At 66.5% G+C, this 112,215-nt stretch carries 108 protein-coding genes (2 of these 108 running past the window's edge); 49 read left to right on the top strand and 59 right to left on the bottom strand.

The genetic code is table 11. The features are described from left to right. The 12 genes from RBB46_RS13915 to phnG all read right to left on the bottom strand — a co-directional run. Window positions 1-249, bottom strand: partial view of a DUF1045 domain-containing protein gene (locus tag RBB46_RS13915; protein ID WP_306029615.1) — the start only. The gene continues 492 nt to the left of window position 1, outside the view; the window shows 249 of its 741 coding nt (coding positions 1-249); its start codon is at window positions 247-249; the stop codon falls past the left edge of the window. A gap of 140 nt (window positions 250-389) precedes the next feature. Next, window positions 390-2,033 (bottom strand): phosphonate ABC transporter, permease protein PhnE, encoded by a 1,644-nt coding sequence (phnE, locus tag RBB46_RS13910; protein WP_306029596.1) that lies wholly within the window; start codon window positions 2,031-2,033, stop codon window positions 390-392. A 13-nt stretch (window positions 2,034-2,046) separates the two neighbouring features. After that, window positions 2,047-3,033: a phosphonate ABC transporter, permease protein PhnE gene (phnE, locus tag RBB46_RS13905; RefSeq protein WP_306029595.1), complete on the bottom strand. Its 987-nt coding sequence runs from the start codon at window positions 3,031-3,033 to the stop codon at window positions 2,047-2,049. 118 nt (window positions 3,034-3,151) lie between these two features. After that, window positions 3,152-4,075, bottom strand: coding sequence for a phosphonate ABC transporter substrate-binding protein (phnD, locus tag RBB46_RS13900; protein WP_306029594.1), 924 nt, complete (start codon window positions 4,073-4,075; stop codon window positions 3,152-3,154). Window positions 4,076-4,153: 78 nt separating this feature from the next. After that, window positions 4,154-4,987 (bottom strand): phosphonate ABC transporter ATP-binding protein, encoded by an 834-nt coding sequence (gene phnC, locus RBB46_RS13895; protein WP_306029593.1) that lies wholly within the window; start codon window positions 4,985-4,987, stop codon window positions 4,154-4,156. Window positions 4,988-5,109: 122 nt separating this feature from the next. Then, entirely contained in the window at window positions 5,110-5,730 is a 621-nt protein-coding gene (locus RBB46_RS13890) for a DapH/DapD/GlmU-related protein (RefSeq protein WP_306029614.1), read from the bottom strand. Window positions 5,731-5,745: 15 nt separating this feature from the next. Next, window positions 5,746-6,441, bottom strand: coding sequence for a phosphonate C-P lyase system protein PhnL (gene phnL / locus RBB46_RS13885; protein ID WP_336623165.1), 696 nt, complete (start codon window positions 6,439-6,441; stop codon window positions 5,746-5,748). A gap of 35 nt (window positions 6,442-6,476) precedes the next feature. Continuing rightward, entirely contained in the window at window positions 6,477-7,253 is a 777-nt protein-coding gene (gene phnK, locus RBB46_RS13880; RefSeq protein WP_306029613.1) for a phosphonate C-P lyase system protein PhnK, read from the bottom strand. Window positions 7,254-7,261: 8 nt separating this feature from the next. Continuing rightward, window positions 7,262-8,191, bottom strand: coding sequence for an alpha-D-ribose 1-methylphosphonate 5-phosphate C-P-lyase PhnJ (locus RBB46_RS13875; protein WP_306029591.1), 930 nt, complete (start codon window positions 8,189-8,191; stop codon window positions 7,262-7,264). Then, on the bottom strand, window positions 8,188-9,312 hold the full coding sequence (locus RBB46_RS13870) for a carbon-phosphorus lyase complex subunit PhnI (RefSeq protein ID WP_306029590.1): 1,125 nt from the start codon (window positions 9,310-9,312) through the stop codon (window positions 8,188-8,190). The genes RBB46_RS13875 and RBB46_RS13870 overlap by 4 nt, the downstream gene beginning before the upstream one ends. Beyond that, window positions 9,312-9,938: a phosphonate C-P lyase system protein PhnH gene (gene phnH / locus RBB46_RS13865; protein ID WP_306029589.1), complete on the bottom strand. Its 627-nt coding sequence runs from the start codon at window positions 9,936-9,938 to the stop codon at window positions 9,312-9,314. The genes RBB46_RS13870 and phnH overlap by 1 nt, the downstream gene beginning before the upstream one ends. After that, a complete protein-coding gene (gene phnG / locus RBB46_RS13860; RefSeq protein ID WP_306029612.1) occupies window positions 9,938-10,354 on the bottom strand; it encodes a phosphonate C-P lyase system protein PhnG in 417 nt (138 codons plus the stop codon). The genes phnH and phnG overlap by 1 nt, the downstream gene beginning before the upstream one ends. Before the next feature lie 400 nt (window positions 10,355-10,754). Here phnG and phnF point away from each other — a divergent pair, with 400 nt between their 5' ends. Further along, window positions 10,755-11,504: a phosphonate metabolism transcriptional regulator PhnF gene (gene phnF / locus RBB46_RS13855; protein WP_306029588.1), complete on the top strand. Its 750-nt coding sequence runs from the start codon at window positions 10,755-10,757 to the stop codon at window positions 11,502-11,504. Window positions 11,505-11,528: 24 nt separating this feature from the next. On the opposite strand, the gene RBB46_RS13850 is transcribed toward phnF, so the two are convergent. The 4 genes from RBB46_RS13850 to RBB46_RS13835 all read right to left on the bottom strand — a co-directional run bounded on the left by RBB46_RS13850 (window position 11,529) and on the right by RBB46_RS13835 (window position 15,840). Continuing rightward, window positions 11,529-12,770, bottom strand: a complete 1,242-nt coding sequence (locus RBB46_RS13850; protein WP_306029587.1) for an HlyD family secretion protein — start codon at window positions 12,768-12,770, stop codon at window positions 11,529-11,531. A gap of 3 nt (window positions 12,771-12,773) precedes the next feature. Beyond that, window positions 12,774-13,328 (bottom strand): hypothetical protein, encoded by a 555-nt coding sequence (locus tag RBB46_RS13845; protein WP_306029586.1) that lies wholly within the window; start codon window positions 13,326-13,328, stop codon window positions 12,774-12,776. A 129-nt stretch (window positions 13,329-13,457) separates the two neighbouring features. Beyond that, window positions 13,458-14,621 carry an acetylornithine deacetylase gene (argE, locus tag RBB46_RS13840; RefSeq protein ID WP_306029585.1) on the bottom strand — a complete coding sequence of 388 codons (1,164 nt, stop codon included), beginning with the start codon at window positions 14,619-14,621 and terminating at the stop codon, window positions 13,458-13,460. Window positions 14,622-14,658: 37 nt separating this feature from the next. Further along, window positions 14,659-15,840: a M24 family metallopeptidase gene (locus RBB46_RS13835; protein WP_306029584.1), complete on the bottom strand. Its 1,182-nt coding sequence runs from the start codon at window positions 15,838-15,840 to the stop codon at window positions 14,659-14,661. Between the two features lie 160 nt (window positions 15,841-16,000). Here RBB46_RS13835 and RBB46_RS13830 point away from each other — a divergent pair, with 160 nt between their 5' ends. The 3 genes from RBB46_RS13830 (at window position 16,001) to RBB46_RS13820 (ending at window position 19,555) form a co-directional block, all read left to right on the top strand. After that, the gene (locus tag RBB46_RS13830) at window positions 16,001-16,486 is read left to right on the top strand and encodes an Lrp/AsnC family transcriptional regulator (RefSeq protein WP_306029583.1); all 486 of its coding nucleotides are present in this window, start codon (window positions 16,001-16,003) and stop codon (window positions 16,484-16,486) included. A gap of 150 nt (window positions 16,487-16,636) precedes the next feature. After that, window positions 16,637-18,121 (top strand): NAD-dependent succinate-semialdehyde dehydrogenase, encoded by a 1,485-nt coding sequence (locus tag RBB46_RS13825; protein ID WP_306029611.1) that lies wholly within the window; start codon window positions 16,637-16,639, stop codon window positions 18,119-18,121. 63 nt (window positions 18,122-18,184) lie between these two features. Further along, complete coding sequence (locus RBB46_RS13820; protein ID WP_306029582.1) at window positions 18,185-19,555, top strand: aspartate aminotransferase family protein; 1,371 nt, start codon at window positions 18,185-18,187, stop codon at window positions 19,553-19,555. A 90-nt stretch (window positions 19,556-19,645) separates the two neighbouring features. On the opposite strand, the gene RBB46_RS13815 is transcribed toward RBB46_RS13820, so the two are convergent. Further along, entirely contained in the window at window positions 19,646-20,146 is a 501-nt protein-coding gene (locus RBB46_RS13815) for a MarR family winged helix-turn-helix transcriptional regulator (protein ID WP_306029581.1), read from the bottom strand. A gap of 166 nt (window positions 20,147-20,312) precedes the next feature. Between RBB46_RS13815 and RBB46_RS13810 the strand changes: the two genes are divergently transcribed. The 3 genes from RBB46_RS13810 (at window position 20,313) to RBB46_RS13800 (ending at window position 25,121) form a co-directional block, all read left to right on the top strand. Continuing rightward, window positions 20,313-22,088: an N-acetylglutaminylglutamine amidotransferase gene (locus RBB46_RS13810; RefSeq protein WP_306029580.1), complete on the top strand. Its 1,776-nt coding sequence runs from the start codon at window positions 20,313-20,315 to the stop codon at window positions 22,086-22,088. Between the two features lie 118 nt (window positions 22,089-22,206). Next, on the top strand, window positions 22,207-23,958 hold the full coding sequence (ngg, locus tag RBB46_RS13805; RefSeq protein WP_306029610.1) for an N-acetylglutaminylglutamine synthetase: 1,752 nt from the start codon (window positions 22,207-22,209) through the stop codon (window positions 23,956-23,958). Then, window positions 23,955-25,121, top strand: a complete 1,167-nt coding sequence (locus RBB46_RS13800; protein WP_306029579.1) for an osmoprotectant NAGGN system M42 family peptidase — start codon at window positions 23,955-23,957, stop codon at window positions 25,119-25,121. The genes ngg and RBB46_RS13800 overlap by 4 nt, the downstream gene beginning before the upstream one ends. Window positions 25,122-25,183: 62 nt before the next feature. Here RBB46_RS13800 and RBB46_RS13795 read toward each other — a convergent pair whose 3' ends face one another. Both RBB46_RS13795 and RBB46_RS13790 read right to left on the bottom strand, forming a co-directional pair. Continuing rightward, window positions 25,184-26,137 carry a dihydrodipicolinate synthase family protein gene (locus RBB46_RS13795; protein ID WP_306029578.1) on the bottom strand — a complete coding sequence of 318 codons (954 nt, stop codon included), beginning with the start codon at window positions 26,135-26,137 and terminating at the stop codon, window positions 25,184-25,186. A gap of 4 nt (window positions 26,138-26,141) precedes the next feature. Beyond that, the gene (locus RBB46_RS13790) at window positions 26,142-28,325 is read right to left on the bottom strand and encodes a xanthine dehydrogenase family protein molybdopterin-binding subunit (protein WP_306029577.1); all 2,184 of its coding nucleotides are present in this window, start codon (window positions 28,323-28,325) and stop codon (window positions 26,142-26,144) included. 185 nt (window positions 28,326-28,510) lie between these two features. Here RBB46_RS13790 and RBB46_RS13785 point away from each other — a divergent pair, with 185 nt between their 5' ends. Further along, window positions 28,511-29,311 (top strand): aspartate dehydrogenase, encoded by an 801-nt coding sequence (locus RBB46_RS13785; protein WP_306029576.1) that lies wholly within the window; start codon window positions 28,511-28,513, stop codon window positions 29,309-29,311. Window positions 29,312-29,385: 74 nt separating this feature from the next. Then, window positions 29,386-30,339 carry a LysR substrate-binding domain-containing protein gene (locus RBB46_RS13780; RefSeq protein WP_306029575.1) on the top strand — a complete coding sequence of 318 codons (954 nt, stop codon included), beginning with the start codon at window positions 29,386-29,388 and terminating at the stop codon, window positions 30,337-30,339. A 17-nt stretch (window positions 30,340-30,356) separates the two neighbouring features. On the opposite strand, the gene RBB46_RS13775 is transcribed toward RBB46_RS13780, so the two are convergent. From RBB46_RS13775 to RBB46_RS13705, 15 genes are all read right to left on the bottom strand, one after another. Beyond that, window positions 30,357-31,619, bottom strand: coding sequence for a TRAP transporter large permease (locus RBB46_RS13775; protein ID WP_306029574.1), 1,263 nt, complete (start codon window positions 31,617-31,619; stop codon window positions 30,357-30,359). After that, window positions 31,616-32,179, bottom strand: a complete 564-nt coding sequence (locus RBB46_RS13770) for a TRAP transporter small permease (RefSeq protein WP_306029573.1) — start codon at window positions 32,177-32,179, stop codon at window positions 31,616-31,618. Before RBB46_RS13770 ends, RBB46_RS13775 begins: the two co-directional genes overlap by 4 nt. A gap of 87 nt (window positions 32,180-32,266) precedes the next feature. Beyond that, window positions 32,267-33,253, bottom strand: coding sequence for a TRAP transporter substrate-binding protein (locus RBB46_RS13765; protein ID WP_306029572.1), 987 nt, complete (start codon window positions 33,251-33,253; stop codon window positions 32,267-32,269). A gap of 96 nt (window positions 33,254-33,349) precedes the next feature. After that, window positions 33,350-33,892 carry a 3-hydroxyanthranilate 3,4-dioxygenase gene (locus RBB46_RS13760; RefSeq protein ID WP_306029571.1) on the bottom strand — a complete coding sequence of 181 codons (543 nt, stop codon included), beginning with the start codon at window positions 33,890-33,892 and terminating at the stop codon, window positions 33,350-33,352. Between the two features lie 144 nt (window positions 33,893-34,036). Further along, window positions 34,037-35,176 (bottom strand): siroheme synthase, encoded by a 1,140-nt coding sequence (locus tag RBB46_RS13755; RefSeq protein ID WP_306029570.1) that lies wholly within the window; start codon window positions 35,174-35,176, stop codon window positions 34,037-34,039. Next, complete coding sequence (locus RBB46_RS13750; protein ID WP_306029569.1) at window positions 35,151-37,874, bottom strand: nitrate reductase; 2,724 nt, start codon at window positions 37,872-37,874, stop codon at window positions 35,151-35,153. Before RBB46_RS13750 ends, RBB46_RS13755 begins: the two co-directional genes overlap by 26 nt. Window positions 37,875-37,880: 6 nt before the next feature. Beyond that, window positions 37,881-38,213 (bottom strand): nitrite reductase small subunit NirD, encoded by a 333-nt coding sequence (gene nirD, locus RBB46_RS13745; RefSeq protein WP_306029609.1) that lies wholly within the window; start codon window positions 38,211-38,213, stop codon window positions 37,881-37,883. Window positions 38,214-38,218: 5 nt separating this feature from the next. Beyond that, on the bottom strand, window positions 38,219-40,669 hold the full coding sequence (gene nirB / locus RBB46_RS13740; protein ID WP_306029568.1) for a nitrite reductase large subunit NirB: 2,451 nt from the start codon (window positions 40,667-40,669) through the stop codon (window positions 38,219-38,221). Window positions 40,670-40,680: 11 nt separating this feature from the next. After that, on the bottom strand, window positions 40,681-42,471 hold the full coding sequence (locus RBB46_RS13735) for an ABC transporter ATP-binding protein (RefSeq protein ID WP_306029567.1): 1,791 nt from the start codon (window positions 42,469-42,471) through the stop codon (window positions 40,681-40,683). Window positions 42,472-42,479: 8 nt separating this feature from the next. Continuing rightward, complete coding sequence (locus RBB46_RS13730; RefSeq protein WP_306029566.1) at window positions 42,480-43,562, bottom strand: ABC transporter permease; 1,083 nt, start codon at window positions 43,560-43,562, stop codon at window positions 42,480-42,482. 82 nt (window positions 43,563-43,644) lie between these two features. Beyond that, window positions 43,645-44,985, bottom strand: a complete 1,341-nt coding sequence (locus RBB46_RS13725) for a CmpA/NrtA family ABC transporter substrate-binding protein (RefSeq protein WP_306029608.1) — start codon at window positions 44,983-44,985, stop codon at window positions 43,645-43,647. A gap of 417 nt (window positions 44,986-45,402) precedes the next feature. Next, the gene (locus tag RBB46_RS13720) at window positions 45,403-46,584 is read right to left on the bottom strand and encodes a CmpA/NrtA family ABC transporter substrate-binding protein (protein WP_306029565.1); all 1,182 of its coding nucleotides are present in this window, start codon (window positions 46,582-46,584) and stop codon (window positions 45,403-45,405) included. Window positions 46,585-46,592: 8 nt separating this feature from the next. Next, on the bottom strand, window positions 46,593-47,180 hold the full coding sequence (locus RBB46_RS13715; RefSeq protein WP_306029564.1) for an ANTAR domain-containing response regulator: 588 nt from the start codon (window positions 47,178-47,180) through the stop codon (window positions 46,593-46,595). Between the two features lie 80 nt (window positions 47,181-47,260). After that, entirely contained in the window at window positions 47,261-48,217 is a 957-nt protein-coding gene (locus RBB46_RS13710; RefSeq protein ID WP_306029563.1) for a MurR/RpiR family transcriptional regulator, read from the bottom strand. Next, the gene (locus tag RBB46_RS13705) at window positions 48,192-48,581 is read right to left on the bottom strand and encodes a RidA family protein (protein WP_306029562.1); all 390 of its coding nucleotides are present in this window, start codon (window positions 48,579-48,581) and stop codon (window positions 48,192-48,194) included. The genes RBB46_RS13710 and RBB46_RS13705 overlap by 26 nt, the downstream gene beginning before the upstream one ends. Before the next feature lie 236 nt (window positions 48,582-48,817). Here RBB46_RS13705 and RBB46_RS13700 point away from each other — a divergent pair, with 236 nt between their 5' ends. The 7 genes from RBB46_RS13700 (at window position 48,818) to RBB46_RS13670 (ending at window position 56,906) form a co-directional block, all read left to right on the top strand. After that, complete coding sequence (locus RBB46_RS13700) at window positions 48,818-50,359, top strand: ABC transporter substrate-binding protein (protein WP_306029561.1); 1,542 nt, start codon at window positions 48,818-48,820, stop codon at window positions 50,357-50,359. A 117-nt stretch (window positions 50,360-50,476) separates the two neighbouring features. Next, window positions 50,477-51,424 (top strand): ABC transporter permease, encoded by a 948-nt coding sequence (locus RBB46_RS13695; RefSeq protein ID WP_306029560.1) that lies wholly within the window; start codon window positions 50,477-50,479, stop codon window positions 51,422-51,424. Between the two features lie 58 nt (window positions 51,425-51,482). Next, on the top strand, window positions 51,483-52,334 hold the full coding sequence (locus RBB46_RS13690) for an ABC transporter permease (RefSeq protein ID WP_306029559.1): 852 nt from the start codon (window positions 51,483-51,485) through the stop codon (window positions 52,332-52,334). A gap of 4 nt (window positions 52,335-52,338) precedes the next feature. Beyond that, complete coding sequence (locus RBB46_RS13685) at window positions 52,339-53,328, top strand: ABC transporter ATP-binding protein (RefSeq protein ID WP_306029558.1); 990 nt, start codon at window positions 52,339-52,341, stop codon at window positions 53,326-53,328. Then, window positions 53,325-54,323 (top strand): ABC transporter ATP-binding protein, encoded by a 999-nt coding sequence (locus RBB46_RS13680; protein ID WP_306029557.1) that lies wholly within the window; start codon window positions 53,325-53,327, stop codon window positions 54,321-54,323. Before RBB46_RS13685 ends, RBB46_RS13680 begins: the two co-directional genes overlap by 4 nt. Further along, window positions 54,323-55,834, top strand: coding sequence for a M81 family metallopeptidase (locus tag RBB46_RS13675; RefSeq protein ID WP_306029556.1), 1,512 nt, complete (start codon window positions 54,323-54,325; stop codon window positions 55,832-55,834). The genes RBB46_RS13680 and RBB46_RS13675 overlap by 1 nt, the downstream gene beginning before the upstream one ends. Next, entirely contained in the window at window positions 55,824-56,906 is a 1,083-nt protein-coding gene (locus tag RBB46_RS13670; RefSeq protein WP_306029555.1) for a D-TA family PLP-dependent enzyme, read from the top strand. The genes RBB46_RS13675 and RBB46_RS13670 overlap by 11 nt, the downstream gene beginning before the upstream one ends. 33 nt (window positions 56,907-56,939) lie before the next feature. Here the strand turns inward: RBB46_RS13670 and RBB46_RS13665 are convergent, their stop codons facing one another. Together RBB46_RS13665 and RBB46_RS13660 are read right to left on the bottom strand one after the other, a co-directional pair. Next, on the bottom strand, window positions 56,940-58,262 hold the full coding sequence (locus tag RBB46_RS13665) for an HlyD family type I secretion periplasmic adaptor subunit (protein WP_306029554.1): 1,323 nt from the start codon (window positions 58,260-58,262) through the stop codon (window positions 56,940-56,942). 1 nt (window position 58,263) lies between these two features. Next, entirely contained in the window at window positions 58,264-59,979 is a 1,716-nt protein-coding gene (locus tag RBB46_RS13660; protein WP_306029553.1) for a type I secretion system permease/ATPase, read from the bottom strand. A gap of 230 nt (window positions 59,980-60,209) precedes the next feature. Between RBB46_RS13660 and RBB46_RS13655 the strand changes: the two genes are divergently transcribed. Beyond that, on the top strand, window positions 60,210-61,118 hold the full coding sequence (locus RBB46_RS13655; protein WP_306029552.1) for an AraC family transcriptional regulator: 909 nt from the start codon (window positions 60,210-60,212) through the stop codon (window positions 61,116-61,118). A 59-nt stretch (window positions 61,119-61,177) separates the two neighbouring features. After that, window positions 61,178-61,528, top strand: a complete 351-nt coding sequence (locus tag RBB46_RS13650) for a putative quinol monooxygenase (protein WP_306029551.1) — start codon at window positions 61,178-61,180, stop codon at window positions 61,526-61,528. A 57-nt stretch (window positions 61,529-61,585) separates the two neighbouring features. Here RBB46_RS13650 and RBB46_RS13645 read toward each other — a convergent pair whose 3' ends face one another. Beyond that, window positions 61,586-62,287, bottom strand: coding sequence for a GntR family transcriptional regulator (locus RBB46_RS13645; protein ID WP_306029550.1), 702 nt, complete (start codon window positions 62,285-62,287; stop codon window positions 61,586-61,588). A gap of 276 nt (window positions 62,288-62,563) precedes the next feature. Here RBB46_RS13645 and uxaC point away from each other — a divergent pair, with 276 nt between their 5' ends. The 9 genes from uxaC (at window position 62,564) to uxuA (ending at window position 71,464) form a co-directional block, all read left to right on the top strand. Further along, window positions 62,564-63,970, top strand: coding sequence for a glucuronate isomerase (uxaC, locus tag RBB46_RS13640; RefSeq protein ID WP_306029549.1), 1,407 nt, complete (start codon window positions 62,564-62,566; stop codon window positions 63,968-63,970). A gap of 32 nt (window positions 63,971-64,002) precedes the next feature. Further along, a complete protein-coding gene (locus RBB46_RS13635) occupies window positions 64,003-64,983 on the top strand; it encodes a TRAP transporter substrate-binding protein (protein WP_306029548.1) in 981 nt (326 codons plus the stop codon). Between the two features lie 111 nt (window positions 64,984-65,094). Then, entirely contained in the window at window positions 65,095-65,574 is a 480-nt protein-coding gene (locus RBB46_RS13630; RefSeq protein ID WP_306029607.1) for a TRAP transporter small permease, read from the top strand. 5 nt (window positions 65,575-65,579) lie between these two features. After that, the gene (locus RBB46_RS13625) at window positions 65,580-66,860 is read left to right on the top strand and encodes a TRAP transporter large permease (RefSeq protein WP_306029547.1); all 1,281 of its coding nucleotides are present in this window, start codon (window positions 65,580-65,582) and stop codon (window positions 66,858-66,860) included. Between the two features lie 16 nt (window positions 66,861-66,876). Continuing rightward, the gene (locus tag RBB46_RS13620) at window positions 66,877-67,194 is read left to right on the top strand and encodes a cupin domain-containing protein (protein WP_306029546.1); all 318 of its coding nucleotides are present in this window, start codon (window positions 66,877-66,879) and stop codon (window positions 67,192-67,194) included. 69 nt (window positions 67,195-67,263) lie between these two features. Then, entirely contained in the window at window positions 67,264-68,088 is an 825-nt protein-coding gene (gene kduI / locus RBB46_RS13615; protein WP_306029545.1) for a 5-dehydro-4-deoxy-D-glucuronate isomerase, read from the top strand. After that, window positions 68,085-68,843, top strand: coding sequence for a 2-dehydro-3-deoxy-D-gluconate 5-dehydrogenase KduD (gene kduD / locus RBB46_RS13610; RefSeq protein WP_306029544.1), 759 nt, complete (start codon window positions 68,085-68,087; stop codon window positions 68,841-68,843). Before kduI ends, kduD begins: the two co-directional genes overlap by 4 nt. Beyond that, window positions 68,833-70,278, top strand: coding sequence for a mannitol dehydrogenase family protein (locus RBB46_RS13605; RefSeq protein WP_306029543.1), 1,446 nt, complete (start codon window positions 68,833-68,835; stop codon window positions 70,276-70,278). The genes kduD and RBB46_RS13605 overlap by 11 nt, the downstream gene beginning before the upstream one ends. Beyond that, a complete protein-coding gene (uxuA, locus tag RBB46_RS13600; RefSeq protein ID WP_306029542.1) occupies window positions 70,271-71,464 on the top strand; it encodes a mannonate dehydratase in 1,194 nt (397 codons plus the stop codon). The genes RBB46_RS13605 and uxuA overlap by 8 nt, the downstream gene beginning before the upstream one ends. Window positions 71,465-71,613: 149 nt before the next feature. Here the strand turns inward: uxuA and RBB46_RS13595 are convergent, their stop codons facing one another. The 11 genes from RBB46_RS13595 to RBB46_RS13545 form a co-directional block, all read right to left on the bottom strand. Then, the gene (locus RBB46_RS13595) at window positions 71,614-71,823 is read right to left on the bottom strand and encodes a cold-shock protein (RefSeq protein ID WP_306029541.1); all 210 of its coding nucleotides are present in this window, start codon (window positions 71,821-71,823) and stop codon (window positions 71,614-71,616) included. A gap of 258 nt (window positions 71,824-72,081) precedes the next feature. Then, on the bottom strand, window positions 72,082-72,570 hold the full coding sequence (locus tag RBB46_RS13590) for a VOC family protein (RefSeq protein ID WP_306029539.1): 489 nt from the start codon (window positions 72,568-72,570) through the stop codon (window positions 72,082-72,084). 55 nt (window positions 72,571-72,625) lie between these two features. Continuing rightward, complete coding sequence (locus RBB46_RS13585; protein WP_306029538.1) at window positions 72,626-73,087, bottom strand: SgcJ/EcaC family oxidoreductase; 462 nt, start codon at window positions 73,085-73,087, stop codon at window positions 72,626-72,628. A 155-nt stretch (window positions 73,088-73,242) separates the two neighbouring features. Further along, the gene (locus RBB46_RS13580) at window positions 73,243-73,905 is read right to left on the bottom strand and encodes a dihydrofolate reductase family protein (protein WP_306029537.1); all 663 of its coding nucleotides are present in this window, start codon (window positions 73,903-73,905) and stop codon (window positions 73,243-73,245) included. 2 nt (window positions 73,906-73,907) lie between these two features. Then, window positions 73,908-74,486, bottom strand: coding sequence for a TetR/AcrR family transcriptional regulator (locus RBB46_RS13575; protein ID WP_306029606.1), 579 nt, complete (start codon window positions 74,484-74,486; stop codon window positions 73,908-73,910). A 550-nt stretch (window positions 74,487-75,036) separates the two neighbouring features. Then, window positions 75,037-75,924, bottom strand: a complete 888-nt coding sequence (locus RBB46_RS13570) for a LysR family transcriptional regulator (RefSeq protein WP_306029536.1) — start codon at window positions 75,922-75,924, stop codon at window positions 75,037-75,039. A 146-nt stretch (window positions 75,925-76,070) separates the two neighbouring features. Further along, complete coding sequence (arsH, locus tag RBB46_RS13565) at window positions 76,071-76,802, bottom strand: arsenical resistance protein ArsH (protein WP_306029535.1); 732 nt, start codon at window positions 76,800-76,802, stop codon at window positions 76,071-76,073. Next, complete coding sequence (arsC, locus tag RBB46_RS13560) at window positions 76,799-77,215, bottom strand: arsenate reductase (glutaredoxin) (protein WP_306029534.1); 417 nt, start codon at window positions 77,213-77,215, stop codon at window positions 76,799-76,801. Before arsC ends, arsH begins: the two co-directional genes overlap by 4 nt. Continuing rightward, window positions 77,215-77,721 carry an arsenate reductase ArsC gene (locus RBB46_RS13555; protein WP_306029533.1) on the bottom strand — a complete coding sequence of 169 codons (507 nt, stop codon included), beginning with the start codon at window positions 77,719-77,721 and terminating at the stop codon, window positions 77,215-77,217. Before RBB46_RS13555 ends, arsC begins: the two co-directional genes overlap by 1 nt. Before the next feature lie 11 nt (window positions 77,722-77,732). Then, window positions 77,733-78,065: a helix-turn-helix transcriptional regulator gene (locus RBB46_RS13550; RefSeq protein WP_306029532.1), complete on the bottom strand. Its 333-nt coding sequence runs from the start codon at window positions 78,063-78,065 to the stop codon at window positions 77,733-77,735. A gap of 190 nt (window positions 78,066-78,255) precedes the next feature. After that, the gene (locus tag RBB46_RS13545) at window positions 78,256-79,971 is read right to left on the bottom strand and encodes a Na/Pi cotransporter family protein (RefSeq protein WP_306029531.1); all 1,716 of its coding nucleotides are present in this window, start codon (window positions 79,969-79,971) and stop codon (window positions 78,256-78,258) included. A gap of 310 nt (window positions 79,972-80,281) precedes the next feature. On the opposite strand from RBB46_RS13545, the gene RBB46_RS13540 reads away from it, so the two are divergent. The 4 genes from RBB46_RS13540 (at window position 80,282) to RBB46_RS13525 (ending at window position 85,536) form a co-directional block, all read left to right on the top strand. Next, window positions 80,282-81,097 carry an inositol monophosphatase family protein gene (locus RBB46_RS13540; RefSeq protein ID WP_306029530.1) on the top strand — a complete coding sequence of 272 codons (816 nt, stop codon included), beginning with the start codon at window positions 80,282-80,284 and terminating at the stop codon, window positions 81,095-81,097. Window positions 81,098-81,174: 77 nt separating this feature from the next. Next, a complete protein-coding gene (locus tag RBB46_RS13535) occupies window positions 81,175-82,218 on the top strand; it encodes an ABC transporter substrate-binding protein (protein WP_306029529.1) in 1,044 nt (347 codons plus the stop codon). A 136-nt stretch (window positions 82,219-82,354) separates the two neighbouring features. Further along, the gene (locus tag RBB46_RS13530; protein ID WP_306029528.1) at window positions 82,355-84,475 is read left to right on the top strand and encodes an iron ABC transporter permease; all 2,121 of its coding nucleotides are present in this window, start codon (window positions 82,355-82,357) and stop codon (window positions 84,473-84,475) included. Continuing rightward, window positions 84,475-85,536, top strand: coding sequence for an ABC transporter ATP-binding protein (locus RBB46_RS13525; protein WP_306029527.1), 1,062 nt, complete (start codon window positions 84,475-84,477; stop codon window positions 85,534-85,536). Before RBB46_RS13530 ends, RBB46_RS13525 begins: the two co-directional genes overlap by 1 nt. A 33-nt stretch (window positions 85,537-85,569) precedes the next feature. Here RBB46_RS13525 and RBB46_RS13520 read toward each other — a convergent pair whose 3' ends face one another. Both RBB46_RS13520 and RBB46_RS13515 read right to left on the bottom strand, forming a co-directional pair. Next, entirely contained in the window at window positions 85,570-86,757 is a 1,188-nt protein-coding gene (locus RBB46_RS13520) for a cytochrome P450 (RefSeq protein ID WP_306029526.1), read from the bottom strand. A gap of 87 nt (window positions 86,758-86,844) precedes the next feature. Next, entirely contained in the window at window positions 86,845-87,168 is a 324-nt protein-coding gene (locus tag RBB46_RS13515) for a 2Fe-2S iron-sulfur cluster-binding protein (RefSeq protein ID WP_306029525.1), read from the bottom strand. A 237-nt stretch (window positions 87,169-87,405) separates the two neighbouring features. Here RBB46_RS13515 and RBB46_RS13510 point away from each other — a divergent pair, with 237 nt between their 5' ends. The 3 genes from RBB46_RS13510 to RBB46_RS13500 are packed head-to-tail and all read left to right on the top strand — an operon-like array spanning window position 87,406 to window position 90,726. Then, entirely contained in the window at window positions 87,406-88,587 is a 1,182-nt protein-coding gene (locus RBB46_RS13510) for an acyl-CoA dehydrogenase family protein (RefSeq protein WP_306029524.1), read from the top strand. Continuing rightward, window positions 88,584-89,900, top strand: coding sequence for an MmgE/PrpD family protein (locus RBB46_RS13505; protein WP_306029523.1), 1,317 nt, complete (start codon window positions 88,584-88,586; stop codon window positions 89,898-89,900). Before RBB46_RS13510 ends, RBB46_RS13505 begins: the two co-directional genes overlap by 4 nt. 1 nt (window position 89,901) lies before the next feature. Next, on the top strand, window positions 89,902-90,726 hold the full coding sequence (locus RBB46_RS13500) for a MaoC family dehydratase N-terminal domain-containing protein (RefSeq protein WP_306029522.1): 825 nt from the start codon (window positions 89,902-89,904) through the stop codon (window positions 90,724-90,726). 60 nt (window positions 90,727-90,786) lie between these two features. On the opposite strand, the gene RBB46_RS13495 is transcribed toward RBB46_RS13500, so the two are convergent. Continuing rightward, the gene (locus RBB46_RS13495) at window positions 90,787-91,725 is read right to left on the bottom strand and encodes a LysR family transcriptional regulator (protein ID WP_306029521.1); all 939 of its coding nucleotides are present in this window, start codon (window positions 91,723-91,725) and stop codon (window positions 90,787-90,789) included. 108 nt (window positions 91,726-91,833) lie between these two features. Then, window positions 91,834-92,958, bottom strand: a complete 1,125-nt coding sequence (locus RBB46_RS13490; protein ID WP_306029520.1) for a zinc-binding dehydrogenase — start codon at window positions 92,956-92,958, stop codon at window positions 91,834-91,836. 230 nt (window positions 92,959-93,188) lie between these two features. On the opposite strand from RBB46_RS13490, the gene RBB46_RS13485 reads away from it, so the two are divergent. The 8 genes from RBB46_RS13485 (at window position 93,189) to RBB46_RS13450 (ending at window position 101,145) form a co-directional block, all read left to right on the top strand. Next, window positions 93,189-94,133 carry a cyclase family protein gene (locus tag RBB46_RS13485; RefSeq protein WP_306029519.1) on the top strand — a complete coding sequence of 315 codons (945 nt, stop codon included), beginning with the start codon at window positions 93,189-93,191 and terminating at the stop codon, window positions 94,131-94,133. Window positions 94,134-94,192: 59 nt separating this feature from the next. Then, on the top strand, window positions 94,193-95,482 hold the full coding sequence (locus RBB46_RS13480) for an ABC transporter substrate-binding protein (protein ID WP_306029518.1): 1,290 nt from the start codon (window positions 94,193-94,195) through the stop codon (window positions 95,480-95,482). A gap of 142 nt (window positions 95,483-95,624) precedes the next feature. Continuing rightward, entirely contained in the window at window positions 95,625-96,530 is a 906-nt protein-coding gene (locus RBB46_RS13475) for a branched-chain amino acid ABC transporter permease (protein WP_306029517.1), read from the top strand. 10 nt (window positions 96,531-96,540) lie between these two features. Next, window positions 96,541-97,509 (top strand): branched-chain amino acid ABC transporter permease, encoded by a 969-nt coding sequence (locus tag RBB46_RS13470; RefSeq protein WP_306029516.1) that lies wholly within the window; start codon window positions 96,541-96,543, stop codon window positions 97,507-97,509. Then, window positions 97,506-98,255, top strand: a complete 750-nt coding sequence (locus RBB46_RS13465) for an ABC transporter ATP-binding protein (protein ID WP_306029515.1) — start codon at window positions 97,506-97,508, stop codon at window positions 98,253-98,255. The genes RBB46_RS13470 and RBB46_RS13465 overlap by 4 nt, the downstream gene beginning before the upstream one ends. After that, window positions 98,255-98,932 (top strand): ABC transporter ATP-binding protein, encoded by a 678-nt coding sequence (locus RBB46_RS13460; RefSeq protein ID WP_306029514.1) that lies wholly within the window; start codon window positions 98,255-98,257, stop codon window positions 98,930-98,932. Before RBB46_RS13465 ends, RBB46_RS13460 begins: the two co-directional genes overlap by 1 nt. After that, entirely contained in the window at window positions 98,932-100,386 is a 1,455-nt protein-coding gene (locus RBB46_RS13455) for an aldehyde dehydrogenase family protein (protein WP_306029513.1), read from the top strand. Before RBB46_RS13460 ends, RBB46_RS13455 begins: the two co-directional genes overlap by 1 nt. 9 nt (window positions 100,387-100,395) lie before the next feature. Next, window positions 100,396-101,145 (top strand): SDR family oxidoreductase, encoded by a 750-nt coding sequence (locus tag RBB46_RS13450; protein ID WP_306029512.1) that lies wholly within the window; start codon window positions 100,396-100,398, stop codon window positions 101,143-101,145. A gap of 76 nt (window positions 101,146-101,221) precedes the next feature. Here the strand turns inward: RBB46_RS13450 and RBB46_RS13445 are convergent, their stop codons facing one another. Next, complete coding sequence (locus RBB46_RS13445; protein ID WP_306029511.1) at window positions 101,222-102,061, bottom strand: CoA ester lyase; 840 nt, start codon at window positions 102,059-102,061, stop codon at window positions 101,222-101,224. A gap of 245 nt (window positions 102,062-102,306) precedes the next feature. Between RBB46_RS13445 and RBB46_RS13440 the strand changes: the two genes are divergently transcribed. Next, complete coding sequence (locus RBB46_RS13440) at window positions 102,307-103,440, top strand: CaiB/BaiF CoA-transferase family protein (RefSeq protein ID WP_306029510.1); 1,134 nt, start codon at window positions 102,307-102,309, stop codon at window positions 103,438-103,440. Then, window positions 103,433-104,119 (top strand): class I SAM-dependent methyltransferase, encoded by a 687-nt coding sequence (locus tag RBB46_RS13435; RefSeq protein WP_306029509.1) that lies wholly within the window; start codon window positions 103,433-103,435, stop codon window positions 104,117-104,119. The genes RBB46_RS13440 and RBB46_RS13435 overlap by 8 nt, the downstream gene beginning before the upstream one ends. 22 nt (window positions 104,120-104,141) lie before the next feature. Here the strand turns inward: RBB46_RS13435 and RBB46_RS13430 are convergent, their stop codons facing one another. The 3 genes from RBB46_RS13430 to RBB46_RS13420 form a co-directional block, all read right to left on the bottom strand. Continuing rightward, entirely contained in the window at window positions 104,142-104,996 is an 855-nt protein-coding gene (locus tag RBB46_RS13430; protein ID WP_306029508.1) for a shikimate dehydrogenase, read from the bottom strand. Between the two features lie 121 nt (window positions 104,997-105,117). Then, window positions 105,118-105,804 (bottom strand): GntR family transcriptional regulator, encoded by a 687-nt coding sequence (locus RBB46_RS13425; protein ID WP_306029507.1) that lies wholly within the window; start codon window positions 105,802-105,804, stop codon window positions 105,118-105,120. Window positions 105,805-105,841: 37 nt separating this feature from the next. Further along, a complete protein-coding gene (locus RBB46_RS13420) occupies window positions 105,842-106,528 on the bottom strand; it encodes a GntR family transcriptional regulator (RefSeq protein ID WP_306029506.1) in 687 nt (228 codons plus the stop codon). Between the two features lie 194 nt (window positions 106,529-106,722). Here RBB46_RS13420 and dctP point away from each other — a divergent pair, with 194 nt between their 5' ends. The 4 genes from dctP to RBB46_RS13400 all read left to right on the top strand — a co-directional run bounded on the left by dctP (window position 106,723) and on the right by RBB46_RS13400 (window position 110,068). Continuing rightward, window positions 106,723-107,709, top strand: coding sequence for a TRAP transporter substrate-binding protein DctP (dctP, locus tag RBB46_RS13415; RefSeq protein ID WP_306029505.1), 987 nt, complete (start codon window positions 106,723-106,725; stop codon window positions 107,707-107,709). 97 nt (window positions 107,710-107,806) lie between these two features. After that, on the top strand, window positions 107,807-108,316 hold the full coding sequence (locus RBB46_RS13410) for a TRAP transporter small permease (RefSeq protein ID WP_306029504.1): 510 nt from the start codon (window positions 107,807-107,809) through the stop codon (window positions 108,314-108,316). Next, window positions 108,313-109,608 carry a TRAP transporter large permease gene (locus RBB46_RS13405; RefSeq protein ID WP_306029503.1) on the top strand — a complete coding sequence of 432 codons (1,296 nt, stop codon included), beginning with the start codon at window positions 108,313-108,315 and terminating at the stop codon, window positions 109,606-109,608. Before RBB46_RS13410 ends, RBB46_RS13405 begins: the two co-directional genes overlap by 4 nt. 4 nt (window positions 109,609-109,612) lie before the next feature. Continuing rightward, window positions 109,613-110,068: a type II 3-dehydroquinate dehydratase gene (locus RBB46_RS13400; protein ID WP_306029502.1), complete on the top strand. Its 456-nt coding sequence runs from the start codon at window positions 109,613-109,615 to the stop codon at window positions 110,066-110,068. A gap of 10 nt (window positions 110,069-110,078) precedes the next feature. Here RBB46_RS13400 and RBB46_RS13395 read toward each other — a convergent pair whose 3' ends face one another. Both RBB46_RS13395 and RBB46_RS13390 read right to left on the bottom strand, forming a co-directional pair. Further along, window positions 110,079-110,699: a hypothetical protein gene (locus RBB46_RS13395; RefSeq protein WP_306029501.1), complete on the bottom strand. Its 621-nt coding sequence runs from the start codon at window positions 110,697-110,699 to the stop codon at window positions 110,079-110,081. Window positions 110,700-110,706: 7 nt separating this feature from the next. Further along, window positions 110,707-110,910 (bottom strand): hypothetical protein, encoded by a 204-nt coding sequence (locus RBB46_RS13390; protein ID WP_306029500.1) that lies wholly within the window; start codon window positions 110,908-110,910, stop codon window positions 110,707-110,709. Between the two features lie 55 nt (window positions 110,911-110,965). On the opposite strand from RBB46_RS13390, the gene RBB46_RS13385 reads away from it, so the two are divergent. Next, the gene (locus RBB46_RS13385) at window positions 110,966-111,316 is read left to right on the top strand and encodes a hypothetical protein (protein WP_306029499.1); all 351 of its coding nucleotides are present in this window, start codon (window positions 110,966-110,968) and stop codon (window positions 111,314-111,316) included. Between the two features lie 137 nt (window positions 111,317-111,453). Here RBB46_RS13385 and RBB46_RS13380 read toward each other — a convergent pair whose 3' ends face one another. After that, window positions 111,454-112,215: the 3' portion of a carbohydrate kinase family protein gene (locus RBB46_RS13380; RefSeq protein ID WP_306029498.1), read on the bottom strand. 186 nt of this gene lie beyond the right edge of the window; the window shows 762 of its 948 coding nt (coding positions 187-948); its start codon lies beyond the right edge, outside the window — the gene reads right to left on this strand; its stop codon occupies window positions 111,454-111,456.

Genomic DNA, 112,215 nt, shown 5'->3' with positions numbered 1-112,215 from the left:
ATAGGCATCGAGCGCGGCGACGAGAGAGGCCTCGTCCTCCCCCTCGCGCAGCCGGAACGGCGCCTTCAGCGTGCCGTGAAAGCCGTAGCGCGCCGGCGAGGCGACCAGCGGCGCGCGCTCCTCCGCCTTGACGCCGCCGACCGTGACCGGCGCCACGTCGCGGCCGAACACGCTGCGGCCGAGCCAGGCCTCGGCGGCGGCGACCAGCGGGTCGTCGGCGGGCGGGGTAAAGTAGATGGCGTAGCGCATGGTCATGCTTTCGCGGACTGTCCGTCTCCGGGGACGAAGGGACGCCACCGCCCCCGGAACACCGGCGCGGAAGCTGCACTCTTCGGGTCGGTGCCGGCATTGACTTTGCCGGCTCAGGTCGTTGGGCGCGACTCTCCGGCTCAGGGGCGGCTTGCCCCCATAAGGCGGGAGCGAAGCGCGTTGGAGATATTATCGAAGATGAAGACAACCGCCAGTATCAACAGCACCATATAGGCGACGTTTTCCCAGTCCTGGTTGGTCCGCATCGCTTCCCAGAGCTTCAGGCCGATGCCGCCAGCGCCGACCGCACCGATGATCGTCGCCGAGCGGGTGTTCGATTCCCAGAAATAGAGCGCCTGGCTGGCGAAGACCGGAAGCACCTGCGGCAACACCCCGTAGCGTTGCACGGCAACAGGCTGCGCCCCGACGGACCGCACGCCCTCGCGCTGCTTGTCGTCGATGTTCTCCAGCGCCTCGGCATACAGCTTTCCCAACGTGCCGGTGTCGGTGAAGAAGATCGCCGAGATGCCGGCAAGCGGCCCGGGGCCGAAGGCGCGGGTGAAGAACAGCGCCCAGATCAGCATGTCGACCGAGCGCAGGAAATCGAAGAAGCGCTTGTTGAGCTGGTTCAGCACCCGGTTGCGGGTGATGTTGCGGGCCGCCAGGAACGCGAGCGGAAAGGCAAGCACGCTGGCAAACAGCGTCCCCACGAAGGCCATGACGATGGTCTGCAACAGCTTCGTCCAGACGTCGAGATGCTGCCAGTCGGCATTGTAGAGGATGTTGTTCCAGGCAAGCGCAAGGTTCGAGCGCGAGGGATCGAGCCGCTCCCCGGACATGACCAGCGAGATGACCTCGGCAGCACTCCTTCCCCAGAAGGGGGAGCGGGCATCGAACACGAAGTTCTCCCAGCCGAGGAAGCGGTGGCGCACCTTGACCCCGTCATAATCCACCTCGACGCGCCCGGTGAACCCGAAGAAGGCGACCACCTTGCGGCCCGCATAGCGCTGCTGCGCCCAGTCCGGCAACACGCCCTCAGGGGTTACTACCTCGCCCGGCCCGAGCCGCACGGCAAGGCTCTCGGCGCCGCGCGTCAGGGTCACCAGCGTCGGCGTGATCGTCACCGTGTTGTCTGCGCCAAGCCGTACCACCGCCCTGGTGATGACCTCTTCGGCGATGCTTTGCGGCGCGGTCTCGCGGACAGCGCCGGCGGCCGGATTGCTTGCGGTCGGGGCTCCCGGCGCCATGAATGAAAAACCGCTCTCCTGGTCGGCTGCATCCCGGGCGCCGGCCGTTTGCGCGCCGGCTGCCTCGGAGACGGTCTCCTGCGCACCCGTCCCGGGTTGACCCGGCATCATGAAGCTGTTCGCCGCCTTCTCCGCCACGGAGGCGGAGGAAGTGGCGGCATCGCTACCGCTCGAACGCTCCATTGTGCCATGGGTCAGGTCGATCCAGTCCGGATCGGGGGCCGCACCCAGCGGCGAGAAGCGCGACCACTCGATGAACATCGCGCCGTCCGGCTCGATCTCGAAATCGGGGCGGATCTCGTACGATACCCAGTCCGCCAGATAGTTGCCGGCAATGTCCCAGTTGGCCTCGTTCAGGACCTTGCCGATGCCGAAGAAGAACCAGCAATAGACGCTGTAAAGGGCAATCGCGGCGATGACCGCCGGCCCGTGAAGCCGCCGCCAGGGACGGTTCGCGAAGACATCCGGATGGCGCGCGGCAATCGCGGAAATGTCTTCATCGCCAAGGGTCACTGCGGGAATGTTGGAGCGGATCATGATGCGCGACCTTTCAGCGACCGAACTCGAAGGCCTGTTCGCCGACAAGGCGCTTTCGCAGCCAGGCGGAGAACTGGTCGACAGCGACGATGGTCAGGAACAGGAGCAGGATGATCGCCAGCGTCTTGGCCTCGTGACCCCGGCTGATCGACAGGCGCAGTACCTCGCCGATGCCGCCGCCGCCGACCGCGCCGATGATCGTCGAGGCGCGCACGTTGATCTCCAGACGCAACAGCGCATAGCTGGTGAAATTCGGCAGGACCTGGGGAACCATGCCGAACCAGACCCGTTCGATCCAGCTGGCGCCGACCGCGCGCAGGCCTTCGTCCGGTCGCATGTCGGCATTTTCCACCACCTCGAAGAACATCTTGCCGAGCGAGCCGACCGTATGGATCGACACGGCGATGATCGCCGGGATAGGCCCGATCGTCAGGATGGCGACGAAGAAGCCGGCGATGACGATCTCGGGGAAGGCGCGCAGGAACTCCATCAGCCGGCGCACGGAACCGCGGATCCAGCGGTTGGTGACAAGGTTCCTGGCCGCCACGAAACAGAGCAGGAAGCCGAAGGTGAAGCCGATCAGCGTCGACAGGATCGCGATGTTCAGCGTTTCCAGCATCTTGTAGAAATATTCCGGGACATAGAACGTCTCGGTGAGATAGACGCGGCCGGCCGGATAGTCGTACTGGAAGCTGCCGTCATAGTAGGGAGAGGGCAGGTCGAACAGCGCCCGCCATATCTCCATCGGTTCGCGCGGCGCCAGGTCGATGAAGAAGTCGAAGAAATAGGGCAGCCGGTCGAAGAATTTGCCGGCGTTGCTCTCGTTGGCAAACCAGAGCGAGGCCGACAGGACGACAAGCAGGGCGACGATGCCTCCGACGGTGTAGATCCGGCGACGCAGTGTCAGTTCCTGCCAGTGACGCTCGACAAGCGCCCCCTCCGGCGAAAGACGGGGACCGCCTCCGGACTGGGCTGCGGAATTCACGCTCGCAAGCGACATGGTTTCACTCACACGCAATCGCACCGCCCGGCCTGATGGGGCCAAGGCGGACGGTTGGCCATCTGGAACGGCAAGGGCGCCGGCCACACGCCGGCGCCCGCCAGTGTCGGGATTTGTGTTACGAGCCGATCTTCGCGGCGCGGGCCGCGATGATCGCCTTGTAGAAATCGGCGTTCACTTCGGTGAAGCCCTTGAAGTCGCCGCCCTGGATCGCCGAGAAGCAGTCCTTGTCGGTCTCCGGCAGGGCCATCATGAAGTCCTTGAACTTGGTCTTCATGTCATCGTTCATGGAAGAGCGGACCACCACCGGGCCATTCGGGATCAACGGCGACTTCCAAAGTTCGACCAGGTCGTCCATGTCGAGGATGCCCTTGTCGACCATCTTGCGCAGGTTGCCCGAAGTGTAGCCGTCCTTGAAGTCGCCAACACCCGAACCCCAGGTGGTGCCGGCATCGAACGTGCCCTTCACGACCTCGAGGACGAGGTTCTCGTGACCGCCGCCAAAACCGGTCTCGCCGAAATAGTCCTCGATCTTGGCACCGGTCGCATCCGGCAGGGTCACCGACGGGACAAGAAAGCCGGAGGTGCTGTCGGGGTCGGCGAAGCCGAGCTTCCTGCCCTTCATGTCGGCAAGCGTCTTGATGCCGCTGTCGGCACGGGCGACCATCACCGAATAGTAGCCGGTGGAGCCGTCGGTCTGAACCGTCGTCAGGATCGGCTCGACCGCATCCTTGTTCGCAAGATAAACCTTGGCATAGCCCGACGCGCCGAGCTCGGCATAGTCGAGCGTGCCGCCCAGCAGGCCCTGGATGACGCCGTCATAGTCGGCGGCCGGGAACAGCGAGACCTTCTCCACGCCGAGAACGGCCGGCAGCTTGTCGGTCATGCACTGGAAGTTGCGCAGGCGGTCGGCTTCGTTCTCGCCACCGAGAATGCCGATCCGGAACTCCTTCAGTTCCTCGGCCTGGACCGGAGCGATAGCCGCGCCGGCAACGAGCAGGGTCGCGGCGGCGACCGCGCCAAGAAGGGTGTTCTTGAGCATTGACGTCTCCATCTGGGCCGGAATCTTCCGGCCGTTCGAGTGCGGTGGATCCCTCTTTCGGGGATGCCGATCCGGGAGCTAGCCGGCGACGGCCGGGCGAAGCGCTCCCACGGATACCGGGGCCGGACGAGGCACGGCCGTGATGCTTGTCGAGGTAATCGCTTCGGACAGTTCCTGGCTGTCGGCGCCATAGATGCGCCGCGCCGCGTCGGTCGTCAGCATGTCCGGCGTTCCGTCGAAGACGACGGCTCCCTGGGACATTCCGATGATGCGCTGGCAGTAGTTGCGCGCCGTATCAAGCGTATGCAGGTTGGTGATCACCGTGATCCCTTCCCGCTCGTTGATGTCCTTAAGCGCATCCATCACCTTCTGCGCGTTGAGCGGATCGAGCGAGGCGATCGGCTCGTCGGCAAGCACCATGCGCGGCTGCTGCATCAACGCCCGCGCGATGGCGACGCGCTGCTGCTGTCCGCCCGAAAGCGTTCCGGCCGCCTGCAGCGCCGTCTGGGCGATGCCCAGGCGCTCCAGGGCCGCGATCGCCATGGCACGCTCGGTGCGCGAGAACATGCCGAGAATGTTCTTCACCGAGGAGCGGTGATTGAGCCGCCCGAGCAGCACATTGGTCAGCACGTCGAGACGCGGCACCAGGTTGAACTGCTGAAAGATCATGGCGCAGTCGCGCTGCCAGTTTCGCAGCGCCTGCCCCTTCAGAGCCGAAACCTCGACACCGTCGAAGATGATCCGCCCGCCATTGGGATCGATCAGCCGGTTGATCATCCGCAGAAGCGTCGATTTGCCCGCCCCCGAACGACCGATGATGCCGACCATCTGTCCGTCCGGAATATCCAGGGAGACCGCCTTCACGGCCGTGTTGGTTCCGAACTTCCGCGTCACGCCTTCGAGCTTGAACATCCGCGCCTCAATGCTTGTGATTGAAGCTTGCGTACCTGTTATTGATGACAGTGGATTTTCGGTTTCATGACAATTTGCTGACAGGGCCAAGCAAAGCGCACCTTATTGCCTGGCTAATATATTCAATTGCCAGGTTCGTGACGCTCCAGAAAGGCCTCGGCATCGAGATTTCGAAAGTCGTCAAGCGCCGACCGCAGCCGTTCGTGGCTCCAGTCCCACCAGGCGAGTGCCTGCATCCGCTCCGCGATTTCCTTCGGAAAACGCTCGCGAATGGGCTTTGCCGGCACCCCGCCGACAATCGTGTAGGGCTGGACGTCGCGCGACACCACGGCGCCGGACCCGATCACCGCCCCGTCGCCGACGGTGACGCCCGGCAGGATCGTCGCCCCGTGCCCGATCCACACGTCGTGACCGATCGTCACCTTGCCCTCGCGCCGCCAGTCGAAGAAAGCGGCTTCCCGCTCGGCGTCGTCCCAGTAGTCATTGGCCCTGTAGGTGAAATGATGCAGCGTCGCGCGCCAGGTCGGGTGATTGGTGGCGTTGATGCGCACAGAGGCCGCGATATTGGCGAACTTGCCGATTTCCGCGCACCAGATCATGCCGTCGCGCATGATGTAGGAATAGTCGCCGAAGCGGGTTTCGCTCATGGAGACCCGCTCGTCCACCTCCGTGTAGCGGCCGAGCTCGCAGTCGTGGATCTCGGCGCTCGGGTGGATCAGCGGCGTCGATGAAAGCCTTGTCATTGTCATCTGCGTTCCTCAGGCGGCCCGGGCCGGCGAAAACGCCCGCACGTCGATGATCCGGTCGGCCACCGCCTCGCGCACTTCTTCATCGTGGAAGATGCCGATCTGGGCAACGCCCGCCGCCTTCTTCGCGGCGATCATGCCGATGACGATGCGCCGGTTGGCGGCGTCGAGCGAGGCCGTCGGCTCGTCGAGCAGCAGCACCGGATGGTCGGTGATGAAGCCGCGGGCGATGTTGACGCGCTGCTGCTCGCCGCCGGAGAAGGTCGCCGGCGGCAGCACCCAGAGCCGCTCGGGGACGTTGAGCCGGGCAAGCATTTCACCGGCCTTCTCCCGCGCCGCACCGACATCCGTTCCGCGCGCCACCAGCGGCTCGGCCACCACGTCGAGCGCGCCGACGCGCGGCACCGTGCGCAGGAACTGGCTGACATAGCCGATCGTGTCGCGGCGCAGCGCGATCACCTGGCGCGCATCGGCGGTGGCGAGGTCGATCTCGCCCTCGCCGTGGCGTACGACGATGTGGCCACCGCTGACGGCGTAGTTGCCGTAGAGCATCTTCATGATCGAGCTCTTGCCGGCACCCGACGGGCCGCCGAGCACGACGCATTCGCCCGCTTTCACCTCGAAGGCGGCGTTCTCGACGACGGCAAGCTCGATGCCGCCCTGGAGATGCATGCGGAAGGATTTCGACAGGCCGCCGGCCCGGATCATGACGCGCCCGGCGTCCTCATTGCGGTCGGTCATGGTCACACCTGCAGGATCGAGGAAACGAGAAGCTGGGTGTAGGGCGCCTGCGGATCGTCGAGAACCCGGTCGGTGAGGCCCGCCTCGACCACCTGCCCGTCCTTCATCACCAGCATGCGGTGCGACAGGAGCCGCGCCACGGCAAGATCGTGGGTGACGACGATGGCCGCCAGCCCGAGATCGGAGACGAGCCCGCGCAGCAGGTCGAGCAACCGCGCCTGAACGGAGACGTCGAGGCCACCGGTCGGCTCATCCATGAAGACGAGGCGCGGGCCGGTGACAAGATTGCGGGCGATCTGCAACCGCTGGCGCATGCCGCCGGAAAAGGCGCGCGGCTGGTCGTCGATGCGGTCCTCGGCGATCTCCACCCGCGACAGCCAACCGGTCGCCGTCTCGCGGATGCGGCCGTAATGGCGCTCGCCGACCGCCATCAGCCGCTCGCCGACATTGGCGCCGGCGGAGACCGTCATGCGCAGCCCGTCGGCCGGGTTCTGATGCACAAAGCCCCAGTCCGTGCGCATCAGGAGGCGGCGTTCCGCCTCGCCGAGCGCGTAGAGGTCGCGCGTCTCGCCGTCGCGCATGCGGTAGCACACGGAGCCGGAGGTCGGCGCCAGCCGTGTCGAAATGCAGTTGAGCAGCGTGGTCTTGCCCGAACCGCTCTCGCCGACAATGGCAAGCACCTCGCCTGGCCACACGTCGAAGGAGACGTCGCGGCAGCCGATCCGCGTTCCGTAAGCCTTGGTCAGGCCGGCGACCGACAGCAGCGGCCGCTCGTCCAGGTTCATGGTCATCGTGCCGTCTCCCGGATTGCATCCTCGCGGCCCGTATAGGCCTCTTCCGCCGACAGGCGGCCGCGATGGCCGGCAGCGCGCCGCTCCTCGCAATGATCGGTATCGGAGCATACGAACATCCGCCCGCCCCGGTCGTCGAGGATCACCTCGTCAAGATAGACGCCCTCCGCCGCGCACAGCGCGCAGGGCTCGTCGAAATGCTGGATCTCGAAGGGATGGTCCTCGAAATCGAGGCTGACCACCTTCGTATGCGGCGGGATCGCGTAGATGCGCTTCTCGCGACCGGCACCGAACAGCTGCAGCGCCTCGCTCATGTCCATCTTCGGATTGTCGAATTTCGGCGTCGGCGAAGGATCCATCACGTAGCGGCCGGCGACCAGGACCGGATAGGCATAAGTGGTGGCGATATGACCGTGCCGGGCGATGTCCTCGTAGAGCTTCACATGCATCAGGCCGTATTCCTCGAGCGCGTGCATCTTGCGCGTCTCGGTCTCGCGCGGCTCCAGGAAGCGCAGCGGCTCGGGGATCGGCACCTGATAGACCAGCACCTGGCCCTCGGTCAGCTTCTCCTCAGGTATGCGGTGGCGGGTCTGGATGATCGAGGCATCGCGCGTCCTCGTCGTCACCGCGACATTGGCGACCTTCTGGAAGAAGGCGCGGATCGACACGGCGTTGGTGGTGTCGTCGGCACCCTGGTCGATCACCTTCAGCGTGTCGTCGGGGCCGATGATCGAGGCCGTCACCTGCACGCCGCCGGTGCCCCAGCCGTAGGGCATCGGCATCTCGCGGCTGGCGAAGGGCACCTGGTAGCCGGGGATGGCGATCGCCTTGAGGATCGCCCGGCGGATCATCCGCTTCGTCTGTTCGTCCAGATAGGCGAAATTGTAGCTGGCCAGATCCTGGCTCATTCCGGTGCTCGCGCTCATTCGGCAGCCTCCCGTGCGGTCGCGTCGTCCTTGCCCGCGCGCGCCGCCTCGAACTCGGCGCGCAGCCGCCGGACGAGGTCGAGTTCCGCCTGGAAGTCGACATAGTGGGGCAGTTTCAGGTGCTCGACGAAGCCCGTCGCCTGCACGTTGTCGGCATGGGAGATGACGAATTCCTCGTCCTGGGCCGGCGCAACCCGGTCCTCGCCGAGCTCGCCGGCGCGCAGCGAACGGTCGACCAGCGCCATCGCCATCGCCTTGCGCTCCGACTGCCCGAAGACGAGGCCGTAGCCGCGGGTGAATTGCGGCGCGAGCTTGGCCGAGCCGGCGAACTGGTTGACCATCTGGCACTCGGTGACGCGGATACGCCCGAGCGCCACGGCGAAGCCGAGCTCCGGCACGTCCATTTCCACCTCCACCTCGCCGATGCGGATCTCGCCGGCGAAGGGATGGGTGCGGCCGTAGCCGCGCTGGGTGGAGTAGCCAAGCGCCAGGAGGAAGCCCTCGTCGCCGCGCGCCAGCGCCTGCAGGCGCAGGTCGCGGGGCATGGGGAACTCCATCGGCTCGCGCGTCAGGTCGCCCGACGGCTCCTCCGGCATCTGGTCCGGATCGCCGGTGAAGGCGCGCTCGATCAGGTCCTCATGAGCGAGAATGTCGCTGACCCTGGTCAGCGGCTCGCCCTCGTGCTCGCGCGCAGGCGCCGGATCGACCGGCGCATCGGCGGCAAGTTCGGGATCGAGCAGCCGGTGGGTGTAGTCGAAGGTCGGACCGAGAACCTGACCGCCGGGCAGGTCCTTGTAGGTTGCCGACACCCGCCGTTCGGCGACCATCTCGCCGGTCTCCAGCGGCCGCGACGCGCCGAAGCGCGGCAGCGTCGTGCGATAGGCCCGCAGCAGGAAGATCGCCTCGATCATGTCGCCGCGCGCCTGCTTGACGGCGAGAGCTGCGAGCGCCGGCGCATAGAGCGAGGCCTCCGCCATCACCCGGTCGACGGCAAGGCCCAGCTGCTCGACAAGCTGTTCTACCGTGATCGCCGGCAGCGAGCGGTCGCCGCGACGTCGGTCGGCCAGCATCTTGTGGGCATTGGCGATCGCCGCCTCGCCGCCCTTTACCGCGACATACATCAGTTCGCCTCCTGCTCGGACTTGCGCGAAAGAACGGTGCTGCGCGGCAGCGCCATGACGCGCGAACCGCAGACCAGCACCACATCGACGCCGCGCGGGAAGAGCGCGCGGTTCCCGGCACGCTCGTTCAGGAAAGAATGAGGCAGGCCCATCGGCGCGATCCGCGACCGGCCGAGGATGCCCGGCCCCTCGATCATGATCTCCTCGCCGCCTTCAAACGCCTCGACCTCGACGACCAGCGTCGTCGCCCGGTCGGGATATTCCTGCGTTCCGGCACTGAGAGCGGAGAGCGCCGGCATGTCGTTCGCGGCAGCGAAGGCGAAGGCCGCACTTGCGCCATCGCCGACAATCGGCGCGCCGCACTGGAAGGCAATCCAGGCAGAGACGGCCTCGCCGCGCAGAGCCTCGGCAAGCCAGACCGGCGTGTCGGGATCGCACAGCGCCAGCATCACGGCGCCGGAACCCGCGCCGAGCGGCGCCGGCGGTGCCAAACCGGCCGGCAGGTCATGGATCGTGCCGGGCCGCGCGCTTGCATCCATCAACGCGCGAAACGCCGCCTGCGCCTCGAAGACCGGATCGGTGAAGCCGCCGGAAACGGCCTGCGTGTCGAACTGTGCCATCGTCATCAGTCGTCTCCCCGGACCATGGTGAAGAAGTCGACGCGGGTCGCGGCGGCCTCGCGGCGGGTACGGGAGGTCTCCGCAGCACGCGCCTCGGCCAGCGGCTCGAGCACATCGCGCAGGATCGCCTCGCGCCGGGTCCCTTCGCTCCACAGCGCCGCAAGCACGGCCGACAGCCGCGCCTTCTCACGGTCCTGACCGAGCGCATAGGCGTGGCCGACCGCACCGCCGGCAAGTCGCACCGTCGCCCGCGTCACCGCCGCTTCTCCAAGATTGAAGGGCGCGCCGTCGCCGCCGATGCGGCCGCGCAGCATGACAAGGCCCGTTTCCGGCCCGCGCACGGGTGCGGCCTCCGGCAGCTCGCCAAGCGCATCCGCCGCAGCTGCGATTTCCGCCCCGGGCGAAGCCGCGAGGATATCCATCAGCGCCTTCAGTCCGCGCCCGGGGTCATCCTCACTGCCTGCCGCCGTGGCGTGCTCCCTCTGCGATGCCGTCATGTCCTGCTCCATGCCTTCGAAGTTCAAAGCCGTCGCCGCCGCCCCGCCCGCCACGCCACCGGAAGGGCGTGATCCGGCGGGCAACCCGCTGCGCAGTGCAGCCGTGATATACCGGTGACCATTATTTGTCTAGTATTATAGACAACCGACACACTGGAACGATACAGGCCTCTCATGACGCCACGATGAAACCCCGGCGAAGAACCGAGGCTTCCGTTTCCCGCGGACACCACGATCCGTGCCTGGCGCTTGCCCTGTGCGCCGGGGGCTGCGTAGAAGGGAGCAGATCCGTCGAAGGGGTTCGCGGGCACCGAAAGGAAACGGGATGAGCGGCATCGAACGGCGGACAGGCGTCGCGCTCTGGCGCCAGATCGCCGACGACATTCGCGCGGCCATCGGCAATGGCGACCACGACGACGGGCGTCTGCCGACCGAGGCGGCGCTGGCGGCGCGCTTCGACGTCAACCGCCACACCGTCCGCCAGGCGATCGCGGCCCTCGCGCGCGAAGGCGTCGTCGAGACCGTCCAGGGTCGCGGCACCGCAGTTGTTCCGCGCCGGCGCGTCACCTATCCGATCGGCGCACGCACCCGCTTTTCCGCCGGCCTCGGCGGTCAGGTCGCAACCGCGGTCACCCGGCTGATCGGCTCATTGAGGGAAACGGCGAACGAGGAACTTGCAGCGACGCTCCGTTTGTCCCCGAACGCACCGCTGCTGCGGCTCGAGACATTGGGCGAGGCGGATGGCGTGCCGCTGTCGCGCGCCGTCCACTGGTTCGATGCCGAACGCTTTTCGGGGTTGGTCGAGGCCTATGGCCGCGAAGGCTCGATCACCCGCGCACTCGCCGCTTGCGGGGTTTCCGACTATGTCCGTGTCTCGACGGAAATCTCGGCCGCGCCCGCGACCGGTGCGGACCGCGAGGACCTCGCCCTGCAGCCCGGCGCCGTGGTTCTGCTGACCCGCTCGGTCAACGCCGACCCGCAAGGTCGTCCGATCCAGGCAAGCCGCAGCCGCTTCGCCGCCGACCGGGTGACACTCTCCGTCGCCCCGGACGAGCCGGCAACCGACCTGCCCTGACGCTGCCGGGCTGGCGGCCGTCGCTCAGTGGCCGGACAACACCAGTGTGCGGATCGGGAACAGCAGGACCTGCAGACGCAGGATCGCCGCATGAACGACACCGACCGTGTCGACCACATGCAGGAACACGTACTGCCCGGTTGAAAGCGAGGGGTCCGTGGCCAGCCGCTCGTGGTTGCTCGTATAGGCATTGGCGATGCACTGGCTGCCCGGCGGCACCTCGTCGAGCCCGCCCGGATAAAGCGGCTCCAGCAGCGCGGTGATCGAAGCCGGCCGTGCCAGTTGCGACACGTCCTGGACCCGGTCGCTCGCGGACACCTGCCCGGCTCCGATGCTCGCCTGCACCTCGGTGACCACCATTGGAATGACCGTGAAGGGCACGGCGGCACAGGCGATTTCCGCCACCATGCCGACCTTGATCACCTTCGCCTCGATCTGGCCAAAGCCCGCGGCGATGCGGGCATGCGCCGTGTCGGCCGGAATCAGGAGGCCGGCGGGACGCAGCACCGGGTTGACGATATCCCCAACCCGCAGGTTGAACTGGGTGATGGTCCCGTCCACCCCGGCATGCACGGTGGTCTTGGTGAGTGCGACTTCCGCTTCCTTCAGCCGGGCCGTTGCGCTTTCAAGCCGCGCCGGCAAGGCGACCGAGATCTTCGTCTCCACCATCTCGCGATTGGCGATCGCCGCCGCCAGACCGCCCTGGCGGCTGCTGACGGTGTTTTCAAGCCGCTCGATGTCACGCTGCGAGACGACATTGGCGTTGCGCGCCATCAGTTCCTGACGAGTGGCGAGTTCTTCGCTGGCCTGCGTCAAGGCGGCGGTGGCCTGGTCGACCTGCCCCTGCGCGACCCGCAACTCCGCCTGGGCGAGGGCCAGGTCGGCCTCGATCTCGCCGACCTGTTTCGAGGCGATCTCGACTTCGGCCTGCTGCTGGGAACTGTCGAGCCGGAAGATCGGCTCGCCGGCCTTGACCTGCGACTCCAGTCCCAGGTCGATATAGATCTCGGCGACCCGGCCGGGCCTGTCGGGCAGGATCGGCACGGTGCGGTAGACCGAAACGGCGCCGGTCGCCGTCGGATGGTAGTAGAAGACCATCGTGATGACCGAAACCGTCAGCATGGCGCAGGTGACGATGCCGTAGCGCAGCTCGAACCAGACCGAATAGAGGGTGATCTCCCGGCCGATCCGTTTTCCCTGGACATAGCGGCGGTAGAGATAGTCGGGCAGGATCGTCACGAGCGAGCAGAAGATGAGTTCGAACATCGCTCAGCTCCTCCCGTCGGTCTGTGCGTCCGGCCCGGCCGGCTTTGCGACATCCGAGTCCGCACCACCCGGCTCCCCGCCGGCAACGGTCTTTGCCTGGAGCGCTGTGGCTCGTGGCAAATCCGATGCGGGCGCATCCGGCGGTGGGACATCTGGCGGCGGGGCATCCGGCGGGTCGTCGGGCAGCGCCCCCGAAACGGTCCGCGCCGCCGGCTCCCGGCGCGCCAGCGTCCTCAGCGATTCAGAGATTGAACCCAGCGGCGTGACGAAATCCGGCAGCCGGACGAAGGCGAGCAGCAGCGCCGCCACCCAGAACAGGTTGTTGTGCGTGAACAGCGCCAGCAGAGCCAGGATCGCGACGATCTCGAACTGCATGCGGTCGTTGCCATGGGCGATCCGCTCGGGCAGCGAGTGCAGGCGCATGTAGAGCGAGCCCAGCACGACAATCGCGACCACCAGCCCGACGAGCATCGTGGTCATCAACTGGTCGCCGCCGTCGGCATCCGGGAGAAAGAACGGGATGGAATGAGGAGCCAAGGGATGCAGGGATTCCGCCATCAATGTCTCCGAAGCAGGCCTGTGTCGAAATCTTCAAACGCACAGTAGGCCTTATCCTACTACGCCGCCCGTCGCAGGCAATCGGGAAGTGGTATCCGGCGAGAGTTGTCCGGCCTGCCCCCACAGAACTCAGGCGGCGGCGAGTTTGCCGGCGAGCCCCGTCAGCATGGCAATGCAGGCCTGGAGCTGGCTGATCTCGACGAACTCGTCCGGCTTGTGCGCCTGGGCAATCGAACCCGGCCCGCAGACCACCGCAGACATGCCGAACTGCTGGAAGAGCCCCGCTTCGGTTCCGAAGGAGACGACGTCGGCGCCATTCGCCCCGGTCAGGGCCGCGACGATCCGCCGGGCCTCGTTGTCGTCGACGGGCTCAAGCCCCGCGACCTCGCCGATGACATGCCGCACCACCTCCGCCGATCCGTGCACCGCGCGCATCGCCGGCAGCAACTCGCCGGCCACATAGGCATCGACCTGCTCGCAGATGAAGTGCCGGTCGGCCTCGCTCACCGGTCGCAGCTCCCAGTCGACGCTGGCAAGGCCGGGAATGACGTTATGCGCGACGCCGCCGGCAAGCCGCCCCACCTGCAGCGTCGTCCAGGGAGGCTCGAACCGGCTGCCGTCGGGCGTGCGCGCCTTCAGCACCTCACGCAACTCCATCAGGCGGGTGACATAACGCACCGCGTATTCGACCGCGTTGACGCCGGCATCGGGCACAGAGCCGTGTCCCTCCAGCCCGCGAAAGACGGTCGTGTATTCGCAGCATCCCTTGTGCCCCTCGATGATGCGCATTTCCGTCGGCTCGCCGATAATCGCGAGCGAGGGTCGGATGTCCATGGCGGCAAGGTCGCCGACAAGCTTGCGCGCGCCAAGGCAGCCGACCTCCTCGTCATAGGTCAGGCACACATGCAGCGGCCGCGACAGCTGTCGGGACGCGAAAAGCGGCACCACCGCCAGGACGGCGGCGATGAAGCCCTTCATGTCGCACGCGCCGCGCCCATACAGACGGCCGTCCGCCTCGCGCATGGCGAAGGGATCGGCCGACCAGTCCTGGTCGGCCACCGGCACCACATCGCTATGGCCCGACAGCACGATGCCGCCGTCGCGCTCCGGCCCGATCGTGGCGAAGAGATTGGCCTTGGAGCCCGTCTCGTCGACCAGCACCCGGGTCTCCGCACCGAGCGCGCCCAGCCGGTCGGCGGCATGGGCGATCAGTTCCAGATTGCTGTCGCTGGAGACCGTGGGAAAGGCGATCAGCTCGCCCAGGATCTCCTTGGTGTCGTCGATGAGTGCCATCGTGCCGCTCCCTGCCGTCCCGTCGCCGCGAGATACTCTATTTGACGAAAAGCGCGCGCGGCCGATTGCACAGGCATTCCGCCGGCCCCTCGGGCATGATCACGATGCTCTCGGTGATCTCCAGCCCCCAGCTGTCCATCCACAGGCCAGGCATGAAATGAAAGGTCATGCCGGCTTCCAGGACCGTGTCGTCCTCGACCCTGAGCGAGACCGTCCGCTCGCCCCAGTCCGGCGGATAGGAAACCCCGATCGGGTAGCCGCACCGCGCCGAACGGTCGATGCCGGCCCGCTCCAGCGGCGCGCCCAACGCCCTGGCAATGTCCGAGGCCGTGTTGCCGGCGCGCGCCGCCTCGAGCCCGGCTTCCAGTCCCTCGACCAGGGCCGTCTCCGCATCGCGCAGGTATTTCGGCGGCGTGCCGAGATAAACCGTCCGGCAGAACGGCGCGTGGTAGCGGCGATAGCACCCGGCGATCTCGAAGAAGGTCGCCGTCTCGGGCTCGATATGGCGTCCGTCCCAGGTGAGATGGGGCGCGGCCGCGTCCGATCCGCTCGGCAGCAGCGGCACGATCGAGGGATAATCGCCCCAGGCATCTTCCGTGCCTCGGATCGCATCGGCATAGATGTCGGCGACGAGATCGGTCTTGCGCATCCCCGGCCGGATCCGGTCGAAGACGCCGTCGATGATCTTTTCCGAAATGCGCGCCGCCCGGCGCATGAAGACGAGTTCCTCCTCCGACTTCACCGCCCGCTGCCAGTTGACCAGCGCCGTCGCGTCGACGAAGGACGCCTCGGGCAGTTCCTCCTGCATCGTCAGGAAAGCCTTGGCCGAGAAATAGTAGTTCTCGAGCTCGACACCGACGCGCGAGCGCCCGTGGCCATGTTCGCGGATCAGGGCCGCGAGCGTCTGCATCGGGTGGCGCACGGTCGACTGGACATAATGGTCGGGATAGGCGGCAACCCGGTCGTCATCCATCCACACGGTGCGCACGGCGCCGTTGGCATCCTGGCGCCGTCCCCACCAGATCGGATGGGCATCGTGAAAGACGAGCACCCCCTGGTGAACGTAGAAGGACCAGCCATCATAGCCCGTCAGCCAGGCCATGTTGGCGGGATCCTCGACGAAAAGGATGTCGATGTCCTTCTCGCGCATCGCAGCGCGCACCTTTTCAAGGCGTCTGGAGAATTCCGCATCGGTAAACGGTAGCTCGGTCGCCGGCATTCCTTCTCCTCCATGCGTCGCATTGCGGCCTCCGGCGATCTTTACACAGCCGACTCGGCGCTTGGACAGCATGATTTTTCAAGCGGCTCGCGGCGAGCGCCGCGCTTGCCGACGCCACAGTAGATGGACTCTCCTGCCCCTTGCCCGCTATGACGCTACCATGATCCGCCTCGATGACCGCGACATTGCCATCCTGAAGGTGCTTTCCCGCGAGGGCCGCCTGTCCAAGGCGGACCTGGCGCGGCGCATCAATCTCAGTCCGACGCCCTGCTGGGAACGCCTCAAGCGGCTGGAAAAGGCCGGCGTGATCGAAGGCTACAGGGCCGAGATCGCGCTGCGCAAGACCGCCACCCATGTCACTGTTTTCGTGACGCTGGAGCTGGAAAACCACAGCGCTGCGGCCTTTCAGGCCTTCGAACGGGCCGTCGAGACCCATCCGGAAATCGTTCAGTGCTGGGCCCTTGGCGGGGGTTTCGACTACCTCCTGCAAGTGGTCACGCGCGACGTCGACAGCTATCAGCGGCTGATCGACCGGCTGCTCGACCAGGGCCTGGGGCTCGCCCGCTACTACACCTACATCGTCACCAAGCCGGTCAAGACCGGCCATGCCCCTCCCCTCGACATGCTGCTGGGCGGAGCAGGCTGAACGGTCGCCGGAGAGCGGCAAAAAAAGACGAATCGTCTGGCGCCCCCGTCCGTTAAAGACGCTTGTTCGCCCTGTTTCGACGCATCCTGTCCTTGCAGGCGGGTCATGAACCCGCCCCTGGACGTGACGCGACGAGGAGGACGGATAATGATGACGACCGCGGCCGGCACCGGCGAACGCACGCAACCCGTTCTTGGCGACGCACGCCTGTTCAGGCAGTTCTCCTATATCGACGGGCGCTGGTGCGCCGCGGGCGACGGGCGGAGCTTCACCGTCCGCGATCCCGCCAACGGCAACCGGCTCGGCGACGTGGCCAGCCTGTCGGCGAGCGAGGCCCGGGCCGCCGTCGATCCGGCCGACCGGGCCTTTGCCGGCTGGTCGGCGCTGCTGCCGCAGGAGCGCGCGAAAGTATTGCGCCGCTGGTACGACCTCGTCCTGGAACACCGCGAGGATCTCGCCCGCCTGATGACGCGGGAGCAGGGCAAGCCCCTTTCCGAGGCGCGCGGCGAGATCGACTATGCCGCCGCCTTCATAGAGTTTTACGCCGAGGAGGCGCGCCGGCCGAATGTCGAGGGCGTCACCTCGCATCTCGCCGATGCCGAGGTCGAGACCTGGCTGGAGCCGGTCGGCGTCGCCGCCCTCGTGACGCCGTGGAACTTCCCCTGCGCCATGATCACCCGCAAGGCGGCCGCGGCCCTTGCCGCCGGCTGCACGGTCCTTGTCCACCCCTCGCACGAGACGCCGTACTCGGCACTGGCGCTGGCCGAACTTGCCGAACGCGCCGGCTTTCCCGCCGGTGTCTTCAATGTGGTGACCGGCGATGCCGCGACCATCGTCGGCGCCTGGATGGAAGATCCGCGCGTGCGTGCCGTCTCCTTCACCGGCTCGACCGAGATCGGCCGGCTGATCTATCGGCAAGCCTCGGCCACGGTGAAACGCCTGGTGCTGGAACTGGGCGGTCACGCCCCCTTCATCGTCTTCGCCGACGCGGATCTCGACCGTGCCGTTGCCGAGGCCGTCAAGGCCAAGTTCGCCACCTCCGGCCAGGACTGCCTCGGCGCCAACCGCTTCCTTGTCGCCCGCCCGCTCTACAAGGCATTCTGCAAGCGCTTCGCGGAAGCCACCGCCGCGCTCACCGTCGCGCCCGGAATGGACGATGCCGACATCGGCCCCTTGATGAACGAGAAGGCGGTCGCCAAGCAGGAGGAACACGTCGCCGATGCGCTCCAGCGCGGTGCCAGGCTCATGACCGGCGGGGAACGCCATCCGGCCGGGTCCCTGTTCTATCGCCCGACCGTCCTTGCCGATGTCCCCGCCGATGCGTTGATCATGCGCGAGGAGACCTTCGGGCCGGTCGCCGCGATCCGTCCCTTCGACAGCGAGGAGGAGGCGGTGACACTGGCAAATGACAGCGAGTACGGGCTCGTCGCCTACCTGCACAGCGAAGACCCTCGCCGGATCTACCGTCTGTCGCGGGCGCTGCGCTATGGCATGATCGCCGTCAACCGCACCAAGGTCACCGGCGCCCCGATCCCCTTCGGTGGCATGAAGCAGTCCGGCATCGGCCGCGAGGGCGCCGCCGACGGCATGCGCGCCTTCATGGACCTCAAATATGTCTGCCGCGACTGGGGCTGACCGCCCCTCTTGCACAAGAACGACACTGGCGAACCGCCCGAAACAACCACAAGGAGACCGTCAATGCTGACCAATGACCAGCTCGGACAATGGGACCGGGAAAGCTTCTTCCATCCCTCCACCCACCTTGCCCAGCATGCGCGCGGCGAAAGCCCGACCCGCATCGTCACCGGCGGCGACGGCGTCTTCATCCAGGACCGCGACGGCAACCGCCTGCTCGACGCCTTCGCCGGGCTCTACTGCGTCAATGTCGGCTACGGCCGCAAGGAGATCGCCGAGGCGATCGCCGCCCAAGCGCACGAACTGGCCTATTATCACGCCTATGTCGGCCACGGCACGGAGGCCTCCATCACGCTCGCCCACATGATCCTGGAGCGCGCGCCTTCCAACATGTCGAAGGTCTATTTCGGCCTTGGCGGGTCGGACGCCAACGAGACCAACGTCAAGCTCGTCTGGTACTACAACAACATTCTCGGCCGGCCGCAAAAGAAGAAGATCATCTCGCGCTGGCGCGGCTATCACGGCTCAGGGCTGGTGACCGGCTCTCTGACCGGGCTGGAACTGTTCCACAAGAAGTTCGACCTGCCGCTCTCCCAGGTGCTGCACACCGAGGCGCCCTGCTATTTCCGCCGCTCCGATCTCGACATGAGCGAGGCTGACTTCGTCGAGCATTGCGTGACGGAACTCGAGGCGCTGATCGCCCGCGAGGGCGCCGACACCATCGCCGCCTTCATCGGCGAGCCGATCCTGGGCACCGGCGGCATCGTGCCCCCGCCTGCCGGCTATTGGGAGCGGATCCAGAAGGTTCTGAAGCGCCACGACATCCTGCTGATCGCCGACGAGGTGGTCACCGGTTTCGGGCGCCTCGGCACCATGTTCGGCTCCGACCACTACGGCATGGAAGCCGACATCATCACCATCGCCAAGGGCCTCACCTCGGCCTATGCACCGCTGTCGGGTTCGATCATCTCGAAGAAGGTGTGGGAGGTGCTGGAGCGCGGCACCGACGAGAACGGCGCCATCGGCCACGGCTGGACCTATTCCGCCCATCCGATCGGAGCCGCCGCCGGCGTTGCCAACCTCAAGCTGATCGACGATCTCGGCCTCGTCGCCAATGCCCGCGAGACCGGCGCCAACCTGAATGCGGCGATGCACACCGCCCTTGCGGACCACCCGAAGGTCGGCGAGATCCGCGGTGAAGGCATGCTCTGCGCCATCGAGTTCGTCGACGACAAGGCGAGCCGCACCTATTTCGACCCCTCCGCCAAGGTCGGTCCGGCGCTGGCCAGCGCCCTGCTCAAGCGCGGGGTTATCGGTCGCGCCATGCCGCAGGGCGACATTCTCGGCTTCGCCCCGCCGCTCTGCCTGACCCCGGCCGAAGCAGACCGGATCGTCGCCGAGACCCGCGCCGCAGTCGACGACGTCTTCGGCTGAACGGGCCGCCCGACAGGGCCGCTGCAATCAGGAAAAGGGGTCGGCGCGCGGTGCGCCGGCCCCTTTTTCGTTTCACGGGTATCGCGGGCTTCAGGCGGGCAAACCTGCCTCGCTTCCGTCCATCAGATCGCGCGGCTGCGGATCATCCGGCTCCAGCAGGTCCGCTACCGTCTGGAACGCGCGAATGATCGTCTGCTGCTCGCCTTCGCTGAGCCCGGCCATGCCGGAGAAGAAGCGCCGGTGAATGAGAGGCGGCGCCGATGCGAGCATCGCCCGCCCTTCCTGCGTCAACTCGTTGTGCACGATCCGCCGGTCGACGGTGCTGCGCCGGCGGTTGACGATGCCGCGCGCCTCCAGCTTTTCCAGGATCGTCACCGTGGTCGCCGCACTGATGTTGGCAACCCGCGAGATTTCGGCGGTGGTCGCCGTCTCGAAATCGCGGACGGCGTTGAGCACCACGATCTGCGGGATCGTCATTCCGGTTTCCCGTGCCACCCGCTTCGAGCGCACGTCCATGGCCTGCACAATCCTGCGGATCGAGCGGATGACGTCGGCCGCATCCTGCGGAGCGTAATCGCGATCTTCCTGCAAGCGCTTCTCCTTCCAGATCTTCACAGGAATCATTACAGCACAAAACATTTGATTTCAAATCATTTGTATCCTAACTATCTCGTGAACCAACCGGGATATCCCGGCACGGCAGGCCGGATCGTGGCCCGCAAGACACGGAAGAACAGACAGGAAAGGGCAGTCGCTCATGTGCGGAATTGCCGGAGAGATGCGTTTCGATGGACAGTTTGCGGACGCGGAGGCGGTCGCCCGGATGACGGAACGCCTCGCGCCACGCGGTCCCGACGGATCCGGCGTGATGGCACAGGGCCCGGTGGCGCTCGGTCATCGCCGGCTGAAGATCATCGACCTTACCGAAAAGGCCGCCCAGCCGATGGCCGATCCCGCGCTGGAACTTGCCATCGTCTTCAACGGCTGCATCTACAACTATCCCGAGCTGCGCGAGGAACTGCAGGCGAAGGGCTATTCCTTCTTCTCGCACGGCGACACCGAGGTCATCCTAAAGGCCTTCCACGCCTGGGGGCCCGACTGCGTCAAGCGCTTCCACGGCATGTTCGCCTTCGCCATCCACGACCGCCGGGACGGCTCGCTGACGCTGGCCCGCGACCGTTTCGGCATCAAGCCGCTCTACCTTGCGGAGAAGGGCAAGCGCCTGCGCTTCGCCTCGACGCTTCAGGCACTGCTGGCTGGCGGCGACGTCGACACCGGCATCGATAGGGCGGCCCTGGCCTGCTACATGAGTTTCCACGCGGTCGTGCCTGCCCCGCGGACCGTCCTCAATGGCGTGCGCAAGCTGCCGCCGGCGACTGTCCGCCGCATCGAGGCCGACGGCACCACCCGCGAGCATCGCTACTGGAACGCCTCCTACACCCGCCGCGAGGAAGACCGGAACCTGTCCGCCGACGACTGGCGCGACAGGGTGCTGGAGGCATTGCGCGTCGCCGTGCGCCGCCGCATGGTCGCCGACGTGCCGGTCGGCGTGCTGCTGTCCGGCGGCGTCGACAGCTCGATGATCGTCGGCCTGCTCGCGGAGGAGGGGCAGAAGGATCTGATGACCTTCTCCATCGGCTTCGAGGAGGCGAACGGCGAGAAAGGCGACGAATTCGTCTATTCCGATCTCATCGCCAGCCATTTCGGCACCGATCACCACAAGATCTTCGTGCCCTCCGCCGACCTGATGTCGTCGCTGCCTGACACGATCGCGGCACAATCGGAGCCCATGGTTTCCTATGACAATATCGGCTTCTTCCTGCTCAGCCGGGAGGTGTCGAAACACATCAAGGTGGTGCAGTCGGGCCAGGGGGCGGACGAGGTGTTCGGCGGTTATCACTGGTATCCCCCGCTTGCCGGCTCCAATGACGTGGTCGCCGACTATGCCCGCGTCTTCTTCGACCGCTCGCGCGAGACGATGGCACGGCATCTTTCCCCCGACTGGATGGCATCCCGCGACGAGGCGCACGATTTCGTCGCCGCCCACCTGATGCAGGGCGCGGCGGAGACCCCGGTCGACCGGGCGCTACGCCTCGATGCGGAGATCATGCTGGTCGACGATCCGGTCAAGCGGGTCGACAACATGACGATGGCCTGGGGACTGGAGGCGCGCGTGCCCTTCCTCGACCACGAACTCGTCGAGCTCACCGCCGGCATCCCGCCGGAGCTGAAACTGGCGCAAGGGGGCAAGGGCGTGCTCAAGGAGGCCGCCCGCAAGGTCGTCCCGCATGAGGTGATCGACCGCAAGAAGGGCTACTTCCCGGTGCCCCAGCTCAAATACATCCAGGGCCCCTATCTCGACATGGTGCGTGATGCCCTGACGTCGCAGTCGGCGCGCGAGCGGGGCCTGTTCCAGGAAAGCTATCTGGAGACGCTGTTCCAGGACCCGACGACGCATATCACGCCGCTGCAAGGGTCCGAGCTCTGGCAGGTCGCCCTGCTTGAGCTGTGGCTGCAGACCAACGACATTTGAGGACGAGGTCATGACGGCGAAGAAAACCGGCGGCAAGGGTGGCAAGGGAACGGACGCCCCCGCGCGGGGCGCACGCGATACCCGTCACCGGGATGCCTATGCATACCGGCTCAAGCGCATGCGCGAGCACGGGCTGAAGCCGCCCATCGACAACCAGCAAGGCGACACGCCGGTGCCATTGGAGAACTGCGCGCTAGATCTTGGGTGGGGGCGGCTGCTGTTCGGCCAGACCTTCCACGACACAGAGAAACTGCTGACGACGCTGGAGGGCGAGTTGCCCGACCGGCGCGACATCGCGGTCTATGTGCGCGATCCGCATGTGCTGCTGGCCAACGCCCCGCAGGAGATCTTCCTCGACCCCTCGCACACGTTCCGCCTCGACCTTGCCACCTATCGCTCGTCGAAAAAGGCGCCGGCCGGCTTCTTCCTGCGCCGCCTCACCGCCCAGACCGACGCGGAGGCGATCAACCGCATCTACGCCGCGCGCGGCATGGTGCCGGTGCCGCCGGACTTCTTCTGGTCGAAGCGGGACGCTCGCTCGATCTGCTATTTCGTTGCCGAGGACGAAGCCAGCGGCGAGATCCTCGGCACGGTGACCGGCGTCGACCACGCCCGCGCCTTCAACGACCCCGAACGCGGCGCCTCGCTCTGGTGCCTCGCCGTCGATCCCCAGGCCCGCCACCCCGGCGTCGGCCAGGCGCTTGTCCGCCACCTGGCGGACTATTTCGCCGCGCGCGGCCTTGCCCATCTCGACCTGTCGGTCATGCATGACAACGACCAGGCGATCTCCCTTTACGAGAAGCTCGGCTTCGCCCGCGTCCCCTTCTTCACCGTGAAGCGAAAGAACCCGATCAACGAGACGCTCTACACCGGCCCCGACATGGACGAGGCGCTCAACCCCTACGCCAAGATCATCGTGCGCGAGGCGCGCCGGCGCGGCATCCGGGTCGAGGTCAACGATGCCGAGCGGGGCTTCTTCTCGCTCTCGCAAGGCGGCCGCACGATCCGCTGCCGGGAGAGTTTGAGCGAACTGACCAGCGCCGTCGCCATGTCGCTCTGCGACGACAAGACCGCGACCCGCAAGGTGGTCGAGGGCGCAGGCGTACACGTTCCGGCCCAGATCGTCGCCGGACAGGACAATGGCGACCTTGCGACCTTCCTGCGAGAGCATGGCAAGGTCGTCGTCAAGCCGGCCCGCGGCGAGCAAGGCCGCGGCGTTGCCGTCGGCCTGACCTCGCAGGAAGACATCGACGCCGCCATCGAGGAAGCCGGACGGCTCTGCGACACGGTGCTGGTGGAGGAATGCGTGGAGGGTCAGGACCTGCGCCTGATTGTCATCAACTACCGCCTTGTGGCCGCCGCCATCCGCCGCCCGCCGTCTGTGGTCGGCAACGGATCGAGCCGCATCCGCGAACTGATCGAGGCGCAAAGCCGTCGCCGCGCGGCGGCAACCGGGGGAGAATCCCACATTCCCCTCGATGCCGAAACCCTGCGTACGGTTCGCCAGGCCGGGCACGACATGGACACGGTGCTTCCCGCCGGCGAGGAACTGCTGGTGCGGCGGACCGCCAACCTGCATACCGGCGGCACCATTCACGACGTCACCGACATCGTTCACCCCACGCTTGTCGAGGCATCGGTGCGCGCAGCGCGGGCCATCGACATTCCGGTGACCGGCATCGACCTGATGGTCAAGGCGCCGACGGAGGCCGACTACCGCTTCATCGAGGCCAATGAGCGCCCCGGCCTTGCCAACCACGAACCGCAGCCGACGGCCGAGCGCTTCGTCGACCTTCTGTTTCCGCTTTCAATGCCGGCGACCGCCCGCCAGGCCGTCACCGACCAGCACACCAACCAGGGGGCCGCATGACACGACTGACCATCGACACCGAATATCTCGCCCAGACCCTGGAAGCGCTGCTCACCATCCCGAGCCCGACCGGCTACACGGACACGGTCGTGCGCTTCGTTTCGGCCGAGCTGGAGCGCCTCTCCTTGCCGATTGAGCTGACACGGCGCGGCGCGATCCGCGCGATCCGCCGCGGCCGCGAGACCCGCGGTGCCCGGGCCCTCGTCTCCCATCTGGACACGCTCGGCGCACAGGTGAAATACCTGAAGGAGAACGGCCGCCTCGCGCTGGTGCCGATCGGAAACTGGTCGGCACGCTTCGCCGAAGGCGCGCGCATCACCATGTTCTCGCAGTCCGGGGCCTATCGCGGAACGATCCTGTCGCTGAAATCCTCCGGCCACACCTTCAACGACGAGATCGACTCTGCGCCGATCGGCTGGGACCACGTCGAATTGCGCGTCGACGCGCTGGCCTTCGGCCGCGGCGATCTCGACCGGCTCGGCATCGAGGTCGGCGACATCGTCGCCATCGACCCGCAGCCGGAATTCCTGGAAAACGGCTTCATCATCTCGCGCCATCTGGACAACAAGGCCGGCGTCGCGGTCATGCTCGCCGCGCTCAAGGCGCTGAAGGAGGCCAATGTCGAGACGCCCGTCGACATCCACTGGCTCTTCACCATCGCCGAGGAAGTCGGCGTCGGCGCCTCCTCGATCATCACCCACGACGTCGCCTCGCTGATCGCGGTGGACAACGGCACCACCGCGCCGGGCCAGAACTCCAGCGAGTTCGGCGTCACCTTCTCGATGGCCGACCAGACCGGTCCCTTCGACTACCACCTGACCAAGAAGCTCGTCGAACTCTGCCAGGAGAACGACATCCGCTACCAGAAGGACGTATTCCGCTACTACCGCTCGGATTCGGCCAGCGCGGTTGAGGCGGGAGCCGATGTGCGCACCGCGCTGATCACCTTCGGCATCGACAGCTCGCATGGCTACGAGCGCATCCACATGCATGCGCTGCGTTCGCTCGCCGAACTGATCACCGCCTATGTGGCAAGCCCTGTCGATATCCCGCGCGACTACGAGGAAACCGCCGGCGTCTCCGGCTTCACCCGGCAGCCGACGGCGGAAGCCGAGCAGAGCCTGACGCCCGATGCCGAAAACACCGAGATTCCGCAAGCCTGAGGCAGCTGAAACTCAAAGGGCCGCCAATGGCGGCCCTTCACGTGTCCGTCTGCTTGCCAGCCTCAGAGCTTCAGCCCGCAGGCCTCGAAGGCCGCCTTCGTTGCCGCGCGTTCCGCGTCCGTCAGCTGCAGCAGCGGCGGACGCACCGGCCCGCCGACCTGGCCGAGCAGCTCCTGCCAGTATTTCTGGTGCGCCTGCGGCTTGCCGCCCGGTCGCGTGCCCCTCAGCGCCTTGCGCACAGGATCGAGGCTGGCGCTGATCTCCCGTGCCCGCGCAGCATCGCCCGCCAGGGCGGCCTGCGTGTAGTCGTGCATGCGCCGATCCTTCGCGCTCTGCAGCAGGTAGGGCGGCGAGGAACACAGGTAAAGCTGCCATCCGAGCTCGAGAATGTTGTCGAGCCACTCCTCCTCGGAAGCGGTGGAGACGAGGATCCTGTCGCCGACCATTTCCGTCAGCTTCACATACATCGGCCGCGGCACGCTGTACTTGATGGCCACGATATTGGGCAGTTCGGCAACGCGGGCACACAGTTCCGGGCTCATCAGGTAGCCGGAGTCCGGGTGGCTCCACATGGCGATACCGATGTTCACCTTCTCGCAGATCGCCTTGTAGTACTCGTAGACGGTGTCATCCTGGTCGGTGACGAAGTTGAGGACCGGCGCATGCACGACGATGTAGTCGGCGCCGACCGCCTCGGCATGCTTGGCCAGCTCGATCACCGTGTCGAAATTCTGGTCGGAGCAGGACATGATCGTCCCGGCCTTGCCGGAGGTTTCCTCGACCGCGATCTCGAAGTTGCGCTTGCGCTCGTCGAGCGACATGGAGAAGAACTCGCCCTGCTTGCCGGCGATGAACAGGCCGGCAATGCCGAGGTCGTCCACCCAGTGGCGAATGTTGGCCCTCAGGCCCGCCTCGTTGAACGAGAAATCCGCGTTGAAGGGATTGAGCGCGGCGGCCCAGATGCCCTTCATGTTGGCACGGGCATGGTCCTTGGCGTCGAGCCGGGAATAGTTCATCTGGTCACCTCTTTCGGGCGGAATGAAGAGCCTCCCACAGCCTTTCGGCGGTGAGCGGCATGGCAAGGTCGGTGACACCAAACGGACGCAACGCGTCGCTGGCGGCATTGAGGATGGCCGCAGGCGCGCCGATCGTGCCGGCTTCGCCGACCCCCTTTGCGCCGAGCGGATTGAAGGGCGAGGGCGTCACCGTCTTGCCAATGGCAAGCGCCGGCATGTCGGAGGCGCGCGGCAGCGCGTAGTCCATCAGCGAACCTGTCACCAGTTGGCCGTCGCCGTCATAGACGACACGCTCCATCAGTGCCTCGCCGAGCCCTTGCGCGAAGCCGCCGCGGATCTGCCCCTCGACCAGCATCGGATTGATCACCGTGCCAATGTCGTCGACACAATGGGCGTATTCGATGGTCGGCGCGCCTGTGTCCGGATCTATCGACAGAAGCACAAGATAAGCGCCGTAGCCCCAGGCCTCGCCTCCGGTCTCGTAGACCGCTTCGGCGCTGACCGGCGCGTCCGCGCCCTCGCCGGCCTCCAGCTTCGCCAGCACCTCGTCGCAGGCGGTGACAAGCGCCCCGCCACCGATCGCCGTGCTGCGGCTCGCCAGCGCGCCTATGCCGGTCGGGCAGTCCTGCGTCGAGCCGTGCCGGACCGCCACCCGTTCCAGCGGCAACCCCAGCCGGTCGGCGACGATCTGGGCAAAAGCCGTCTCCCGTCCGTGCCCCTGGCTGCTGCCGCCGGCCGCCACTTCGGCACGGCCGTCCGGATGCAACGTCACCCGGGCGCTTTCCCAGCCCGTGCCGCAAGGCTCGATATAAAAGCCGAGCCCCAGGCCAACGATCTCCCCTTGCGCCCGGCGCTCGGCGACGGCCTCGCGCAGACCCGCATAGCCGGCCTCCGCCGCCAGCGTATCGAGCAGCGCGCCATAGCGACCGGAATCGAGCGTCACCCCGCTCGCCGTGCGATGAGGAAAGCTCTCGGGAGAAAGCAGGTTGCGCCGCCGGATCTCGAGCGGATCGAGACCGGTCGCGGCGGCTGCCTCGTCAACCAGCCGTTCCATCAGGCAGTTCGCTTCCGGCCGGCCGGCGCCGCGATAGATGCCGACGGGAGCGCTGTTGGAAAGCTGCGCGCGCGAGCGCACGTCGATCACGTCAAGCGCGTAGCCGCCCGGCAGAATACGCCCGGCATTCCAGGGCGGGATGGCAGCGCTCGACGGCAACCAGTGTCCGAGCGGACATTCGATCTCGGCGGAAAGCGCCAGGAACCGCCCCTTGCCATCGACCGCCAGCCGTCCCCGGCTTGTCGCGCCGCGCCCGTGGCTCGCCGACAGCAGGTCCTCGCTCCGCGAGGCGATCCAGCGCATGTCGCGACGAAAGCGAAAGGCTGCCCACACGCACAGCACTTCCTCGGGATAGAGCGAAGCCTTCATGCCGAAGGCACCGCCGACATCCGGCGCCCGGACCGCGATCCGCGCCTCCTCGATCCCCAGGATGCGGGAGAGTTCGCGCCGCGCGCGATGCGGCGTCTGCGTCGAATACCAGACGATGACACTTTCCGTCGCCGCATCGAAAGCGACCGCGATACCGCGCGGCTCCAGCGGCGAGGGCGCGAGACGCGGATGCTCGACCCGGGTCTCCACGACATGGGCAGCGGATGCCATCGCCGTCTCGACATCTCCCTGCCGCCAATGGCCCGAGATACGGGCATCCCCACCGGAAGCCCGCCTCTCCTGCGCGTCACCGATATCGACCGCCACCATGTCGGCGGCGTCCTGGGCAAGCGCCCGGCTTTCGGCAAAGACAGCGGCGACCGGCTGCCCGACGGCGGCAACATGGCCATAGGCCAGCACCGGGAACGGCACCTCGCCCTCGATTGTCAGGACGGGATTGACGCTGAGCCGGCCGAGATGCCTGACATCCTCGCCGCAGGCGAAGCCGGCAACGCCTGTCATCTGCAGCGCCCCCTCCCCGTCGCAGGAGAGGATTTCGCCCGCCGGCATCGGACTGCGCACGAAGGCGACATGCAGCGGCTTGTCGAGCGGCACGTCGGCCACGTAACAGCCCCGCCCGGTCACCAGGGCATCGTCCTCGCGCCGCCGCACCGCGCGGCCGATCTGCGCTTCGCGTCCCGAGGCAGGCGCCTCGTCAGCGGAAGGAAGGCTGGCCACGACATGGCCTGCGATATCGATCGTCACGGCAAGCTACCCGTTTTCTGAGGCTGGGCGACGGACGTGCCCGGATGGGGTTTGCCGGAGAGTGACGCCGTTCAGATATCGCGGCAAATATCATGTTTCAAATCTGCTATCCGTATATTGGATATCAAAACCTCCCGCTCTGCCGCAGAATTGCACAAGGTTTCCAACCAGCTCCGGAGCAGTGAATGAAGCTTGTCGCCATCATCGGATACGGCGCGATCGCACGACATGTCGCAGGCGTGCTTGCCGACCGCGAGAGCATCCGTCTCGCCGGCGTCATAGGCCGGGCGGGCAGCCTCGACGCGGCACGCGCGGCGATGGGCGATGGCGTGGCCGTTGTCGGCGACATCTGTGAATTGCCCACCCGCCCGGACCTGGTGCTCGACTGCGCCGGTCACTCCGGACTGATCGCTCATGGCGAGAGGGTTCTTCGCCAGGGCATCGACCTGACCAGCGTCGCGGCTGGCGCGCTGGCCGACGACAGCTTGAGGGACACGCTGGCCGCGGCCGCCCGTGACGGCCAAGCGAGGCTGCGCATCGCCGCCGGCGCGATCGGCGGGCTCGACGTCCTCGCCTCGGCGCGCGAGGGCGGCCTTGCCCGGGTGACCTATCGCGGCCGCAAGCCGCCGGCGAGCTGGCGCGGCACACCTGCCGAAACCATCCTGGATCTCGACCGCCTCGGTGCCGCACGGACCCATTTTCGCGGGTCCGCGCGCGAGGCCGCGCGCCTCTACCCGAAGAATGCCAATGTCACGGCGAGCATTGCGCTGGCCGGCATCGGCTTCGACGCAACCGAGGTCGAGCTGGTCGCCGACCCGGCCTGCACCAGCAACTGCCATGAGCTGGAAGCCGAGGGCGATTTCGGCACCTTCACGCTGCGCCTGCAGGGCCGGCCTCTTCCCGACAACCCCAAATCCTCCGCCCTCACGGCCATGAGCATGATCCATGCCGCCCTGTCGCTCGAGACGCCGATCCTGGTTGCGTGACCGACGTGGATCGGCTACCGCCTGAAATCGGCGACCGCCCGTCGGCGGCGGCTCGCGCAACGGCGCAAGGTCCGATGAGCGAACCGACCCAGAAGCATTTCCGCATCGTCGAGCGCATCCTGACGCGGCTGAAGCTGAAACAGCTTCGCCTGCTTGTCGCCGTCGAACGGCACAGCTCGATCCTGCATGCGGCACGCGAACTGAACCTGTCCCAGCCGGCCGCCACCAAGCTGATCAAGGACCTTGAAGCCGATTTCGGCGTCATGCTGTTCGAGCGCACCAATCGCGGCGTGGTGCCGACCATCTACGGCGAGGCGCTCGCCCGCCACGGCAAGCTGATCTTTGCCCAGATCTCCCACGCCGCGCAGGAGCTTGACGATCTCGCCGAAGGGTCCAGCGGCCGCATCGTCATCGGTACGCTGCTCGCCGCCTCCTCGCTTCTCCTGCCCAGGACAATCACCCGGGTCCTCGCCGAGAAACCGAACCTGTCCATCAAGATCCAGGAAGGCACCAACGAGGTGCTGATGCCGGCGCTGCGCTCGGGAGAGCTCGACCTCGTCGTCGGCCGGTTGCCAACCCATCGCCACCGGGATGAGCTGCTGCAGGAGCGCCTCTATGAGGAAAAGGTCATCGCGGTGACCGGCGTCAACCATCCGCTGGTGTCGCGCAAGCGTGTCGGCTTCGCCGACATGATGGAATACGGCTGGATCCTGCCGCCACCGGAAACCACCTTGCGCCGGCAGATCGACCTGGTCTTTCTCGACCATGGCCTGTCCTCGCCGATCAACGCGGTGGAATCCGTCTCTTTTCTCGCCAATCGCAGCCTGCTCGCCAATTCGACCATGATCGGCATGCTGCCGAGCCATGTCGTCGACCAGGACATCGCCGCCGGCATCCTGGCCCGTCTGCCCTGGGACGTGCCGATCCCCATCGGGCCCGTCGGCGTCTCCTATCGCAAGGGCAAGGGCCTGACGCCGGCCGTCAGCTACTTTCTCGAGCAGCTGCGGCAGGTCGCGGGCAGCTTCTGACGCGACTGGCCGGCCGGCTACTTGATCAGGATCGTCGACAGGATCGGCGCCCAGCTGAGCAACAGCAGCACCAGCGCGACCGCCGCCAGGAAGGGGTAAAGCGCGCGGAAGATCGCCATCGGCCGCGCCCCGCTCATGGCCGAGGCGATGTAGAGCCCGGCGCCGACCGGCGGCGTCAGCAATCCCAGCACAAGGTTGAGACAGACGATCACCCCGAACTGGTACGGGTCGACATTGTAGTGCTGCTGGGCGATGGGCAGCAGGATCGGCACGACCAGGATCAGCGCCGCGATCCCGTCGATCACCATGCCGATCACGAACAGCACGAGATTGACGATCAGCAGGAAGACGAAGGGGTCCTCGGTCAGCGTGATGATCTGGGCCGCGAGCTTCTGCGGGATCGCCTCGTAGATGATCACCCAGCCGAAGACATTGGCAGCGGCGATCAGGAAGATCACCAGGCTTGAATTGGTCGCCGTGCGCACGAACAGCGCCGCCAGCCGGGCAAGCTTCAACTCGCCGTAGACGAACCGGCCGATCACCAGCGCGACCAGCGAGGCAACGGCGGCAGACTCCGTCGGCGTCGCGATACCGAGCAGGATGCCGCCGACAATGGCGATCGGGATGAGCGAGGCCGGCAGGCAGTCGATCAGCGCCGCGCGCACTTCCGGCGAGGACATCCAGCGCCCTTGCGGAAATCCCTCGCGCAGGCCGACCAGCGTGACGATGACGAAGAAGGAGGCTGACAGGATCAGGCCCGGAACGATGCCGGCCATGAACATGTCCCCGATGGGGATCTGGGCAAGCACGCCATAGATCACGAACAGCATCGAGGGCGGGATGATTGGCGACAGCAGCCCGCCGGCCGCGGTCGTCGCGGCGGCGAACTCGCGCCGGTAGCCCTCCGCCTCCATCGCCGGCACCATCGCCCGGGACATCACGGCAATCTGCGAGGCGGCAGACCCGATGATCGCCGCCATGAACATGTTGGCCAGCAGGTTGATATAGGCAAGCCCGCCGCGAAACCCGCCGACAAAGACGCGCGCGGCCTGGATCAGGCGCTGTGTCAGCCCGCCTTCGTTCATCAACTCGCCGGTCAGCATGAACAGCGGAATGGCGAGCAGGCCGTAGCTCTCCACGCCGGAAAACAGCTGCTGGGCGAAGCTGGCATAAAGAACGGTGTTTTCGCTCGCCTGGATGTACCAGACCGCCGACAGGCAGAGCACCAGGCTGATCGGGACGCCGGCGAAGAGCAGGACAAGAAAGACCACGCCGGTCATGCGGTATCTCCGGTGGAGGCCTCCTCGCCCCCCTTGAGGGCGACGGGCAGAGAGCGCGACAGGTTGGCCAGCGCATGCAGCACGAAGCCGAAGGAGAAGATCAGCATGATCAGCCAGACCCAGGCCTTACGGATGCCGAGCGTTGTGGTCGGTTCCGCGTAGATGAAGTTGAAGGTGGCGCCCTGGAAAGCCTCGACATCGAAGCCTGCCGCGGCGAAGCCCGCCGGATCGAACCAGATCCAGCAGAACCATGCGATGGCAAGCCCGAAGCCCAGCGCGACAAGATCGAGCATCGCCGTGAGGCGCGCCCTGGAGCGCGGCGACAGCATGTCGGGGATCAAGGTCACGGCGACGGCCGAGCGCTGGTGGACAGCGGCGGACGCGGCCAGGAATGTCATCCAGATCATCGCGTAGATCGCCGCCTCGTCGATCCAGTAGATCGCCATGCGGGCGGAACGCGTCGCGACATTGACGAGAATGAGGACGGTGACCAGGGCGGCAAGAAGTGCGGCGAGCGCGATCTCCGCGCGCGCCCACAAGGCGGACAACCGGTAAAGCATCCCTTGTCTCCCGTCGCCCGCGCCAGGATCGTCACGTCACTTCACACGACAACCGGGGCCACCTGCAAGGGGCGGCCGGGTCGCCCGTCAGCGCGTTTCCTCGGCGACCTTGCGCAGGTCCTTGAGGACCGGGGCCTTCTCGCTCCAGATCGCTTCCCACTTGCCGATCGCATCGGCGAAAAAGGCGGCGTCCGCCTCGACGATGGTGCGGCCGGTGCCCTCGACCGAGAGCAGCCAGTCGCCTTCCTTCTGCACATAGGTGTCGATCGCCCCGTCGAGATGGCGCGCCATCAGCTTGCCGATCATCGCGCGATCCTCTTCCGACAGCGACTGCCAGACGCGGGCCGAGACCAGCCCCACCATCGGGAACATCATGTGGTTGGAGATCAGGATCGTGTCGGCATGCTCGTAGTACTTGAGCGCCCAGATCAGTTCCGCATCCATGTCGATGGCGTCGACCTGGCCATTGGCAAGCGCGTCATAGACGGCCGGCAGGGGCATGGGGGTCGAGGCAGCGCCGAGTGCGTTGTAGAAGTCCTTGATCGGCTCGAACGGCGTGATGCGGAGCTTCTTGCCGGCAAGGTCGGCGGCGCTCGTCACCGGATCGCGGCTGACGATCTGGCGAAGGCCGCCCATCGAATAGCCGATGCCGACAACGCCGGCCTTCTGCGGCAGGCCGCTCAGCAGGTCCTTGGCCACGTCGGAGCGCAGGATGCGACCCGCATGGGCAACATCGTCGGCGAGATAAGGCGCGTAGAAGGCGCCGAAATCGGGCACCCGGTTCGACACTTCGGCAATGGTCAGGAAGGCCATGTCGAGCGCGCCGGTTTGCAACTGCTGCATCATCTGCGCCTCGTTGCCGAGCTGCTGCGAGGGAAACACGGTGACGCTGTGCTTGCCACCCGACGCAGACTTGAGCTCGTCGCCGAAGGCCGTCGCCGCGACCGTCCAGATATGCGGCGGCGGGGTGATCAGGCCGAGCCGGAACTCCTTCGACTGGGCAGCGCCCACGCCCAGAGACAGGGCCAGAGCGGCCGCCGGAACCAGACGGACCAGATGGGATACGGATTTCATGTCATGCTCCTCCCTCGCCGGGAAGGCCCTGGGGCGCCCGGCGCGATGCTGATGAAAAACGATTGGACGTAAAGTGGCGTCAGTCGCCGCCGGAACTCAGAGCTTCACCCAGCCTTCCGGCGGCTCCTTGCCCGGATGGACCGTGCCGCAATTGGGGCAGGTGCGAGCTTCCTCGGAGGCGTAGAACGCCTTGTAGACCGGAGGCAGGTCGTCAACGATGGACTCAAGGTCAAGCTCGGAGCGGTGCACCAGGTGCTCGCACTCGAAGCAATACCACTCGATCGCGTCGAGCGCCCCTTCGGGACGTGCCGGCTCGACCACCAGGCCGATGGAGCCCTCCTGGGGGCGCTGCGGCGAATGACGCACATGTGCCGGCAACAGGAAGATCTCGCCCTCGCGGATCGGCACGTCGTAGAACTCCTTGCCGTCATAGACCTTGAGGAGCATGTCGCCCTTGAGCTGGTAGAAGAATTCCTCGACCGGATCGTCGTGATAGTCGGTGCGCTTGTTCGGCCCGCCGACGACGGTGACCATCAGATCGGCATCCTTCCAGACCTGCTGGTTGCCGACCGGCGGCTTCAGCAGGTGCTTGTGCTCGTCGATCCATTTCTGGAAATTGAAGGCCGACAGTCTCGACATCGATGGGGCTCCCCGAACTGGCTTGGCGCGTGTGGCGACCGCTTCTCGGAAGGCTCTCGCCGACGGGCGTCCGCACGCATTTCGCAGCTCAGGAGACGGCAGAGTGATATGTCAATCAAATACCAATATTCGAAGGCGCTATAACTAAACCGGATAACCAGCCGCGAGATGGGCGGTCTCTGTCCGTATCTCCCCGGCATCCCGGCCCGTCACTTCGCTCGTCTCCCGGATGCCGGCGACGACCTCGACGGCAATGCCCAGCGCCCGCAGCGCCTCGGCAAGATTGCCGCCACCTGCCATGCGGGGATCGCCCGGCATCAGCCGCACCACCTGCCGTCCCTGCCCTGCAAGCGCGGCTGCAAGCCTGGTGCCGTCGCTGTCCGCCGCGCAGGAACCCGTCACCGCGCCGACCAGCATGCGTTTCGCCTCGCGCCGCGCCAGCTCCAGCACCTCGGCGGAAACGCCGGCGTCATAAAGCACCACCTCGGCCCCCTGCAGCGCCCGGATCGCGTTCATGGTGAGATGGCCGGCATCGCCCGGCCCCGCGCCGACCAGCGTCACCTTGCCGCGCGTTACATCCGGCGCCGCCGCGATGCGCGCCAGCAACGACGAGATTCCCGCTTCCGCAACGGTGTCGAGCGGACCGGCAAAGGCGCGGCGCACGAAGCCCTCCCAGAAAGCGCGACGCCCCGCGCCCGGGGCAAGTGTCGCCATCACCCGACCACGCAACCGGGTGGCAAGCCGCGCCCAGTCGGCAAGCGAGGGCAACAGCAGGGTCTCGATCCGCTGGCGGATCGCCTGGCCGAGAATGGGGGCGGCACCATTCGTCGAGATGCCGATCACCAGCGGCGAGCGGTTGACGATGGAGCCGAACTGGAACTGACAGAACTCCGGCCGGTCGATGACGTTGCATGGTACGCCTGCCACCCGTGCCGCGTCGGCAAAGCGCCGCGCGTCCACCTCGTCTTCCGCGTCCGCTATCGCAAGCGCCATTCCGGCCAGGCTGTCCGGGCTCCACGTCTTCGCGTGATGCACGAGCGATCCCGCCGCCGCGCCCTCGGCGATCAAGGTCGCCATGGCCGCATCGCAAGTCTCGGCAAAGACATGCACCTCCGCCCCGCAAGCCGCCAGCAGCTCCGCCTTCCAGGCCGCCGCGTCGGAGCCGTCGGCGACAAGCACAGATCGCCCTTCCAGCGGCAGGAAGACGGGCAGGCAGGCAAGCCTGCCCATGCGTGGCGGCGCCCGCCGCCTCTCCGCCTCAAACGGCTTCCGCGACCGGTTCATCCGCATCCTCCCTTTCCGGCATTCCGCCGCCCTGCAACCCGCTCCCGCCTGTCCGTCCGCCCTGCACCCGCGCCAGGATCGCGCCGATCTCCGACCGGCAGGAGCCGCATTGCGTTCCCGCATCGACTGCCTCGCCAATGGTGGCAATGTCGCAGGCGCCGTCCTTTATCGCCGCCGTGATCTGGTTGAGACCCACATTGCGGCAGGAACAGACGATGGCCCCGATATCCGGCGCCGTACCGCCCGGCCGTCCGGCCAGCACCGATGCACGCTCGCGCAGCGAGGGGAACCCGGCCGCCAGCAGCCCGCTTGCCCAGGCCCGCGACACACCGACCGGCGCAGGCCCCGTGAACAGCGCCGCGACGAGCCGCCCGTCCTTCCAGCAGGCGAGCCGTTCCTCGCCGCTTGCCGTGTCCCTGTAGGAAAGCCTGTCGTTGCCGGACGAAAGCGAAACGCCAAGCATCGCGGCCAGCTCGTGAACGTCGGCCGGATTCGCGCCGGCCATTTCGACCCGCCAACCGCCCTCCACCGGGGCGATGGCCCAGTACTCCGCGCCGATTTCCTCGGGTCGCTCGCACAACACGGCAAAACCGTACCAGCTGGCGGCGAAGGGGCGCAGCGCGACGGGCGTGAACTTCGAGCCCGGCTGGCCCGACACCGGATCCGTCTCGGGCCCCACCAGCGCATCGATCCGGCCTGCGGCCGCAAACTGGTCGCTCCAGTGCATCGGCGCGAAGACCGAGCCTTCCCGCGCCCGGTCGCTGACCAGCGCCCGCAGCAGGGCGCGCCCATGCGGACTTTCCAGCACGACGACTTGCGCGTCGCTGACGCCGGCGCGCTCGGCATCGTGCGGATGGATCTCGCAGAACGGCTCGGCCATGTGGGTGAGAAGCCGCGGGCTGAGGCCGGTGCGCGTCATCATGTGCCACTGGTCGCGGATACGGCCCGTGTTGAGAACCAGCGGATAGCGCCGCCCGCGCTTCCTCGGCGCCTGGTAGGCGACGGGCCAGATCGCCGCCCGGCCGTCGGCGGTAAAGAAGCCGCCCTCAGCGAAGAAGCGGGCCGCGCCGCTGCCATCGGCGCGAAGCGGCCACTGAAAGGGTTCAAGGGCATCATACGTCGCCTCGTCGATCCCCGTATGCGCACCAATGTCGAAGTCGCGGGACCCGTGGTTCTGCTCGGCCGAAAGCGCCGCGTGCTCGCGGTAGATGTCGGCGGGTCGCTCATACGCAAAAGCTTCCGCAAACCCCATCCGCCGCGCCACTTGCGTCAGCGCCCACCAGTCCGGGCGCGCCTCGCCGGGCGGAGCGCGAAAAGCGCGCTGGCGCGAGATCCGTCGCTCGGAATTGGTCACCGTGCCGTCCTTTTCGCCCCAGGCGGCGGCCGGCAGCAGCACGTTGGCGAAAGGCACGGTATCCGTCCGCCGGGTCACGTCGGAGACCACAACGAAGTCGCAGGCAGACAGCGCCGCACGCACCGCGTCGGCATCCGGCAGGCTGTCGGCCGGGTTGGTCGCCATGATCCAGATCGCCTTGATGCGCCCCTCGCGCAGGGCCTGGAACATCTCCACCGCCTTCAGCCCCGGACGCTCGGCGATGCGCGGGCTCTGCCAGAAGTCCTGCACGATGCCACGATGCGCCGGGTTCTCGATGGCCATGTGGGCCGCCAGCATGTTGGCGAGCCCGCCAACCTCGCGCCCACCCATGGCGTTGGGCTGTCCGGTGACCGAGAAGGGACCGCAACCGGGCCTGCCGAGGCGCCCGCTCGCCAGATGGGTGTTGAGGATTGCATTGACCTTGTCGGTGCCGACGACTGACTGGTTCACGCCCTGGCTGTAGACCGTGACCGTCTTCGGCGTTTCCCCCACCCACTCGTAGAAGCGGGCGATGTCGGCGCTTGCAAGTCCCGTCGCCTCCGCGACGGTCGCGACGTCACAGCCGCGCGCAACCTCGAGCGCCGCCTCCAGCCCGCGCGTGTGGCGGGCGACATAGGTGCGGTCGATGCGCCCCGCGCGCTCCAGATGGGCAAGCAGCCCGTTGTAGAGCGCCACGTCCGTATCGGGCGCCAGCGCCAGATGCAGATCGGCGCTGGCCGCCGTCGCCGTGCGGCGCGGGTCGATCACCACCAGCCTCAGGCCCGGCCGCCGCGCGCGCGCCGCCTCCAGTCGCTGGTAGAGCACCGGATGACACCAGGCCAGGTTGGAGCCGACCAGCACGACAAGGTCCGCCTCCTCCAGGTCCTCGTAGGTTCCCGGCACCGTGTCGGAGCCGAAGGCACGCCGGTGACCGGCGACCGACGAGGCCATGCACAGCCTGGAATTCGTGTCGATATTGGCCGAACCGATGAACCCCTTCATCAGCTTGTTAGCGACATAGTAGTCCTCGGTGAGGATCTGCCCGGACACGTAGAAGGCAACGCTGTCCGGCCCGTGTTCGGCGATGGTGTCCGCAAAGCGCGTGGCGATGTGGTCGAGCGCCTCGTTCCAGCCGACCCGCTTGCCGGCGATTTCCGGAAAGAGCAGCCGGTCCGGATCGGCGAGCGTGTCGGCCAGCGCCGATCCCTTCGAGCATAGCCGGCCGAAATTCGCCGGATGCGCTGGGTCGCCGGCAACGCTCACCCGGCCGCCGTCCTGCCGGGTGGCGATCACCCCGCAACCGACGCCGCAATAGGGACAGGTGGTGCGCACACTATCCGGCATGGCTCGTCACCTCTCCGCCGCAAGCTTGCCCGCGGCGATCTGCAGCACGCCCTCGCGCACCCGCACCGGATAGGTCGCGACCTGCCCCTCGTCGGCGCCTTGCGCCAGGCCGGTGGAAAGGTCGAAGACCCAGTTGTGCAAGGGGCAGGTCACCGACGTGCCGTGGACAATGCCCTGGCTGAGCGGACCGCCCTTGTGCGGGCAGCGGTCGTCGAGCGCATGCACCTCGTCGCCGGCAGTGCGGAACACCGCAATGCAACCCGATGGCGTCCTGATCAACCTTGCACCCTCGCGCGGGATGTCCTCCAGCAGGCCGATCTCGATCCAGTTCGTCGTCATCGCCGTCACTGCGCCGCCTCCAGTTCCAGGGTCGCCAGCGGCTTGAACTCGTGCTTGTCCTTGCCGGAGGCGCGCTCCGACCACGGGTCGACCTGGGCGAACTTCTGCGAGAAGACGAAGCGCTCGTAATAGGCCTCGCGCCGTTCCAGCTCGTCCATGATCTGCCGGCGGATCTCGTCAAGGCCGATGCGCTTGGCCCATTTGTAGATGCGCTCCAGATAGTGGCCCTGCTCCCGGTACATCTGCACCAGCGCCACGATGTGACGCATCACCTCCCCCTCGGTGGCGACATGGCCGAGCACTTCCGTGCCCTTGATGTCGAGGCCGGCGGCCCCGGCGAAGTGGATCTCGAAGCCGCTGTCGACGCAGATCACCCCGACATCCTTGCAGGTCGCCTCGGCGCAGTTGCGCGGGCATCCCGACACCGCCATCTTCACCTTGGCCGGGGTCCAGGAGCCCCACATGAACTTCTCGATGGCGATGCCGAGCCCGGTCGAATCCTGCGTGCCGAAACGGCACCAATCGGAACCGACGCAGGTCTTCACCGTTCTCAGGCCCTTAGCATAGGCGTGACCGGAGACGAAGCCGGCCTTGCCCAGATCGGCCCACACCTCCGGCAGGTCCTCCTTGCGGATGCCGAGCATGTCGATGCGCTGGCCACCGGTGACCTTGACCGTCGGGATGTCGAACTTGTCGACCACATCGGCAATCGCCCGCAGCTCCGCTGCCGACGTCACCCCGCCCCACATGCGCGGCACGACGGAATAGGTGCCGTCCTTCTGGATGTTGGCGTGCACCCGCTCGTTGATGAAGCGCGACTGGTAGTCGTCGGCATATTCGTCCGGCCAGTCGCACACGAGATAGTAGTTGAGCGCCGGCCGGCACTTGGCGCAGCCGCCCGACGAGGTCCATTCAAGCTCCTGCATCACCGCCGGAATGCTCTTCAGCTCCTTTGCCCTGATCAGCCGGCGCACCTCGTCGTGGCCAAGATGCGTGCAGCCGCAGACCGGCTTCACCGCCTGCACCGCGAAGGCCTCGCCGAGCGTTGCCTGCATCAGCTGCTCGACGAGCCCTGTGCAGGTGCCGCAGGAGGCCGAGGCCTTGGTATGGGCGCGCACCTCGTCCAGTGTCGTCAGTCCGCGCGTTTCGATGGCCGTGACGATCGTTCCCTTGCACACGCCGTTGCAGCCGCAGATCTCCGCCTCAGGCGGCAAGGCTGCAACGGCCGCCGTAGGGTCCAGCGGGGCACCTCCCTGGTAGGACTGTCCGAAGATCAGCGTCTCGCGCATGTCGGAAATGTCGGTGCGGTTGCGGATGTGATCGAAGAACCAGGGCCCGTCCGCCGCCTCGCCGTAGAGCACCGCGCCGATGATGCGGTTGTCCTTCAGCACCAGGCGCTTGTAGATCCCGGCCGACGCATCGCGCAGGACGATCTCGTCGCGATCCTCGCCATCGGCGAAGTCTCCGGCGGAATAGAGGCTGACGCCGGTTACCTTGAGCTGCGTTGCCGTTTCCAGCGGCCGGAACGCCGCCTCCTCGCCGAGCAGTGTCTTCGCCGCGACGCCGGCCATCGTGTAAAGCGGCGCGACGAGGCCGTAGCAGACGCGCTCGTGCTCGACGCATTCGCCCACCGCCAGAATGTCCGGATCGGAGGTGAAAGTGCGGTCATCGATGACGATGCCGCGCTCCACGTCGAGCCCGGCATCGACGGCAATGCGGATTTCCGGACGGATGCCGACGGCCATCACCACGAGATCGGCCGGATAGACCGTGCCGTCGTCGAGCAGCACCGCCTCGACACGCTCGTTGCCGAGGATCGCCTTGGTCTGCGCTTGCGTGTGTACGGTGATGCCGCGCCCTTCCAGCTCCCGGCGCAGCAAATGCCCGGCGGCAGGATCGAGCTGCCGCTCCATCAGGTGTCCCATCAGATGCAGGACGACGACCTCCATGCCGCGCGAGCGCAGCGCCGCCGCAGCCTCGAGCCCGAGCAGCCCACCGCCGATCACCACGGCTTTCGCGCCGGGGCGTGCCGCCGCCTCGACCATCGCCTCGACATCGTCGAGATCGCGGAAGGCGCGCACGCCCGGCAGGTCGCGGCCGGCAATCGGGATGATGAAGGGCGCCGAGCCGGTGGCGATCACCAGTTTGTCGTACGGGGTCTCGCCTGCCGCCGTCGTCACGGTCTTCGCGTTGCGGTCGATCCGCGTCACCGTTTCGCCGAAGCGACAGGCGATGCCGTTCGCCGCATACCAGTCGCCGTCATGGGTGACGATCTGTTCGTAGCTCTTCTCGCCGGCCAGCACCGGCGACAGCATGATGCGGTTGTAGTTGCCGCGCGGCTCGGCACCGAACAGCGTCACGTCATAGGCGTCAGGCGCCGCTTCCAGCAGGGTCTCCAGCATGCGGCCCGACGCCATGCCGGCGCCGATCACCACGAGCTTCTTCTTGTCGGTCATGGCGGTTCCTCCTATTCGGCCGCTTCGGCGGCAGCCTTCTGGCGCGCAATCCGCGACGCCCGTTTGGCGGTGATGGCGCTGAGTTGCTCAGCCCCCGGATGGGCACCGCCCTCGTAGGCTTCCAGGAAATCGAGCAGTTCCTCGCGATAGGCGTAGTAGTCACGGTGGTTGATCAGCGCCTTGCGCGAGCGCGGTCGCGGCAGGTCCACTTCCATGATGTTGCCGATGCGGGCATTGGGTCCGTTCGACATCATCACCACCCGATCGGCGAGCAGGATCGCCTCGTCGACATCGTGAGTAACGCAGACGGCCGTCACCTGGGTCCGCGCCCACACGTCCATCAGCACGTCCTGCAATTCCCAGCGGGTCAGGCTGTCAAGCATGCCGAACGGCTCGTCGAGCAGCAGCAGCTTCGGCGACAGGGCGAAGGCGCGGGCAATACCCACCCGCTGCTTCATCCCGTTGGAAAGATCGCTTGCCGCCCGCTCCATGCTGTCTGCCAGCCCGACGCGCGAAAGGTAATATTCGACAATGTCGCGGCGCTCGGCCGCGCTTGCATGCGGGTAGACCTGGTCGACGCCCAGCGCGACATTGTCGTAGGCCGTCATCCAGGGCATCAGCGAGGGCGCCTGGAAGACCACCGCCCGATCCGGGCCGGCCTTCGTCACATGGGTGCCGTCGAGGATGACAGTCCCTTCCGTGATCGGGTTGAGGCCGGCGGCCATGGACAGAACCGTCGACTTGCCGCAGCCCGAATGACCGATCAGCGTCACGAACTCGCCCTTGGTCATCGAGAGTTCGAACCCGTCGACGACGGTGAGCGGCCCTTTCGGCGTCGGATAGACCTTCTTCAACTGGCTGAACTCGAGATAGCGCTCGACCCGCACGCCCTCCGCCGCCCGCCCATAGGCTTCCGGCGGCACATCGGCGGGTTCACCCGCCGCCTGTTGGCGTGTCCCAGTCACCGCCCCTTGTCCGATCGGCACCACATTGGGCAGCACGAGATCGCGCGCCGCACCCGCATCACGGCCGGCCCCAACCTCCATCAGGTATTCGGTGACCTCGGCTCGCAGAGCGATGAAAGCATCGTCATGATTGAGTTCGCCCCGCTCGCGCGGACGGGCGAAGGGCACGTTGAACGCGGGACCCAACGTCGCCGGCGTGCCCGGTATCAGCGGAATGATCCGGTCGGCAAGCAGGATCGCCTCATCGACGTCATTGGTGATGAGGACGATGGTCTTCTTTTCCTCGTTGCAGATCGCCGCGAACTCGTCCTGCAGTTTCGCCCGGGTCAGCGCGTCGAGCGCCGACAGCGGCTCGTCGAGCAGCAACACCTCGGGACGCATGGCGAGTGCGCGGGCAACCGCCACCCGCTGGCGCATGCCGCCGGAAAGCTCCGCCGGCTTGCGGTCGCGGGCATGGGCAAGGCCGACCATGGCGATGTACTTGTCGGCGATGGCGGTCCGCTCCGCCTTCGGCGCTTTCGAGAACACGCTGTCGACGGCCAGCATGACGTTGCCGAAGACCGAGAGCCACGGCATCAGGGAATAGGACTGGAAGACAACGCCGCGCTCCGGACCGGGCCCGTCGATTTCCCGCCCCTTGAAAATGACGCCGCCCTGGTCAGGTTCGACAAGGCCGGCGAGCAGCGAAATCAGCGTCGTCTTGCCGGTGCCGGAATAACCGACAATGGCGATGAACTCGCCCTCCTTCACCTTCAGGTCGATATCGGCGAGCACGTCGTTGCGCGCGCGCCCCTCGCCGAAGGACTTGGAGAGCCTTGAAATCTCGAGGATCGTCATGGCGTCCCTCACCGTGTCGCGGAGAAGGTGAAGGCGCGCTGCAGCGCATACATCACGCGGTCGAGAGCGAAGCCGATCAGGCCGATGGTGAAGACCGCCACCATGATGCGCGCCAGCGACTGCGAGGAACCGTTCTGGAACTCGTCCCAGACGAACTTGCCCAGGCCCGGGTTCTGCGCCAGCATCTCGGCCGCGATCAGCACCATCCAGCCGACGCCGAGCGACAGGCGCAGGCCCGTGAAGATCAGCGGCAGCGACGAGGGCAGCACCAGCTTCATCACGGTCTTGCGGGTCGGCAGTTGCAAGACCCGGCCGACATTCATCAGGTCCTTGTCGACCGAGGCGACACCGAGCGCGGTGTTGATCAGGGTCGGCCAGAGCGAGCACAGCGTCACCGTCACCGCCGAGATGAGCAGCGACTTCGGCAGCCAGTCGGCCGGATCCGCATAGAGCGCCGAGACGATCATCGTCACGATCGGCAGCCAGGCGAGCGGCGACACCGGCTTGAAGATCTGGATCAACGGATTGATCGCGCCATTGACGGTGCGCGAGAGGCCCGAGGCGATGCCCAGCGGTACGGCGATCAGCGTCGCGATGACGAAGCCGAGCCCGACGGTTATGAGCGAGGTGAGGATCTGGTCGAGATAGGTCGGCTTGCCGGTATAACTGCGCCACTTCACCCGGTCATGCTGGCCGGCGGCTTCCAGCTTGGCATTGCGTATGTCCTGCCGCTCGTAGAAGGCGGCCGCCTTCTCGCGTTCCCGCAGGTGGTCGTCCCACAGGTTGCCGGCCTGCTCCCACACCGCAACCGGTCCCGGCACGGCTCCGAGCGAGGTCTCGATCTTCGGGGCGAAGGCCGCCCAGGCAACCAGGAAGGCGACGATGCCGATCATCGGAATGACCAGCACGCGCTTCAACTGCCTAAGTTGCTCGCGCGGGCTGTCGCCCAGCGCCAACCGGGCAAGCGGCACCAGGAAGGAGAGGCCGAGTGCGTCGAACCAGCCGGCGGCACGGCCAAGCCCGGCAAGCAGCCGTTCGCGGCGGTGGCCGACGACCGGAGCGTCGATGGTGGCGGTTTCGGCATTTGCCATGTCGTGAAGTCCTTGTCCTTGCGCAAGATGCTGGGAGGACACCCGGCCGCGCAGCAGTGCCGCCGGCCGGGCGCAGGCGGCCTCAGCCGCCGACCACCTCGTTGCCGTCGACGACCTGCTTGCCCTTCAGTCCGATCGGAAGGCTGTCGATGTAGGCGTTGGGTGCGCGGCCGTCATAGGGAATGGCGTCGATGACGTCCGTGGCCGGTGTCGGGGCGCGGTAGCCGTCGCTTTCGAAAGGGAACTCGCCTTCCTCCGCGTGGCCTTCCTCGACCAGCAGACGTGCCGCCTTCAGGTAGACGTCCGGCAGGTAGACGCTTTTTGCCACGTCGGCATACCAGTCGTCGGGCTTGTGCTCGCCGATCTGGCCCCAGCGGCGCATCTGGGTGAGGTACCAGACCGCATCGGAATAATAGGGATAGGTCGCGAAGTAGCGGTAGAAGACGTTGAAGTCCGGCACTTCGCGCGTGTCGCCCTTCTCGTATTCGAACGTGCCGGTCATCGAGTTGGCGATGACCTCCGCATCGGCACCGACATATTCGGGCCGCGACAGGATCTCGACGGCCTCCATCCGGTTGGCATTGTCGTTCTCGTCAAGCCAGCGTGCCGCGCGGATCAGCGCCTTGGTCAGCGCCAGCGTGGTATTCGGATTGGTTTCGGTGAACTCCTTGGTCAGGCCGAAGACCTTCTCCGGATTGTTCTTCCAGATCTCGTAATCGGTGATCACCGGCACGCCGATGCCCTTGAACACCGCCTGCTGGTTCCACGGCTCGCCAACGCAATAGCCGTTGATCGTGCCGGCCTCGAGCGTTGCCGGCATCTGCGGTGGCGGGGTGACGGAGAGCAGCGCATCGGCCTTGATCTGCCCGGAAATGTCGGAGCTCGAATAGAAGCCGGGATGGATGTTGCCGGAGGCGAGCCAGTAGCGCAGCTCGTAATTGTGGGTCGAGACAGGGAACACCATGCCCATGTTGAAGGGCCGCCCCTGCGCCTTGAAGCCGTCGACGACCGGCTTCAAGGCGCTTGCCGGGATCGGATGCACGGGCTTGCCGTCGGCCTGCATGGCAAGATGCGGCTTCATCATCTCCCAGACCTCGTTGGAAACGGTGATGCCGTTGCCGTTCAGGTCCATCGAAAACGGCGTCACGATATGCGCCTTGGTGCCGAAGCCGATGGTCGCGGCAAGCGGCTGGCCGGCCAGCATGTGGGCGCCGTCGAGCTCACCGGTGATCACCCGGTCGAGCAGCACCTTCCAGTTGGCCTGCGGCTCCAGCGTCACGAACAGGCCCTCGTCCTCGAAGAAGCCCTTCTCGTAGGCGATCGCCAGCGGCGCCATGTCGGTCAGCTTGATGAAGCCGAATTTCAGCTCGTCCTTCTCCGGCAGCAAGGTCTGGGCCTGCGCGCCAAGCGGTGTCGCCGCCATGATCGCGAGGCCGAAAAGCCCGGCCATCGTCGTTCGCGTGATGGAAAGCGGGATCTGGATCACGACTGTTCTCCCTCCTGCGCGCGGCACGCCCCAGGCCTGCCCGCGTCACCAATAAAAAAGCCGCCGTCGAGACACCGGCGCGGGAGGGCGCTGGCAGATCTCAACGGCGGCTTTGCCGAAGCGTCCGTCCTTGGACGCGTTATGTCGTGGCCATCTTCGGCCCGCCTACTTCAATGCAGGAGACATGCCAACTGGCGAAAAATGTCCGCAGGATTGATTCAACTGGATTTTCGGAAACAGCTCCGGTGCATGACGGCCAGCGCAGCGCCAAAAGGCAGGGCAAAGCGACAGGGCATCTGACCAATCCTTGTGCAATGCACAAAACAAGGCAGCTGTATTTCACACGAGCAGGCGTCAGGCGCGGATCGGGAAACCGGCGACGTAGCCGGCAATGTCCTGCGGGGTGAACTCGACCCCGTCATAGAAGCGCTGCGGCGGTCCCGCCTGGCCCGGGCGGGCGCCCGCGCTCGGCTTTCCGGTCTTCGGCATGGCGGCAGCGAAGAGATCGGGGCGGTATGTCTCGCGGGCAATCGCCTCGCGCGCCGGGTCGTGCTGCACCTGCCCCCAGCGCAGCATCTGGCTGTAGAACCACAGCGCATGATCGGTGGAGGGCTGCAGCGCGCCGGGCGCGGTGAAGGAAAGGAAGTCGGGCACCGCGAGCGCGGCATCGCGCGACAGGGCGATAAGCCCGCTCAGCGCCGGCCGGCACCATTCGGCCGGGCAGTCGAGATAGTCCGGCCCGCTCAGGAGCACGGCAAGGTCCGCATGGTTGGTCGCATCGCCGCACCAGATCGCGGCCTTCGCCAGCGCCCGGATGAGCGCCGCCAGCGTGTCGCCATTGGCGTCCGCCCACTTGCGGGTCACGCCCAGCACCTTTTCCGGGCTGCCTGGCCAGATCGCCGCCTTGGTGGTGACAATCCGCCCGGTGCCCGCAAGCGCGGCGGCCGTATTCCACGGCTCGCCGACACAATAGCCGTCAAGCCGGTCGGCCTTCAGCGCGTCTGCCATCAATGGTGGCGGCAGCACGGTGATTTCCACGTCGCGATCAGGGTGGATGCCCGAAGCGGCGAGCCAGTAGCGCAGTTCATAGGCGTGCCCGGAAAAGGGATGGACCACGCCGAAACGCAGGCGCGCCGCGCCCGCCGGCCGCGCCGCGATCGCCCGGGCAAGTGCCTGCCCCGTCGATGCCGGGTCGCCGTTGCCGGCCGCACCGGCCTGCTCCATCGCACGCCACAACCCTGTCGACACCGTGATGGCATTGCCCCCGAGCCCCAGCGTCATCGGCGCCAGCATCGGCACCGCCAGCGAGGTGATGTTGAGCGAGGCGGCAATCGGCATCGGCGCCAGCATGTGGGCAACGTCGAAATGACCGATGGCGATGCGATCGCGGATGTTCGCCCAGGAGGTTTCCCGCACCAGGCGCAGGTCGACGCGCTCCTCCGCGGCAAAGCCGCGTTCGGCCGCCGCGACCAGAAGCGCGCTGTCGAGAAGCGGAATGAAGCCGGCAATCACCGTGTCGCCGTCGGATCGGTTCATCGCGTGTCCTACTTCTCCAAAAGTCCGCTTGAAATGACCAGGCCCTCGGCAACGTCGATAACCCGGCGCCCCTGGTTCATCGCCGCCTTGCGCAGGAGTTGATAGGCCTCGTCCTCGTCAACGCCCCGATTGCGCATAAGGATGCCCTTGGCCCGCTCGATGGTCTTGCGGTCGGCAAGCTCCGTGCGCGCCTCCTCCAGCTCCTGGGAGAGCCGGCTGAACGCCTTGAAGCGACTGATGGCCATGTCGAGGATCGGCTTCACCCGCTCGCGCTTGAGCCCGTCCACCACATAGGCGGAAACGCCCGCATCGACCGCGGCCTCGATGGCGCCGCTCTCGGAACGATCGACAAACATGGCGATCGGCCGGCGCACGGCGCGCGACACCTGGAACATGTGCTCGAGCTGGTCCCGGTTGGGATTTTCCAGATCGATGACGATGACATCCGGATCGATCTCGGTGATCCGCCGCACGAGACCGTCCATGTTGTCGACGACGATCACCCGCTCATGGCCGGCATCGCGCAGGCCCTGCTCGATGATGGACGAGCGGATCCTGTTGGCATCGATCACGAGAATGGAAAGCGGCTCACGCATGCCCATATTATGCGCATGCCGTAAATTTGTTCAATCGCGCTTTTGCTGCGACGCAACGCAAGCCGGTGGAAAACGCCGGCTCAGTCGCCGATCGGCTTCGGCCCGACATCCTTGGACAGCGGCATCAGCGAAGTGCGGATACGGCGCAGGTACTCCTTCACCCGCTCCGGCCGCTTGCGGGCAGCGCCGGCGGCAAGAACGTCGACGATCGCGGTAAAGGCCAGCCGCGACGCGCTCGGTTTGAAGATGTCCTGATCCTCCGGCAGGTCGACCCCGATGGTGATGTCCGTCGCCAGCGCCAGGTCCGAGCCCGCCTTGGTCAGGCTCAAGGTCTGGGCTCCGTACTGCCGGGCGATGGCGACGCTGTCGAGCAGCTCCGCCGGCGAGCCGCTGGCCGAGACCGCGAAAACCACATCGCCCGGCTCCAGCGTCGAGGCGAGCATGCGCTGCAGGTAGCCGTCGGAATGCGCTTCGGCCGGGATGCCGAGACGGAAGAAGCGGTTCGCCCCTTCCCGGGCCACGTTGGCCGAACCGCCGCCAACGCCGAAGAAGATGATGCGCCGCGCTCCGGCAAGCAGATCGATGGCGGCCTGTATCGCCGCGCTGTCGAGCTGCCCGCGTGCCGTGTTGAGCGTATCGACCAGCGCCCCGAAGACCTGCGCCACCAGCTGGTCGGAGACCGAGCTGTCATTGCCCGGCCCGCCCAGATACTGCAAGGAGACCGCGACGCTTTGCGCGAAGCGGATCTTGAAGTCCTTGAACCCGTCGCAGCCGAGCGTCTGGCAGAAACGGTTTACGGTGGCGTCCGAAACGCCTGCCCCGGCCGCGATCTCGCTCTGCCGCTGATAGGCGATGGTCTCCAGGTTCGCGAGCACATAGTCCGCCACCCGCTGCTCGCGCTTGGGGAACGCACCATCCAGCCGCCGCAGCTGCGCAATGATGTCGATGACCTTGGCCACGGCCTCCCCGCCCTCTTGCCGCACGCCGGAGCGGCGCGCGTCGCGTGCAAGGTTATTCGGGTTTGTAGGCGATGACATCCATCTCGACCTTGGCATCCACCATCAGCGGCGACTGGACCGTCGAGCGGGCGGGAGGATTGTCGATGAAATGCCGCTCGAACACGGCGTTGAAGCTGGAGAAGTCGCGGGCATCGTCGAGCCAGACATTGACCTTGACCACATGCTCCAGCCCGCAGCCGGCCAGCGCCAGAACGGCCTTGATGTTTTCCACCACCTTTTCCGTTTGCGCCACGATGCCGCCGGTGATGATCTCCCCCCCGTCCGCCGGCACCTGGCCGGAGACATAGACAAAGTCGCCGGCGCGCACCGCCTTGGCGAAGGGCCGCTTCTGTCCGCCCGCCGCCAGATCGGCCGTATCATAGCGAATAATGCCTAGGGTCATGCTGTCTCTCCATTCGATATGAAAGTTTCTTTCATTATCTACCGCAGTTTAGCGGATTTTTCAAATTCCAGTTTGACAGTTTCCTACATTTATGAAAATTTTTTACATAACGAGCAACCGACCAGAGAGTCGGCGATCGTTGGATGCTCGCCGTCCCGCCACATTGCGCGCGACCGCGGATCATCCGGCCTGACACCATAGGAGCCGCCAGAGGTCCCTTGCACTGGAGGAGTGAAATGTTTCGGAAGAATCGTTGGAAAACGGTGCTCGCCGCCGCCCTTGCGACGTCGATGGCCAGCACGGCGTTCGCCGCCGGCACCCTGCGCTACGCCACGATCGGCGAGCCGCCCAGCCTTGACCAGCACGTGGTCACCTCGGATCTCGCGACCACCATCGCCCATCACATGTTCGAGGGGCTCTACACGTTCGATGCGAGCAATGCGCCCGTGCCGCTGCTGGCCGAGAGCGACCGCATCGAGGACGGCGGCAAGACCATCGTCATCACCCTGCGCAAGGACGTCACCTTCCACAATGGCGAGGACATGACCTCCGCCGACGTCGTCGCCTCCCTGCAGCGCTGGGGCGAGCACGGCTCGCGCGGCAGCCTGCTGTTCGCCAATGTCGAGAGCGTCGAGGCAACCGGCGACCATGAGGTCACCATCCGCCTGAAGGAGCCTTTCGGCCCCTGGAAGAACCTGATGGCCTTCATCAACGGCGGCCCGGCGATCTATCCGGCATCCGTCGCTTCAGGCGCCGGCAAGGAGCCGATCGCACCCGAACAGTATATCGGCACCGGCCCCTACCGCTTTGGCGAATGGCAGCCGAACCGTCACGTCGAACTCGTCCGCTTCGACGACTACGATTCGCCCTCCGGCGAGCCGAGCGGCTATGGCGGCGCGCGCAAGGCCGAGTTCGATGCCCTGCGCTTCATCCCGGTTCCCGACGTCGGCACCCGTGTCAGCGGCCTGCAGGCCGGCGACTACGACTATGCCGAGAACATCCCCGGCGATCTCTTCGCCGATCTCGACGCCAACCCGGACGTGAAGACGATCCTCAATGGCGGCCCGATCTTCGGCCTCGTATTCCTGAACTCCAAGGACGGCCCGCTGAAGGAGAACTTCGCCCTTCGCCGCGCCATCCAGACCGCACTGAACAAGACCCCGGCCCTTCAGGTCGCCATTGGCCCGGAAAAGCTGTGGCGCGCCAACGGCTCGTTCCAGCCCGAAGGCAATGTCTGGTACACCGACGCAGGTACGGACAATTTCAGCAAGGGCGACGCGGCAGCCGCCAAGTCGCTGGCGGCCGAGGCCGGCTACAATGGCGAACCGATCAAGTTCATGGTGTCGACCAACTACGCCTTCCACTACGACACGGCGATCGTTTACACCAAGCAGCTCGCCCAGGCCGGTTTCAACATCGACCTGCAGGTCTATGACTGGGCGACGCTGATCAAGAAGCGCTCCCAGCCGGACCAGTGGGACCTGTTCTTCACCCATCACGGCTTCGTTCCCGACCCGATCCTGATCTCGGTCATGAACGACAATTACCCCGGCTGGTGGGCAACCCCGGAAAAGGCGGCCCTGAAGGCAAAGTTCACCGCTTCTTCCGACCCGGCCGAGCGGCAGAAGCTCTGGTCCGAGATCCAGGCCCTGATCTACGAGCAGGTGCCGACAATGAAGACGGGCGACATCTACACCTACAACATCGCCTCGCCCCGTCTTGAAGGCCTCGGGGAAGCGACCCTGATCTGGCCGCACTTCTGGAACGTCTCCAAGTAACAGACGTCCTCCCGGTCCCCTCCGGCCTTTGCGAAACGCCGTCCGTCGGACGACACTGAACGCAAGGGCCGGGGGCGGACTTGGCCGCCCCCGGACACATCGCGGAAAGATACGCTCATGCTCGGATATGCGACGCGGAGACTGCTGGCGCTCGTGCCGACGCTGCTGGCCGCCTCCCTGCTCGTCTTCCTCTTCGTTCACCTGATCCCCGGCGACCCGGCAGCGGTGTTGCTCGGCGACAGCGCGACACCGGAGGAGATCGACGCGCTGACCCGCGAAATGGGTCTCGACCAGCCGCTCTACCAGCAGTACCTGCTATGGCTGGGCAACGTGCTGCAGGGCGATTTCGGCACCTCGATCTTCTTCCGCACGCCGGTGACGGGCGTCATTGCCGACGGCGCGGAAACCTCGATCCTGCTGGCCGTCATGACGATGGTCTGGATCGTCCTTCTCGGCGTGCCGATCGGCGTCGTCGCCGCCACTCGCCACGGCACCTGGGTCGACCAGATCACCTCCGGCGGCGCCATGCTCTTCGCCTCGGTGCCGACCTTCTGGCTCGGCCTCTACCTGATCCTGATCTTCTCCGTGACGCTCGGCTGGCTGCCCTCGTCCGGCTATCCCTCCGTTTCCGACGACGGCGGGCTCGCCAACCTGCGCTACCTGCTGCTGCCGAGCTTCACGCTGGCCGCCCCCAATGCGGCGCTGATCATCCGCCTGGTACGTGCCTCCATGCTCGACGTGCAGCGCGAGGATCATGTACGCACCGCCCGCGCCAAGGGCCTCGCCCCCTGGAAGGTCGCGACGAAGCATGTCTTCCGCAACGCGCTGATCGCGGTCGCGGCCGCCTTCGGTTTCACCTTCGCCGCCCTCGTCTCGGAGGCCGTGGTGACGGAGACCGTCTTCTCCCTGCCCGGCATCGGCCGCCTCGTCGTCCAGTCGATCCTGCGGCGCGACTACCCCGTCATCCAGGGCGTCATCCTGATCATCGTGGTGCTCTACATGGTCATCAATCTTCTCGTCGACCTCGCCTACGCCTGGCTCGACCCGCGGGTGTCGCTGAAATGAACGGTCCGCGCGCACCCCTCGCACTCGCCCCTTCAACCGTCGCGCAAGGAGGCTCGGCATGACCGCGCTCGCCGTCACGGGACGCATCTTCAAGGGCCGCCCGCTGGCGAGCCTCGGCCTCGCCTGGCTCTGCCTCGTCGTCCTCGCCGCCGTCTTCGCGCCGCTGATCGTGCCTTACGATCCGCTCGAGATCGATCCGGTCGTGCGCCTTACCCCGCCCGGCGCCGAACACCTGTTCGGCACCGACCACTTCGGCCGCGACACCTTCTCGCGCAGCATCTACGGCGCGCGCATGGCGATCGTCATCGGCATCGGCTCCGTCTTCGTGGCGCTCGTCGCGGGTGGGCTCACCGGCATGCTGTCGGCCTATTTCACCCGGCTCGGCAATGTCCTGATGCGCGTCGTCGACGTTCTCATGGCCTTTCCCGCGCTGCTGCTCGCCCTGGTGCTGATGACGCTTCTGGAGCGCAGCGTCGTCAACACGGTGCTGGTCATCGGCATCGTCTATGCGACGACCACCGCCCGCATCCTGTTCGGCATGACGCTGAAGCTGAAGGGAGAGGTCTTCGTCGACGCCGCCACCTGTTCGGGCGCCGGCAATGCCAGCATCCTGTTCCGCCACATCCTGCCCAACCTGGTCTCGCCTCTGCTCGTCCAGGCAAGCTTCATCTTCGCCTTCGCCCAGCTCCAGGCGGCCGCCCTCGACTTCCTCGGCCTCGGCCTGCCGCCCGAGGTCCCGAGCTGGGGCAACATGCTGTCGGAATCGCGCATCTACGTGACCCGCGCCTCCTGGCTGCTGCTCTTCCCCGGTGCGCTGATCATCCTCTCGGTGTTCTCCATGAACCTGGTCGGCGACGCACTGCGCGACAGCATCGACCCGCGCTTCAAGAACGACATCAAGGGGGTCTGAAGCGATGACACACAGATCCGAAAGACTGCTCGACATGCGCGGCCTGACACTGGCCGTCGCCACTGGCGAGGGACTGCTGACGGTGGTCGAGGATCTCTCGCTGACGCTCGATGCCGGCGAGACGCTCGGCATCGTCGGCGAGAGCGGCTGCGGCAAGAGCCTCACTTCGCTGGCCATCATGGGCCTGCTGGAGGGAACGCCGATACGCGTGCTTTCCGGCGAGATCCTGTTCCAGGGGCGCGATCTCCTGCGCCTGCCGGCGCGTGAGCGCCGGGCGATCATGGGCAACGAGATGTCGATGATCTTCCAGGAGCCGATGACTTCGCTCAACCCGGTCTACCGGATCGGCGACCAGATCGTCGAGACGATCCGCGAGCACAGGCGGATCTCGAAAAGAGCCGCCCGGGAACGGGCGCTCGAACTGCTCACCATGGTCCGCATCCCGGACCCGACGGGCCGCCTCGACAGCTACCCGCACCAGCTTTCCGGCGGCCAGCGCCAGCGGGTGATGATCGCCATGGCGCTTGCCGGGTCGCCGCGGCTGCTCATCGCCGACGAGCCCACGACCGCGCTCGACGTCACCGTCCAGGCGCAGATTCTCAAGCTCATCGTCGATCTTCAGGCGGAGACCGGCATGGGGGTCATGCTGATCTCGCACGACCTCGGCGTCATCGCCGAGACCTGCGACCGCATCGCCGTCATGTATCGCGGCCGGGTCGTGGAAAGTGCCGCCTCCGCCGAGTTGTTCAGCGCCATGCGTCATCCCTACACGCGCGGCCTGCTCGACTCGATCCCGGAAGCCGACGAAGACGTCGAGCGGCTCACGGCCATTCCCGGCCGGGTGCCAATGCTGGATGAGACGCTTGCCGGCTGCGCCTTTCATCCGCGCTGCACACGCGCCGGACGAGGCTGCGACGAGGTCGTGCCAGGTCTCGATGTGATCGCGCCCTCGCATCTCGTCCGCTGTCACTATCCACTGGAGCAGGACGCATGAGCGACACCGCGACACCCCTCCTTCAGGTCCGTGACCTGAAGACCCACTTCTCCCTGCGCAAGGCCGGACTGTTCGGCGGCAAGGCGCGCGTTCTGAAGGCCGTCGACGGCGTCTCCTTCGACCTTGCGAAAGGCGAGGTGCTCGGCATTGTCGGCGAGAGCGGCTGCGGCAAGTCGACGGTCGGGCGCACCCTGACGAAGCTGGAACCGGCCACCGCGGGCAAGGCTCTGCTTGAAGGACGTGACATCCTGCCTCTCTCGGCCTCGGCCTTCCGGCCATTGCGCCGTGACATCCAGATGATCTTCCAGGATCCCTTCGCCTCGCTCAACCCGCGCCTGACCATCGAGCAGACCCTGGCCGAGCCGGTGCGCATCCACGGCCTGGCGAAGGGGCGCGAGGCGATCCGCGCCCGCATCGCCGACACGCTCACCAAGGTCGGCCTCGATCCGAAGGTGATGCACCGCCATCCGCACGAATTCTCCGGCGGCCAGCGCCAGCGCATCGGCATCGCACGGGTGATGATCGTCGAGCCGCGCCTCGTCATCGCCGACGAGGCCGTCTCCGCCCTCGACGTCTCGATCCAGGCGCAGGTGCTCAACCTGATCAAGGACCTGCAGCGCGAAAGCGGCATCTCCATGCTGTTCATCTCGCACGATCTTGGCGTCGTCCGGCACATTTCCGACCGGGTTGCGGTCATGTATCTCGGGCGCATCGTCGAGACGGCGCCAAAATCCCTCCTGTTCAGCCGGCCGGCGCATCCCTATACGCGCCTGCTGCTCGCCTCGATCCCGCGCATCCGCCCGGGACGCCAGCCTGCCGCCGACCTCGGCGAGCCGGGCAATGCCGCCGCCCCGCCGCCGGGCTGCGCCTTCCATCCCCGCTGCCCCTTCGCCACCGATATCTGCCGCACCACCCGGCCGGAAATCGCGGACATGGGCGAGGGCCAATCCACCGCCTGCCATCACGCCGGCCAGCTTCTCGGGGAGGCCGCCTGATGGCCGCGCCTAAACGTGTCTTCGTCGGATCTCTCGCAACGGAGACCAACACCTTCTCGCCGCTCCGCACGGACCTGCAGGACTTCAAGGACAGCTTCTATGCTCCTCCGGGCGCACATCCGCCGACGCCGACGCTGTGCAGCGCCGTCTTCCCGGTCGCACGCGAACGTGCCCGCCAATACGACTGGCAGGTGATCGAGGGCACCGCCACCTGGGCCGAACCCGGCGGCATCGTCAACGGCCGCACCTGGGAGTTCCTGAGGGACCAGATGCTCGAGGAAGTGCGCGCGGCCATGCCGCTCGACATCGTTCTGCTCGGCCTGCACGGCGCCATGGTGGCGGAGAACTGCCTCGACTGCGAGGGCGAGATCATCGAGGGCGTGCGCCGCATCGTCGGCCCGAACGCCATCGTCGGGGTTACCTTCGATCCGCACAGCCACCTGAGCGCGAAACGCACCGACAACGCCGACATCGTCGTTGTCTTCAAGGAATTCCCGCACACCGATTTCGTCATCGCGGCGGAAAGCCTCGTCGATCTCGCCCATCGTGCCTCGACCGGCGAGATTCGCCCGCGCATCTCCGTCTTCGACTGCCGCATGATCGAGGTGTTGCCGACCAGCCGCCAGCCGATGCGTGGTTTCGTCGACCGGATGAAGGCGCTTGAAGGGCATGACGGCATCCTCTCCGTCTCCGCCATTCACGGCTTCATGGCCGCCGATGTGCCTGATCTCGGTTCCCGCATCGTCGTCGTCAGCGATGACGATGCGCCCGCCGGGGACCGGCTGGCGGAACGCCTCGGCATGGAGCTCTACTCCTTCCGCGGTCGCACGCGGCCGGAGTTCCTCACCCCCGCCGAAGCCCTTGACACGGCGGCGGCCCTTGCCGCCAACGGCGGCGGCGCACCCGTCGTCATCGCCGACGTTTGGGACAATCCCGGCGGCGGCGTGCCCGGCGATTCCACCATTGTCCTGCGCGAGATGATCGCGCGCGGCGTCTCCGACGCGGCGCTTGCCTCGATCTGGGATCCAATTGCCGTGCGCACCTGCATTTCCGCCGGCGAGGATGCCCACCTGCCGCTGCGCTTCGGCGGCAAGATGTCGGCCGCCGCGGGCGAGCCGATCGATGCCCAGGTGCACGTGGAAAAGGTCATGCGCGACGCGGTGCAGAGCTTCGGCACAAGCGTCGTCCCGCTCGGCGATTCCGTCACCATCCGCGTCGCCGGCATCGCCGTCGTGCTCAACACCGTGCGTTCGCAGATCTTCAGCCCGGACGCCTTTTCCAACATGGGGATCGATCCGCTTTCGAAGAAAATCCTGGTTGTGAAGTCGACCAATCACTTCCACGATGCGTTCTCGCGGATCGCCTCCGACATCCTCTACGCGGCTGTCGACGGACCCTATCCGAGCGATCCGGCGAAAAACGAGTACCGCAACCTCACCCGCGCCATCTGGCCGCGCGTCGAGGACCCGCATGCGAACGACACCGGACAGGAACGCCTCCATGCGCGCTGAAGCGCCCGAAAGCCCCATCGCCGAAACGCCGGCCGTCGTCATCGACGAAGCCGTCGCCCGGCGCAACATCGCACGCTTCCAGGCTCATCTCGAAGGCCATGGCGTCAAGTCGCGCCCGCATATCAAGACGCACAAGCTGCCGCTCTTCGCCAAGGCTCAGATCGAGGCCGGCGCCCGGGGCATCACCTGCCAGAAGATCGGCGAGGCCGAGGTGATGGCCGATGCCGGGCTCGACGACATCCTCATCACCTTCAACATTCTCGGGGCCTCCAAGCTTGCCCGCCTCAAGGCGCTGGCCGGTCGACTGAAGCGCCTTGCGGTCGTCGCCGACAGCACGGTCACCGTCGACGGTCTCGCCGCGGCTTTCGCCGACGGGCCCGCAAAACTTCACGTGATGGTCGAGTGCGACACCGGCGCCGGGCGCTGCGGTGTGCAGACGCCGGAAGAGGCCGCGGCGCTGGCCGCGCGGATCGACACCGCTGCCGGCCTCGTCTTCGCCGGACTGATGACCTACCCTGCCCCCGGCGGGGCGGCCGATGTCGAGCGCTTCATGGGCGTAACACTTGCGGCTCTGGCGGAGCGCGGCATTGCCTGTCCGGAAATCTCCTCGGGCGGCTCGCCCGACATGTGGTCGGCAGGCGCACCGAACGGCGAAAAGAGCCTTGTGACCGAGTACCGGGCCGGCACCTATATTTACAATGACCGCTCGCTGGTGGAACGCGGCGCCTGCACGCTTGAGGACTGCGCCCTCGTCGTCGAGGCCACCGTGGTCAGCCTACCGACGCCGACCCGCGCCATCGTCGACGCCGGGTCCAAGGCCCTGTCCTCGGATCTTCTAGGCCTGACCGATCACGGGAGCCTCATCGGCCATCCGCAGGCCAGGATCGTCGCGCTCAGCGAGGAGCATGGCACCATCGAGACACCCGCCGGCAGCCTTGCGGTCGGCGACCGTGTCCATATCGTGCCGAACCATGTCTGCGTGGTCTCCAACCTCTTCGACACCGCCTTCCTGAAAAGGCCCGACGGCACCATCGAGGAGATCGCCATTCCCGCGCGCGGCCGCGTGACCTGAGCCGTTTTCGCAAGAACGGCGGAAGAGCGTCGCTCAGCGCTCGCGCATGGCATGCGCGATCTGGTCGCCGAGCGGCTTGACCAGATAGGAGAGCACGGTGCGCTCCTGGGTCTCCACGAAAACCTCCACCGGCATGCCGGGCAGGAGCGCCTTGCCGTCGAGCTTGGCAAGCTCTCCCTCGTCGATGGTCAGCCGGGCGGTGTAGTAGTCCGTGCCTGTGCGCTCGTCCCGGCTGAGGTCGGGCGCGATACTGGCCAGATGCGCCAGCACCTCGGGCGTCACCCGCTGGTCGAAGCTCGGAAAGCGGATCCGCGCCTTCTGTCCGGTACCGATCTGGTCGATGCTGATCGGCGGGATCTGCGCCTCGACGACAAGCTGGTCGGCCTGGGGGACGATGCGCATCACCGTTTCGCCCGGCGCCACCACGCCGCCGATCGTGTGCACGGCAAGCTGGTGCACGTAGCCGCCGCGCGGCGCGCGGATCTCGATGCGGCTGAGCTGGTCTTCGGCGGCGATCTTCTGCTCCTCCAGCTGGGCGATACGGGCACGCACCTCCTGGAGTTCCTGCAAGACCTCGGCGCGGCGCTCGTCGTCCAGCTGCAGCACCTGGATGCGCCGCTCGCTCATCGCCTCCCGCGCCTGCGCGATCTGCGCCACGTAGCCGCCGCGCTCGCCGATCAGCCGTGCCCGGTCGCGCCGCAGCGCCGTCACCCGGTTGCGGGAAATCAGCTTTCTGGCGAACAGGTCCTCCAGGTCGCGCAGCTCATCCTCGATCAGCCGGATTTCCTCGCCCTTTCCGTCGCGCTGCGCGGCGAAGCCCTCGATCTGGCGCTCGAACTGGACGATCTGCTCGCCGAGCTGCTGCTTGCGACCGGCAAGCGTGCTGCTCCGTGCCGCGAACAGGGCCTGCTGGCTCTCCTCGATCTCCGCCCGGCCCGGCCCGTCATAACCGCCGGTCGAAAAATCCACTCCCCCCTCGCCGGTCTGCTCGGCCACCAGCCGCGCCTGGCGCGCGCCAAGCTCGACAAGCTGGCGGGTGATCACCGCCAGATTGGCGCGCGTCACCGTGTCGTCGAGACGCACCAGCAGGTCGCCCGCCGCGACCCTGTCGCCGTCGCGCACCAGCACCTCGGCGACGATGCCGCCCTCGCGGTGCTGCACATCCTTGACGTTGCTTTCCACCACCACCGTACCGCTCGCCACCACGGCGCCGGAAATTTCCGTCAGCGCCGCCCAGGCCCCGACGCCGCCAACGAGCAGGAAGGCAAGCACCAGTGCCACCAGGAGATGCCGGCGAATGCTACGCGTCAGCATGCGGTCGCTGGTCGCTTCGGACACCGTGTCACCGCGTGTCATTTCAGGCCACCCCCTGCTGCCGCGCCGGCGCAATCACCTGCTTCAGGATCTCGCTCTTCGGTCCGAGGGCAACGACGCGTCCCTCCTGGAGCAGCAGGATCGTATCGACGGCGGCGATCGCGCTCGGCCGGTGGGCGATGACAATGACAATCGAACCCTTCTGGCGCAAAGCCGCGACCGCCTGGGTCAGGGCCGCCTCGCCGTCCGCGTCGAGATTCGAGTTCGGCTCGTCGAGCACCACGAGGAAAGGATTGCGGTACAGCGCGCGGGCGAGCGCGATCCGCTGCCGTTGCCCCCCCGACAGCGTCAGTCCGGCACCGCCGATCGGCATGTTGTAGCCGTCCGGCAACCCAACGATCATCTCGTGCACCTGGGCCAGCTTCGCCGCCTCGATCACGTCCTCGTCGCGCGCCTGCGGATCGAAGCGGGCGATGTTTTCCGCGATCGTGCCGTCAAACAGCTGGATGTCCTGCGGCAGATAGCCGATGAAACGGGCGATACGCTCGTCCGGCCACTGGGAAAGCTCGGCCCCGTCCAGCCGGATCGCCCCGCGCATCGCCGGCACAACGCCGACAATGGCCCGAGCCAGCGTCGACTTGCCAGAGCCCGAGGGGCCGATGATGCCGAGCCCGTCGCCGGCATTGAGCACAAAGCTCACCCCGTGCACCAGCGGCTCGCGCAGGCCCACCGGCGCGCAGAAGACCTGCTCCAGCTTCAGGCTCTTCTCCGGCAGCGGCAGGGCCAGGCGCGGTTCCGCCAGCGTCTCGTCGCCAAGCGTCTGGCGCAGGCGGGCAAGCCCTTGCCGTGCGGTCACGAAACCGCGCCAGTGACCGACTGCCTGTTCGACCGGCGCCAGCGCCCGCGAGGTCAGGATCGAGGCGGCGATCATCACGCCCGGCGTGATCTCCTGGCCGATGGCAAGCCAGGCGCCGACACCGAGAATTGTCGATTGAAGCAGGAAGCGGAAGGCCTTGATGGTGGAGCCGAACAGCGTCATCCGGTCGGTCGCGATACGCTGCTTGACCAGGAAACGGTCGTTCGCCTCCTCCCAGCGCGTCTTCAGCGCCTCACCCATGCCCATGGCGCGCACGGCTTCGGCATTGCGCCGGCCTGTCTCCACATGGGCGGACCTCAGCGCGCCCTCGCGCGCAGCCTCCGCAGCGGGCCCGCGCGAAAAGGCCTCGTTGAGCGCGATCAACGCGCAGATCACCAGCGCACCGGCAATCGCCACATAGCCGAGCACGGGGTGGAACAGATAGACGATCGCCAGGTAGACCGGCATCCAGGGCAGATCGAAGATCGCAGAAGGGCCGGCGCCGGACAGGAAATGGCGCAGCGCGTCGAGATCCTGGACCGGGCGCACCACCTCGCCGCGCTGGCCGAGCATCAACGGCAGGCGGTTCGACACCCGGTAGGCAATGGCCGAGAGCCTGGCATCGACCCTTTGCCCGAGGCGGGCGAGGATGCGGCCGCGCAGCATTTCCAACAGGCCGAAGAAGATGAACAGCACCGCCGTCAGCCCGCCGAGCACCACCAGTGTCGGCACGGACCCGCTGGCCAGAACCCGGTCATAGACCTGAAGCATGAACAGCGGGCCGGTCAGCATCAGCAGGTTGATCAGGAGGCTGAGGCCACCGGTGCCCGCAAGCGCCGCCCTCAGGGACCGCAGTGCCTCGGACACCACCGAACCGTGTCGCGCGCCCGCTTTGTCGACCATTGCTGTTTCCCGTAATATGCAACCTTCGGAAAGTGGTGCAATCTGACCGCATTTGGCCCGTCTGTCCACAGTACAGGGGGGCAAATCGCCCCGCTTGGGACCGCAATGCGCCGTGGCAGGATGGCAGGAACCACGTTGCCCGGGTACCGCCACAAGATTGTAAAACCGCACCGCCCGCTCTAAGCGTTGACCGTCCGCTTCCCCCCACCTGGCATATCGGTTTCAGCGCCTTGCACGACATCGCCCCCCTGTTGCAGACGATCCGCGGCCTCGCCAGGGAGGAAGGTGTGACGCTGACGCCCCTGCCTGGCGTCTGGGTCATGCGCGTCGACAGGCCACTGCCCTACCATCGCGGTCGCAACGCGGGCATGTCCGTGGCGGTCGCCGCCTCCGGCAGCAAGTCCGTCTCGGTCGGTGGGCAACGGCTGGTGAACGACCCGCGCCGCTTCCTTGTCCTTCATGGCGAACGTCCCTACGACGCCCTCGTCGAGGCCTCCGCGTCCGATCCCTATGTCGCGCTCAAGCTGCAACTGCCACCGGATCTGGTGGCAAGAACGCTGATCGAGCTCACCGAGGCCGGGCACGCAGGTGCCGAAGCCGCGCGCATGCCGGAACCGGCTGTCTTTTGCGGTGACGTCACCGGCGATCTCGCGGCGGCATTGCTGCGTCTGCTTCAATGTCTCGACGATCCGGCCGACCGCGAAATGCTGGCGCCCGCCTGCCTGCGCGAAATCTGCTACAGGCTGCTGCGCTGCGAGGCCGCCGGGATCCTGCGCACCTCCGTCACACGCCAGGACAGCCGCCTTGTGGCAGCCATGCGCTTCATCGAGGCCAACGCCATGCGCCAACTGACGATCGTGGAAATAGCCGCCCAGGCGGCGATGAGCCCGTCTCATTTCGCGCACCGGTTTCGTGCCTTTCTCGGCGTTTCCCCGATGCGCTATCGCAAGCAGCTCCGCCTGGAGCAGGCGCGTCTGTTGCTGATCGACACGACCGCCACCGTGTCCATGGCCGCCGACGCGGCAGGCTATGCCAGCGATGCGCATTTCACGCGCGACTTCAGGGAGGTCTTCGGACTTTCCCCTCGTGCCTATGCGCGCCACATGCAGGCGCTCACGAGCCGGCCTGGCCGATCCTGAACCGCGAAGCATCCGGTTCCGCAGAATCGGGTCGGTCTTTCGCAGGAAACGGCCTGTTCATGGGCGGCGGTCCGCCGTACCTGCAATTCCGGATCTGCCCCTTGCAAACCGGAAGGAAACCAATGCCCGTCAGCGTCGTCGTCCAGTTCACCGCCGCCCCCGAAAGCCGTGACGCGTTTCAGGCTGTCATGGAGGGTGTGAAAACCGATCTGCCCAACGTACCCGGATGCCTCGGGGTTACCATTCTGCAGCACACCGAGGAGCCGGGCAGCTTCACGCTCATCGAAACATGGGAGAGCCGCGACAACCACCAGACCCATGTGGAAGCGCTGGTCGCGGACGGCACATGGGCGAGGATTAAGAGCCTTCTCGCGAGCGCGCCCGTCTCGGGCTACTTCCGCCAGGTCTGAGCGACCGGAAGCCGGTCGCCTGGCGCGGGCTCCGAACGGGAGAAGCGGGACCGCGCCTCAGACTTCGTCCGGATCGAAATACTCCGAATGCGCCGCCCGGATCTCCTCGATGATCCCGGCGATGCGCCCCAGATGCGCCCGCATGCGCACGATCGCGGCCTCCTCGTCGCCCGATCGCAGCGCACCGAGAATCTCGATGTGGTCGTCCAGCGCCAGCTGCGCGCCGTTCTGCAGCGACAGGTAGCGCACCCTGTCCATATGAGCCTTGTGATCTCGGATCAGCGCCCAGACATGGCCGTGGCCGGCGATCTCGCAGATGCGGTTGTGGAAGGCGTCGTCAAGCGCGTGGAACCCGGAACGATCGTCCCGGTCGACTGCCTTCTTCTGCTCGCCTAGCAGCACCTCGAGTTCCGCAATGTCGCTCGCCACCATCCTCGCCATCGCCGCGCGCACCGTCTCAAGCTCCAGCGCGGTGCGAATGAAGCGCGCCCGGTGCACCGCCTCGATGGAGATCGGGGTCACCACCGTCGCCCGTTGCGGGCGGATCGAGACGAACCCTTGCTGCGACAGTCGGTAGAAGGCATCGCGCACCGGCTGGCGGCTGACCCCCATGCGCTTGGCAACCTCCGCCTCCGACAGCTTGGTCCCGGGCAGAAGGTCGAGATCGACAACCCGGTTGTAGAGCTCGGCGAAGACGAGATCGGTCACGGACGGCACGCGCGACATGTCGAGCGCCCGAAGCTTGATCTGTTCCGTCATCCGCCTGTCTCTCCCTGTGGCGCGGCCCCGTCTTGTGCGGCGGGTTCCGCCCGTGTCCGCCCTGCTCCCGGCCCGATGCCGGGAACGGGAGCCGAGGTGTCGCCTCCCCGCAGCCTCCGCGGACGCCTCGTCCTACAGACTGGCCACCGGTTTGACAATTCGTCGTAGCCGGCCGGGAGGGCGTTGACTCAACTTGCGGACTAACATATTAGATTACTAGCTTGATCGCCACCCAAAAAGAAGGTGGCCTCGGCAACACCTTCCGGGAGGACTGGAATGCCGTTACTGGACGATGACCGGCTGTTCCCGGCGGATGAGCGGACGCGCGGCCTTGCCCGCACGCTCTACCGTTCGATCCGCGACCTGCCGATCGTCAGTCCCCATGGCCACACCGATCCGGCCTGGTTCGCGCTGAACACGCCCTTTCCCGATCCCGCGCGCCTCTTCGTGGTGCCCGACCACTACGTCTTCCGCATGCTGTGCTCACAAGGGATCACGCTCACCGATCTTGGCGTGCCCCGCGCCGACGGCGGCGACACCGAGCAGGACCCGCGCCGGATCTGGCGCCTCTTCGCGCAGAACTTCCACCTGTTCCGCGGCACCCCCTCGGCGATGTGGATCAACCACGCCTTCCAGGACGTCTTCGGTATTGACGCGCCCCTGTCGGCGGCAACGGCCGATGCCAGCTACGACCACATCGCCGATTGTCTCGCCCGGCCCGAATTCCGTCCGCGGGCGCTGTTCGAGCGTTTCAACATCGAGGTCATCGCCACCACGGAATCCGCCCTCGATCCGCTCGACCACCACCGTGTCATTCGCGAGGGTAATTGGTCGGGACGCGTCATCACCACCTACCGGCCCGACGCCGTCATCGACCCGCAATTCGAGGGATTTGCCGACAACGTCGCCCGCCTCGGCGAACTGACCGGCGAGGACGGCGCGACCTGGACCGGCTATCTCGCCGCGCACCGGACCAGGCGCGGCTTCTTCAAGGCTCACGGCGCCACCTCGACCGACCATGGCGTGCCGAACGCACGCACCGAGAACCTGTCGCAGGCGGCCGCCGCCGCGCTATTCGACAAGGCCCTTGCCGGTCGCTGCGATGCGGAGGAAGCCGACTGCTTCCGTGCCCACATGCTCACCGAGATGGCCCGCATGAGCCTCGACGACGGGCTGGTGATGCAGATCCATCCGGGCGCCTTGCGCAACCACTCGCATGCCATCATGGCCCGCCACGGCCGCGACAAGGGCTTCGACATCCCCACCCGCACCGACTACGTGCACGCGCTGAGGCCGCTGCTTGACGCTGTCGGTCTGGAAGCCGGCCTGACGATCATCCTCTTCACCCTGGACGAGACGTCCTACGCCCGCGAACTGGCGCCGCTTGCCGGCGTCTATCCCGCGCTGCGCCTCGGCCCGCCCTGGTGGTTCCACGACAGCCCGGAAGGGATGCGCCGGTTTCGCGAGATGGCGACGGAAACCGCCGGCTTCTACAACACGGTCGGCTTCAACGACGACACCCGCGCCTTCTGTTCCATCCCCGCCCGCCATGACGTGGCGCGTCGGGTCGATGCCGCTTTCCTCGCCAGCCTCGTCGTCTCGGGACGGCTTGGCGAAAGCGAGGCATATGAGGTCGCCCGCGACCTCACCTATACCCTGGTCAAGGCCGCCTACAAGCTCTGACCCGGTTGTCACTGCTCAAGGGAGGAACGAGCATGAAACATTGGAAGAACCTGACGGCGGCGGTCACGCTGCTTGCCGCATCCGCGCTGTCCGCGCAGGCCGCGGACATGGTGCTGCGGTCGTCCGACACCCATCCGGACGGCTACCCGACGGTGGAGGCCGTCAAGCATATGGGCAAGCTGCTCGAGGAGCGCACCAACGGCCGCCTCGGCATCGAGGTGTTCCACTCCGCCCAGCTCGGCCAGGAGAAGGACACGATCGAACAGACCCAGTTCGGCGTCATCGACATGAACCGCGTGTCGCTCGGGCCGTTCAACAACATCATCGAGGAGACCCAGATCCCCTCGCTGCCCTATATCTTCCGCTCGGTCGAGCACATGCACAAGGTCATGGACGGCCCCGTCGGCGAGGAGATCCTCGCAGCCTTCGCCGATCACGACCTGATCGGCCTCGCCTTCTATGACGGCGGCTCGCGCTCCTTCTACAACAGCCAAAAGCCGATCGCGTCCATGGCCGATCTCTCCGGCATGAAGTTCCGCGTCATGCAGTCGGACCTCTTCGTCGACATGGTCAGCGCCCTCGGTGCCAACGCCACGCCGATGCCCTATGGCGAGGTCTATTCCTCGATCCAGACCGGCGTCATCGACGGTGCCGAGAACAACTGGCCGTCCTTCGAGAGCTCCGGTCATTTCGAGGTCGCCAAGTACTACACGCTCGACCAGCACCTGATCGTGCCGGAAGTCCTCGTCATGTCGAAGAAGTCCTGGGAAAAGCTCTCGGCAGAGGACCAGGCGATCGTCCGCCAGGCGGCGAAGGACTCCGTCCCGCACATGCGCAAGCTGTGGGCCGAGCGCGAGGCCGCCTCAGAGGCCAAGGTTCGCGAGGCCGGCGTCGAGATCATCACCGATATCGACAAGACGCCCTTCATCGATGCGATGAAGCCAGTCTACGAGAAATACGTGACCTCCGACAAGCTGAAGGACATGGTCGCGCGCATTCAGGCGACGAAATAACCTGCTTGTAGGCAAGGGCCCGCGGCGGAGCCACCGCCGCGGGCCGTTTCACGCCGGGAGGACGGGATCTTGCAGGACACACTGAAGGGCATTGCCCGAACCACCGCCGTCATGGCCCGGATCGCCCTGTGGCTTTCGGGCACCGGGCTGGTGCTGATGACCGCCTTCATCGCCGTGCAGGTGTTCTTCCGCTACGTGCTCAACGACAGCCAGTCATGGACCGAGCCCGCCTCGGTGATGATCATGGGCTGGTTCATCTTTCTCGGCGCCGCCGTCGGCATCCGCGAGGGCTATCATCTCTCCTTCGACGTGCTGCTCTACGTGTTGCCCGACCGCGTCAAGCTGGTCCTGCACTCGATCTCCGACGCGGTCGTCGTCGCCTTCGGCTGCGGCATGATCTGGTTCGGCGCCCAACTCGCCGAGAAGACCGCCGCCAACAAGCTGCCCTCGCTCGGCATTTCCGGCGCGTTCGACTTCCTGCCCCTCGTCGCCGGCGGCGTGCTCGTCGTGCTGTTCTCGCTGGAGCGCCTGGCCCGCCGGGCCGCCGGCTTGCCGACCGCCCGCTTCGGCGAAACCGAACTGGAGGATTGACCTCAATGGAGCTCTGGATCCTCTTCGGAACCTTCACCTTCCTGCTCTTGATCGGCACGCCGGTCGCCTTCTGCCTGGGCGTTGCGTCCTTCGCCGCCATACTCTCTCTCGGACTGCCCCCCGTCGTCGTCTTCCAGCGGCTGAACTCCGGCGTCTCCGTCTTCGCGCTGATGGCCATCCCCTTCTTCATCTTCGCCGGAGAACTGATGGTGCGCGGCGATATCGCGCGGCGTCTGGTGGCGCTGGCCGGCGCGCTTGTCGGCCACCTGCGCGGCGGTCTCGGCCAGGTCAACATCACCGCATCCGTCCTCTTCGGCGGAATTTCCGGCTCGGCCGCCGCCGACGCCTCGGCCATCGGCGGTCTGATGATCCCGCAGATGAAGGAACGCGGCTACGACGTCGACTACGGCGTCAACGTCACCGTCGTCTCCTCGATCATCGCCTTGATGCTGCCGCCCTCGCACAACATGATCATCTATTCGATCTCCGCCGGCGGGCGCATCTCCATCGCCGACCTGTTCACCGCCGGCATCATTCCGGGGTTGCTGCTGGCGCTCGCCCTGATGGTCGCCGCCTGGTATGTCGCCAGGAAGCGCGGCTACCCGATCGACAAGTTCCAGGGCTGGGGCGCGATCGGCTACCTCTTCGTCAACGCCATCCCCGGCATCCTGTTAATCGCCATCATCTTCGGCGGCGTCCGATCCGGGATTTTCACGGCATCGGAAAGCTCCTGCATCGCCGTCGTCTACGCGCTCTTCGTCACGGCGATCGCCTATCGCACGATGAGCTGGGCCGGCTTCGTCGCCGCCACGACGGCGGCGGTACGCACCACAGCCATGGTGCTGCTCGTCATCGGCTGCGCCGCCGCCTTCGGCTGGCTGCTCGCCTATCTGAAGGTGCCGGCGGCCCTCGTCGCCTTCATGCAGGACGTCTCGCAGAACCCGATCCTCGTCCTGCTGCTGATCAACGTGCTGCTGCTGCTGCTTGGCACCTTCATGGACATGAGCCCGCTGATCGTCATCACCACGCCGATCTTCCTGCCTGTCGCCCAGGCCTTCGGCGTCGACCCCGTCCATTTCGGCGTCATCCTGATCCTCAACCTGGGCATCGGCCTGTGCACCCCGCCGGTCGGCGCGGTGCTCTTCGTCGGCTGCGCCGTCGGCCGCATCACCGTCTGGCAGGCGGTGCGCACCATCTGGCCGTTCTATTTCGCCGCCGTCGGCACGCTGCTGCTCGTCACCTATGTGCCGGGTCTGTCGCTGTGGCTGCCGGCCCTGTTCCGCTGATCCGGGAGCCTTCACCATGCCGGCCCTCCAGACCTTTCCCGCCATTGCCGCCGACACGGGCGTCACCCGCCGGGTGCTTTCCGACAGTCCGCAGCTGATGGTCGTCGCCTTCGATTTCGAGGCCGGCGCCGAAGGCCGGCTGCACAGCCATCCGCATATTCAGTCGACCTATGTCGAGAGCGGCCGCTTTGTCTTCTCGCTGGACGGCGAGGAGTTCGAGGTCGGCCCGGGCGACAGTTTCGTCATTCCCTCCGGCGCGGTGCATGGCTGCCGCTGCCTGGAAGGCGGCCGTCTGGTCGACGGCTTCACCCCCCGCCGCGACGATTTTCTCTGATCGCCCGCGCTCCACGTTTCGCGGCCGGCACCCCCGCCAGCCGCATTCACCCCGTTTCGAGGATCCGCCATGCTGAGCGTTGAAACCCGCCACGCCATTCACCAGGACCATGCGAAGACCATGGGCACGGACGAGTTGCGCCGCCACTTCCATGTCGGCGGCCTGTTCCGCGAGGGCGAGATCCGCCTCGTCTACACCCACTATGATCGCTTCGTCATGGGCGGTGCCGTGCCGGGCGCCGGCACGCTGACGCTGGACAAGGTCGAGGAGACCCGCACCGCGACCTTCCTCGAGCGGCGCGAGATGGCGATCGTCAACATCGGCGAGACCGGCAAGATCGCGACGGGGAGCGAAAGCTGGACGCTGGAGCGTGGCGACGTGCTCTATCTCGGCATGGGCTCGGGCCCGGTCAGCTTCTCCGGCGCGGGCCGCTTCTACATCACCTCCGCCCCGGCGCACCGGGCCCTGCCGGCGCGGCTCATCCGCCTGTCGGATTCCAACTGCGTCAAGCTCGGCGCCGTCGAGACCTCCAACAAGCGCACCATCAACCAGTTCGTCCACCCGCTTGTCATGGAAAGCTGCCAGCTCGTGCTCGGCTACACCACGCTGGAGGACGGTTCGGTCTGGAACACCATGCCCGCCCATGTCCACGACCGGCGGATGGAAGCCTATCTCTATTTCGACATGTCGCAGGAACAGCGCGTGCTGCACCTGATGGGCGAGCCGCAGGAGACCCGTCATCTCGTCGTCGCCAACGAGGAAGGCGCGTTATCGCCCCCCTGGTCGATCCATTCGGGCGCGGGAACCGGCTCCTACACGTTCATCTGGGCGATGGCCGGCGACAATGTCGACTATACCGACATGGACTTCGTCAGCATGGCGGACATGAAATGACCGCCGCAAACCCCGCCTCCCCTTTTTCGCTTGCCGGGCGCAAGGCGCTGGTGACCGGCGCCAATGCCGGCATCGGCCAGGCCATCGCGGTGGCGCTCGCCGCTGCCGGAGCCAGCGTCACCTGTGCCGGTCGCCGCACCTCTGACGAGACCGTCGCGGCAATCACGGCCGCAGGCGGATCGGCCGACAGCCTGATCCTGGACTTCGCCGACCCGATGGCAGCAACCGACACCTTCACGGGCGCCGGCTACACCATCCTCGTCAACAATGCCGGCATCATCCGCCGCGCCGACAGCGCCGACTTCACCGAGGCCGACTGGGACGCGGTGATGGACACCAACCTGAAGGCGCTGTTCTTCACCGCCCAGGCCTTCGGCCGCGAGCTGCTGGCCACGGGCGGCAGCGGCGCCATCGTCAACATCGCCTCGCTGCTGTCCTTCCAGGGCGGCATCCGCGTGCCGTCCTACACCGCAGCCAAGCATGGCGTCGCCGGCGTCACCAAGATCCTCGCCAACGAATGGGCGGCGAAGAATATCAACGTCAACGCCATCGCCCCCGGTTACATCGCCACCGCCAACACCAGGGCGCTGCGCGAGGACACGGCCCGCAACGCCGCCATCCTGGAGCGCATTCCCGCCGGCCGCTGGGGCGATCCGCAGGACATTGCCGGCACCGCCGTCTTCCTCGCCTCCCCCGCCGCCCGCTACATCCACGGCGCGGTGATCCCGGTCGATGGAGGCTGGCTTGCCCGCTGATCTTCTGCGCCTTTCCAGGTCGCCCGCGCCGAAACCTGGCACCGGCATCGTCCATCTCGGCCTTGGCGCCTTCTTCCGCGCTCACGGCGCCCTCTACATCGCCGAGGCGATGGCCGCCTCTGGCGGCGACTGGGGCATTGCCGGCGTGTCCTTGAAGCGGCCCGACCAGCGCGACCGGCTCGCTCCCCAGGGCTTCGCCTATACCGCACTCGAGCTCCACCCCGAGTGCCGCACCGCCCGCACGGTCGAAGTGCTGACCGATGTGCTGGTGGCGCCGGAAGATCCGGAAGCCGTCGTCGCGTTGATGGCCGATGCGGGCGTGAAGGTCGTCACGCTGACCGTCACCGAGAAGGGCTACTGCCATGAACCGGCCACCGGCCGGCTCGATCGTGCCCATCCCGACATCCTCGCCGATCTCGCAGACCCGGCCCGGCCCGCCTCGGCCATCGGCTTCCTTGTCGCGGCGCTGGCCCGCCGTCGCGCCGCCGGGATCCCGCCCGTCACCGTGCTCACCTGCGACAACCTTCCCGACAACGGCCATCTGGTGAAGGGCCTCGTTCTGGAGCTTGCAGGCCTTATGGACCCGACCCTTGCCGAATGGATCGCGGAGGAGGCCCGCTTTCCCTCCACCATGGTCGACCGCATCGTCCCGGCAACGACACCGGAGGATCTCGACCGCGTCGCCGAGATCACCGGTCGGCGCGACGAAAGCCCGGTGCTGCACGAACCGTTCCGCCAATGGGTGGTGGAGGACGATTTCGTCGGCGGCACGCGGCCCGACCTTGCCGCCGCCGGTGTCGAGCTTGTCGCCGATGTCGCCCCGTATGAACTGATGAAGCTGCGCTGCCTCAACGGCACCCACTCGGCGCTTGCCTATCTGGGCTATCTCGCCGGCCACGAGACCATTGCCGACACGATCGCCGACCCTGCCTTCTCGCGCTTCGCCGACAGGGTCTGGACCGACGAGATCGTTCCCGGCCTCACCCCGCCGCCCGGCACTGATCTTGCCGCCTACACGATGGCGCTGAAGGCCCGCTACGCAAACCCGGCAATCCGTCACCGTACCTGGCAGATCGCCATGGACGGCTCGCAGAAACTGCCGCAGCGCATCCTGTCCCAAATCGCCGAAGGGTTTGCCGCCGGTCGGCCGATGTCCGGGCTCGTCCTCGCCGTCGCCGCCTGGATGACCTATGTCGGCGGCACGGATCTCTTTGGCAAACCCATCGACGTGCGCGATCCGCTCGGACCCCGGTTGCGCGCCGCGCTGGACGCCGCCCCGGACAGTTCCGCAAAGATCGCCGCCCTTCTCGCCTTCAGCGAGATCTTCCCGGCCGGGCTTGCCGGCAACGAAACCTTCCGCACGTCCCTGGTGGAGGCCCATGCCGGGCTTGGTCGCCACGGCGCGCGCCACATGGTCGAGGTCGCACATGCTTGAAAGCTGGCGCTGGTACGGACCGCTCGACCGCATCGGGCTCGAAGAGATCGCACAGACGGGAGCACACGGCATCGTCACCGCCCTGCACGAGGTGCCCTATGGCGAGGTCTGGACGCGCGAGGCCATCGCCGCGCGCAAGGGGCTGATTGCCTCCTCCCGCCTCGACCTTGCCTGGAATGTGGTGGAAAGCCTGCCCGTGCACGAGCGGATCAAGCGCGGCGAGGGCGATCTGTCCTCGCTTTTCGCCAACTACCGGCAGTCCCTCGCCAACCTGGCGGCCGAGGGCATCACCACCATCTGCTACAATTTCATGCCGCTGCTCGACTGGACCCGTACCGAGCTTGAAAGCCCGGTTGCGGGCGGCGGAACCTGCCTGCGCTTCGAGGCCGTCCATATCTGCGCGCTCGATCTCTTCATGCTGGAGCGCGAAGGCGCCGAGGACGACCACCCGCCGGAACTGCGCGCCCGCGCCCGGGCCTGGTTCGAGGCCTCGGACAAGGCCGCCCGCGACCGGCTGACTCATGCCATCATGGCTGGATTGCCCGGCGCCTATGATCGCTACGACATCCCGGCCCTGCGCGCGGCGCTGACCCTCTACGAGGGCATCGACGCCGACGCGCTCCGCGCCAATTACGCCCGCTTCCTGAAGGAGGTGGTACCGGTCGCACAGGAACTCGGCATGCGGCTCTGCGTCCATCCCGACGATCCGCCGCGAGACATTCTCGGCCTGCCGCGTATCGTCTCCGATGAAGACGACATCGCGTGGATCCTCGACTGCCTGCCCGTGCCGGAAAACGGCCTGACGCTGTGCTCCGGCTCGCTCGGCGCCAATCCGCAAAACGATGTGCCGGCGATCGCCGCCCGCTTTGCGGAGCGCATCCATTTCGCCCATTTGCGCAACGTGGCGAAGGATCCGGACGGCAGTTTCGAGGAAGCCGCGCATCTTGCCGGCGACACCGACATGGTGGCGCTTGTCGCCGTGCTGCTGGCCGAGGAACGCCGCCGCAGGGACCAGGGTCGGCGCGACGCGCAGATCCCCTTCCGCCCCGACCACGGTCACGCGCTGCTGTCGGATCTTGGTCGCGACACCCATCCCGGCTACCCGCTGATCGGCCGCATGCGCGGCCTTGCCGAGCTGCGCGGCGTCATCAAGGCCCTGTCGCATGAAAACGTGGGGTGGGGGTAAGGTTGAACGAATGACATCCGTCATTCGTGCCTGTCCCCCAAACGCAAAAAGGCCGGGCGAACCCGGCCTTCTCCTGCGCCTCAATGATCCCTGCCAGTACATCCGTGGTCAGGCATCAGAAGCGCGATTTCATGAACGCGGCTTGCGCCTTATGCGTCCTGAAGGTTCTCGGCAGCGCTCTTGCCGCTGCGGCTGTCCTTGACGATCTCGAAGCTGACCTTCTGGCCTTCGACGAGGCTGTGCATGCCAGCGCGCTCGACAGCGGAGATATGGACGAAGACGTCCGGCTGGCCATTGCCCTGCTCGATGAAGCCGAAGCCCTTGGCCGAATTGAAAAACTTGACGGTACCAGTGTTCATGACGATTTCCTTGTCACATCGCGAACGAAAAAAAGCCTGCTGCGCGGAACGCGCGGCAAACGGTTCAGATCGATTTTGATAGAGGAAGATCGCCGACGGCGCATAAAGCGCCAGAGAACAAAGTTCGACATGCAAGATCGATGAGCGACATATAGACCTGAAGCATGGTCAAAACAAGGCAGTTGCGAAAAATAAAGCGCAAAGCCGAGGGGCGGACCGCATTCCGCCCGCCCCTCGGTTCGTCAGGTCATTGAGGCGTCACGCGGGCGCAGCTGCCTCGCCGCACATGGCATCCTTCGCCGCCGCGTGGATCTCCTCGGCGGTCATCTCGCGCACCGGGGTGGAGACGGACCAGCGATGGCCGAACGGATCCTCGACAAGGCCGTAGCGATCGCCCCAGAAAGCGTCGGCGACCGGCATGACCAGTGTCGCGCCCGCATCGATCGCGCGCTGCGCTGCCGCATCCGCGTCCTCGACGACGAGATGCATCGTCACCGGCGTGCCGCCAAGCGTGGTCGGACCGGAAATGCCCCAGTCCGGCACCTCTTCGACCAGCATCACCGACGAGCCGTTGATCGACATGCAGCCATGCAGGATGCGCCCGTCCTCGCCGGCAATCCGCATCAGCTCTGTCGCTCCGAAGGCCTTCTTGTAGAACTCCATCGCATTGGCCGCTCCCTTGCACACGAGATGCGGGCTGAGGCTGTGAACACCCTTTTCGGCGGCCTTTTCGATCACGCTTGTCATTGTCTTTCTCCTCTTTTCATGTCCCGCCGGTTTCGGGCAGGATTCTCCTCAAACGTCAGACTTCGGTGATGGCGGCGACCTGGCCGGTCATCGGATCGAACGGCACGGACACATGTTCGTGCTCCACCTGCCAGCGCCCGTTCACCCGGCGGAACACCGAGGTGATGCGGATATGGGTCATGCCGCAGGGATGCTCGCCATCCTCCGGCACCATCCTGTGCAGACCGTGGACAAGCGCCACCTCGCCGAAGACCTTGATGTCCAGCTCGTCGTGGCGGGAGGCGAAGCGCTCCGGCAGGTGCGGCATACAACTGTCCCACGCCGCCTTGATCGCCGCGCGGCCGACGGTGCGCCAGGGCGGGATCGCGTCGTAAAGCACCGTCTCTTCCGTATAGGCGACCGTCAGCCGCTCGGTGTCGCGGGCCTCCAGCGCCGCCGACCATTCGGCGACCAGTGCCCGGATCTCGGCCTCCGCCGACAGGTTCGGGTTGGCATCCAGCTTCACATGCGTGTTCATCTCTCACTCCTCCTTGGGTGGAACGGGACACCGCCGGCCTGATGCCGGACAGAGTTCTCCCGTTGCCGGCGGCGCGCCCGCCCCGGCGTCTTGCATAGCGCTGGTGTTCGTGTGTCCCGTTTAGAGCCTCTTCCTGCGGGCCATGCCCGACAGGCTCAGGTGACGGCCGCGTGTACCCGCCGCCGCGCCAGCTCCGCCTCGCTTGGCGGATCGATCGCGAAGGATCCGGTGGCGATCTCGCCGGCGCGCCGGTAGGTCGTCATCAGCACGCCGCTTTCGGACTGCGACACGTCGACCAGCCGGAAGCTGGCCGGGATCGCCCCGCTGCCGAAGAAGCGCTTGCCGCTTCCCGTGGAGACCGGAAAGGTCCACAGGCTCAACTCGTCGATCATGTCCTGGGCAAGAAGCGTCTGCGCCAGCACGCTGCTGCCCTGCAGCAGCAGGTCCGGGCCCTTACTTGCGAGCACCGGCTTCAGCGCACAGGCCGCGTCTTCGCCGAGGCTCACGCTGTTGTGCCAGTCAAGCCCCTCGGGCTGCGACGTCGCCACGTATTTGGTGACCGTGTTGATCTTGAGCGCCAGCGCATCGTCGCCGGCATGCGGCCAGTGGGCGGCGAAGATGTCGTAGGTGCGCCGGCCGAGCAGCAGCTCCAGCGGTTCGGCGAAACGCCGGTTGATCTCCGCCATCATCGCGTCCGTCCAGTGCGGCACGCTCCAGCCGCCATGGGCAAAGCCTCCTTCCCGGTCCTCCTCCGGTCCGCCCGGCGCCTGCATGACGCCATCAAGCGTCAGGAAGACGGTCGCCTTGATCCTGCGCATGGTCAGTCTCCCTTTCGTGGTTGCGCGAACAGCATCTCGACATAGGCCCGCAGATGGTCGAGCGACTGCGCCGCGACCTCCGCGCCCATGCGCGCCTTGGCCAGGATGAAGCTGCCCTGGATCACCGCCTGGGTGTGCAGGGCCAGGCTTTCCGGCGTCCACGTCGCGTCCGGTGCGTAGAGCGCCTTGGCCGCGGCAATGTCCTTTTCCACCTCGGCCGCATGGCCGGAGATCGAACGGTCGCAGGCATCGCGGATCGCGGGCACGGTCTCGTAGACCTCCTGCACCATCGTGCCGACAAGGCAAGTGAACTCCGGCACCTCGCCCGCCAGGATCTCCTTGCGGAAATCGACATAGGCCAGCACCCGCTCCAGCGGGTCGGACGGGGCGTGGTAGGGCGCGGCGGCAAAGAGGGCATCCGTCGTCTGCGACCAGTAGTCGGCCGCAGCCACCGCCAGCTCCTCCTTGCTTTTGAAGTGATGAAAGAAGCTGCCCTTTGTCAGGTCCGCCGCCTCACACACATCCTCGACACGGGTCGCGGTATAGCCCTTCGCGCGGATGACGCTCAGCGCCGCCTCCAGAAGTCGGGTCTTGGAGCGATGACGCTCCTCGGCCTTCGCCGCCGCACGCGTGGCCGGGCCGTTGCCGGATCCTTCGGCGGATTTCTCGGCAGAAGACGCCTGTGCACCAGTCTGCACCCCGCCCCTCGTTCGCGACCTTGAGCCTTTGCCCATGTGCGATCCGGTCGTCGCCGCATCCTTTGCCATCGTTCAGGCCCCCTTTCCATGGCTGGTGAAACTGCCATCCGTTGCAATAGCGCTTCGCAGTTCCAGCTTCCATACCAACCAGTATGAAGAAAACATACCCACTAGTAGGTATGTTGTCAATACCAACTGGTGGGTATGCCAGCGACTGCAACAATGACGTGGCGGCCGCGACCGCGAAGGCAACGGGCAGGAGGGCAAGGCCGGCGGGAAGGGCGCGAGGTAACCGGAAGAACAAGCGGCGGTGTTGTCAGGGCATCCAGCGGGTGCTCGCACGCGCCAGCCTTCGCGAAAGCCGGACGCAAAACCTGCAAGAATTGACCGGACTTCTACCGAACGCCGATATGCGTCAACGCAGCTGGGCCGGTCAGCCGCGCCGGCCGCCGGCTATGTCGACAAGTGCCGAGAGCAGCGGGGTCAGCGGTTCGCGCTGCGCCACCACGATGGCGATGGTACGGGCGCCCTCCACGCCGTCATCCCGGATCGGCACCGCAGCCAGCAGCCCGCCCGACACGAACATGGCGCCAAGCTTCTCGGGCACCACGGACGCCCATTTGCCGGTCATCACATGGGCAACAAGGGCGATGATGGAGTTCGATTCCACCCGCGCCCGCGCCGTGATCCCGGCAGCGGCCAGGTGCCGGTCGACAATGGCCCGGTTCTGCATGTCCGGCGTCAACAGGCACAATTGCTCGCTTCCTGCTTCCTGCCAGCTCACCGTCTCGCGCGCCGAAAGCGGGTCCGACACGGAAACGAGCAGGCAATAGCGCTCCTCGTAGAGCGGGAAGCGCGTGCGCCGGCGCATCGCGTCGGCATCCAGATAGGTGATCCCCGCATCGAGATCGAGCCGGTCGATCTGGTCGAGAATCTCCGCCGAGGTTCGCGACAGGATCTGGAAGCGGACGCCGGGATGACGCACCGCGTAGGGCGACACGAGTTCGGCCACCATCGGCAGCGCCGTCGGCACGACGCCGATGCGCAGCGTGCCTTCCAGGTCGGAGCGCACCGCCCGCATCTCCTCGCGCAGCGCCCGCATGTCGCCGACGATCCGAAGCGCCAGCGCATGCACCCGCTCGCCCTCCGGCGTCAGTCCCTGGAACCGCGACCCGCGATGCACGAGCTGCACGTTGAGCTGGTCCTCCAACTGCCGGATGGCGGAGGACAGTGTCGGCTGCGTGATGCCGATGCTCTCCGCAGCACGTCCGAAGTGACGCTCGCGGACCAGCGCGATGAACATTTCAAGCTTGTCGATCATGCCCGTTGATACCACAGGCGGGGCAGGCATGCCCGCCGCCTCGATGTGAACCCGTTGAGGAGTCTAGTCGATTTTCACGGGGCGGACACGGGCGTAAAACGGCGCACCCCGGCATCTCCGCGACATGCCGGCACCTGGCACATGCCCTAGATCGACCGCTGATTGACCCGGGCGGAGGTCTTCGCCACGCTTTCGACCCGCTCCGAATAGCGGTCGACCAGCGGCCCGGCGCGGCCACGCACCATCCAGGTGAACTTCACCAGTTCCTCGACCACATCGACGATGCGGTTGTAGTAGGGCGAGGGCTTCATGCGGTCATCCTCGCCGAACTCGGCAAAGGCGCGCGCCACCGACGACTGGTTGGGGATGGTCACCATCCGCATCCAGCGGCCGAGAATACGCATCTGGTTGACGGCGTTGAAGCTCTGTGATCCGCCGCAGACCTGCATCACGGCCAGCGTCTTGCCCTGGGTGGGGCGCACCCCGCCAAGCGACAGCGGCAACCAGTCGATCTGTGTCTTCATGATGCCGGTCATCGCGCCATGGCGCTCCGGAGAGACCCAGACCATGCCTTCCGACCACATCGCCGCCTCGCGCAATTCGCGCACCTTCGGGTGCTCGGCCGGCTCGGCATCGGCAAGCGGCAATCCGCGCGGATCGAAAACCCGTGTCTGGCAACCGTGCCAGGCCAGCAGCCGCTGCGCCTCCTCGGCCACCAACCGGGAGAACGAGCGCGCCCGGAGCGAACCGTAAAGCAGCAGGATGCGCGGCGCGTGGCCGGGATCCTCGTTTGCGGCATAAAGGTCCGGGTCGACAGGCCGCATCTGCGCGGCATCGATGTTCGGCAGGTCGGCAAGGGGATCGGGCCGCACGGTCACGATCCGCCTCCCGTGGCCGTCACCACCTCGCCGTCCTCCTTGACGAAGGTGCCGGCGAGCGGGGCGGGAAGGATCTCCAGCACTGTCTCCGACGGCCGGCAAAGGCGGATGCCCTTCTCCGTCACCACGATCGGCCGGTTGACCAGCACCGGATGCTCCAGCATGGCGGCGAGGATCGTCTCGTCATCGACCGACGGGTCGGTGAGGCCGAGCTCCTCCGCCGGCGACTTGGAAACGCGCAGCGCCTCGCGCGGCGTCAGCCCGGCCCCGGCGAAGAGCGCCAGAAGCTGCGGCCGCGTCCAGCCGGTCTTCAGGTATTCGATGACGACCGGCTCCTCGCCCGAGGCACGGATCATCTCCAGCACGTTGCGCGAGGTGCCGCAGTCGGGATTGTGGTGGATGACAATGCTCATCAGGCGCTCTCCTGCCTGTCCTTGCGGCCGATCTCGTCGAGACGCCCCTGCAGGGAGAGCGAATCGATGCTGGCCAGCGGCAGGCTGGCAAAGGCGGTGATGCGGGCATTCAGCATCCGGTAGGCCTCGGAAAAGGCAAGGCGGCGCTCCGCCTCGCTGCCTTCCACGGCAGCCGGATCCGGCACGCCCCAATGCGCGCTCATCGGCTGGCCCGGCCACACGGGACAGGATTCGCCGGCCGCGTCGTCGCAAACGGTGAAAACGAAATCGAGCTCGGGAGCGTTGTCGCCGCCGAATTCTTCCCAGCTCTTGGAGCGGGCGAAGGAGGTGTCGATATCGAGCCCGCGCAACAGGTCGAGCGTCATCGGATGCGGTGCGCCCTTTGGCCGGGAGCCCGCGGAAAAGGCGCGAAAGCCGTCAAACCGGTTCATGATCGCCTCGGCCATGATCGAGCGCGCCGAATTTCCGGTGCACAGAAACAGCACATTGTAGGTCTTTCCAAGCATCGGATCTCTCCTCAACAATCGCAGACAAGGGCATCAAGCACCGGCCGGCAAAGGTCCGGCGCACCGCCACAGCAGTCCTCCATCAGGAAGGAAAGGAGCGACCGCAGTCCCGCCATGTCGGCGAAATAGCGCACCGCCCTGCCCTGCCGCTCGTTGCGCACGAGCCCGGCCCGGTGCAGCACCGCGAGATTGGTCGACATCGTGTTCTGCCGCACGTCGAGGGCAACGGCGATGTCTCCCGCGAGCATCCCCTCGCCGCCGGCGCGGATGAGCAGGCGCAACACGTCGAGCCGGGTTTCCTGTGAAAGTGCCGCGAAGGCTTCAAGCGCGATTCTTTTATCCATATATCAAGAATACTAGATATAAATGAAGATGCAAGCACGGATAGCGCCTGCCCGGATACGCCAGGCTGCAAGGCCAGGGATATCCCGAAGGTGGCGAACGACCACTTCAGGGCAGTTCGCGGACCAAGGACCCGCGCCCTCGCGGGCCCGAATCCCCAATCCGGGAATGGTCAGCCCTGCGTGAGCGCTGTCACGCGGGCTGGGCCCGGTCGGTTTCACCCTGACGATAGGATGCGGGGCCACCGCCGCCAGCTTGCCCGCCCGACCGCAGCCGCGTGTCCGACAGCTCGCCGCAGGCCTCCAGGATCGGTTGCGCGACGATGACGAAGTGACCGTGGATCCGCTTCAGGTCGCGCAGCACGTCCATGTGGATCGAGGTCGTCTCCATCGACAAGGTGACGCCAGCGCGCAGCCGCGCATAGTGCCGCTCGGCGAAGTGGCGCTCCAGGTCGCGGATCGCCGTCTTCTCGGCGAACAGCCGGCGCGCAAGGTCGGGGTCGCCGGTGGCGAAGACGTTGAGCGCGGTCGAGAAGTTCGACGCCACGCGAGCATGGAAGGCCTTCAGGTCGGCCAATCCCTCGCTGGAGAACGCCAGATGCGCCCGCCCCTTCTTCTCCGCCATCTCGAGCAGCTGCTTGTCGATGACATCGCCGATATGCTCCAGGTTGGTGGTGAAGGAGAGGATCTCCATGAAACGTCGGGAATCCTCCTCCGACATGCCCTTGCGCGACATGCGCACCAGATGCAGCTTGATCGCCTCGTTGACCGCGTCGACCGCGTCGTCGGCCGAACGCAGCTCGCGAATGAGCTTCGGATCGCCGCTTTCCAGCGCCTCCATCGACTTGACCAGCATCGCCTCGACCCGGTCGCCCAGCGCCAGCGCCTCGCGATGGGCGGCGGCGAGCGACTCGGACGAGACATCGGTCGGAACGCTTGCCAGATAGCGCGGACGGGCGGGGTCGGCCGGTTGCGGCGTCGCCGGCACGATACGTTCCAGCAGCCGCGAGACGGGTCCGACCAGCGGCACGAAGATCAACGCGACCACGATGTTGAACGCCAGATGCGCATCGACCGTCAGCCGCGCGCCGTCGAGCCCGAAGGACGTGGCCAAATCTGCCAGGAACCCGGCAAAGGGAATGAGCACCGCGGCAACGGTACCGCGCATGATCAGGTTGCCGAAGGGCACGCGCTTGGTCTCGGCCGCCGCCCCCCAGTTGGCGGAAAGCGGCGCGGCCGCCGCACCGACATTGGCGCCCAGAACCGCGGCGATGGCCAGTGTCGGCGTCACCGCGCCGGTAAGCGCCAGCGTCGCGATCACCAGGACGACGGCAAGCGAGGAATGCGCGGCCCAGGTGATGCCGGCGGCCAGGATCGCGGCAAGGATCGGCTCGCCGGCGAGCGCCGCGAGCACCAGGCCAAACGTCTCGGATTCCGCCAGCGGCACCACGGTCGCGCGCAGGTGCTGCAGCGAAAGGGTCAGAAGGCCGAGGCCGATCAGGGCGCGGCCGACGCATTGCGGCCGGTCGGCATCGGAAACCAGGAAGGTGACAACGCCGGCGGCAACGAAGACCGGCCACAGATGCGAGACATTGAGCGACAGGATCTGGGCGGCGACCGCCGACCCGACATCGGCTCCCAGCACCACCGCAAGCGCCATCGCCAGCGGCACCAGACCGCGCCGGGAGAAGGAGGTCAGCAGCATCGCCGTCGCGGTGGCGCTCTGCATCAGGACCGTGACACCCGCCCCGGCGAGAACGGCGGTGACGCGGTTGCGCGTCGCCGAAGCCAGCACCGAGCGCAGCGACGACCCGAACGCCCGCACGACCCCCGTCCGCACCATCCGCACAGCCCAGATCAGCAGGGCAACGCCGCCGATCAGATGCACGAAGACCGCACTCGCACTCATCATCGTCTCTAGACCTCCATACAGGGCGGGCTCAGTATCGCCGGAACCTGTTGCAATTACCTGAAGCGGGCCGGATCACGCCGGCCATGGCCGGAGCTGCGATCGGCAGCTCTGGATACGTTTCCAAAACGCCCTCGAAATCGGCTTGTCATTCCCGCGTCGCGGCAAGATGCTGGCGGCGCGGCAGTTCAGATGGCCGCATTCTAGGACCGAAAGATGGCGTCGACGTGCCGGCCGGTGACTTTCACATCCGCCGAATACGTGGAAAAACAATGATGACAGATATTTGTCGGCTAAGTAAGAGGCGAGCATGAGCAGCAGTCGCGACATGGAATTGACGCAGCGTTTTCTGGCACTTCAAGGCATCGCCGCGGAAGCTGCGGCACTGGCGATGCGCTACTTCGAGGACCGTGATTCGCTCGCCATTTCGCTGAAAGGCGCGCAGGACTGGCTCACCGAGGCCGACGGCGCCGTTGAGACCCTCATCCGCCAGCGGGTGGCCGAAGCCTTTCCCGATGACGGGGTCCTGGGCGAGGAAGGCGGCGGCGCGGTCGCCGACAGGCTGTGGATCGTCGACCCGATCGACGGCACCGCCAATTTCGCCCATGGCGACCGCACGTGGTGCGTCTCCATCGGCTTCATGATGAACGGCACCCCCGAACTCGGCTGCATCGCAGCTCCGGCTCTCGGCGAGATCTACCTGGCCCGCAAGGGCCACGGCGCGACCCTCAACGGCAAGCCGATCCGCGCGGCGGCGACCAACGACATTGCCCGCTCCACCCTGGAGCACGGCTGGTCGCCGCGCCTGCCGGTAGAGCAGTATCTGGCGACCGTCGCACGGCTCTTCGGCGCCGGCGCCAATGTGAAACGGTCCGCTTCCGGCGCGCTCGGCGTTGCCGCCGTCGCCTGCGGACGCACGGACGGATATGTCGAGGGGCACATCAATTCCTGGGACGTCGCCGGCGGCGTCGTCATTGCCGCCGAGGCGGGCGCGCGGGTCAGCGATTTCTTCGCCGGCGACTGGACCTCGGGCAACCCGATCATCGTCGCGGCCCCCGGCGTTGCCGACGCGGTCGCGGAGGTGTCCGGCATCGCCCTGTCCCCGGCCGCGAGCGGAACAGATTGACGGACGCCCCTTCCAGCGTTCAAGATCAGCCAACTAATGAACAGCTGTGCAAAACAGCACGTTAAAGGGAGGACTGCATGAAGATCTCGACAAGCCTGCGGGCACTTGCATCCGGAGCAACGCTCGGCCTTGCCGGGCTGCTCTGGTCGTTGCCGGCCGCTGCCGATGGCGAACTCACCGTCTATTGCTCGGTCCAGGAGGAATGGTGCCGGCCGATGGTCCAGGCCTTCGAGCGCGAGACCGGTATCAAGGTCAACATGACCCGCAAGTCCTCCGGCGAGACGCTGGCCCAGGTCAAGGCGGAAGCCGCCAATCCGCGCGGCGACGTGTGGTGGGGCGGCACCGGCGATCCGCATCTGCAGGCGGCCGAGGAAGGGCTCACGGTCGAGTACAAGTCGCCGATGCTGGCGGAACTCCAGCCCTGGGCGGCGAGCCAGGCGGAGCAGTCCGGCTACAAGACGGTCGGCATCTATGCCGGCGCGCTCGGGTATTCCTTCAACACCGAGATGCTTGCCTCCACCGGTGCGGCCGAGCCCGCCTGCTGGGCCGACCTTCTGAAGGAGGAGTTCCGCGACGAGATCCAGGTCGCCAATCCGAATTCCTCGGGCACGGCCTACACGATGGTCGCGACGCTGGTGCAACTGATGGGCGAGGACAAGGCGTTCGAGTTCATGAAGGGCATGCACAAGAACGTCAACCAGTACACCAAGTCGGGCGCGGCCCCGGCCCGGGCGGCGGCCACCGGCGAGACACTGATCGGCATCACCTTCCAGCATGACGCGGTCACCCAGGCGGTGCAGGGTGCCCCGGTCAGGGTCGTCTCCCCTTGCGAGGGAACCGGCTACGAGATCGGCTCCATGTCGATCATCAAGGGCGGCCCGAACCCGGACAACGCGAAGAAGTGGTACGACTGGGCCCTGACACCGGCGGCACAGGAACTGGGCGCGGCGGCGAACTCCTTCCAGGTGCCGTCCAACAAGGGGGCCAAGGCGCCGAAGGAGGCGCCGGACCTCTCCACGATCAAGCTGATCGACTACGACTTCGCCAAATACGGCTCCAAGGACGAGCGCACCCGCCTTCTTTCGAAGTGGGATGCCGAGGTCGGCGCCGCGCCGAAGTGACACCCTTGACGTTGCCGGGGCACCCTGAGCCTTCCCGGGCTCAGGCGTCCTGCCCCGGCGTTTCGGAAAAGATCGGCCCGTGGGGGTTCGACCGGTTTCGGCCGGGCGCCCGCTGGTCCGGAGTGAAAGCGTCAGGATGATCGACCGTTTTCCGGTATTCGTCACCGCCGCCGGGCTCCTCTGTCCGGCGGTGCTTGCCTTTCACGCGGACGACCCGGCGGGCCTTGCCGGCGTCCTTGCCGCCGGTCATGTGGTGCCCGCCCTTGCCGCGCTGGTATTCGCGGCAACCGGCGCCGCCTCCCTTGCCGGCGCCACGCGGGCGGGGGCCCTTGTCGGGGCCTTTGGCAGCCTGCTGGCGCTCGCCCTTGTCATCATCGCCGGCTTCCTGCCGGCTCTGGCCACCGCCATCGGCCTTGCCGCCGGCGAGATCGCGCGCCCGCTCGGTCCCGGTGCCGCCGTCATGGCGGGCGCGCTGGTCGCGCTCTTCGCCGGCTCGATCGCCCGTTTCGGCGCCTTCCGCAACGATCGCTTCGTCTCCGTCAGCGTCATCACGATCGGCGCGCTCGTCGTGCTCTTCGTCTTCTGGCCCGTTGTGCGGATGCTGTCCGAGGCGTTTTACGGCGAGAGCGACGTCGCCGCCCGGGTCTTCATCGACCGGCTTCTGCAGGGCGACATCTGGTCGCTTGCCTGCCTGTGGTCGACCGCGCGCTGCGGCGTTGCCCCGAATACGGTCATTCTCGGCATTCTCGCGGCCTTCTTCTCCACCTCGCTGGCGCTGGGACTGGCGCTGATCGCGGTACGCACAAACGTGCGCTTCCCCCGCGCCTTCGATGCGCTGGCGATCCTGCCGATCATCACTCCGCCCTTCGTCATCGGCCTGGCGCTCATCGTGCTGTTCGGGCGCACCGGCATCATCACCACCGCGATGTGGGACCTGTTCGGCATACCGCGTTCGCGCTGGCTCTACGGATTGCCGGGCGTGCTGCTCGCCCAGGTGCTGTCGCAGGTGCCGCTCTCCTTCCTGATCCTGGTCGGGGCGCTCAAGGCGCTGTCGCCGACGCTCGAGGAGGCCGCGCAGACCCTGCGCGCCACCCGCACCCGCATCCTGATGACCGTGACGCTGCCCCTGCTGCTGCCGGCGATCGCCAACACCTACCTGCTCGCCTTCGTCGAGAGCCTCGCCGATTTCGGCAATCCGCTGGTGCTCGGCGGCAATTTCGAGGTGCTGTCGACCAAGATCTTCTTCGCCGTGGTCGGTGCCCAGCACGAGCCCGGTCGCGCCGCCGTGCTCGCCATGGTGCTGCTCGCCTTCACCCTCGCCGCCTTCGTCCTGCAGATGCGCCTGCTCGGCAAGACGTCCTTCGTCACCGTCTCCGGCAAGGGCGACAGCGGCGTGCCGACGGAACTGCCGAAAGGGCTTCCGGCAGGCCTTTGGGGCATTATCGTGCCCTGGATCGCGCTGACCGTCGCCGTCTACACGATCGTGCTGATCGGCGGTTTCGTGAAGGATATCGGCCGCTTCGACATGACGCCGACGCTCGACCACCTGCGCACCGGCTTCCTCGTCGAGTGGACCGACAACGGATTGTTCTGGGCAGGCTCGGCCTGGGACTCGTTCTGGACAACAGTGCTGGTCTCCGCCGCGGCCGCGCCGCTGACGACGATCATCGGCCTGCTCACCGCCTATGTGCTGGCCCGCCAGCACTTTCGTGGCCGGAGGTCGCTGGAATTCCTGACCATGCTGTCCTTCGCCATACCCGGCACGGTGATCGGCGTTGCCTATATCCTGGCCTTCAACGTGCCGCCGGTGGAGATCACCGGTACCGGCTTCATCCTCATCGCCTGCTTCGTCTTCCGCAACATGCCGGTCGGCGTGCGCGCCGGCATCGCGGCGCTGTCGCAGATCGACCCCTCGCTTGACGAGGCATCGGCCACCTTGCGGGCCAGCACCGGACGAACGCTGGTGGCGGTGGTCCTGCCCTTGATGAAACCGGCCATCGTCGCGACGCTGGTCTTCTCCTTCGTCCATGCGATGACGGCCGTCTCGGCGATCATCTTCCTGGTGACCGCGCGCTACAACATGGCAACGGCCTATATCGTCGGCCGGGTGGAGGCGGGTGAATACTCGCTCGCCATCGCCTATTGCGCCTTCATGATCGTCTTCATGATTGCCGCCATCGCCACCATCCGCCTCGTCGTCGGCGAGGCCCGTCTCGGCCGCCGCGGTTCGGGCGAAATCGTCTCTGGAGGAAACTGATGGGACCGGCGAGCCTCGACTTCGTCAACGTCATCAAGCGCTACGGCGCCGTCACCGCCGTCGACAACGTCTCGTTCCGCTGCGAGGCAGGCAGCCTGACCACGCTGCTCGGCCCCTCGGGCTGCGGCAAGACGACAACGCTCAGGATGATTGCCGGGCTGGAGCTTGCCAGCGAGGGACAGATCCTGATCGACGGGCGTGACGTCACCCACCTGTCGGCGGCCGAGCGCGACGTGACCATGGTGTTCCAGTCCTATGCGCTGTTCCCGCATATGAACGTGCTGGAAAACGTCATGTACGGACCGCGCTCCTCGGGGATCGGCAAGGAGCAGTCGGCGGAAATGGCGCGGGAGAAGCTCGGGCTTCTGGGCCTCGCCGGCTTCGACACGCGCCTGCCCTCGGAACTGTCCGGCGGCCAGCAGCAACGGGTCGCGGTGGCGAGGGCGCTGGTGCTCGAGCCCTCGATCCTGCTCTTCGACGAGCCGCTCTCCAATCTCGACGCACGGCTGCGGCGCAAGGTGCGCGAGGACATCCGCGCGCTGCAGAAGGATCTCGGCCTGACAGTGGTCTATGTCACCCACGACCAGGAGGAGGCACTTGCCGTCTCCGACGAGGTCATCGTCATGTCCAATGCCCGCATCGCCCAGAAGGCAAGCCCGCGCGAATTGTGGGAAGCGCCCGCCAATCTCTTCGTCGCCGATTTCATCGGCGATGCAAATGTGGTCGACGGCACCATCACAGCGCTCGACGGCGATGTCGCGACGCTGGAGCTTGACGGCGCCCGGGCCAGCGCCCCGGCGCGCGGCCTGGTCAAGGGCCCGGTGAAGGTGGCGATCCGCCCTGACGCCCTGAAAGTCATGCGCGACACGGGCGATGGCAGCAGCGGCATCGCCGGCACGATCGGCACGGCAAGCTATCTGGGCAAGTACATGGAATACGAGATCCGCACGGCGCTCGGCGATCTCTTCGTCACCGCGCCGGCCGATGCCGGCGAATGCGGCGTCGGCGACGATGTACGGCTCACGCCGAAAGGCCACGGCATCGCCGTCATTCCGGAGTGATCCCGGCCCGAGTGAAGCCGTCAGCCGCAGGATCTATTTCAGCCGGACGGCCAGGTTGAGCGGACCGCGAAACCCGAAGCCGTGCCAGACGACGGAGCCCGGATCGACGATCTCCATGTCCGGGAAACGATCGAACAGCATCGGCAGCAGGATCGCCCCGACCGTGCGCCGCGACACATGCGCGCCGGCGCAGTGATGCGGGCCCGAGCCGAAGGCCTGATGCGGGTTGCGCTCGCGGAAGACAATGAAGCGGTCGGGATCCTCGTATAACTCCTCGTCATGGTTGGCCGAGGCCTGGATCGTCATCACCGTGTCGCCCTTGGGGATGCGGTAGCCGCGGATCTCGGTGTCCTCCATGACCAGGCGCGAACTTGCCTGGATCGGCGCACACCAGCGCCCCCCTTCCTCGAATGCCTCCGCCCAGGCCTCGCGGCGCTGCACCTCGGCAAGCTGGTCGCGTTCGCTCAAGAGCCCGTAAAGGATGGTCAGAGCCGCGTCGCGCGGCTCGTTGATGCCCCCGCCGATGGCGATCTTCACATTGGCGACGATCTGGCTCCAGGGAATCGGGTTTTGCGAATTGACCATGATGGACAGCGCCGAGGCGTCCGGCTCGGCGCGAAGCCGCTCGGCATTCCTCTCAAGGCATGCATCCATCTCGGCATTGGCCAGATCCGAATCCGCGAAAGGCTCCGGTCGCCAGCCGAAATTGCCGGCCCCGTCGATCAGCACCTGCGACCAGCGCTGCATCTCCTCGTCGCTGGCATCGGGAATGCCCATGATATGGGCGAGGATGCGGGCCGCGAGCGGGCCCGCCAGCGTTGGGAAAAGGTCGACCACCTCGCCGCGCGGCAGCCTCCCGACATACTCGGCGGCAAGGCGCTCGTAGAGCGGCGCCCAGTGGGCGGAGATGGTCTTGGGCATCAGGGCCGGCAGCATCGCCATGCGCTCGCGCATGTGTTCCTTGCCGTCCTTGCGCATCAATGTGTGGGCGAGAAAGGCCCGCTTCATCGGCGTGTTGGGGTCGTCGGAACTGAACAGCGCCGCGTTGTCCTTGACCAGCTTCGTATCGGACGCCTTGGTCAGGAAGGTGCGGCCGACCGATTTCACCCGAAGCACCGGGCTCTCCGCGCGCAGCCGCTTGTAGATCGGATAAGGATCGGCCGTCAGCGCGGCGATGGTGATCGCCTCGTCCAGCGGCGCCAGCTCAATGGTGTCCGACACGTATCTCTCCTCCCGCACCGGCTGCCCGCCCACCGGCCTTCCCGTACGACCATCCGGCACGCGGCACCGGCCCCTGCCTCGGCGTGGCTACATCTGCTCTTCCGGCATGCGCACGACAAGTCCGTCGAGATCGGCAGAAAGCCGGATCTGGCAGGACAGGCGGCTTTCGGGACGCGGATCGGAGGCCGCGCCCTCCAGCATCGCCTCCTCATCATCGCTGCGCGGCGACAACCGGCCGGCGAAGGCGGGATCGACATAGACATGGCAGGTGGCGCAGGCCATCGACCCTCCGCATTCGCCGACAATGCCGTCAATGTTGTTGGCGACCGCGGTCGCCATGACGCTGTCGCCCTCGCGCCCGTCCACGGTTGTCTCCACACCGCTTACGGAAATATATGTGACCTTCACCATGGCGGCCTCCCCCTGCCTGCCCCACGTGTCTTCATGTGCCTGCGATAATGACGGCAAGCGGCCCACGGTTAAACCCAACTTTTCAGACGCTCACTTGTGCAAACGGTTATGCATGCCGGCATCCCTGGTGACACGTGCAGTGCTATAAGAACCGCCAATAGCTCCGTGCATGCAAAGATATTTCCCGCAAGGCGGCGGACCTGCGATTTTGGCCGGAGACAACCGACAGGGGCCCCAATGAACGCTTTCGACCCGACCGCAGAATACGCCCCGATCCGCGACGGTGTCGCCAGGGTTTGCGCGGAGTTTCCCGGCGAGTACTGGCGCGACCTCGATGCGCAGCGCGCCTACCCGAAGGACTTCGTCGACGCGCTCATCCGCGAAGGCTACCTCGCAGCGATGATCCCGGAGGAATATGGCGGATCCGGCCTCAACCTTTCCGCCTCCGCCGTCATCCTTGAGGAAATCCATCGCAACGGCTGCAACGCCGCCGCCTGCCATGCGCAAATGTATACGATGGGCACCGTCCTGCGGCACGGCAGCCCGGAGCAGAAGGCGCAGTACCTGCCGGGCATCGCCGATGGCACGCTGCGCCTGCAGGCCTTCGGCGTCACCGAGCCGACAAGCGGCACCGACACGCTGGCGCTGAAGACGACCGCGCGGCGCGACGGCGACGACTACGTCGTCAACGGCCAGAAGATCTGGATCTCCCGCGCCGAGCATTCGGACCTGATGGTGCTGCTCGCCCGCACGACGCCGCGCGACCAGGTAAAGTCGAAGACCGACGGGCTTTCCGTCTTCCTCATCGACCTGCGCGAGCTCAAGGGCAACGGCGTCGAGATCCGCCCGATCCGGACGATGATCAATCACGCGACGACGGAGATCTTCTTCGACAATGCGCGCATTCCCGCCTCCAGCCTGATCGGCGAGGAAGGCAAGGGCTTCCGCTACATCCTGTCGGGCATGAATTCCGAACGCATCCTGATCGCCGCCGAGTGCATCGGCGATGCCAAGTGGTTCATCGAGAAGGGCTCCGCTTACGCCAAGGAGCGGGTGATCTTCGGCACGCCGATCGGCAAGAACCAGGGCGTCCAGTTTCCGCTGGCGCGCGCCTATGCCCACATGATGGCGGCCGAGGCGATCGTCTACCGGGCTGCCGCCATGTACGATGCCGGCCACAATCCGGGCGTCGAAGCCAACAGCGCCAAGATGCTTGCCGCCGATGCCAGTTGGGAGGCGGCCGAGGCCTGCCTGCAGACCCATGGCGGCTTCGGCTTTGCCGAGGAATACGACGTGGAACGCAAGTTCCGCGAGGCGCGGCTCTACCAGGTGGCGCCGATCTCCACCAACCTGATCCTCTGCTTCATCGCCGAGCAGGTGCTCGGCCTGCCGAAATCCTACGGAGCGCCGAAGGCATGAGCCTGATCGACCGCATTCTCGACCTTGCCGCGCTTCCCGCCAGTGACCTGCCGGCACCGGCACTCGCCATGGCCCGCCTCTCGCTGTTCGACTGGCTGGTCTGCGGCCGCGCCGGCACCGGTGAGCCGCTCTCGGGCAAACTTCGCCAACTGGCGCAAGCAGAGGCAGGAACCAGCACGGCCTCGGTCTTTGGCGGCGCACCGGCACCGGCGCGCATGGCCGCGCTCGTCAACGGCGCGACAAGCCATGCGCTCGACTATGACGACACCCATTTCGGCCATGTCGGCCACCCTTCCGTGGCGATCTTCCCGGCGGCACTCGCGACTGCGGAAGAGGTCGACGCCAGCGCCCAGGCGGTGGTCGAGGCCTTCCTCGTCGGCGCGGAAGCGTCCGTGCGCATCGGCATGGCGCTCGGCGCGGTCCACTACAATCGCGGCTTCCACCAGACGGCAACGGCAGGCGCCTTCGGCGCCACCATCGCGGCGGGGAAGATCCTGGGATTGACGCGCGAGGAGATGCGCGCCGCCATCGGACTTTGCGCAACACGCGCCTCCGGCCTCAAGTCGCAGTTCGGCACGATGGGCAAGCCCTACAATGCCGGCATCGCCGCCTCCAACGGGGTCGAATGCGCCAAGCTCGCGAAACTCGGCTTCACCTCCGCCGATGACGGACTTGCCGGTGCGCAGGGCTTCCTGCCGACCCATTCCGATGCTCCGGATGCGCAGGCCGGCTGGGACCGGCCGCCGCCGGAAACCTTCCTCTTCGAGGACATCAAGTACAAGCTGCATGCCTGCTGCCACGGCACCCATGCGATGATCGAGGCACTTCTGACGGCCCGGCGCGAGAGGCCTGATCTGTCGCTCGACGGTATCGAAAGTCTGCACCTGCGCACCAATCCGCGCTGGCTGGCGGTCTGCGACATCAAGACACCGCGCACCGGGCTGGAGGTCAAGTTCAGCTACAACTGGCTTGCCGGCATGGTGCTGTCGGGCAAGGACACCGCCCGCGACGACACTTATTCCGACGCGCTTGCCGCCGATCCAGAGCTTGGCGCTTTCGCCGGGTGGATCACGGTGGAGGGCGATGCGTCGCTCACCGACATGCAGGCGCAGGGCCTGCTGAAACTCGCCGACGGCACGCAACTTCCGATCGGCCACGATCTTGGCCGGCGGCTGCCGGAGGATGAGCTTGCGACCGGGCTGCGCAACAAGGCCCGCGCCCTGCTCGGCAACGGGGGTGAGGTCCTGTGGCAGGGGCTGGAAGGCCTCGCCACGCTCTCCGCCCGCGACCTCGGCCGCCACACGGGAGCCTGACATGAGCGATTATTCCGACTGGATCGGCCGCGAGCGGCGGGTCACCGAGGAGATTGGCGAGCGGCTTCTGACGCAATACCGGGCAACGCTTGCCGGCATGCTCGGCCCCGGCGAGGTTCCCGCCGGCTTCCACTGGTGCCTGGCCCCCGACGTGGTCGAACCGGCTGAACTCGGGCGCGACGGCCATCCGCGCACCGGCATCTTCCTGCCGGCGCTGCCGCTGCCGCGTCGCATGTGGGCCGGCGGCGCGCTCGAATACCGCGCGCCGCTGATGCCGGGCGACACGGTAACCCGTATCTCGACCATTCGAGACGTCACCTTCAAGCAGGGCCGCAGCGGCCCGCTCGGCTTCGTCACCGTCGATCACGTCTATGAGGCGGGCGGAGAGGCGAAGATCGTCGAGCGCCACGACATCGTCTATCGCGAGGACCCCAAGCCCGGCAGCGCCGTTGCGGCAAAGCCCGCCGAGGACTGGTCGCCGCTCGCCAGCTGGAAGATCGCCCCGACGCCGACGCTGCTCTTCCGCTATTCGGCCCTGACCTTCAACGGCCACCGCATCCATTACGACCACCCTTATGCGACCGGCGTCGAGGGCTATGACGGCCTCGTCGTCCACGGGCCGCTGCAGTCGATCTGGATGCAGAACCTTGCCGCCTCGATCCTCGGCCGGCTGCCGGAGAGCTTCTCCTATCGCGGCCTGTCGCCACTGACCTGCGACCGACCGGTAAGCGTGGAGGCGCGCGAAGCGGAAGGCGGCGGCCTGGAGTTGCGCGTGCGCCGGGACGAGGACGGGGTCGTGACCATGCAGGCAACGACGCCTGGCTGAGCCAGGTCCTGCTTCGACGCGCCGGAGCGGGCTTTCAAAAACATGCAAGGCATCCGGCGGTCAGCTCTCGATCAGCCGGCCTTCCCAGATGTTCCGCCGCACCAGGTCGCGGGCAACCTCCAGCGTGATGTCCTCGACCGCCCGGCAGGCGCGGCTCATCACCCGGGTCGGCTTGCTGACGAGATAGACGGGGCGCGAAATCGTCGGCTCGATGATCGGCGCCTTGAGCAACTCGCCGCGCGCGACGAAGTCGTGCACCGCCGCCGGGGCGAAGATCGTATGACCTGAGCCGCGCGCCACCAGTTCCTTGATCTGGGTCATCGCGTCCATCTCGATGACGACGTTGAGATTGACGTCGCAGGCCGCCGCATGGCGCTCGATGGTCTTGCGCAGACCGTGCGAGACGCCCGGCAGGATCATCTCCAGCTTTTCCAGCGCGCGCATCGGCACCGGCGCGCCCGGAGGCGTGTCGAGCGGCCAGGTATCCGGCGCGGAAAAGAAGAAAAGCTGCTCGTCCAGCACATGGATGATGCGGAAATGCTCGACCTTCTCCAGATCATAGAGAAAGCCGATATCGACCGTCTCGTCCTCGATCCAGCTCTTGATATAGCCGCTCATCGCCTCGATGGCGCGCAGCCGCACGTCGGGAAGCTCGACCCGCACGGTCTCGGCCAGCGGCACGGACATCACCATGGAAACCGACGGCGGCATGCCGAAGCCGACTTTGCCGCGAACGCCGCCGCCAAGATCGCGCATCTCCGCGATGCAATGCTCCATGCTGCCGCAGATCTCGCGGGCGTGGCGCACGAGCAGGTGCCCCTCCTCGGTGAGAACAGTACCGCGCGGCGAGCGGTCGACGAGCTGGACGCCGAGTTCCTGCTCCATGCGCTGCACGTATTGCGACAGCGAGGGCTGCGCGACGCCCAGCACCTGCGCCGCCGCCGAAAGGGATGGCGCCTCGGAAATGGCGATGAAGTAGCGAAGATGACGAATGTCCATGGCTGGCCGGCAGCGTCTCCCGTGGCACGCGTGAAAACAGGACGGCGAACCGGAGGAAGCGGCATGGCTCCCTCCGGTTCGCGCGAAGGCGGTGCTTACTCGCCCCAGTCAGCCCAGATCGACGACCTGGCGGATGGCGGAACCGTCGTCGAGGCGGTCCATCGCCACGTTGATGTCGGCAAGCGGCAACCGGTGGGTCAGCATCTTCTCTACCGGCAAGAGCCCGCGCCGATAGAGGGCGAACATGCGCGGCAGGTCGCGTTGCGGCACGCAGGAACCGATGAAGCTGCCCTTCAGCGAGCGCTCCTCGGCAACCAGCCTCAACGCGTTGAGCGGCATGCGCGCATCGGGATGCGGCAGGCCGGCGGTCACCGTCGTGCCGCCGCGACGTGTCACGTCATAGGCGGTTTCCAGCGCCCGCACGGAGCCCGCCAGCTCAAACGCATAATCGACCCCACCGCCGGTGATGTCGCGCACCTCGGCGACCGTCTCCGCATCGGCCTTGATCGCGTGGGTGGCGCCCATCCTGAGTCCCACCTCGAGCTTGTTCTCGAACGGGTCGATGGCAACGATCTGGCCCGCGCCGGCCGCCGCCGCGCCCAGGATCGCGGCCATGCCGACACCGCCGATGCCCACGACCGCGACCTTGGCCCCGGCCTTGATATGTGCGGTGTTGAACACCGCACCCGCGCCCGTCAGCATGGCGCAGGAAAACAGCGTCGAGATATGCGGCGGGATGTCGTCGTCGGCCTTGACCAGCGACTGCCGCGCCACCACCGCATGGCTGGCGAATGCCGAGATGCCGACATGGTGGTTCACCGGGCGACCATCCATCGACAACCGCCTGTGCCCGGTGATCAGCTCGCCGACGCCATGATGCTGCGCGGCCTTTTCGCAAAGCGCCGGACGGCCTTCGGCGCAGGGCGTGCAGCGCCCGCAACCGGGCGCGAAGATGCACACGACGTGATCGCCCGGCGAAAGATCGTCGACGCCGGCCCCGACCTCCTCGACATAGCCGGAAGCCTCGTGGCCGAGCACCATGGGCAACGGCCGCGGCCGGGTGCCGTTGATCACCGACAGGTCCGAATGGCACACGCCGGCCGCCGCCAGCCGGATCAGCACCTCGCCCGGCCCCGGCGGATCGAGATCCACCTGACGGACCGTGAGGGCCTTTTCCTCGGCATAGCCGGAGGTGATCCCTCCGCGTTCAAGCACGGCAGCGGTAATCTTCATGCGCCTTCCATCCCTCAAGGTTCCTGCCTGTCCGACATACCGGACGTCTCCCTGCACCCGATGCTAACGGCAAACGGGACCGATGACAGGCCGGAGTTTGCATTTGACCCTCAGTCATAGATTTTTTCAATAACCGGGTACGGCCCAATTTATTGGTGCACCCTCGCAGCAATACCTAGGCTTCGATATCTCGAATGCTCTGGGAGGAAGCTATGAGGAACGTCTTCAGCATGAAACTGATCGCCGGACTGGCGCTTGCCGCCTCGACCTGCCTTGCGCAGGCCGACGGAGCCCATGACTGGACCAAGTCCCGCTGGGGTCCGGACGACCAGATCGGCTCGGCCAACCTGATGACGCCCGAGCGCGTCAAGGCGGCAAGCAGCCTCGTCACCACCGGCAAGGTCTACAGCCTCGGCATGATCGTCGGCAGCGACACGCCGGCCTTTCCCCCGCGCAGCCTCTCGGTGACGGTGCTCCAGCCGAACCAGATCTCCAACAGTGGCCTGGGCAACAACGCCTTCACCTACAATGACGACATCTTCATGGGATGGCTGGGCATCGGCCCCCAGATCGACGGCCTCGGCCATGCGGGCGTCGACCATGTCTACTACAACGGCCACAAGGACAGCGACTTCGCCAAGGCGGCCGGCCTGACGGAACTCGGCCTGCACAACCTGCCCGGTCTCGTCGGCCGCGGCGTGCTGCTCGACATGGCGAAATTCTACGGCGTCGACATGGTCGAGGAAGGCAAGGCCTACACCGCCGACGACGTCAAGGCGGCAGCCGCCAAGCAGGGTGTCGAGTTGCGCGAGGGCGACGTCGTTCTCTTCAACTCCAACTGGATGAACCTGCTCGACGGCGCCAACCCCGATCCCAAGCGCTTCGGTGCGGCGGAACCGGGCCTCGGCGTCAGCGGCGCCGAATATCTCGCCGAACTCGGCGTGATGGCGGTGGGCGCTGACACCTGGGGCATGGAGGTCGTGCCGGCGGAGAAGGAAGGCGAGGCGTTCCGCGCCCACCAGATCCTGCAGCCGGAAAACGGCATCTACATCCTCGAGAACATGGACACGCGCGAACTCGCGAAAGACGAGGCCTACGAGTTCCTCTTCGTGCTCGGCCAGGCCCGCCTGAAGGGCGCGGTCCAGATGATCATCAATCCGATCGCCATTCGCTGATCGGGAAACGGACACGCGGGCGGCAAGAAATCGCCCGCGGCGAACCAGGGAGTGAAACCATGAAAAAACTGCTTCTGACCACCGCCGCGCTCATTGCGGCGCCGCTTGCGGCGCTTGCCGCCGACAAGCCGGCCGAACTGAAGGTGGGTGTCACCACCTTCCTCACCGGCCCGGCCTCGGTCTTCGGCGTCCCGGCCCGCGATGCGGCCGAGATCCTCGTCGAGAAGATCAACGCCGACGGCGGCATCGCCGGCGTTCCGCTCAAGCTCTCCTTCATCGACGAAGGCGCCGGCGCCGAGGCGCTGACCTCCGAGTTCCGCCGCCAGGTGGAATCCGAGGGCGCGCATGCGATGATGGGCGCGATCTCCTCCGGCAACTGCCAGACGCTCGCCCCGCTTGCCGAGGATCTCAAGGTCCTCAACCTGATGTGGGACTGCGGCACGCAGCAGATCTTCGAGAAGAACGACTACAAGTACGTCTTCCGCACCCAGGCCAACGCGACCCCGGAAATGCTGGCGACGGTGCTCTACCTGCTCAAGGTCAAGCCGGACTTCAAGACCATCGCCGTGGTCAACCAGGACTACGCCTGGGGCCGTGACAGCTGGCAGATCTTCTCCACCGCGCTGAAGGCCCTGAAGCCGGATGCCGAGGTGGTCGGCGAGTTCTTCCCGAAATTCGGCGCCGCCGACTTCTCGACCGAGATCTCCCGCCTGCAGGCGATGCAGCCCGACGTGATCCTGTCGACCTCCTGGGGCGGCGATCTCGACACGTTCATCCAGCAGGCGGCCCAGCGCGGCCTGATGAACTCCTCGACCTTCGTCATCCCGCTCGCCGAAAGCTCGCTCGAGCGTCTCGGCTCGACCCTGCCGGCCGGCCATATCGTCGGCGCGCGCGGCGACCACTACTTCCTGCATCCCGAGCGCCGCGACGATGCCGACTTCAAGGAGTTCATGGCGGCATTCGAGGAAAAGACCGGCGCGCATGCGATCTATCCCGTCTTCCACATGAGCCAGGCGCTGGCCGCGCTCGAGGCCGCTTACGACAAGGCGGTCGCAGCCAAGGGCGGCGAGTGGCCCAGCGAGGACGAGGTGATAGCGGCGTTCGAGGGCCTGACCTTCCAGGGCCTCGGCCGTGAAGTGACGATCCGCGAGGACAACCAGGGTGTCGAGGCACAGCTTCTGGGCACCAGCGTCCAGACCGGCGACTATCCCTTCGCCACCCTGGAAAACATCATGATCTTCGACGGCGCGGCACTGACGACCCCGGTCGGCCAGGAATCCGTCGAGTGGGTCAGCAAGCTGACGCCGGACTACGCGGCCAGCGTCAAGGTCGACAGCTACGACCGGTAATCGAAGCCGGGACCTGACGTCCCGCTTCCTCCCACGCCCCGGGCGCCTGTCGCCCGGGGCGATCTCTACGCGACCACGACAGGCCCGTCACGACAGGCAGATTGCCGCCCGTGCCTCCGCCCTTTGAGCTGAATGGACGCCCATGAACCTCACAATCTTCCTCCTGGCCCTGTTCGACGGCATCGCCTATGCGGCCCTCGTCTTCAGCGTCGCCGTTGGACTGACGCTGATCTTCGGCGTCATGCGCATCCTCAACGTGGCGCATGGCTCGCTCTACGCGGTAGGCGCCTATCTGACCGTGTCCCTGACGGGTTATATCCTGGCACTCGGCTTCGCGCCGGTCCTCGCCTTTCCCATGATGATCGTCTCGGCCGTGCTTGTCGGCGTCCTTATCGGCGGGCCGATCGAGTGGCTGCTGCTCAGGCGCATCTACAACAAGCCGGAAGTGCTGCAGCTTCTCGTCACCTTCGCGGTCTTCATGATCCTGGAGGACGTGCAGCGGCTCGTGTGGGGAACGCAACCCTATTTCCAGGCCTCCGCGCTGCAGGCGATGGGCATGATCCGGGTCTTCGGCGTCAACTACACCGTCTACCAGCTCATCATCCTGCCGCTTGTTGCCCTCGTGCTGCTCGTCGGCCTGCGCTTCTTCCTGCGCCACACCATTCTAGGCAAGCTGATCCTCGCCACCACCGAGGATCGCGAGGCCGCCCAGTCGATCGGCATCGACGCGGACAAGGTGTTCCTGCTCACCTTCATCGTCGGCGCGGCGCTTGCCGGCCTCGGCGGCGCCCTCGCCTCGCCGACCACCTCGATCCTGCCCGGCATGGGCGCCGACATGATCGTGCTCTCCTTCGCCGTGGTGGCGACCGCCGGCCTCGGCCAGATCGAAGGCGCCGCCTTCACCGCCCTGCTGATCGGCCTCGGCCGCTCCTTCGCGGTCTACGTCTGGCCGGAGACCGCCGTTCTGGTCCCCTACCTGATCATGCTGATCGTCCTGCTGGTGCGGCCCGAAGGGCTGTTCGGCAGCCCGACCGCGCGCAAGATCTGAGGAGCCAGAGATGACCGTCCGACTGGCCATCCCGGCCCTGATCCTCCTCGCCGTCGCCGCGATCCCCTTCGCCGCGCCCTCGCTGCAACTGCTGATGAACCTGGCGCTCGCCAAGGGCATCGCCGTCGTCGGCGTCACCGTGCTCTTGCGCGCCGGACAGGTGTCCTTCGGACATGCCCTGTTCTTCGCCATCGCCGCCTATGCGGCCGCATTCCTCTCGGCCTCGATGCCGGGGGCGGACCTCGTTCTGGTGCTTGTCGTCGCCGTCGCCGGTGCGGCCATCTCCGGCGTTCTCGTCGGCCTCTTCGTGGTGCGCTATCGCGGCATCTTCTTCGGCATGCTGAACCTTGCCTTCTCGATGATCTTCTGGTCGATCCTGGAGAAGTTCTACCACTACACGGGCGGTGCCGACGGCATCCGCCTGCCGCGCCCGACCGTCTTCGGCATGGCGCTGGAACGCGGGCCGTTCGAACTGATCATGTTCTACCTCTCGCTGGCGCTGGTGATCCTCCTCGGCTGGTTCACCGTGCGCTGGTTCGCCTCGCCCTCCGGCCAGCTCTTCCAGACCATCAAGACCAACGAGACGCGGCTCCAGTATCTCGGCGTCTCGCCGCAGCGCGCGCTGCTCACCGGCTACGTCCTGTCCGCCGCGCTTTGCGGCGTCGGCGGCGTCATAATGGGCATTGTCCAGGGCGTCGTGACGCCCGAATTCGCCTGGTGGATACGCTCGGGCGAAATGGTCTTCATCGCCGTTCTCGGCGGCGCCGGATCGGTTGCCGGCGCCTTTGTCGGCGCCGCGATCTACGAGATCGTGCGCACCTACGCCTCCGCCTTCGCCGGCGACATCTGGCAGATGCTGCTCGGCGGATTCCTGCTTGTCATCGTCATCTTCGCCCCGAAAGGCGTCATCGGCATCTACGACGCAACCCTTGCCCGCCTGACCGGCACCCGGGCGAACGACGGGGAGACGCGCAAATGAGCGAGATACTTCTCGAGGCCCGCAACCTGCAGATCCGCTTCGGCGGCGTGATCGCCGCCGACAACGTGTCGCTCACCATCGAGCGCGGCAAGAACATGGCGATCATCGGCCCGAACGGCGCCGGCAAGACCACCTTCCTCAACATCTGCACCGGCTGGCTGAAGCCGGCCAAAGGCACGGTGCTGTTCGAGGGGCGCGACGTCACCTCGCTCGCCCCGCGCCGGATCGTGCGGCTGGGCGTTGCCCGCGCCTTCCAGATCCCGCAGCTCTTCACCGAGCACACGGCGCTGGAAAACCTGCTGATCTCGGTCTCGGCCCGCGAAAGGCTGCGCCATCCCCTGCAGGACATGCACACGATCCGCCAGCGCGGGGAGATGCTTCACCTGCTCGACATGGTCGGTTGCGCCGACGTCGCCGACCGGCCGGTGGTGGAGCTGTCGGAAGGCCAGCGCAAGCTGATCGACATTGCCGTGGCGCTGGCCCTGAAGCCGAAGCTGCTGCTGATGGATGAGCCGACATCGGGTGTCGCCTCCTCGGAGAAATTCAAGATCATGGAAATCCTGGTGAAGGCGCTCGCCGAGGCAAAGGTGACCAGCGTCTTCGTCGAGCACGACATGGGCATCGTCTCGCGCTACGCCGACGAAGTCGCCGTGTGGGCTGCCGGCAACGTGCAGATGCGCGGCTCGCCCGAGGAGATCCTGCAACATCCGGACGTGATCCGCGACGTGATCGGGGAGGCCGTGTGATGCTCGAGTTCCGCAATGTCGGCGCCTCGATCGGGATCATCCCGATCCTGCGCAACCTGGACTTCTCGGTTGACGCGGCGGAGACCGTGGCCCTGATCGGCCGCAACGGCGCGGGAAAGACCACCTTCCTGCGCTCGGTAATGGGCTTCACTGCCGTCAGCGGCGCAATCCGCTTCGAGGGCGAGGACATCACCGGGCTCGCCCCGGCGAAACGCCCGGGCCTTGGCATCGGCTATGCGCCGGAGGACCGGCGTCTCTTTTCCGCCTTCACGGTGGAGGAGAACATCCTCCTGCCGGCCCAGGTCGCCCGTCTTGACGCCGCCGAGACGAAGCGGCGGATCGAGCGCGTCTACCACATCCTGCCCGAGTTGAAGGAGATGGCCGGCCGCCCGGCCGGCAACGTCTCCGGTGGACAGGGCAAGATGGTGGCGCTCGGCCGCGCCCTGATGCTCGGCACCAAGCTGGTGATGCTCGACGAACCCTTCCAGGGCCTGGCTCCCGCACTGGCGATGCGCTACGCCGACGCGCTCAAGGCGCTGCGCGACACCGACCGCAACGTCACCCTGATCATCACCGAATCCAATCCCTCCCTGCTGCGCGGCTTTGCCGACCGCACGCTCCTGATCGAGCGCGGGGAAGTTTCCGAAAGCTCGCTTGAGCACGAAAGGACTGACTGATGAAAGCTGACAGCATCCGCCTGCCGCGCCCGCTGAACCTGATCGACGGCGCATGGGTGGCAGCGGCCTCCGGCAGGGAGATGGACGTCCGTTCCCCCATCGACGGCGAGGTCTTCACCCGGATTGCCGACAGCGGTCCCGAGGACGTCGACGCGGCCGTTGCGGCCGCGCGCGCGGCCTTCGATGGTGGTCCCTGGTCGAAGCTGACGGCGGCCGAACGCGGCCGTCTGATGCTGCGCCTCGGCAACCGTATCCTGGAGGAGGCGGAGGAGCTTGCCCGGCTGGAGACCATGGACAACGGCAAGCCGATCAAACAGGCGCGCGCCGACATGATCGCCACCGCCCGCTACTTCGAATATTACGGCGGCGGTGCCGACAAGGTGCATGGCGAGGTCATTCCCTTCCTCAGCGGCTATCATGCCGAGGTGCGACGCGAGCCGCACGGCGTCACCGGCCACATCATTCCCTGGAACTATCCCGCGCAGATGTTCGGCCGCTCCATCGCTCCGGCGCTCGCGATGGGCAATGCGACGGTGCTGAAGCCGGCCGAGGACGCCTGCCTGTCCGCCCTGCGCATCGGCGAACTGGCCACGGAAGTCGGCTTCCCGGCCGGCGCGATCAACATCGTGACCGGACGCGGCGAAGTCGCCGGCAAGGCGCTCTCCGAGCATCCCGGCGTCGACTTCATGTCCTTCACCGGATCGCCGGAAGTCGGCGTGATGATCCAGGTGGCGGCGGCGAAGAACTTCATCGGCTGCACCCTGGAGCTCGGCGGCAAGTCACCGCAGATCGTCTTCGACGACGCCGATCTCGAGGCCGTCTATCCGGTGCTCGTCAACGCCATCATCCAGAATGGCGGCCAGACCTGTTCGGCCGGCTCGCGCGTGCTCATCCAGCGCGGCGTCTATGACAAGGTGATGGCCGAGCTGAAGGCCCGTTTCGAGGCGGTCACCGCCTCCGATTCCGGCGAGGATGCCGTGCTCGGCCCGCTGATCTCCGCCCGCCAGAAAAAGCGCGTCGAGACCTACATCGCCGAGGCCGACGCACCGCTGGTCGCCCGTGGCTCCATCGCGCAAGGCTCGCCGGAAGGCGGCTACTACGTCGCCGCCGCCCTGTTCGGTCCCTGCGAGCCGGGCTCGAAGATTGCCCAGGAAGAAGTCTTCGGCCCGGTTCTCTGCGCCATTCCCTTCGACGACGAGGCGGATGCGATCCGCATCGCCAACGGCACCGATTACGGCCTCGTCGCCGGCATCTGGACGAGCAATGGCGGCCGCCAGCAGCGCATGGCCAAGGCGATGCATTGCGGTCAGGTCTTCATCAACGGCTACGGCGCGGGCGGCGGTATTGAGCTGCCCTTCGGCGGCATCCGCAAGTCCGGCCACGGCCGCGAGAAGGGCTTCGCGGCGCTGCACGAATTCTCCCGCATCAAGACCGTCGTCAACAATCACGGCTAAGGACAGACAATGCGACTTCAAGGAAAGACCACCCTCGTCACCGGCGCCGCCTCCGGCTTCGGCAAGGGCATCGCCGAGACCTATGTGCGCGAGGGCGCGAAGGTCGCCATCGTCGACCTCAACGAGGAGGGCGCGAAGGCAGTTGCCGCCGAACTGGGCGACGCGGCCATCGCCATCAAGTGCGACGTCTCGAAGGCGGACGACGTGCAGGCCGCCGTCGAGGCGACGGTCAAGGCCTTCGGTTCACTCGACATTGTCGTCAACAATGCCGGCTGGACCAACCCCAACCGGCCTCTGATGGAGACGGACGAGGCGACCTTCCGCAAGATCTACGACATCAACGTGCTGTCGATCTTCCACATGACCAAGACCTGCGTGCCGGTCTGGCGGGCGCAAGGCGGCGGCGTGATGATCAATGTCGGCTCGACCGCCGGCATCCGCCCGCGCCCCGGCCTGACCTGGTACAACTCGTCGAAGGGCGCGGTGAACCTGATGACCCGCAGCCTCGCCGTCGAGCTTGCGCCGGACCGGATTCGCGTCAACGGCATCGCCCCGGTGATGGGTGCGACCGGCCTGCTGGAGCAGTTCATGGGCGTGCCCGACACGCCGGAGAACCGGGCGAAATTCATCGCCACGATCCCGATGGGCCGGCTGTCGGAGCCGCGTGACATCGCCAATGCATCGCTCTACCTCGCCTCGGACGAAGCCGACTTCATCACCGGCGTGATCCTTGAGGTCGACGGCGGAAGAACCATCTGACGATTTTGCGCAGCCCCATCAACTTCAGCGCCCGTGCCAGTGGCACGGGCGTTTTTTGTCGCCAGGCGAAAGCCTGTCACACGGTGGCGGCGGCGCGCTCCAGGATGCGCCTTGCCCGCGCGATCACCGGCGCATCGACCATCGCGCCGTCGACAGCGATTGCGGCCGCGCCGCCCTCCACCGCGGAAAGCACCCGCCGCGCCCAGTCGCATTCACCCTGGGAGGGGGCGCAGCCCTTGCGGGCGGCTTCGATCTGCGCCGGATGGATGATCAGCTTTCCACCAAAACCCATGGCAACCGCATGGCGGCAATCGTCAGCGATGACATCCTCCTCGCGCAGCGCCGTCGTCACCCCGTCGATGGGCGCGGCCTGACCGGCGAGCCGCGCCGCCATGGCCAGCGCGAACCGCGCCGGCAGCAGGACATCGCGCTCATGGGCGATGCCGAGGTCGGCGGCGAAATCGATGGAGCCGAAGGCGAGCCGGCGACTTGCCATGGCGATCTCCTCCGCGTTGCGCAGGCCTCTGGCGCTTTCCACCAGCGCCACCACGGACAGGCCGGTCTCCTCCCGCACGGCAACGCAATCGGCTCCGCTCTCCGCCTTGGGCAGGACGAGGCCGGCAAGCGGCAGCCCGGCGCAGGCGGCAAGATCGCCCGCGTGCCAGGGCGTGCCGCGCGCGTTGATCCGCACAAGCACCGGCACCGTTCCAGTCACCGGGGCGAGCGCTTCGGCAAGCCCGGCGCGTGCACGCTCCTTGGCATCGGGTGCAACCGCATCCTCCAGGTCGACGATCACCGCGTCCGCGCCGGCGGCCATCGCCTTGGCAAATCGCTCCGGTCGGTCGCCGGGAACGAAAAGCGGCAATGTGATGCGGTCGATCGCCCCGGCTTGATCTTTTTCCGTCTTGTCTTTCATCGCGTCCGTCCATTGGTGTAAAGAGCCGTTCCCCCCAGCCTGCGCGTACACGGAGACGATGGCCAATAGCGATTTTGGCGTGGCTCCATTGCCCCGGTCTATGGCGGGCAGCGCGGACGACAGATGAAACCGTGGGCGGGAGCGGAGACATAGCCTCCTGCAATAGCTGCGCGGCATCGCCTCTATTACCCCTTGCCGGGGCCATGGGGCATACTGGCCGCAATCAAATGGGAGATGCGTCGACGATGCAGGGTGATCTGTCCGGTCTTTTTGTGGTTTCCGTGGAGCAGGCCGTCGCCGCGCCCTATCTGTCCGGGCGACTGGCCGAGGCTGGCGCCCGCGTCATCAAGGTCGAGCGCCCGGAAGGCGATTTCGCCCGCGCCTATGACCACCTCGTGCATGGCGAGAGCGCCTATTTCGTCTGGCTCAACCGCGGCAAGGAATCCGTCTGCCTCGACCTGCGCCAGGACGAGGACAAGGCCCTGCTGGAAACGATGATCCTCAAGGCGGACGTTTTCATCCAGAACCTGGCGCCCGGCGCCATCGACCGTCTGGGCTTTGCCCCCGACCGGCTGCGCGAGGCCAATCCGCGCCTCATCACGGTGTCGATTTCCGGCTATGGCGACGAGGGTCCGTTCCGCGACCTGAAGGCCTACGACCTCCTGGTGCAGGCGGAAAGCGGCCTCTCCGCGATTACCGGAAATGCGCAAGGCCCGGCGCGCGTCGGCGTCTCCGTCTGTGACATCGCCGCGGGGATGACCGCGCACCAGGCGGTGCTGCAGGCGCTGTTTGCCCGCGAACGCAGCGGCGAAGGCCGGCATATCGCGGTCTCGCTGTTCCACGCGCTCGCCGACTGGATGAACGTGCCGTATCTGCAATATGCCTATGGCGGCAAGGACCCGGAGCGCAACGGCCTCAACCATCCGACCATCGCCCCTTATGGCGCCTATTCGGGAAACGATGGCAAGGAAGTGCTGTTCTCCATCCAGAACGAGCGCGAATGGGTCAACTTCTGCAGCGGCGTGCTCGGCCGGCCGGAAGTCGCCACCGACACCCGCTTCACCAGCAATTCGCGCCGCGTCGCCCATCGCGCGGAACTCGATGCGATCATCGGCGAGGTCTTCGCCGAACATCCGCGCGACACGCTCGCCGACAAGTTGCGCGATGCCCGCATTGCCTTCGGGCGGGTCAGCACGATGGAAGATCTCGTCCGCCACCCGCAGAACCGTCATGTCGAGGCTAACACGCCGACCGGCCCCGTCCGCCTGCTCGCCCCCGGCGCGCTGGTCGATGGCAAGTCGCCGGAATTCGGACCCGTGCCGGCACTTGGCGAGCAGACGGAAAAAGTGCGCGCGGAGTTTTCACGGATCGATGCCTGACATCATGCAGACACCCGAACGGATCCTCTCGATCCTGGCCGGCGCCGGCGCCCGCACCGTCGCCGATATCGGTTGCGGCAGCGGAGCCCTCTCGCGGGTGCTCGCCGCCCACGGCCACACGGTGACCGGCATCGATCCGGACGCGGATGCCGCTTCCCGCGCCCGCGAGGGCGTGCCGCAGGTGCGGTTCGAGCGGGCGACGGCCGAGGCATTGCCTTTTGCCGATGCCAGCCTGGATGCCGCGATCTTCCTGAATGCCCTGCACCATGTGCCGGTGCCGCTGATGCGCCAGGCTCTTGCCGAGGTACGACGGGTGCTGCGCCCGGGCGGCACGCTGATCGTCGTCGAGCCGCTGGCGGAAGGCAGCTTCTTCGACGTCATGCGCCCGGTCGAGGACGAGACCGACATCCGCCGCGAGGCACTCGTCGCGCTTCGCGCCGACATCGCCGAGGGGCATTGGTCGCGGATCCAGGAACAGCAGTATGACCGCTTCACCGATTTCGCCTCGGTCGACGGTTTCATCGACTATCTGGTGGCGGTCGATCCGGCGCGCCGCGCGATCGCCGAGGCGCTGCGGGAAGAACTCGACGCCCTGCTGAAGGAACGCGCCGCGCCTGCCGAAAACGGGTTCCGCCTGACACAGCCGATGCTCCTGGTCGCCGCTTCTCCTGCAGGGTGAACCGGAGGCGGGTCCCGTCCTCCTACCCTTGCCGCGCTCCCTCGCGCATGTCGCCGGAAAGCGCCCCTTGCAGGGCGCCGGCATCGACGTCGATGCCGGTGAAATGGCGGAAGGCATCCACGCCCTGGTGGAAGAAGAGGTCGTAGCCGCTCAGCGTCCGGGCCCCGACCCGCTCCGCCTGCTGCAGGAACTGGGTGTCGACGGGGGTATAGACCGCGTCAAAGGCCCAGGCGGCACCACGCATCTGCTGCAAGGTCATTGCGCTTCCGGGATAACCGACCATCCCGAGCGGGGTGCAATTGACGAGCCCCTCGATGCTCTCCGCCGCTTCATTCATCGAGGTGCATGAGACCACCGGCATGGCGATGCCGGCGGCGGCGAGAGCCTCCGCCAGTCCGCGCACCCGCCCCGGATCCCTGTCGTAAACGCGCAGTTCCACCGCCCCGAGGCCGGCCAGCGCAAAGGCGACGGCCTTTCCGACACCGCCGGCACCCGCCATCGCGACCCTGCCCGGCGTCTCGCCGGGGAAGCGGGCGCGAAAGGCGGCGACGAAGCCGGAATAATCGGTGTTGTGCCCTTCCGGCCGGGGTGAGGAGAACAGAACCGTGTTGCAGGCCCGGATCCCCGCGATCAGCGGGTCGGGCATGTCGAGGCGTGGCACCACCTGCTCCTTGTAGGGATAAGTGACATTGATGCCGCGAAACCCTTCGGCCGCGCACCGGTCGAAGACGGCGTCGAAATCCAGGCCAAGGTCCAGGGGGATCAGCCGCTCATAGGAAACATCGATGCCGCTCAGCCGCCCCGCCTCGACATGAAGCCTGGGCGATTGCGACCGGGTGATGTTGTCGCCGATCAGGCCGAGCCGCACGCGGGCCATCTGCACACTTCCTGCTGGTTCACCGATAATGCGCCACAGGGTAGTGAGCGGCCTGAAATTCCGCAACACACATTTTAATTTTCATCATACGTTTTTAAAAACATCATTCAAAATACGAGAATCACCTGATCGTACCGGTCGCCAGGGCGTGCTCGACGCCGCCCTCGATGTGACGCACCAGCACCTCGCGCGCGCACCCTGCATCGCGCTCCAGCGCGCAATCATGCAGGATCCGGTGCTCCTCGGCGGCGATGTCTCCGCGGAAGGAAAGCGCGATCATCTGGTAGCGCAGATACTTGTCGAAGACAGCGGCGTGGGTGTCCATCAGGACGCGCGAGCCGCAGGCCGAGATCAGCGCCTGATGGAACTCCCAGTCGTAGCGCTTCCACAGCTCGGTTTCGCTGCGATCGCCCTCGCGCATGCGGCGCTCCAGCGTCGCCAGCTTGTGATGGGCCGACACGACGCGGCCCTCCCACTCGATATCGCCCGCCTCGAAGGACTGCTCCAGCGCATGTGTTTCCAGAAGCGTTCGCAGGGCCGCGATTTCACGAAGGTTTTCAACGGAAACCGGCGCGACCTCGAAGCCGCGCTGCCCCTCCGCCACCACCAGTCCCTCCGACGAGAGCCGGTTCAGGATCTCGCGCAGCGTGCTGATGCTGGCCTCGTACGTGTCCCGCAGCTTCTCGAGCCTCAGCTTCTGGCCCGGCGTAAGGCGACCGAAGACGATGTCCGTCCTGATCCGACGATAGGCGTTTTCTCCGATCGTGGCGGGTGCGGTGTCGTTTGCGGCGGAATCGTCGGTTTTCATGGCCAAGTGATACTGTCGGCGAGCCCCCGAAGCAACGCTAATCCCCGCAAGGTCCGGCCAGTCGCCCGGCCTGCATCGCATGCTCGACACAGGCCTCGACATGCCCATGCAGGACCGCGGCAGCGCGATCCGCATCGCGCGCCAGCGCCATGTCACGCAGCTGCCGGTGCTCCTCGCAAGCCGCCTCGCCCCGAAAGATCACCGCGATCACCTGATAACGCAGGTAGTGATCGAGCACCTGCGCGTGGACGTCCATCAGGGCCTGCGAACCGCAGGCCGAGATCAGCGCCTTGTGGAACTCCAGATCATAGTGCTTCCAGTCCTGCGAAATGCCGTGCTCGCCCGAGAGCATCCGACGCTCCAGTCGGGCGAGCTTGTGGTGCGCGCAAACGACATCTGCTTCCCAGTCCACATCGCCCTGGCGAAAGGATTCCCGGATCGCATGGCTCTCCAGAAGCTGCCGCATGCCCGCGATTTCCCGGAAATTCTGCACGGAAACGGGGGAGACCCCGAAACCCTTCTGCCCTTCGGCGACCACCAGCCCCTCCGACGACAGGCGATAGAGGATCTCCCGCAGGGTGCTGGTACTGGCTCCGTAGGGGCCGCGCAACCGTTCGGGCCGCAAACGGGCGCCCGGCTGCAGGGCGCCGAACAGGATGTCGTGGCGAATGCGCCGATAGGCCGTTTCGCCCGCAGTGTCGCCCGCTACCCCGGCTGCCGGCATTCGTCCTGCCTCCTCCTGCTCACCCCGCCTGCCCCGTCTCCGGGCAAGCGGCACGTCAGATTAAATGACATAACTTATAATATCCGATATTTTTTCTAATGCCTATTGATCCGTCATCTGTCTAGTGGCATGAGTCCGGGGAGGCAGGCTTCTACACGGGAGCCGTCGCGTCATGTTGGTAAGGGAGGACTATCATGAAGACTTTCACCAGACGGGCACTGATGGCGGCGGGCGCCGTCCTGTTCGCCGCGGGCCTTGCCGCCCCGGCGGCAGCCCAGGACAAGGTCCAGATCCGCTTCTCGGCAGTGTTCTCGGAAAAGGACATCCGCGCCGAGATGATGAAGAAGTTCGCCGAAGGGATCGGCGGCGACTTCGACTATCAAGGCTATTATGGAGGAACCCTGTTCAAGCAGGGGACCGAGCTTGTCGCCCTGCAGCGCGGCAACCTGGAGATGGGCAACATCGCCCCGCAGGACGTCTCCAACCAGATCCCGGCCTGGTCGGTGCTGACATCGGCCTACCTGTTCCGCGACGCGGAGCACCTGGCCACCTTCTTCCGCAGCGATGTCGGCAAGGAAATGACGGCACTGGTCGAGCAGCAGCTCGGCGTCAAGATCCTCGGCCCGACCTATTTCGGCTCACGCCAGGTCGGCCTCAGGATCGACAAGAAGATCACGACGCCCGCCGACCTCGCCGGCGTCAAGTTGCGCATGCCCGGCGGCGACGCCTGGCAGTTTCTCGGCACGGCGCTTGGGGCCAATCCTGTACCGCTCGCCTATGCCGAGGTCTACACGGCCCTGCAGACGGGCGCCATCGACGGCCAGGACAACCCCTTCCCCAACGTTCAGAACATGAAGTTCTACGAGGTGATGAAGCAGATCGTTCAGACCTCGCATCTGGTCGGCTACGATCTCCTGACCATCTCGCTGCCGACCTGGAACAAGCTGTCGGCGGAGCAGCAGCAGAAGGTCCAGGAGGCCGCCGACGCGGCGATTGCCTGGAGCACGGAACAGCACCTGAAGCGGGAGAGCGAGCTTGCCGCCTTCTTCAAGGAGCAGGGACTGGAAATCTACAAGCCGGATGTCGACGCGTTCCGCGCCCACGCCCAGAAGCTCTATCTGGGGTCGGATCTTGCAAAGGACTGGCCGGAAGGCATCGTCGAGCGCATCAACGCGCTGTGAGACGGTGACGCCGGGATTGTGACCCGCCCGCGTGCGGGTCACAATCCCCCTCTGGCGGCGCTCTGGTTGCGCCCGATATCCCCTCCCGGAGGTCGACATGCGGCTGAAACGCGTGGCGCGGTTCTTCCATCGGCGCGCGGAGAACATTCTGGCCCTGATGCTGGCCGTGATGTTCCTCGCCTTCATCACCCAGATCGCCTTCCGCTACCTGCTCAACCTGCCGGTCGGCTGGGCCTCGGAACTGACGGTCGTCATGTGGCTGTGGCTGGTCCTGTGGGGCGCCGCCTTCGTTCTGCGCGAGGACGAGGAAATTCGCTTCGATCTCGTCTACAGCTCGGTCGGGGCGCGCCCGCGCAGGGTCATGACGATCATCGGCGCTCTGGCCTTGCTGGCGCTCTACCTGCTGTCGATGCCGGCGGCCTACGACTACGTCACCTTCATGAAGGTGCAGTCGACCGCCTACATGAAGATCCGCTTCGACCATCTCTTCTCGATCTACCTCGTCTTCGCCGTCGCCGTGGTCTGCCGGTATCTGTGGATCCTCTTCAGCGCCGTCGCCGGGCGCGACGACGTCCAGGCCGGAACGTCGGCACGGGAGCGAACATGATCGACCCCTTCGCAGTGTGCATCGGCACGATCCTCGTCCTCGCCCTGCTCGGCCTGCCGATCGGCCATGCGATGATCGCCGCCTCGATCCTCTATCTCTATCTTGCCGGCCTCGACATGGGCACGGCGGCCGAGCAATTGCTCAACGGCATGTATTCCAGCTACATCCTGCTGGCCGTGCCATTGTTCATCCTCTCGGCCGAGATCATGAATTCCGGCTCGATGACGACCCGCCTGCTCGGTTTCTGCAACGCGCTGGTCGGCCGCTTTCGCGGCGGTCTCGCCCAGGTCAACGTCGTCCAGTCGATCATCTTCGCCGGCATGTCCGGTTCGGCCATCGCCGATGCGGCCGGCACCGGCAAGATGATGCAGAAGATGATGACCGACGGCGGTCGCTATCCCGCGAGCTTTGCCGCCGCGCTGACCGCAGCCACCGCCGTGATCGGCCCGATCATCCCGCCCTCCATTCCCGTCGTCCTCTACGCACTCGTCTCCGACGCCTCCATCGGCTACCTGTTCCTTGCCGGCATGCTCCCCGGCCTGCTGATGGGACTGGCCCAGATGGGCATCGTCGTATGGACCGCGCGCCAGCGCGATTTCCCGGTCGAGGCGCCGGTGCCGCTGCGCCAGATCCCGGGCATCACCTTGCGGGCGATACCGGCGCTGATGATGCCGGTCGTGCTGCTTGGCGGCATCTATTCCGGCATCACCACGCCGACCGAGGCCGCCGCCATCGCCGCCGCCTATGCCTTCCTGATCTCCGCCCTGCTCTACCGCACGGTCAGCCTCGCCAGCACCTATCGCTCGCTCCTGTCGAGCGCCCGCACGACGGCCTCCATCGGCATGCTGATCGCCGGCGCCCTCGTCTTCAACTACGTCATCACCATCGAGAACATCCCGCGCACGCTGTCCCTCTTCCTGCAAGGGATGGACCTTTCGCCGCTGATGTTCCTGCTGATCGTCAACGTCCTGCTGTTGGCGCTCGGCTGCCTGCTGGAAGGCACCACGATCATTCTCATCGTCCTGCCGGTGCTGATCCCCACCGCCGAGGCGCTTGGTGTCGACCTCGTCCATTTCGGCATCGTGTGCGTCGTCAACATCATGATCGGCCTGATCACGCCGCCCTACGGGCTGCTGCTGTTCATCATGACCAATATCGGCCAGGTCTCCCTGCGCGCCCTTGTCGGGGAGGTGCTGCCGTTCCTCTACGCCATGCTGGCGGCCCTTGCGGCGATCACCCTGTTCCCCGACTTCGTTCTCTTCCTTCCACGCCTTTTCGGTTACCAGGGATGATCCTATGACCGCGCCGATCCATGTCCTCAACGGCCCCAATCTCAACCGCCTCGGCACACGCGAGCCGGAGATCTACGGCACCACGACGCTGACCGAGGTCGAGGCAATGTGCCGAAAGGCCGCCGGCGACACGCCAGTCGTCTTCCTCCAGTCGAACCGGGAATACGAGATCATCGACTGGGTGCACGAGGCGATCGATGCACAGGCCGGCGGCATCGTCATCAATCCGGCAGCCTTCACCTTCACCTCGATCGCCATTCTGGACGCGCTGAAGATGTTCCCCGGGCCCATCGTGGAACTGCACATCTCCAACATCCATCGGCGCGAGGAAATCTACCACCGCTCGCTGGTCTCGAAGATCGCGACGGCCGTCATTGCCGGGCTCGGGCCGCAAGGGTATCCGGCCGCCATACGGGCGCTGAAGGGCCATATCGAGGCGGGGCGCCAGGGCATCGCCTAGGGTCCCGACCCTAACCCTTGTCGGAAAGGCGCGCCTGATAGAAGCTCGGCGCGATCTCCGCGATACGGCCGGACTGGAACAGGGCCGGCATCGTCCAGTCGGGCTCATCGCCGGCGAACGCGTTCAGGAACGCGATGGCCAGGTTCGGGTCTTCCCCGACGTTTTCCCTGAACGACCACCAGGTCCTGATCTCGTCGAATTCCGGACTGGTCGCGCGCGCCTCGTCGAAATCCTGCTCCAGCACGGCCGAGCGCACATTCAGGCAATAGGCGACATAGGCATAGCCTTCCGGCCAGTAATAGGCCGGATTGGTCTTGTCCGCATCGACGGGCGAGGACACCACGGCAACGGGCTTTTTGCTCATGAGATTGCGGAGCATCAGTCCGGCGGCAAACCCGACATAGGACTTCCGGTCGCGCGGATCCTGCGGCTTCTGCGCCTCGAAATCGCGCAGCCACGCCATGAACACGTCCGCCAGCCGCTGCTCGTCGAGCGAGAACACAACGCCGGTCTCCCGCGTAATCTCGTCGAGTTGGCTGGAAAAGGAGCCGACGAACCATCGCAGGCGCCGGATGGCGCGGCGAATCGGCTGGCGATCCGCCTGGGATACATCGAGTGCGGAACCGGTCATGACGGCCTCAGATCACGCCCGCATGGCGGCGCAGAACGGGTGCCAGCGCGGCCGCGTCGGCAATGGCATTCCGGCGAGAACTGTCGCCCGATGCCACCGACATATCCGGCTCGATCGCCCGCGCGACGGCAAGCGACAGATCGAGCAACCGCTCCTCCGTGTCGGGCGCGTGCGGCCTTTCGGCCATCAACCACAGAACAAGACCGGTCACGGCGGTGCGGACCTGCGCGCAAGGCCCCCTCGACTCCCGGTGCCAGCCCCGCGACATGGTGAGCCTCGAGCGCCAGCAGCAGTTCGGCCGCTGCGACATCCGCATCAAGGGCCGAGGCGCGGGCTGCGACCTGCGAAAAGACGAGCGCCGCCACCGTCTCGCTGACCAGAAGGCGCACATCGCCGAGCGCCCGCGTCAGGGCATGAGCCGCGACATGACCGAAATTCGCCGGATCGCAATCGCTGTCCCAGGTCGCGATGTCGCGGGCCGCGCGCGCCACGTCCGCGCGCGAGGGCGCATGTTCCGCAAGACGGGCGGCATGAACCCCCTCGCCCGCGTCGGCAACCGAGCTCAGCAGCCGGCGAAGGCCCGGGGGAATATGGCGCTTGGCCGGATCGAGCCGTGAGCGGGTATCGGCCTCCAGCGCCATCGCGCCGCGCATGATATCGCGAAGCGGAAGGGCAAGGTCCTGCAATCTCGGGATTTTCGGCGCTGGCAACATGTCACGAACTCTGAATGGCAGCCCGGGGACGGGAGCCAAGATTAGGATATCAACGGCGTCCTGTCCATGAACTGCAAGGTCTCTTCGAGCGAACTCACCACCGCCTGCGAGCCAAGCCCCATGGCGTTCTGGGCGGAGCTTGCCTGCCCCAGCCGGACGCAGTCCTCGACCGTTCGGCCAAGATGCAGGCCGGTGGCAAAGCCCGCGTTGAAACAGTCGCCGCAGCCGCAGGTGCACACGACATCAATCCGGTAGGCGGGGATGTCGATGCGCCGTCCCGAGCGGTCGCGATACATCGCCCCCTTCTCGCCGAGCGTCAGGATCACCGCGCCGGTGCCCTGGTCGAGCAGGAAGCTGGCAATGTCCTCGAAGTCCGTCATTCCCGACAGCGCCATGGCCTCTTCTTCGGAGGGCATGAAATAGTCGGTGTTGCTGAGCAGCGGCGCGATCAAGGGCATGTCGTCGGAGGTCGAGGCGAAGACGTCGAGCGTCGTCAGGCAGCCTTTCGCCTTTGCCGCCGCCATGATCTCGGCGGTACGGCCCTGATCCATCCGGTCCATCAGCCCGACGCCGCCGACATGAAAGATCTTCGTGTCGAGCACGCGTTCGACGCGGTCGTCCGTGACATAAAAGCCCGCCGTCGCCCCGCGCTTGTGCAGTGCCGGGCGCTGCCCGTTGGCCCGGGTGGTGACGATCGAGGACGACGTGGTGAAGCCGCTGCAGCGCTCCATGTTGGCGACGTCGACGCCGAACCGCGCGAGCTTCGCCAGAACCCAGTCACCCATGTCATCCTCACCGACACC

The sequence above is a fragment of the Stappia sp. MMSF_3263 genome (assembly GCF_030733745.1).
Taxonomy (GTDB): Bacteria; Pseudomonadota; Alphaproteobacteria; order Rhizobiales; family Stappiaceae; genus Stappia.
Note: the sequence above shows the minus strand (reverse complement) of the source record. Positions and strands in the feature narration are given on the sequence as shown.

Excerpts from the sequence above, each read along its gene's own strand:
- phnE (WP_306029596.1), bottom strand. The coding sequence starts at position 2,033 with ATGATCCGCTCCAACATTCCCGCAGTGACCCTTGGCGATGAAGACATT.
- phnE (WP_306029595.1), bottom strand. The coding sequence starts at position 3,033 with ATGTCGCTTGCGAGCGTGAATTCCGCAGCCCAGTCCGGAGGCGGTCCC.
- phnD (WP_306029594.1), bottom strand. The coding sequence starts at position 4,075 with ATGCTCAAGAACACCCTTCTTGGCGCGGTCGCCGCCGCGACCCTGCTC.
- phnC (WP_306029593.1), bottom strand. The coding sequence starts at position 4,987 with ATGTTCAAGCTCGAAGGCGTGACGCGGAAGTTCGGAACCAACACGGCC.
- RBB46_RS13890 (WP_306029614.1), bottom strand. The coding sequence starts at position 5,730 with ATGACAAGGCTTTCATCGACGCCGCTGATCCACCCGAGCGCCGAGATC.
- phnL (WP_336623165.1), bottom strand. The coding sequence starts at position 6,441 with ATGATCCGGGCCGGCGGCCTGTCGAAATCCTTCCGCATGCATCTCCAG.
- RBB46_RS13875 (WP_306029591.1), bottom strand. The coding sequence starts at position 8,191 with ATGAGCGCGAGCACCGGAATGAGCCAGGATCTGGCCAGCTACAATTTC.
- RBB46_RS13870 (WP_306029590.1), bottom strand. The coding sequence starts at position 9,312 with ATGTATGTCGCGGTAAAGGGCGGCGAGGCGGCGATCGCCAATGCCCAC.
- phnH (WP_306029589.1), bottom strand. The coding sequence starts at position 9,938 with ATGACGATGGCACAGTTCGACACGCAGGCCGTTTCCGGCGGCTTCACC.
- phnG (WP_306029612.1), bottom strand. The coding sequence starts at position 10,354 with ATGGATATCCTCGCGGCTTCGCCCGGGGCGGAAATCGCAGCTGCGGCG.
- phnF (WP_306029588.1), top strand. The coding sequence starts at position 10,755 with ATGAGCGGCATCGAACGGCGGACAGGCGTCGCGCTCTGGCGCCAGATC.
- RBB46_RS13850 (WP_306029587.1), bottom strand. The coding sequence starts at position 12,770 with ATGTTCGAACTCATCTTCTGCTCGCTCGTGACGATCCTGCCCGACTAT.
- RBB46_RS13845 (WP_306029586.1), bottom strand. The coding sequence starts at position 13,328 with ATGGCGGAATCCCTGCATCCCTTGGCTCCTCATTCCATCCCGTTCTTT.
- argE (WP_306029585.1), bottom strand. The coding sequence starts at position 14,621 with ATGGCACTCATCGACGACACCAAGGAGATCCTGGGCGAGCTGATCGCC.
- RBB46_RS13835 (WP_306029584.1), bottom strand. The coding sequence starts at position 15,840 with ATGCCGGCGACCGAGCTACCGTTTACCGATGCGGAATTCTCCAGACGC.
- RBB46_RS13830 (WP_306029583.1), top strand. The coding sequence starts at position 16,001 with ATGATCCGCCTCGATGACCGCGACATTGCCATCCTGAAGGTGCTTTCC.
- RBB46_RS13825 (WP_306029611.1), top strand. The coding sequence starts at position 16,637 with ATGACGACCGCGGCCGGCACCGGCGAACGCACGCAACCCGTTCTTGGC.
- RBB46_RS13820 (WP_306029582.1), top strand. The coding sequence starts at position 18,185 with ATGCTGACCAATGACCAGCTCGGACAATGGGACCGGGAAAGCTTCTTC.
- RBB46_RS13810 (WP_306029580.1), top strand. The coding sequence starts at position 20,313 with ATGTGCGGAATTGCCGGAGAGATGCGTTTCGATGGACAGTTTGCGGAC.
- ngg (WP_306029610.1), top strand. The coding sequence starts at position 22,207 with ATGCGCGAGCACGGGCTGAAGCCGCCCATCGACAACCAGCAAGGCGAC.
- RBB46_RS13800 (WP_306029579.1), top strand. The coding sequence starts at position 23,955 with ATGACACGACTGACCATCGACACCGAATATCTCGCCCAGACCCTGGAA.
- RBB46_RS13795 (WP_306029578.1), bottom strand. The coding sequence starts at position 26,137 with ATGAACTATTCCCGGCTCGACGCCAAGGACCATGCCCGTGCCAACATG.
- RBB46_RS13785 (WP_306029576.1), top strand. The coding sequence starts at position 28,511 with ATGAAGCTTGTCGCCATCATCGGATACGGCGCGATCGCACGACATGTC.
- RBB46_RS13780 (WP_306029575.1), top strand. The coding sequence starts at position 29,386 with ATGAGCGAACCGACCCAGAAGCATTTCCGCATCGTCGAGCGCATCCTG.
- RBB46_RS13775 (WP_306029574.1), bottom strand. The coding sequence starts at position 31,619 with ATGACCGGCGTGGTCTTTCTTGTCCTGCTCTTCGCCGGCGTCCCGATC.
- RBB46_RS13770 (WP_306029573.1), bottom strand. The coding sequence starts at position 32,179 with ATGCTTTACCGGTTGTCCGCCTTGTGGGCGCGCGCGGAGATCGCGCTC.
- RBB46_RS13765 (WP_306029572.1), bottom strand. The coding sequence starts at position 33,253 with ATGAAATCCGTATCCCATCTGGTCCGTCTGGTTCCGGCGGCCGCTCTG.
- RBB46_RS13760 (WP_306029571.1), bottom strand. The coding sequence starts at position 33,892 with ATGTCGAGACTGTCGGCCTTCAATTTCCAGAAATGGATCGACGAGCAC.
- RBB46_RS13755 (WP_306029570.1), bottom strand. The coding sequence starts at position 35,176 with ATGAACCGGTCGCGGAAGCCGTTTGAGGCGGAGAGGCGGCGGGCGCCG.
- RBB46_RS13750 (WP_306029569.1), bottom strand. The coding sequence starts at position 37,874 with ATGCCGGATAGTGTGCGCACCACCTGTCCCTATTGCGGCGTCGGTTGC.
- nirD (WP_306029609.1), bottom strand. The coding sequence starts at position 38,213 with ATGACGACGAACTGGATCGAGATCGGCCTGCTGGAGGACATCCCGCGC.
- nirB (WP_306029568.1), bottom strand. The coding sequence starts at position 40,669 with ATGACCGACAAGAAGAAGCTCGTGGTGATCGGCGCCGGCATGGCGTCG.
- RBB46_RS13735 (WP_306029567.1), bottom strand. The coding sequence starts at position 42,471 with ATGACGATCCTCGAGATTTCAAGGCTCTCCAAGTCCTTCGGCGAGGGG.
- RBB46_RS13730 (WP_306029566.1), bottom strand. The coding sequence starts at position 43,562 with ATGGCAAATGCCGAAACCGCCACCATCGACGCTCCGGTCGTCGGCCAC.
- RBB46_RS13725 (WP_306029608.1), bottom strand. The coding sequence starts at position 44,985 with ATGGCGGCGACACCGCTTGGCGCGCAGGCCCAGACCTTGCTGCCGGAG.
- RBB46_RS13720 (WP_306029565.1), bottom strand. The coding sequence starts at position 46,584 with ATGAACCGATCCGACGGCGACACGGTGATTGCCGGCTTCATTCCGCTT.
- RBB46_RS13715 (WP_306029564.1), bottom strand. The coding sequence starts at position 47,180 with ATGCGTGAGCCGCTTTCCATTCTCGTGATCGATGCCAACAGGATCCGC.
- RBB46_RS13710 (WP_306029563.1), bottom strand. The coding sequence starts at position 48,217 with ATGTCATCGCCTACAAACCCGAATAACCTTGCACGCGACGCGCGCCGC.
- RBB46_RS13705 (WP_306029562.1), bottom strand. The coding sequence starts at position 48,581 with ATGACCCTAGGCATTATTCGCTATGATACGGCCGATCTGGCGGCGGGC.
- RBB46_RS13700 (WP_306029561.1), top strand. The coding sequence starts at position 48,818 with ATGTTTCGGAAGAATCGTTGGAAAACGGTGCTCGCCGCCGCCCTTGCG.
- RBB46_RS13695 (WP_306029560.1), top strand. The coding sequence starts at position 50,477 with ATGCTCGGATATGCGACGCGGAGACTGCTGGCGCTCGTGCCGACGCTG.
- RBB46_RS13690 (WP_306029559.1), top strand. The coding sequence starts at position 51,483 with ATGACCGCGCTCGCCGTCACGGGACGCATCTTCAAGGGCCGCCCGCTG.
- RBB46_RS13685 (WP_306029558.1), top strand. The coding sequence starts at position 52,339 with ATGACACACAGATCCGAAAGACTGCTCGACATGCGCGGCCTGACACTG.
- RBB46_RS13680 (WP_306029557.1), top strand. The coding sequence starts at position 53,325 with ATGAGCGACACCGCGACACCCCTCCTTCAGGTCCGTGACCTGAAGACC.
- RBB46_RS13675 (WP_306029556.1), top strand. The coding sequence starts at position 54,323 with ATGGCCGCGCCTAAACGTGTCTTCGTCGGATCTCTCGCAACGGAGACC.
- RBB46_RS13670 (WP_306029555.1), top strand. The coding sequence starts at position 55,824 with ATGCGCGCTGAAGCGCCCGAAAGCCCCATCGCCGAAACGCCGGCCGTC.
- RBB46_RS13665 (WP_306029554.1), bottom strand. The coding sequence starts at position 58,262 with ATGACACGCGGTGACACGGTGTCCGAAGCGACCAGCGACCGCATGCTG.
- RBB46_RS13660 (WP_306029553.1), bottom strand. The coding sequence starts at position 59,979 with ATGGTCGACAAAGCGGGCGCGCGACACGGTTCGGTGGTGTCCGAGGCA.
- RBB46_RS13650 (WP_306029551.1), top strand. The coding sequence starts at position 61,178 with ATGGGCGGCGGTCCGCCGTACCTGCAATTCCGGATCTGCCCCTTGCAA.
- RBB46_RS13645 (WP_306029550.1), bottom strand. The coding sequence starts at position 62,287 with ATGACGGAACAGATCAAGCTTCGGGCGCTCGACATGTCGCGCGTGCCG.
- uxaC (WP_306029549.1), top strand. The coding sequence starts at position 62,564 with ATGCCGTTACTGGACGATGACCGGCTGTTCCCGGCGGATGAGCGGACG.
- RBB46_RS13635 (WP_306029548.1), top strand. The coding sequence starts at position 64,003 with ATGAAACATTGGAAGAACCTGACGGCGGCGGTCACGCTGCTTGCCGCA.
- RBB46_RS13630 (WP_306029607.1), top strand. The coding sequence starts at position 65,095 with ATGGCCCGGATCGCCCTGTGGCTTTCGGGCACCGGGCTGGTGCTGATG.
- RBB46_RS13625 (WP_306029547.1), top strand. The coding sequence starts at position 65,580 with ATGGAGCTCTGGATCCTCTTCGGAACCTTCACCTTCCTGCTCTTGATC.
- RBB46_RS13620 (WP_306029546.1), top strand. The coding sequence starts at position 66,877 with ATGCCGGCCCTCCAGACCTTTCCCGCCATTGCCGCCGACACGGGCGTC.
- kduI (WP_306029545.1), top strand. The coding sequence starts at position 67,264 with ATGCTGAGCGTTGAAACCCGCCACGCCATTCACCAGGACCATGCGAAG.
- kduD (WP_306029544.1), top strand. The coding sequence starts at position 68,085 with ATGACCGCCGCAAACCCCGCCTCCCCTTTTTCGCTTGCCGGGCGCAAG.
- uxuA (WP_306029542.1), top strand. The coding sequence starts at position 70,271 with ATGCTTGAAAGCTGGCGCTGGTACGGACCGCTCGACCGCATCGGGCTC.
- RBB46_RS13595 (WP_306029541.1), bottom strand. The coding sequence starts at position 71,823 with ATGAACACTGGTACCGTCAAGTTTTTCAATTCGGCCAAGGGCTTCGGC.
- RBB46_RS13590 (WP_306029539.1), bottom strand. The coding sequence starts at position 72,570 with ATGACAAGCGTGATCGAAAAGGCCGCCGAAAAGGGTGTTCACAGCCTC.
- RBB46_RS13585 (WP_306029538.1), bottom strand. The coding sequence starts at position 73,087 with ATGAACACGCATGTGAAGCTGGATGCCAACCCGAACCTGTCGGCGGAG.
- RBB46_RS13580 (WP_306029537.1), bottom strand. The coding sequence starts at position 73,905 with ATGCGCAGGATCAAGGCGACCGTCTTCCTGACGCTTGATGGCGTCATG.
- RBB46_RS13570 (WP_306029536.1), bottom strand. The coding sequence starts at position 75,924 with ATGATCGACAAGCTTGAAATGTTCATCGCGCTGGTCCGCGAGCGTCAC.
- arsC (WP_306029534.1), bottom strand. The coding sequence starts at position 77,215 with ATGAGCATTGTCATCCACCACAATCCCGACTGCGGCACCTCGCGCAAC.
- RBB46_RS13555 (WP_306029533.1), bottom strand. The coding sequence starts at position 77,721 with ATGCTTGGAAAGACCTACAATGTGCTGTTTCTGTGCACCGGAAATTCG.
- RBB46_RS13550 (WP_306029532.1), bottom strand. The coding sequence starts at position 78,065 with ATGGATAAAAGAATCGCGCTTGAAGCCTTCGCGGCACTTTCACAGGAA.
- RBB46_RS13545 (WP_306029531.1), bottom strand. The coding sequence starts at position 79,971 with ATGAGTGCGAGTGCGGTCTTCGTGCATCTGATCGGCGGCGTTGCCCTG.
- RBB46_RS13540 (WP_306029530.1), top strand. The coding sequence starts at position 80,282 with ATGAGCAGCAGTCGCGACATGGAATTGACGCAGCGTTTTCTGGCACTT.
- RBB46_RS13535 (WP_306029529.1), top strand. The coding sequence starts at position 81,175 with ATGAAGATCTCGACAAGCCTGCGGGCACTTGCATCCGGAGCAACGCTC.
- RBB46_RS13530 (WP_306029528.1), top strand. The coding sequence starts at position 82,355 with ATGATCGACCGTTTTCCGGTATTCGTCACCGCCGCCGGGCTCCTCTGT.
- RBB46_RS13525 (WP_306029527.1), top strand. The coding sequence starts at position 84,475 with ATGGGACCGGCGAGCCTCGACTTCGTCAACGTCATCAAGCGCTACGGC.
- RBB46_RS13515 (WP_306029525.1), bottom strand. The coding sequence starts at position 87,168 with ATGGTGAAGGTCACATATATTTCCGTAAGCGGTGTGGAGACAACCGTG.
- RBB46_RS13510 (WP_306029524.1), top strand. The coding sequence starts at position 87,406 with ATGAACGCTTTCGACCCGACCGCAGAATACGCCCCGATCCGCGACGGT.
- RBB46_RS13505 (WP_306029523.1), top strand. The coding sequence starts at position 88,584 with ATGAGCCTGATCGACCGCATTCTCGACCTTGCCGCGCTTCCCGCCAGT.
- RBB46_RS13500 (WP_306029522.1), top strand. The coding sequence starts at position 89,902 with ATGAGCGATTATTCCGACTGGATCGGCCGCGAGCGGCGGGTCACCGAG.
- RBB46_RS13495 (WP_306029521.1), bottom strand. The coding sequence starts at position 91,725 with ATGGACATTCGTCATCTTCGCTACTTCATCGCCATTTCCGAGGCGCCA.
- RBB46_RS13490 (WP_306029520.1), bottom strand. The coding sequence starts at position 92,958 with ATGAAGATTACCGCTGCCGTGCTTGAACGCGGAGGGATCACCTCCGGC.
- RBB46_RS13485 (WP_306029519.1), top strand. The coding sequence starts at position 93,189 with ATGAAACTGATCGCCGGACTGGCGCTTGCCGCCTCGACCTGCCTTGCG.
- RBB46_RS13480 (WP_306029518.1), top strand. The coding sequence starts at position 94,193 with ATGAAAAAACTGCTTCTGACCACCGCCGCGCTCATTGCGGCGCCGCTT.
- RBB46_RS13475 (WP_306029517.1), top strand. The coding sequence starts at position 95,625 with ATGAACCTCACAATCTTCCTCCTGGCCCTGTTCGACGGCATCGCCTAT.
- RBB46_RS13470 (WP_306029516.1), top strand. The coding sequence starts at position 96,541 with ATGACCGTCCGACTGGCCATCCCGGCCCTGATCCTCCTCGCCGTCGCC.
- RBB46_RS13465 (WP_306029515.1), top strand. The coding sequence starts at position 97,506 with ATGAGCGAGATACTTCTCGAGGCCCGCAACCTGCAGATCCGCTTCGGC.
- RBB46_RS13460 (WP_306029514.1), top strand. The coding sequence starts at position 98,255 with ATGCTCGAGTTCCGCAATGTCGGCGCCTCGATCGGGATCATCCCGATC.
- RBB46_RS13455 (WP_306029513.1), top strand. The coding sequence starts at position 98,932 with ATGAAAGCTGACAGCATCCGCCTGCCGCGCCCGCTGAACCTGATCGAC.
- RBB46_RS13450 (WP_306029512.1), top strand. The coding sequence starts at position 100,396 with ATGCGACTTCAAGGAAAGACCACCCTCGTCACCGGCGCCGCCTCCGGC.
- RBB46_RS13445 (WP_306029511.1), bottom strand. The coding sequence starts at position 102,061 with ATGAAAGACAAGACGGAAAAAGATCAAGCCGGGGCGATCGACCGCATC.
- RBB46_RS13440 (WP_306029510.1), top strand. The coding sequence starts at position 102,307 with ATGCAGGGTGATCTGTCCGGTCTTTTTGTGGTTTCCGTGGAGCAGGCC.
- RBB46_RS13435 (WP_306029509.1), top strand. The coding sequence starts at position 103,433 with ATGCCTGACATCATGCAGACACCCGAACGGATCCTCTCGATCCTGGCC.
- RBB46_RS13430 (WP_306029508.1), bottom strand. The coding sequence starts at position 104,996 with ATGGCCCGCGTGCGGCTCGGCCTGATCGGCGACAACATCACCCGGTCG.
- RBB46_RS13425 (WP_306029507.1), bottom strand. The coding sequence starts at position 105,804 with ATGAAAACCGACGATTCCGCCGCAAACGACACCGCACCCGCCACGATC.
- RBB46_RS13420 (WP_306029506.1), bottom strand. The coding sequence starts at position 106,528 with ATGCCGGCAGCCGGGGTAGCGGGCGACACTGCGGGCGAAACGGCCTAT.
- dctP (WP_306029505.1), top strand. The coding sequence starts at position 106,723 with ATGAAGACTTTCACCAGACGGGCACTGATGGCGGCGGGCGCCGTCCTG.
- RBB46_RS13410 (WP_306029504.1), top strand. The coding sequence starts at position 107,807 with ATGCGGCTGAAACGCGTGGCGCGGTTCTTCCATCGGCGCGCGGAGAAC.
- RBB46_RS13405 (WP_306029503.1), top strand. The coding sequence starts at position 108,313 with ATGATCGACCCCTTCGCAGTGTGCATCGGCACGATCCTCGTCCTCGCC.
- RBB46_RS13400 (WP_306029502.1), top strand. The coding sequence starts at position 109,613 with ATGACCGCGCCGATCCATGTCCTCAACGGCCCCAATCTCAACCGCCTC.
- RBB46_RS13395 (WP_306029501.1), bottom strand. The coding sequence starts at position 110,699 with ATGACCGGTTCCGCACTCGATGTATCCCAGGCGGATCGCCAGCCGATT.
- RBB46_RS13385 (WP_306029499.1), top strand. The coding sequence starts at position 110,966 with ATGGTGAGCCTCGAGCGCCAGCAGCAGTTCGGCCGCTGCGACATCCGC.